Source organism: Arcanobacterium phocae (assembly GCF_900105865.1).
Taxonomy (GTDB): Bacteria; Actinomycetota; Actinomycetes; order Actinomycetales; family Actinomycetaceae; genus Arcanobacterium; species Arcanobacterium phocae.
On record NZ_LT629804.1, the window covers coordinates 230686 to 346028 of the forward strand.

Consider the following 115343-nt stretch of genomic DNA (forward strand, 5'->3'; position numbering starts at 1 on the left):
CTTGGTGAAACCATCAGTACCAGCAAAACGTGACTTTAGCGCCGGGATACCCTTATCGAATTCGTGGTTACCGATCGTGGATGCAAAAACATTCATGGCGTTCAATGCTTCGATGGTTGGGTTATCCATCGCTGAACCAGAAGTGAACGGTGATGCGCCAATGTTATCGCCCAGCAGCGTGAACTGGGTGTTAGGGTTAGTTCCCTTTACCTTGTCAATGTAGCACTTAACTGCAGCAAGCCCAGATTCTGCGTATACGCCTGGCTTCTTATACTTTTCTGCTGGCTCGATGTGACCGTGAATATCGGTGAGGTTGAAAAGGTTGAGAGTAACAACGCTGTCTGCTTTCTCAACCTTCTCCTGGTCCTTAGCTACTGGTTCTTCGGCGGCAGGCTGAGCCGTTTCAGCCTTAGTCTCCGCAGCAGCATCAACTGGCTTCTCTGCCGGCTGAGCAGGTTCATCCGCCCATGCAGTAACAGGGGCCATAATCAGCGATGCGGCAGCAAATGCTCCAATTGCCACACGCTTCATCGGATTCTTCATAAAAATTCTCCTAGAATTTTGGAAGCTAGAAAATAAACTTCACTCACTAGATTAGCAGTCATTAAAGATTGCCACGGCGATAATGACAACAGATTCCGCCAGAAATCGCCAAAATCGTTCCATGACGCGTTCATATAGTGAGAAGAATTCTGGTTTCTTGAGCTCGTCTTAGTTCACCGTTAGAGTAGCCGTATGAATGCTGTATTAATTGCTGTTGTTGCCATGCTCCTACTAGCTCTTATGCGAGTCCACGTGGTCATTGCACTGTTCATGGGTGCTCTTATCGGCGGTTTCACTGCCGGTCTTGGCCTAGACGGTACCATGCTCGCCTTCCAAGATGGTTTGGGAGCCGGCGCTAAAATCGCGCTGTCTTACGCACTCTTGGGAGCATTCGCGATGGCGGTTGCGCAGTCGGGCTTGCCCAATTTGCTGGCATCGTGGCTTGTCTCTCGCACTGCGAAGCGCTCTCCTGGCGGCTCGACCGCGATGATCAAGTACAGTTTGCTCGGCGGTATCCTTCTCATGGCTATCTTCAGTCAGAACCTTATTCCGGTTCACATCGCATTCATTCCGATCCTCATTCCGCCACTGCTACCAGTATTCAACCGGTTGCAGCTCGACCGGCGCATTGTCGCGTCCACTATCACGTTCGGACTCGTGACCACATACATGTTCATTCCGTTGGGGTTCGGTTCGGTCTTCTTGAACGATATTTTGCTCGGCAATATTGAATCTGCCGGGCTCGATACGTCGAACATTAACGTCATGCATGCGATGGCAATTCCGGCAGCCGGGATGCTCGTTGGTTTGCTAATAGCTATCGGTTTTTCGTATCGTAAGCCGCGCATCTACTGCTCGGGTGAGGCATCGACGTCGACGTCGAAACCACAAGTTTCCACAAAAAACACCATCGTTGCGATCGTGGCTGTGCTGGTCACCTTCGGGACTCAGCTCACGCTCAACTCTCTCGGCTACAAAGCCGATGCGCTTCTCCTCGGTTCACTCCTCGGTTTAAGCGTTTTCCTGTTTACTGGCACGCTCAAGCTTCGCCAAGCCGACGAGGCTTTCACTAACGGTATGAAGATGATGGCAATCATCGGCTTTACCATGATTTCTGCTCAAGGTTTCGCTTCGGTTATGAACGCGACCGGTCACGTCGAATCGCTTGTTGAGTCGGCCAGCACCCTGGTGGCTGGCAACAAAGGACTGGCCGCGGTAGCTATGCTGATTGTGGGTCTGATTGTTACGCTCGGAATCGGATCCTCGTTCTCCACGTTGCCGATTATCACAACGATTTACGTGCCACTGTGCGCTTCGCTCGGGTTTTCTCCGTTGGCGACGGTCGCAATTATTGGCACATCTGGCGCGCTTGGCGACGCCGGTTCCCCGGCGTCCGATTCGACGCTCGGCCCTACGTCTGGTTTGAATGTGGATGGTCAACACGATCACATTCGTGACTCGGTTATCCCAACCTTCCTCCACTTCAACATTCCGTTGTTAGTGGCTGGCTGGATCGCTGCGATGGTGCTGTAGCTGTTTTCCGCGGGTTTCACAGTCTTGTTCTTTTACTAAGAAAATCACACGAGCTCTGTTACCCTTATCTCCATCTCAGGGAATTTACGTTTTTAGTTTGATTCGTCAACTTATTGTTGGTTATTTTCTCTCCATGACTATTTTGAATTATTCTTCTCGTTCGGCTCTTGTCCTCACTATCGCAGGTTTGAGCATCACCTCTACTGCCGGGATAGCTTCGGCAACTTCAGATACACAGATTGATAAAAAGTGCGAACAAGCTCGTATGGCTATCGCCGAAGAAAACAAAAAAATTGAGCAGTTAGCTCAGCTCAAAGTGCAGCTAGAAAAGAAAGTAGCTGAAGAAAAGGCCCAACGCGCTACGTTACAAGAAGCGCTCGCTAAACTATCACAAGATTCCAATAAAGAGGTTGCTACTGCTACGGAACTTACGAAAAAGATTTCTGTAGCAAATAAGATTATTGACTCCACCAAAGTTGAACTTGCAGAGATTGAGGAACAATCTACTGTAACTACTCTAAAGTTAAACGAAGCGAAGAAGGCTCTTGCTGAAGCTATCGCGAAGCGCGACAATGCGAAGAAGAATTTTGATGCAGCGGTTGTAGATACTGCATCAAAGAAGTCCGGCCTTGACACGGCAACACAAAAGACAGCACAGGCCGAAGATGCCACCAAGGTAGCTCGCGAAAAGCGCAATCAAGCACTGGCAATTGTGCAAGAAAAGATTAACAAACTAACAGGCGAGCTTAATCAGGCAAAGAAGCAAGAAGAAACTGCCCAATCTACGGCAGAAAAAGCTCGTACCGTATATGAAGAAGCTCAAACAGCTACAAAGAACGAAGTAGCAAAGCTCAATCAGCTCAGGAATGCTAAAGAGACTGCCGCTAAAGAAATCGATAGCGCTTTCGACAAAATACAACAAGGGTTCAAAGAGAAGTCGCAGCAAATTGAGAAGATCAACAATCTCAAAAAAGAAGAACTTCTACGTGCTGAAGAGTTAAACCAAGCTAAAAACAAACAGAAAGCTATCGACTATAAATCCCTCCAAGATCAACTCCTGAAAAATACATCGAGCCCAGAGCGCTCTTCGCTGCGCATTAAACAAGAGCTACTGGAAAGAAATGAAAAGGATGTTAGAAAATATGAAAATGAAGTAAAAGAGCTAAGCAAGAAACTTCAGGAAACTCCAAACGATGACATTCTAAAATTACGGAAAAATGGAGCTGAAAATAATCTCGCTGAAGCACGTAACGATGTTAAAGAGCTCCAAAGCGAAGTCCAAATACTAGCGGAGAAAGTTGCATCTCTCGATGGCACGAAAGTAATAATTGAAGCGAAGTTAAAGCAGTACGACGAAGTGACAGGACTGATCCGTCAACTTACATTACAAGTCGGTCAGATTAGCCTATCTATCTACGAACAAAAAGAACAGTTGACCCAGATCGAGCAAAATATCGCAAGCTTGCAGATTCACCAAGCCAATTTGTTAACTCAGCAAACGGAGCGTAATCGGGATATTCAAACTTCGGAACGACAACTAGCCAATCTCCAGAAAAAGCAGAATACGGCCAAATCCGCTCTTGATAAGGTAGAACAGGATCTGGTAACAGTTGCAAAAGAAAAGAATGCACTTGAAAAGAAACTGAATGAAGTCCGCAAACAGGTTGACGATTCAGAGCTTCGTAAGGCCGAGAGAACTTTAACAGCTGCTAAAGATTACTTAGCGAAAGCTAAGGAAGATCATGCCGCAGCGACCAAAAATGCCGAGGTAGCCCAACAAGCTCTTACCCAAGCGGAAGCCAATATTAAAGCTACGCAACAAATACTTGATGAGCAATTTCAAAAGCTTACTCAGCTAGGAAACAAACAAAATGAACTCCAAGCAAAGCTCGATATGCTTACTCATGAAGTAGCTTTGTTGAACAAAGATCTAAAGCTATCCGAAACTCGACGCGAAGAGCTGAGCAAAAAGATTGCTGATACTGAATCGCTTCTTAAGCAGGTGAAAGATTCAACTGAGGAACTAGCAAAGGCAACTTTAGACCTTAATACGGCAAATATGCTGATGAAGGAAGCCGAAAAGACGCAGAAGAATTCTTGCGCCCCTAAAGCAGACCAGTCTCATACGAACATTACACCTGAATCCCCGGTAGCTCCTCGACCTCTTCCACAGATGGGCAAGCACAAGCAACAAAATAACGGTCTCGCACAAACAGGCGTCTCCACCCAAGATGCTCTGTTTGCGAGTGCAACGCTAGCTGGCCTGGGAACATTAGCTTTGGTGATGCCACGTCGTCGTCGAGACGCAAACTAACTCTCATAACCGCAAGCAACGGCATAGAACAATCTCATCCGTGAAAAGTCGGACCGGGTTGATTCTAGCGCATTAACAAATTGAAGGGCTTGACATCGATATTTTCGATGTCAAGCCCTTCGCGGTGGTTCGATTCTGCTGTCATCTGAGCCAACACCTCAGCAACAGCAGGATCAGTCACTGGAGACACCCGCGGATCCTCATACAGCAAGTCTCCGAGAATGTTGTGAACATATTCCACATCTTTGTCACCGCGACCAGATAGATTAACAAGAATAGCTAGCTCGGAATCGCCGTCGTCGGAAACCGACTGGGCAAACTTCAAAGCGTAAGCGACCGCGTGAGCCGATTCCAGAGCCGGAATAATCCCTTCATAACGCGAGAGCAAACGGAACGCTTGGAGAGCTTCAGCATCAGTGATACCCACGTACTGTGCGCGGCCACTTTCCATCAAATAAGCATGTTCCGGACCAACACCAGGATAATCCAGACCAGCCGAAACTGAATAGGATTCGTCAACCTCGCCAGACTCCCCCAACAACACATACGACTTACTGCCATGGAGTAGCCCGATTTTTCCACGCTCAAGCGGCGCGCCGTGCTTACCCGAATCCAAGCCTTCGCCCGCCGGCTCCACGCCGATCAATCGGACCTGGTCGTTGCCCGGCTTATCGGTGAGATAATCAGCAAACGCGCCAATCGCGTTCGACCCACCACCCACTGATGCGACCACCATGTCCGGCAACCGGCCAATACGCTCTAACATTTGCTGGCGCGATTCCCGTGAAATAACTGCTTGGAACTCTTTAACGAGGGTTGGGAACGGATGCGGACCACACGCAGAACCAAGCAGATAATGCGTCGTTTCAAGATTTTCTACCCAATCATCCAACGCAACATTGATCGCTTGCGACATTGAGCTTTCCCCAGCATTAACCGGAACTACCCTGGCGCCCATCATGCGCATCCGCAACACGTTCGGTTGCTGACGCGCCACGTCTTTCGCACCCATATAGATGGTGCAATCCATTCCCATCAACGCCGCCACCATCGCAGTAGCGGTACCATGCTGACCAGCACCAGTTTCCGCAACCAAGCGGGTCTTGCCGAGCCGCTTCGCGATCAACGCTTGAGCCAATACCTGGTTTCCTTTATGCGCACCGCCGTGGACAAGGTCTTCTCGTTTAAGAAAAATACGCACCTGACGACGGCTCTCCGGCTGTGTAAACGGCAAGTTTGCGCACTCAGTGATCGGGGTAGGCCGGCCGAGGAAGTTAGCGCGCAGATCATTAAGTTCACGGAAAAATTCCGGATCTGCAAGCGCCGCAACATACGCGGCTTCTAGCTGGTCTAGCACCGGCAGAAGCTTGTCCGGCACGTACTGGCCACCGAACTGACCAAAGTAAGCATTAAGAAGAGTAGAACGAGTCATGAGTATGCCTTTCATCGAAGTATGTAGCAGAACACTTCTTGAGGCAGCCTACTCAGAAACAAAAACCGGTCCGCTACTTCAAAGAAGTATGAGCGAACCGGAAAGAATCGTCACTAAACGGCCCGCCTACGCGAGCCACCACCAGTTTCGATTCAATGTGATCATGGTTAGAGCATAGATGTTGGACTAGTCATTGTGCAACTCTGGAGTAGCCGACGGTTCGTCGTCGTCATCTTCACGGCGAGTAAACCACACGAACCAGAGCGAAAAAATAAATGCACCACACCAGATCACTATCCACCACGGGAAATGTGGTAAGTCAGATTCTGCCCCAAGAGAATCGAGGTCTTTGGCCGGTGTTGGTATGATCCGTTCGCCTGTGACAACTATTCGGTGGGTGTTGATCCCTAGCGGAGTACAGGTGATCAGTGTTGCGAGGTCTTTGCCTGGGACCGGTTTGATGGTTTCGGATTCTTCTGGGGCAACTACTTTGATGTCATAGATTTTATAGACGAGTAGTTGTCCGAAAGTTTCGATGCTAAACGTGTCACTGATTTTGGCGCGATCAAGATACGTGAACATTGCTGAATCTGCGAGTCCGCGGTGTGCAGTAATGACTGTACGTGTTCCTTTGCCGCCGATCGGCAAGGCTGTACCTTGAAGATGTCCTGCACCGCGCAGGAGCGTAATATCTGATGTTCCGTGGTAGATTGGCAGATCGATATCAGCCGCTGGCACCCGAATTCGTGCCATCAATCCGGTGTTGTCTGCTTCGAGCTGTTCCTTGTACGGCGCGAGCCCGAGGCTTTCCGGGGTGATGGCAGATTCGCGAATAGTTGGTACGTGACCATCAATATCAACGAGTTGTTCTTTTGCTAAGTAGTCGTTGTATCGCCGAGCTTCAGTAATTTGTGTCGCCTCGTCTGGTTCAACTTTGTCGACGATTTTTTTGTATGCGCTAACGATTGCTGCTTGCCGGGCTTGGTTGACCCATTGGGAGGCGTGCGGATAGAGGAACACTGTGGTGCCGAGTAGTAGCAAGACTGCCGTTATGATTCCCATTCCAGAGGGACGGAAACAACGGCGTTTTGTTTTTGTGTTGCTGTGTGACAGTGTTTTTATCTTACGCACATAAACCTTCTTTAGATCATACGAATGTGGCGGCGTCAAGCGCCGAGGGCACTCAACACCGCCACATTACTTCAGCATAGGAACGTTAAACAAAGAACCTACTTATGCTTCTTGCTCACGCTTCTTGCGACCAACAGCAACAAAACCGGTACCGACTGCGGTTGCCACGATAGCAACGCCAGCAAAGGTAAGAAGAATGAATCCTGCAGCACCAGTAAGTGGGAGCTTCGGAAGAGCAGAACCGCCCTCATCATTTGCTCGGAGGTTGACAACGTCGAGTGTAGCACCATCATTTTCAACTACATTAACATCCATACCTTGTGTATATGTTGGATCAATCTCGTATCCGACAGGAGCAGCGGTTTCCTTGACGCAGTATGCACCAGGTGTCACCATAATCGCGGCAACACCATTTGCCTGAGTTGTATGTGCTGGCTTAGCACCAGTAGTCAGCGACCTCTTAGAAGTCTGCTCACTAACGGTTGCACAAGTACCTGCTAAAACCTCAAACTCAGCCTTGTTCAATAGCTGATCATCTTTATTCTTCTTGGTGATCTTCAATTCCGCAAACTTAGTTTCAGTTTTAGGTGTCTCTTTATCTGGTTCATCATTATCTGTTCCAGGCGTTGGAGAAGACGGGAAATCTTTTTCAGGTTCATCACCAACCTTAACCTTGGTATGTGACTGGTTGGTCAGCGAGCCAGTGATATTTTCAGAGATCTTGGTAACGATGTCGACGGTGATCTGGTCACCTGCGGTTAACGTATTAACGTCGAATGTAATCGTGACTAACTTCGATTCGGAAATGTCCTTAGTATATTTCACTGTTTCAGCACCTGAGCCATTAGCATGCTTCACAGTAACTGTCACGCCACCATCTACAGGCTTATCCACACCTTCAGGAAGCTGATCTTCGATCACAAACTTTGTAATTTTATCTTTTGAACCTAATTGAGGAACTTTTTGATCGATAACCCAGCTGATAACGTCCCCAGGGAAATGGATCTCACCCGCATTTTGAACTTGCTTTACTGGCTTATCAGTAGGTTTCAACACGGTATTCTTGGGGTACACGTGAACATCATACAACCATCCCTGAGTCTTGCTTGGGAATGGCACCGTTACCAAGAACGGAGCTGCTTTCGCCACTACATTGGATGGAACTGTAGCTTCTTTCACAAGGTAAACGCCCAGTCCAAGACCAGAAGCTGAAATCATGCCTTGCTTATCAGTCGCACCAGTAGTCTTTGCTCCGTCAAGGTCATAGGTTGTAGCACCGTCTTGAGATTTAACCGAACCATCACCATCAATCTTGAGATCCTTAACCTTCGTCCAACCTTCATTCTTGGTTAGATCAATGTCTTGCACCTTTTGGTAGGTAAAGGTTACGCCAGGAATACCTTTGTTGGCCAGTCCGGTATTTTCTGCACCGTTTCCGTTCATACCATTATCAGGGTTCTGAAGCTTATGGATAGTAATGCTACCTTTTTGAGTAGTATCGATGTTGCCAGCTGCTGGCTTCACATCATCGATGTCAGCAAACGCTACAGAGGTACCTACGCTAGCCAGTAGCGTTGTTCCAAGCGCAAAAGCGACCAAACGTTTGCGCATCTTTCCATGTTTTTTCATGTTTTCCTTACCTTCTTGAATTAGAGATCATAGAATATGTATTTTTACGAACAATTGTGCAAAATAGCTGGTCAGTTATCACCCTTTTCCATCCACTTCGTACGCAACGTGCTATATCCAGTAGCAGAGGCCAAAAGCATTCCGCACGCACCAATCAGCGTGAATAGCACTGCACTCATCCCACCACTAAGTGGCAAAGAAGGCAGAAGATTAGCTGAAATGCGGTCGTTATAAACCGGACCTATCTCTTTACCATGTCCAATATCTTTTGCCACAACATTAAACGGCTTTGTTGGCGCAGCAAGCTCATATCCAGTGGGGGCCACGATTTGAGTCAACACGTAATTGTCTCCCAATTTCACGTCATCAACTCGGTAATGTCCAGGTCTTGAATCCTTATCCATGCCCTGGCATGGTTCCTGAGTACAGTCGATTATGTCCTCAACATTGAAACCAGCACTTTCTGAGCTGAGTTTGAATGTTGCTGGTGAGATCTCTTTCTCTGCGCGATTGAGATTCTTCCAATAAACACTGGCAGTCTCTACCTGCTTAGCATGAATACTGACATCAATATTCTGCACGGATTGAGTAGCCTTGTTAACCTTCGTAGCTGAATATTCATAGTCACCAGAGGCCTTTTTACTCCACACGTATTCTGAATTATTTGCAATAGGGCCTATTTGCGGGTCACTTGGTACAACTGACGTTACAGAACACGTTGATCCCGGAACAATATAGTGTTCTTTCGGATCTGACGTCCATGGTTGGCCCAGGCTCGCTTCCCATTCTCCAGTTACCTCAGTCAGCTGCGGGAATGACGTGCCTTGATGGGTTGGCGGAGTACATGTAAAAGAACCCTTAAAGAGCTGATCAGTAGCTCCCAGTTGCTGTGGCAAATTCAGAAAACTAACTTGAGGAGTAACCGAAATCTGAGCGTATTTTTGATTTTTAACCGTACAAGAACCAATAGTAGTAGGCTTAATAGTTAAGCTGAAAGCCTTATCATCTGCTTTGACTCTAGGTTCTAAAGATTCTGCTTCAGGCCAAGCATAAACTAGTTGACCATTTTCACTACCATCACCCGTAATATTAGAATGGCAGTCCACCGAATAAGGTGCGTAGCCCAACTCACCACTATTTACTTCAGCAACAGTGAGCGTAGCTTCCTCTTGAGGTTGAGCATCACGAATATCCAAGCTTCGAGTCTCAAGATCCTTAAAAGCTAACGGCCAGTTGACCACACCCGAAGTATCCGTTTGCTTTTCGGGATCTGTTATCGTCAACAATGCACTGTCATACACTGTCTTGAAGACAAACCCAGCTAAGCTATCGCTTCCTATGGTAGCTCCGCTATCATCCACCATTTTTTTAGTAATCGACAACCTTGGACGAACTAGAGTCACTGGATGATCTTCAACTTCACCGTCTGGAACAATAGAATCATACGAATACGTATCTGTACCAGCAGTAGTGATGACTAAGCGCAACAGACTCTTTGAGGGGGTACTCGTTAAACCTTTAACCATGTCTTCAGTAACATCCCATGTGAGTGTTGCCGTCTTTCCGCTACAAGTACCATTTGCGCGCTCGGTTTTGTCATCCAGGTGACCGTCAGCATTCCAGTCCAGCCATCCCGACACATGAGTTTCACCCTGTTCAGCAGGCATACACGGGATATCTTGAGTCACAGTACCGGGCTGAGCAGCAACAAGCAAAGGACGATCAAACGCATCTTCATCATCATCACCTGTTTGGTCATCACCAATTAAGTTAGACCAGCCTCTGCCACCATTAACATAGTGAGTATCAAGGTCCGGTCCTTTTTCTCCCAAATATGGAGTGACCTGATAGTTCAGCGACGTTTCATAGAGATACTTTGAGCCAAGGCTGTTCGACTTTGCATTCAACTCAATTGGCTGTCGGTTAGTGCCACCCTCAAGAGGTCTCCCGATAATATCTGGCTGAACAACGGCACCTGCCTGATCGTATACTTTTCCGTCAATCTCCTTGCCGTCACTAAAATCAACTCCGACAACCACACCTAAAGCAATATAGACCGCATTTCCACCACCTGGCCGGTGAATATAAACATGCATACCGGTAGCATCTTCTGCATACAAGGTTTCGAACGGTTGATCGTTATCACGGACTGTCCATCTTAGCGATTTGCCAAAGTCAAGCTTCTTGGAATTAAAGTGAGTCAAGCTCTTGACGGTAGTCGCTGGATAATCGTTTCCGAACGCGTTATCTGGAGTCCCCACTACAACTTGGCCCGATAAATCTTTGCCGAAATCATTACCTTCTAGCATCTTCCAGCGCACAATGGAATCGTCCTGAGCTTTCACCGGAACGATATTTATCGTCTCATTTTTAGTTAACGTTTCAGGATCTGAAATGACAAGACCTTTAATCGGAACCGGACTAATAGACACGACTCCGTTATTAACACTCTTAATATTTGCGGAACAGTCAAGATCAAAGCTCACATCTCTTGATGCGTTACCTGCCAAACCTATACCTACCGGCATTCCTTTTTCTTTATTCGGATCGTAGGACTGATACACTTTATCCCAGTGATTAGCCCAACCTCTTCTTCCCGGAGTTTCAAAAGCAAGCCAAGTTTTTTTATTGTCAAGCACTTCAGCAGATACGTTTTTGTCTGGATGAAAATCAGACATCCGACACGTCGTAATTAACGTAGCTGCCCCGATAGCATTATAGCTTTTTACCACATAGGGCTTATGCAACTCTGTCCCGTATATCCATGCAGAATAATCGCCGCCAGCGCCCCCACCCTTGCCATACAGAGGGCTACTTTTATCTTTCCAGGGCTTCGGATCACCTAGATCGCTAACGATGATCTTCTCATCATCCGTATCTTCATACCGTTTCGACCAATCAATCCAGTCAATTACTCCTGCATACTTCGAGCCATATCTCTTATCAGAACCACCGTCACCATACTGCGCATTCGCAGGCGTGTTAGTTACCGGAAGAACAACAAACAGGGCAAGAAATAGCCCTGTGATAGTTGATAAAACAGCAATCTTCTTGCGCCTACGCATATATAACCTCAATATTTTCTGAAAATTCTGTCAATACTCTATTATAGACAATAAACAGAACAAAAATATAAACAATCGATGCGAGACACTCCACAGAAATGTCTCGCATCGATTGCTATAAACCAGTATCTAATATACTACTCCTCAATGAGGGAATTATCCGATTGTGCCGTCGTGTCATCCACATCTGGCCCTAACGAGGCTGGCTGGGCAAGTCCATTAATCTGCTCAGCTTCGGCTGCCGGCTTGACACCTTCCGGTAGTCGATAGTCAGAGTCTTGACCGGTAAAAGTGAACGACATTGGAATATTTTCCTCATTCACATCAACCACGATCGTTTGACCACTAGAGAACTCACCAAACAGCAACTTCTCAGACAGCTCATCTTCAATATCGCGCTGAATGGCACGACGTAACGGACGGGCACCCAGAACCGGATCATATCCGCGTTCAGCAAGCAGATCTTTAGCCTTCTGCGTCAGCACAATGCTCATGCCCTGATCAGCCAACCGGACATCGAGCTTGCCAATCATTAGATCCACAATCTGCAAGATCTCTGGCTTCTGCAACTGCGGGAAGACGATAATGTCATCAACGCGGTTCAAGAACTCGGGACGGAAGTGGTTCTTCAACTCGTCATTAACACGAAGTTTCATACGCTCATAAGAGGTCGTCTGGTCACCATCGATCTGGAAGCCGGTAGCAACACCTCGAGCAATATCCTTCGTACCAAGATTGGTAGTCATAATGATCACGGTGTTCTTAAAATCAACCACTCGGCCCTGAGAATCAGTCAAGCGGCCTTCTTCTAGAATCTGCAACAACGAATTGAACAAATCCTGATGAGCCTTCTCAACCTCATCAAACAACACAACCGAGAACGGCTTACGGCGAACCTTTTCAGTTAGCTGACCACCTTCGTCATATCCAACATATCCAGGAGGAGCACCAAACAATCGTGAAACCGTATGCTTTTCCTGGAACTCAGACATGTCCAGCGTAATAAGAGCGTCTTCATCACCAAACAAGAACTCTGCCAACGCCTTCGCAAGCTCAGTCTTACCAACACCGGTTGGTCCAGCAAAAATGAACGATCCACCCGGACGGTTCGGATCCTTCAGCCCCGCACGAGTACGGCGAATAGCCTGCGACAGTGCCTTAACAGCCTGATCCTGACCAATCACACGCTTATGAAGCTCATCTTCCATACGAAGTAGCTTCGCCGATTCAGCTTCGGTCAACTTAAAGACCGGAATACCAGTAGCCATCGAAAGAACCTCGGAAATCAGATCCTCATCGACTACCGCAACAACGTCAAGATCGCCTTCACGCCAAGCCTTATCTCGCTCTTCACGCTTCTGCGCCAGTTGCTGCTCCTGATCACGCAAAGCCGCTGCCTTTTCGAAATCCTGCCCATCAATAGCAGCTTCCTTCTGGCGCTTAACTTCAGTAATTTCCTCATCAAGTTCACGCAACTCCGGTGGCGCAGTCATCTTCCGAATAGCCAACCGAGCACCTGCTTCATCGATAAGATCAATAGCCTTATCCGGCAAGAAACGATCATTAATGTAACGATCTGCCATCGTTGCCGCTGCTTCCAACGCCTCATCAGTAATCGTCACACGATGGAAAGCCTCATAACGATCGCGCAAACCCTCCAGAATTGCAATCGTTTCCTTCACTGACGGCTGTTCCACCTGAATTGGCTGGAACCGGCGCTCAAGCGCCGCATCCTTCTCAATGTGCTTGCGGTACTCATCAAGCGTGGTAGCACCAATAACCTGCAATTCACCGCGAGCCATCATCGGCTTGAGTAACGAAGCAGCATCCAGCGCACCTTCCGCTGCACCCGCACCAACAAGCGTATGAATCTCATCAATAAACAAGACAATATCGCCACGGGTGTTGATCTCTTTCAAGATCTTCTTCATCCGCTCTTCGAAATCACCACGGTAACGCGACCCGGCAACAAGCGAACCCATATCCAGCGAATAGAGCTGCTTATCCTTCAAAGTCTCCGGCACATCACCATGTGCAATAGCCTGAGCCAAACCCTCAACAACGGCAGTTTTACCCACACCAGGTTCACCGATCAGAACCGGATTATTCTTGTTTCGGCGCGAAAGCACCTGCATCACGCGCTGAGTTTCAGTGTGCCGGCCAATGACCGGATCCAGTTTGTTATCCCGAGCAGACTGAGTGAGGTTGCGACCAAACTGATCCAAAATAGTAGAACCAGCTTTAACACCTTCGCGCGGGCCACCGCCACCGACGCCAACAGCTTCTTTGCCACCTTGATACCCGCTCAACAGCTGGGTAACCTGCTGGCGAACCTTCGGCAAATCTGCATCGAGCTTAACTAAAACTTGGGCCGCTACGCCTTCTTGCTCCCGACACAAGCCCAGCAACAGGTGCTCAGTACCAATATATGAGTGACCCAATTGCAGGCCCTCACGCATCGCATACTCAAGAACTTTCTTAGCCCGAGGCGTGAACGGAATATGGCCAGATGGCTGTTCTTGCCCTTCACCAATAATTTCTACAACCTGATCACGAACAGCATCAAAAGAAACATCTAGCGCTTCGAGCGCTTTAGCTGCTACGCCTTCACCTTCTTTAATCAGACCCAGCAGAATATGTTCGGTGCCAAGATAGTTATGCTTGAGGTTGCGTGCTTCCTCTTGCGCTAGCACGATCACTCGGCGTGCGCGGTCAGTGAACCGTTCAAACAATGTGGTTTCTCCTTCAAAATCATGTAACTGCCACCTACCTTAGCGACAAAAACCCATTTTAGGGTAACGCGTTCGCCACAGGCTTGACACTTAAACATCAAGAACTATAGTGAATGGACCATCGTTGAGAAGCTCAACATCCATCATCGCCCCAAATTCCCCGGTTTGCACGTCAAGTCCATATTCGCCCACGGCATCCACCAGCTGATCAAATAAAGGTTGAGCAACCGGCCCCGGCGCCGCATGCGACCACGACGGTTTCGTCCCCTTACGCGCCTCCGCATACAACGTAAACTGCGACACCAACAAAACACTGCCGCCCGCATCCGCCACGCTCACTCGGTTCTTCGGATCATCCGACCCACCAGTATCCCTCATGATTTTCAGCTGCGTAATTTTCTTTGCAAGCTTCGCTACCTGGGCAGGCCCGTCGTCGTGAGTAATACCAACCAGCACCGCCAAGCCGGTACCAATCTGGCCCACAATTCGGCCCTCAACCGTCACACCCGCATGCTTCACCCGCTGAATAACAGCTCGCACTATTTTCCTCCCAGCGACTTCGCCTGCATCGTTGGTGCCGGACCGCCCAACCGGCGAGCATTCAACCCGGTTCCCGGACGCTGCTGTGGCGACGCCGACGACTTCCCGGCACGCCCCACAATCTCCACCTGAGATGCGACCGCATCCCCGACCTGAACAACAGCCGAAACCGGAACCTGCCGTTTCAGCAACGCCAACCCGATCGGACCATCCTCAACCGAACGAGCAACCGACGTCAACACCCCAACCGGCTTACCATCCAGCGTCACCTCGCTACCAACAGCCGGCAAATCTTCTTCCACTTCCAGATACAAGAACGTCAACCGACGCGGTGGCTTACCCAGATTTACCAGCTTCGCCACGGTCTCCTGCCCCGGATAGCAACCTTTCTCCAAATGCACCGCAGTGCGTAACCAATCAACCTCGTGCGGCAACGTCGAATAAGCAGCTTCATGCGACAGCGCCGGACGCCAATCCGCCACTCGCGCCGCCTCCCACGCACTCAAACCCGCTGCAGAAAGCCCCGATTCTTGTAACGTTTCGATCGCACGGTCAGTTTCGCTACGCGGAACGACGACGACGCAACGCCGACTCCCGAAAGCCGGATGATCGGCGTCGGCAACCCCATAGTGAGCTCCACCTACTGCCGTGAGCGGCCACGGATCATTCCAAACCACCACTGCCCGATCACGAAGCTCGGCCGGCAACACCTCGGTGAACAAACCAATCGCGGAACCATCCACAACCGACGTCTCCACCCGCATCATGAACGTCATCCGCCGAATATGCTCAGCCAACGCAGCACCACGCCCATGCTCAGTCAACAGCCACACCTGCTCCGCGGACACAACCACGCCAGCCGCATGAGCAATGTGGCCCTGCGCATCAAGCACCAGCATCTCAGACGAATCACCAGCAGCCAAAACCTCAAAGTTTTGCGACGAAATCAAATGAAGCAACTTAGCCCGGTCAACGCCCGCAACCGCAATCACATCCCAATCCAGCAATGTGAAAGCATCCCCTGAACGCAACCGTGACTCCTCTATAAACGGGTTGCCGTAATGAGACGGAACCACAGCGTCGTCGTCAATACTCACGCGCGCGCCTCATCATCACCAGCCGGATCAACCGACTCATCGAACGTTCGCGACAACCGGCCCGCCATATACGAGCGCATTTCAGCACCAAAAGCAGCCATATCGATCGCGTAGAACAGATCCGAAGCAACCGAACCCGCCATCAACTTAACACCATCAATCTGCGCGCCCGAACCGGAACGCATCACCGAATCAGTCACCATCTGCAACCGCGGACCATTAATCAAACCAACCCACGCATGTGATACACCAACCGGAGAAGCCAACATTGCCTCTAGCTCCACCGAGCCATCCTTGCGCTTATCAGCCTCTGGATTAACACGGATAAAACCCGTGTGCTGCATCCACAACTCGCGCTTAGTCAGCTGATTGTACGTAGTCTGACCAGAAAGCTCTTTATCTACAACACCAGCCGGCTCATTCGCCAGCCACACCTTCGACGTGACCTTCAAGTACGGGCCACCGTCGGACGCATCAAAACGCACCTCGTGAAGATAGGCCGCCGGCTCCACATTCTCATACTCAAGAATGCCGCCGCCGACCCACGAATCAATCATCCACGCAAGAGCAGTATTTTCAGGAACTAAATTTTCAGGAAGTCGAATAGCCATACTCTAAGGCTAAACGACTATCGCAGTTACTGCCTAGCCAGCAATCAACACAACAACGCCCACCAGCAACGGCGGAATCATCGCCCGAGCCGCCCCATTAATCGCTGGCGACGGGCACGGCATTTCCAATACTCCGCGTGCAGTCAGTAAATAGGCGCTCGCCGTGAACACCCCGATCAACACCGACGATTCAACCCACAGCTGAGTCAAATAGCCAAAACCAATCGCAAAAGCAATACCGTTAACAAAACCAGCAATCCGCGCCGCCACTGAATCAAACGCATGCATAACTGCCACAATCGCTATAGCCATGGCAGTCACAATGACAACATTTTTACCGTGACTTAGCCGCATTGCATGGATCCATAGCGAGCCCGACATCAACACAACCGCGCCAGCAAAACCGCCTGAGAGCTGCTCAATCAGTCGCGGCCGACCATCGGTGCGGAACATTTCCGCAATGAACGCAGCAATAACACTCGCCGCCCCGACAATAGCCGAATGTGCAACAGTCCCAAAAAGGCCCGTCACAATCAGTGCGATAGCCAACAACGTCAGCATTGTGCGCGGGATTGCATGGGCCGGCAAATCGAGCAAGCTCGGCCATCCTGCAATAAAAATCGCGCTCATAATTGCCACCGCAGTAGCAATAGCATACGGACCGAACACAGCCCCAACCGCCAATGAAGTCGCGGCATAAATTCCGACCAATGCACGAGCATAGCCAGCTCGCTTTGCCCAAGCTGCGATCAAAAGCTGGTCTGATGGAGTCCGAGCCGGATGCGGCGAGGCAAGTTGCGGTGAGGCGGGTTGCGGCGAGGCAGGTTGCGGTGAGGCGGGTTGCGGTGACGCTGGCACAGACTGAGCCGGCACCGACGCAGACACTTCATCAAGGGTTGATTGTGGTTCCGTTGTATTCACAAATTACATTGTTTCACAACTGGCAAATTATTGGGAAAGATGGGACGAAACACAAACTGTGGATTTGTTGAACCCGCACCGCCGCAACAAGCCTGCAACACTGTGCACTATGAATAGAAAGTGTGCACCTATTTTGGGGTGACAAACCAGAACAGGGGCCATTATAGTTTTAGGCAAGACACCGGGTCGTGAAAGCCCCGGGCTCCAAATATTTGCCGCTACGAGCGGCCTTCGCGCCGACAGGCGCTCTCGGATCCGGTGTCCTTGACTTCGGCAGGGGTCGTGGCCAATGGCTGCGGCCCCTGTTGCGTTACCCAGCCCTGGCCGCCCACCCGGCGGCTCCGACCCTGGTTCCGTCTGGGCCGGAGAAGCACGCACAAAATCTCGCCCAGCGAAACGATAGTGTGCTATAGGCCCCTACCGTGCTGGATTTCGAGATTTTGTACGTGTCAGAATTTGTCCACAGCCCCAAATATTTTCCACAGATTTGCTACGTGGAACATAACTAGGTTCAGGTTTTGCTGGACTAGAGTTATGCATGTTTTTAGGAGAAATAGTCGTGAGGCACAACAAATTGCAGGTCCGCATTCATTCCGAATATGTCTAGAGACTAAGAAAATAATTCCAGTTGGCCACCGCTGGTATGCCACAGAGCCAGTTGTTGGGCAGACAAAAGTAGCCTGCGAAAACGGCCTCCTCATTGGATGTCTGACCGCGATAAAAGAATACGGTGGATGGGTTCCGTACACAAAAAATACTCATTACATTGCAAATAAGTATGGACCAGCCATGCACTTATCAAATGCAATCGTGCATCGGTGCATGACTAAATCTGCTGTTGCCGCCCACGTCCCACCAGCACAGGCACCCCACCTAGTTGTTCCATTGACCGACGCTATTGAGCAAGTTCTGCAGCATCATGATGCAGAAACCGGGTTGGTTGTATTGGATTCTTTACTTAACCAACACAAAATCACATCCCATGTAGCTGACATCATGATCTCCCGCACACAATCCCAAAAGCAACGGATATTGAAACGTTACACAGCAGATTCTCAGTCTGGCAGTGAAACTCGGGTACGCAACTATCTATTGTCTAAAAAATATCTCGTTGCAACGCAGGTACCAGTAGAGGGAGTTGGACGAGTTGATCTACTGGTTGGACAATCCCTCATTATCGAGTGCGACAGCAGCACTTTTCACAGCCAACCAATCGACGTGATGCGTGACCGCGAGCGCGATCTGCAGGCTAAATTACGCGGATATTCGGTGCTGCGTCTTAGTTATGAACATGTATGGCATCGATGGCCGGAAACTCAACGTATTATCGACACGTTTTTACACACTGGCGAGCACCGGATGCCACCTGTCTCAGTCCTCAACGGGCAAAATCTCGTCCAGCGAAACGGTAGCACTCTATAGGCCCCTACCGTGCTGGATTTCGAGATTTTACGCGCAACGAATACCAATCACCAAACATCGGACGGCAGTTCGCCTGAAATTGCCTGATCTGCCCGGAACACCGGATTAGCCCCGTCCTGACGCTCATAGTCCTGAAGTAACGCCACAATCCACGGCGCCAACGCCCAAATTGCAACAAGGTTCAGCAACGTCACCACAAACATTGCAGTGTCCATAACTGTCCATACAAACGTTAACGCCATGATTGAGCCAATGAAGCTGAAAACCACCAAAATAGCTCGGGAGATCAGCTCAAGCGGTCGGGATTTCTTCAAAAACACGAGATTAGCCTCACCATACGCATAAGCGCCCAATATTGAGGAGAATCCGAAGAAGAAAATCATGATTGACACTGGCCACGCCATCCAAGGTCCCAGCGTTCTGGTAATTGCATCCGTAGTGATGTGAGCAGCATCTTCGGCAGTTACGGACGTGTAATCAAGCACTCCGGTGGCAAACACAATGAATCCCGTTGCCGTACAGATAACAACCGTATCCAGAAACACTCCGAATCCTTGAATCAAACCTTGTTGAACCGGATGATCTACCGTTGCTGTCGCGGCAGCATTCGGTGCTGTCCCCATACCAGCTTCGTTAGAGAACAAACCACGGCGCGTTCCGTTTAGCAACGCCGCCACGAACGCTGAGCCCGTCCCCACGAAGGTTTCCCGCAAACCAAAAGCAGAAGCAAAAATGTCAGCAAAGAACTGTGGAATTGCGTCGATGTTTAAGCAAATAATAATAAAGGCTACAGCTAAGTAGAACAGCGCCATCAACGGCGCAATAACCTCGGTTGCCTGAGCCACCCGGCGCACGCCGCCAAAAAGCACGAGTGCAGTTAGCCCAGAAATAATCAGCCCAATAACCCATGGAGCAATACCATGAGCGCTTGAAATGACGTGCGCAATGGTATTCGCCTGGACCATTGGCATCGCGATAAACATGCAAAAAACCATGGCAGACGCAAAAACAACAGCCAGCTTGCGCGACTTCAAGCCATTCAAAATATAAGAGGCAGGACCACCCCGAAAAGACCCATCACTATGGCGGAATTTAAAGATCTGCGCCAAAGTTGCCTCTGAAAAGGCAGTGGCCATGCCCACGAGAGCTACCATCCACATCCAAAATAGTGAACCGGGACCACCAAGAATCATGGCTAACGCAATGCCAGTGATATTCCCGATTCCAATACGAGTAGACATCCCCATCGCAAATGCTTGAAAGGATGAGATTCCGCCCCGCGCACCTTTCCGGGATTGAACTAGGTATCGAACCATTCCACTGAAGTGCCGCAGTTGTACTGCTCGAGTACAAACAGTGAGATACAAACCTGTCCCCACCAAGGCACAGATCATTATCCAGGTGTAGAGCCAATTATTAACACCGCTTAGCCAGGCAGTCATATTCTGAATCATGTCATCAACAGGCACGCCTACACCTCTTTCCATGGGGACCTTCTTGTCACAAACACCGCCATCTTACCGGTTTCTCACAACATATTTACGAGTTGTCCACTATATAGTCACCACATAGTTATGCTAGGTGGACCTTCAAGAGGTGGCTGTCCAGAGACAAAAGGCCCTGTGAAATATGCGACTTGGATCAACTTAATCGCTGGTTTAACAAGCACACTCAGCTTCAGCCACGTAAGGTGAAAGCGACAACTGTTCACTTAGTGTTCTGAGGGCATTGTGAGTCTAAGTAAATTTGCACCGGGTAAAGCCGTGCTGGAAATGTTCGCAAAGCAAGCTAACCATATTGTTTCTGCTGCTGAGATTTTGGCACAGATGGGTACGGCCGACCGTTCAACTCGTAAGGATTTGAACAAGAAACTCCACCAGGTTGAAAACCTCGCAGATGACGGCACGCATGACGTCTTGCAGAAGGTTGCCCACAGCTTTGTTCTCCCTTACGACCGAGAAGATGTTTACGCTCTCGTGTCCACTGTTGACGATATCGTTGATTTGATCGACGAAGCTGGCGACAATATGGTTCTATATCGAGTTAATGAGCTTCCTGAAAAAGCACTGGAGATGATTGATATCATTTCCAAGTGTGCAGTTCTAACGAACGACGCCATGAAGCTTATTGCGTCGATGGGTGAGCACACAAAGAAATTCGCGTTGGAAATTAACCAGCTTGAGAACCAAGGCGACAAGATCTATCGCAAGCTTATGCGAGAGATTTTTGCCGACGACGACGCTAACGCTTTAGAAGTCTTGAAGATCAAGTTCGTGGTCGATGCACTCGAAGCAGCAATTGACAGTTTTGAAACCTTAGCCGTGTCAATCGAGGGCATCGCGATCAAGGAGTCCTGATGCTCACTTCGACTACCCTTATCGTTGGCATGGTGATCTTGATTGCGTTCGCATTCGATTTCACTAACGGCTTCCATGATGCCGCGAATGCTATTGCCACTTCGGTAGCTACGCGAGCATTGGCACCGCGAACTGCTCTGATCATGGCTGCGGTTATGAATTTTGTTGGCGCTTTGTTAGGAACAGGCGTTGCCGAAACTATTGGATCTGGCATTGTTGATATTAGTGGCGTTGATAATCAGCTCGTAGCCTTGTTCGTTGTCCTTTCTGGACTTGTTGGCGCAGTTACGTGGAATCTCATAACGTGGTGGTTGGGGCTTCCGTCGTCGTCGTCGCACGCATTGATCGGCGGACTTGCTGGTGCTGGCTTGGCCGCATCTATTTCAGTTCAGTGGAGCGTTATTGGCGAAAAAGTTGTGTTGCCGATGTTTGTCTCTCCGGTTGTAGGATTCGTGTTAGCTTACCTACTGATGTCAATTGTGATGCGTATCTTCGCTAACTTCGCCTACCGTCCTACGATGCGCCGGTTCCGTTACGCGCAAACGGTATCCGCAGCAGCAACTGCTTTGGGGCACGGCTTGCAGGACGCACAGAAGACGATGGGCGTTGTTGTTCTCGCTTTGGTTGCTGGCGGATTCCATGAGGGACATGCGGTACCGTTGTGGGTTAAGCTCGGTGCGGCTACTGCGATTTCGTTGGGTACGTATTCTGGCGGCTGGCGAATCATGAAAACGTTGGGGTCGAAGATTATCGATCTTGATCCGTCGCAGGGGTTTGTTGCCGAATCGGTGGCGTCATCGGTTCTTTATACGACGGCGTTCTTGTACCATGCTCCGATTTCGACGACGCATACTATCACGTCTGCGATTATGGGTGCGGGTGCAACGAAGCGGCTTTCGGCTGTGCGTTGGTCGGTTACGAAGTCGATTGTGGGCGCGTGGTTCTTAACTATGCCGGCAGCCGCGATTGTGGCAGCTGTTTTCTATGCGGTTTTCCATTTCTTGTTTATCTAACGCGTAGTAAGCATTAGTCCTTTCTTTCATTTGTTGGGCAGTCAGGTCTTTCCGATTTGGCTGCCCAACATTTATAGTTACTGGTAAGGCTTTATCCGAAGGAGCAACCATGTCCACTTCCACATCAAGTACGTCGTTTTTCACAAACCGTCTGACTATTTTCGTCACAGTTTTCTTGATTGTTGTGACCGCCGTTGGATTTGGGATTTGGCGTTGGGGACAGAGTCTCAATTACTGGGGAACGCCGAAGGCTTTGTCGGCTTTGCTAGCGGAGGATATTTCGCGCCCGACGGCGCTCGGCTTGGCGCCAACAGATTTTTGGCAAACTCCCCCGGCTGGTTTTATGGGGAAATCTCTTCCGTACGAAGTTCGGTATACTGTTGGTGAGAATGCCGACGGCGAGACGCTGGCAATCCTTCAGAAGGCAGCTACCGACGACGGATGGGTTGCCGATTCTTCATGTCCCGAATCACTTTTATGGTGTGCAAATAAACAAGATTCATATGGGCCGACTAAACGACTAACGATCTCTTTACCAGAAGATATCTCACCTTTCGGGAAGAACTTCCCAATAATAGTGTCTGTAACATACTATTAGATTCATGAAATCTATAACGAAGAAGTTATTCGCAGGTTTTGTTGCACTATCAACATCATTATTCACTGCCTCTCCCGCATTAGCGGACACTACTCAACAGCAGGATGAAAAATACCTAACGTTGACACTTATTGGCGATTCCTATACAGCCGGTAACGGTGCTGGTTTGTATTATGGACCAACCGAAGCATACCGGAGTATGCGCAACTGGGGTCACGTTTACGCTGACCAGCTTAATGCTGCGGGCGTTCACACCACAGTACATAATCTGGCACACTCCGGAGAAGTAACTTCTGGTGTTCTCGAAAAGCAAATCTCTAAGGTCCCAGTAGACTCCGATATCGTACTATTTACTATCGGTGGTAATGACATTGAGTTTCAAAATATTATATCGGGATGTTTTGTCCCATATCCTGTCGGTGAATATGCCAAATGTAAGGCAGCTATTTCTATAGCTAACGATAAGATCGATGCGACCTTTAAAAATGTGGAAGAGATCCTTAGCCAGCTAAATAATCGTTTATCACCAGATGCTGAAATCGTCATGGTCGGATACCCATATCTGTCATTAGACAAAGAGTTCATCTTGTCTAGCGGCTGGTTTGGATCAGGCGACAAATACGATGCTTCACGTGAAGTACGAGCCTTTGGCAAAAAAGCAGTTGAGCTGCAAACTAATCTTGTGAATGGGTGGAATAGCGCTCCTTCACATGTGAAAGTGAAATTCGTTCCAACTCATGTTGCTTTTGAAGGCCACGAACCAGATCCAGGCTCACTTGCCTACAATCCAAAACGCTGGTTTAACGAGCTAGCCGAAGAAAATGGTCGCGCTGACGAAAACGGCATTACTCAAGCAGAGTGGTCAAAGAACACCATGATGTTCTATCATCCAAATATCACTGGCCACGAAGAGATCGGAAAGCTTCTCTATAAAACAATCGGAGTACCAAGTTCCGCACACGTTCAGCAGAGCTACGCTCGCCCAATCGATGTTACTTTCTTAGTTGAGGCATCCGCACAGACACAAGAAAAGCTTCCGGAGATTAAAAAGCAGATTCGTCGCATCGCTACGGAAACTTTTGACGCCTCTGCAAACGCAGACCAACAAGCCCGGTTCAGCTTGAAATCGTACGTTGGAGAAGATCCGATTCCTTACGAAAAAGCTCAGCCAGAAGTCAACATCCCAGATGTTCCACAGCCTGAAGCAAATTCTCCAGTAGAATCAGTTGTACCTGATCTACCAGATGATTCCCAGCCTAAGGCTGTTGCTGCTCAGCCTTCAGAAACTACTGAGCCAACAGAAGCTACTGATCCAGCACCAGCAGATGACGCAGATGCCCATGCTGAAGGACCCGCTGCAACAACGTCATTCGGCGAACTTTCTGACGTTCTTAACTCACTTAACAATTTAGACACAACCACAGACCAGAATGCACAAGATTTCTTGGCAACTCTTAAAACGGTAACTAATTCACATGATTGGCGTGCTGAAGCCCGCAAGATCGTCGTCGTCATTGGCGATGCGGAACTGAAGGATACATCCAAGCTTGGTGATGAAGTTCAGAAGCTACTCCTGAGCGCATTCGCAGCTAACACTGTCGAGTTTAACCTCATCGATCTTGACGCCGATCGCACTGATCCCATCCCATCTCTCTTTACCCGAACTGGTGGTCGGATGCAGCTACTCGGCGATTTACGTCCACTGATTCTAGAAGCACCTACTGCAAAGCTCGGTCAAGTTCCAACCCAAAAACAAGGTGCAACTGTTGAGTTCAGTGCTGATGGATCTTTCTCACCCAACAGTGACATTGAGTCATATGCATGGGATTTCGACGGCGATGGAAAACCAGATGCCACCACATCAGAAAACAAGATATCGCATGCTTTTACAACAGTAGGTGAGCATACTGTTTCGGTTACCATCACAGATAAGGACAAGCAAACCGCAATCGCTACCATCATGGTTGATGTGACAGAAGATGGCGACTTAGTCGATCAAAGCATCGACAACTGCCCAGATGTTGCGAATGAAGATCAGCTTGACACCGATAGCGATGGAATCGGCGATGCTTGCGATAACTTGAACCTTGCTGAAATTCAGAAGAAGGTCACTGCTGGAGCTGAAGCTCAGAGCTTCGACATTCACTCGGTATTGCCTAACGCAACCGACATCAAGTTGACACTTGAAACCGCTACTCCACAATCCTGGAATGTGGCATTAAAAGACTCGGTACTCTCCTATGCAGCAACTGACAAAGCAAACGGTGGCGAAACTGCTATTGCTATGCTGACGATGAAAGTTCCTGTAGGGACAACATTCAAGCGAAATGTGCCAGAGATGAAAGACATGGCAGTCCGGTTAACGCTAACAGCAACAAAGGTCATCCCAGCCATGGAACTCACCCCAGGCACAAAAACAATCCCAGCCATGAAACTCACCCCAGGCACAAAAACAATCCCAGCACTGCCGCTCGTACCAGCAACCACGTTGCCACAATCTCCAAAGGTTGTGGAGCAGGCAACGGGAACTGGTCTAGCTAAAACAGGATCGAGCGTTGGCGCAGTTGCACTATTCGCAATGGTTCTTATTACCTCTGGTATGGCCCTTACTATCCGCAAGGAAAGCTAAAATAGTCATGTGATAGAGAACCAGCGGGCCGGCGAAGAATGATTCTTCGCCGGCCCCCTGCTAGTTACACTTGCCCATGACGGAATGTTTTCTCCCCCGCCAAATAGAACTCTTGAGCAGTCCGAGCCATAGCAGTATGTCGCCTAGTCACCTCGGTAGCAAGCGGATGATCATCGTCCGCAATCCACAGAGGCTCAACGCTAGCAATAAAGTCAGTAAACCGTGCAGACTGCCGGACAACATCTAAAAAATCCCCATCAAACGAGCCTGAAAAGACTCGATCCCATAGTTTTTTCACACCGCTAGGATCTAAAACACCAGCATGTTCAACGCCGGCCTTTTGTGCTGCGCTAAATCGTTGCCGAACGTCGTCAGAGAACCGGCGAATCCACTCCCGAAGCAGGTAACCACGCCACAAAATACCAGGCAGCGATGTTTCCGGTGTATCCACCCATGACTCTGCTACTACATCTATACCTTCATTAGCAATTACTTGGTGGAGCCTTGCTGCAACCGCATCATCGATATCCGCATCAAACGGGATAAGTGCATGTGCAGTCGCATAAGCTAATTCCAGCTTTGCTTCAATATTGACGTCACCATCAATAACCTCTAGCTGCTCTGGACGTAACTGAGCTGGACGGCGAAACGATGTATTCATGGGATAGGCCTCCTTCAAAGCACTATAGCTACAATCAGGATTTCTCAAGCCATAGTTTACTGACCATCATAACCAAAACACTGCTCGCGGCATCACAAAAAGATACTGATGGCGAAATCCAGGAGACAAAACCAGTAAACAGGAAATTTGGCGAGCCCCCAGCACACTGATTTTCGTCACATATTCTGATTTTTACTCTGAGCCAATTAAGCGCTATACTAATAAAAGTTTCGACGCGAAATGTGCCGAAATAACGCTTGGTTTCAAGCGTGGGCCTCTAGCTCAACTGGTTAGAGCTGCGGACTTTTAATCCGTAGGTTGTGGGTTCGAGTCCCACGGGGCCTACGAAATATCGCCGGTACATGATGTGCCGGCGATATTTATATCTACTTATTGTCTGTTAGATACCAGCTGTTCGTCCGGCTCTCACTATTCAGCCGACGCGTAGATTACTCGGTCGCAGTTTGTACCAAGGAGCGCGCTTTACGGCGCCCAAACGGCTGAAAATTAACCAGCGCCACCGCCGTCGTAATAAGCACAAGACCTGATAATTCACCAACGGCCCGCACCTGCCGTAAAATAATCAACCCCACAAGCAACGAAGTAGCCGGCAGTAGCGAATTGAGCAATGCAAACGTGGGTGCACTTATCCGACGCATGATCACCGCATCCATCACATACGGTGTCACCGAGGACAACGCCACAACCACGATCAGTCCTAACACGCACCCATCAGTAAAAATCGGCCCCACATGTGGCAACGCCACCGGAAGCCAGACGAGCGAACCAGCAAACATGCCGATAGCCAGGGAATCGAGCCCGTTCCCAATAACCGCGATTTTACGGCCCACATACATATAGACCGCCTAGCACAGAGCGCGAGCATTAAGCCGCGTAGCACCTCTGCGGATCACTCGTGTCTACGCCGATCTACGAGATAGTGAATACGCCGGTTGCCGCGAGCACAATGCCATCCCAAACTCGCCATCCGGTTCCTAAAGCGTTGCCAGAATAACCGGACCTAAGAATTCCAACGCAACCGTCGTGCCGAGCAGGATTCACGCAATCGCCATATAGAAAATGATGTTTGTAGAAACAATCGACACCCCGTAAAATATGCTGTTTCCGAAATATCGGCAATCCTGGGCGGTTGCTAAGGATACGCGGGGCCGCCCATGTTTCAGTTGAGTTCTCGCCCATGAAACCTTGCCTTTAAAACTTTTAGTTGAGATCTGCCTCAATAATAAGGCCCGCATGGTCCGAGATTGATGTGCTTAACGAACGGGAATATTGCGCAACTATGCGATGCCCGAGCATGTGGTCGATCTGCCAACGCGGTTCAGTGTGGGGATAAGTCAGTTCAGTAGCAAGAACGGTTCGCGGGGCCGTGGTGGTTTCCGGTATCTTCGCGAGCGCGTCCGCTACTGCGTCTGGACGCAGGTTCATATCACCGCTTAGTAATATCGACGACGACGCAGCCCCACCGGGGATGCCCCACATGGTTGCGACGTGCTCAAATCCTTGGGCGACGATCTGTAGCTGGCATGGCGCTGCTTGCTGGTCAATATCTAGATGTGTGGTGCCAACAAGGAGCGGCTGAGTACCCGCGTCCAGTTGTGCGTAGAGTGCTACTCGCGGTTCGGGCCACCGTATTTTCCAGCTCTCATCTGGCTTGTGGTAGATGGGTTTCACGATTGGTGGCAGGCGCAAATACCGTGCTGCACGGATGGGCAGCCTGCTGAGGATTCCGACTCCGTAGCCGAAAGCTGATGGGGCGTAAGCGTATGTCATATTCAGGCGTTTCGCTAATATCTGTATCTGACCGCCACGTTCCGTGCTACCGGTGGTGAACCGGGCACGGAACGGACCGTCAGCTTCTTGGACCATCATCAGATCTGGCGCGAGGTCCTGTAGCTGTACCACCGCTTGCGCGAATGCTCCTTCATGGTTCTCACGCGCGGGGCGCCCATGTTCCAGGTTTAGCGTGACACAGCGCAAGCTCATCAGTTATCGTCACCATCTGGTTCGAATCGCAACGACACTGAGTTCATACAGTAACGCAAACCGGTAGGTGTTTGTGGCGAATCGTTAAAAACGTGTCCCAGATGCGAACCACAGTTAGCGCATCGGACCTCGGTTCGGATTCGCGGTGCCAAGGTTCGATCCTCAATGTAAACGACTGCCCCTTTTTCATCAGGGTCATAGAATGACGGCCAACCGCAGTGGGAATCGAACTTCGTTTCCGAAGAAAATAATTCCGCATCGCAGGCCCGGCAGTGGTAAATACCAGAACGGTTTTCGTGCAGGAGCTCGCCGGTTCCAGGCCGTTCTGTGCCAGCCTCACGCAACACAAAAAACTCCATATCGGTGAGGAGGTTTCGCCATTCTTCTGGCGTCTTATCCAGCTTGTATTCAATGTTTTCCGTGGGCTGTGGGGTTTGTTCTGCGTAAGCCATATTATTCTTCCTCATCAGTTAGATTGGTGGAGTGATCGTCAGCGTCTACTTTTTTCGTATTCGCTGTTTGTTCAAGTTTTCTATTGCGTTCTTCATAGGCTTCTTCACCAGGTCCGGCATATTGCTCCGCACGTTTCTCAGCTTCTTCGGATCCGTGGAATATTGCTGACTGGTATCCTGCTGGAGCTTCGTCGCTTCCGACGACGGCGAACTCGTCCGTCACTGGTTTCATTTCAAAATTATCATCGCCGACGCGTTCAGCAAGCGGGGTGCGCGCAAATTTTTCGAGCTCAGACCGCGAGATCACAGTGGTTGCGGCGGTGGTCGTCGTCGGCGAATCTGGTGTGAAAGCTGGCGGCTGTGAGCTGAGACGTTTATCAACGCGAGCTTCGGTTGCTTCGGTGGCTTCCGTAAAATTTGGAGCATCGTCAACAATGCGACGATAATGCGGAATAGCTTGCGGTGCTTCTTGTTGGATCCACTCAACCATCGATTCACGTAAATAGTGGCGCAAATCGATCAGAGCACCAGCATTACGAGCAGAGACGATGGCACGCAATAAGATCGTACCGTTGACAGCTTCAGCAACTTGGAGAACACCAGTGCGACCATCCCATAAATCAGTATTAGCCAACAGGTGGTCGAGCTGTTTGCGCGCCTGCTGTACCGGCACTGCCCAATCGACTTGCCATTCAACCATGCCCATCATTTCTGGCGATCGCCGGGTCCAATTCTCGAATGGTTCCTGCGTCATTTGAGTTGATGGAACCATAATGCGCCGACCATCCCACACTGCGAGCACGACGTACGTCAATGTTATTTCCTCAACCGTGGCCATCAGGTCATTGAAATAGACGATGTCTCCCACACGCATTGAATCCGAGAAGGCAAGCTGAAGTCCAGCAAACACATTGCCGAGCACTGATTGGGCCGCTAAACCAGCAACAACCGATAAGAGGCCTGCTGATGCGAGTAGCGAGGTTCCTGCAGTACGAGCAGCCGGAAAAGTCAACAAAATCAGACCGACTGCCAGTACCCAGATAACTGCCCCAACGACCCGATGTATCACCTGGACTTGAGTTTCGATACGGCTAGCTCGTTCTTCAGACGATACTTCCATGCGCAAGTAGACGGATTTAACCAGTCCGTTCGTCAGTGACACAATTGCGCCGGCAGCCACCACAATAAACAAAATCAGGAACGTATGGTTGAGCCACCCGTACCAATGCGGCACATGCGACTCGTCGATTTGCTCGGCTACAATTCCAAAACCTATCCAAGCCCCAAGGACAACCAGCATCAAACCAAGCGGTTTCCGAATCGTGGTATGAACTGGGGTGTAGTACTTGTATCGCCCGGCAAAAAGATGACTAATTGACATCACCACAATTGTGGTCACTAGTCCAACAAGGGCGCCTACTACAGCGCCCGCAACAAAACTCAGCACGTCAACCGTCACATCCACAACAGCTTCAGCTTTTTCCGCAGCTGGGGTGGCGGGATCGTCTGTTGTTTGGAGGAATAGCGGTATCTTCTCAATCACGTCGTGAACTAAAGTCAAAGAAGTCATATTCCAAGCCTAGGTCATATCCGCTTAATACCAACGAAAAACTGGCTTCTAGCGAACAGTGACAGGCAACACAGTGGATTCGTTTTGCATTATGGGTCCACTTCTGGCTAAGCTATAGGGGTTCCACTCGAACGGAAACGTTCGGAACAAGAAGCCTTCGGGTTTCGCCCCCATCGTCTAGCGGCCTAGGACCCCGCCCTTTCACGGCGGTAGCACCGGTTCGAATCCGGTTGGGGGTACAACTTCCCACAAGGAAGCAAGGTATCGAAAGATATCGGCCGTAAGGCCCTGTAGCGCAGTTGGTTAGCGCGCCGCCCTGTCACGGCGGAGGTCGCGGGTTCAAGTCCCGTCAGGGTCGCCAAGGAAATCCCGGGAAACCGGGTGTTTTCTTATCTTGGCTCTGTAGCTCAGTTGGTAGAGCGTTCGACTGAAAATCGAAAGGTCACCGGATCGACGCCGGTCGGAGCCACCAGATAAATCCCCTGCTCCGGCAGGGGATTTTAGGTCTCAGTAGTTACCTGAGCCATCCTGGCCCTGTAGCGCAGTTGGTTAGCGCGCCGCCCTGTCACGGCGGAGGTCGCGGGTTCAAGTCCCGTCAGGGTCGCCACCATTTCCCCTTGCTATCGCAAGGGGAAATTTTCATATTCCGCTCCCTCACAAAAAGACCGGTACACTAGTTCCATGCACTTTCGTTCCGGAAATCGCTTCACGCCTCGACACGGCCAAGGTTCAACACCTTGGTCGGCAACTATGAAGGTACGCAACAGGCAGCCCGCCGTCGTCGTCCCCCAAAACAATCAAACGTCAGCCGCGCGTTCGTCGCTCATTATGTTCCTCGGGACCCTTGTTTCCCGAGCCCTAGGCATGGTGCGTTCGCCAATTCTGCTTGGCGCAGTCGTTGGTGTTTCCACTCCGGTAGCAAATTCTTTCGACGTCGCTAACAATGTTCCAAACCTGTTATACGGAATCATCGCGGGCGGTCTAGTGAATGCGGTCCTTGTACCGGCGATCGTGCGCGCCACCGAGAAATCCCGCACCGACGGCGTCGCCTTTATCAACAAGCTCCTAACTTTCTCATTCGTCACCCTTGGCGCGATAACACTCGCCATTACCTTAGCGGCACCATTAATCGTTAATTTCTACGCCGCAACCATGTCAACCGAGTGGTACCGGCTCACCGTCATTTTCTCGTTCTGGTGTCTGCCACAAATTTTCTTCTACGGCCTCTACGCCGTCCTTGGTCAGATTCTCAACGCTTATGAAAAATTCGGGCCGTACATGTGGTCCCCTGCCCTGAACAATATCGTTGCTATTGCCGGTCTGATTCTCATGCTCGTCTTGTTCGGTCCAGAAGACTCAACTGCGCCGTCGTCAGCAACGGACTGGGCAGGTACTCCAACGATTATCCTCGCGGGAGTTTCCACCCTCGGAATTGCTTCCCAAGCAGTGATCTTGTTTTGGCCGCTTCACCGTTTGGGAATTCGTTATCGCCCTGATTTCCAGTGGCGCAATTCAGGTTTGGGCGACGTCGGGCGGGCTGGCAGCTGGGTTTTGGCCCTGATGATTACGGGTCTAGTTCCATTCATGATTCTGGTTAATATTGCTGCCGGAGCTACGCAACGTGCTTTAGACGCTGGCCTAGATACGACGCTAGTTGCTGGCAACTTCATGTACACAATCGCCTACGCTATCTATTCGCTGCCATCATCGTTGGTCACCATATCGATCATCACGGCTGTATTCCCGCGCATGTCTCGAGCTGCCGCCCGGTCAGACTTTGCGGCGGTTCGTGGCGACGTCTCAGTATCGATCCGTACCATCGGCGTATTCAACATTTTGGCAACTGCGCTTATTTTCGTCTTAGCAGTGCCAGTAGCGAAAGTGGTCACGCCGACGTCGACCCCACAAGAGGCTTGGGCTCTAGCTTGGGTGCTGGGCGCGATGACGCTTGGTCTGGTGTTCGCAGCCGCAGACATGGTTCTAATGAAAGTGTTCTATGCTTTTGAAGAAACCAAGACCGCTTTTTGGCTCGCACTGCCTTTCCAGATCATCACACCTCTGCTTTATTTACAGATGTCGCTTATTCCACCACAGTGGACAGTAGTCGGGCTGTGCATTATTTTCTCACTGGAAAACACCGTCATTATGATCGTCCACGCAGTTGTTTTACGACGACGCCTCGGCGGCATTGACGGGCGCAGAATAATCCGGACACATCTCAAGCTCACACTACTAGGCGCTATTTCCGGAGCTCTTGGATTTATTATCATGCTCGGCTTCGGCTACCGTAACGTTGCAAGTTCGTTTTCACTGGCGGTTATCTCAATCATTATTGTCACGTGTACCATGGGGATCGTTTATGTTGGGCTACTGAAGTTGTTCAACTTACCAGAAGGAAATATTCTTCTTCGCCCAATTCACTCAATCATGACTAAAATATCTGCTCGACTTTCATAGTTATTAAATAGAAAGTCGACCTTTTAACTGTATTCATGAAAGAATGGGATCATAAATTAAATCTACCCAAGGGCTAGAGAAACCCACTAAGGAGTAGTTCGTGGCTACTGAACACACCAACCAGACCACAATGGTGGAATCATCAACGCCGTCTTCTGGCGGTTCGATCGGTGAGCTTGTCGCCAAAATTACAAGCCAATTTTCAGCGTTGGTTCGCGATGAAATCAAATACACCGGGTTGCAGGCCAAAACTAAGGTAACCCGCTTAGGTATCGGTGGAGTGCTTTTGGCAGTGGCTGGAATCCTTGCACTTTATATGATCGGTTTCCTGTTTGCCGGCATCGCATGGGCATTCGCTACAATCTTGCCGATCTGGGCTGGACATCTTATCACAGCCGGTATCTTGCTTGTCATCATTCTTATCTTGGCTCTTGTTGGTAAGAAATCAATTGCCAAAGCATCCCAAGCCACGGTCAATCCGAAGGCTGGACTTGTGAAAAACGTTGAGGCCATCAAGAAGGGATTTGAAAAGTGAGCAACATCAATGAGGCGGCCCGCTTAGCGGCGCATTCAAAGTCAGCCGCTGATTATGAGGCCCCAGCTGGAATCGAAGATACCCGTAGCGCGGCTGAGATACAACGTGATATCGAGCGCGTTCGGGAAGAAATGACGGCAACCGTCAACGAGCTTGCCGCGAAACTTGACCCACAGGTACTCAAAGAAGACCTGGCTTCAGCTATGAAGGAAAAAGTAGAAGCAGTTAAAGCAAAGGCGCAAGCCTTGGCTCATGATGCTGCTGCTGGCGATAAGAAAGCCATCGGCATCATTGCTGGCGTAGCATTCGGCGTTGCTGCTCTCATTATCCGCAAAGCATTGAAGTAGTCTAAAGACATAAGTGGGGCGTCAGGCTTTTGGCCTGACGCCCCACTTATTGTTGACACACGAAAAAGTCAGTCAATTTCAGTTGTGTTGTTTTCCAAAATCGCAATGATATCCGAACGACGGAATCGACGGTGACCGCCGAGAGTCCGGATCGATGGGATCTTTCCGGAATCAGACCAGCGAGCAACGGTCTTTGGATCTACCCTGAAAAGTGCTGCTACTTCAGCGGGGGTCATAAGCTCAGTATCAAACTCGGTCATTATATCTTTCCTTCCACATTATAGAGCTGTCATGTATGACGATATGTCTCTATAAAATATATGATTACAGATTGTCCACTTCAATTATAAAACAAACCTTAAATAGGGATTGTACGACCTAGAGATGATTTCCTACAAATCTACCCCAACTACAGATGTATAAGACATTAACCCAAAGTCACATTACCCAATGCATTACTGGAAAAAATCGTGGCGAATAGTGGGAAAATTCTAATTCCTTCATCTCCACGTGGAGATTAGGGACCGATTCGTTGTAAAGTAGTTCAACGAGAACAATTAAGTACATGAAGGGGCCACCTCGCGTCGCCCCAAAACGAGTTGAGGGGGGTCGGATCCCGATGGGACGCGGCCGTCAAAGAGCCAAACAGCGAAAAGTCGCACGTGATCTAAAGTATTTCAGTCCTGAAACGGATTACGCAGCCCTTGAAAGAGAGCTGGTTGCGAAATCCAGCGCTTCGTCTGCTGATGATGCTTCCGATGAATCGGATAGCGATTGGTCAGATTACGATTCGTATGATGTACCCCCAGCGATAGACTGGGATGAGGACGATTGGATGCCGCCACATAAGTGACGAGCAGGCAGATTTGTTATCCAGCCGGGCCAGATGGGCCTGGCTGGAACATTTCTGCGCCCTTTTCATCCTGTCATTGCCCATTATTCACCAAGTTGCCCCGGGCCAAATAACGGCAAAAAGTCTTCTAAATTTGAACGTGAACCGCTCGCTTTAATGCTTCCTGAAGCCGGTTTCCCGATAACTAACTCCAGCCATGTTTGCGCATCCATCTCCACCACATTAGGGGGTGTACCACGGGTATGCACTGGGCCATCGATAGCCTGCACTGCCCCGGCCCATGGCACTCGAATTTCTACCGATCGTCCAGGATGACGACTCGCAAATTCTTCTAACGCAAACCGTACCGCCATCCGTTGTTGCGACACCGTCAACTCATCACCACGAGCAAATGATCGCACAAGTGACATTCCTGCCGCCGGATCAACTTTTCTTTTCATACTTCAGCATTGTAGCCGACTCAGCAGAGTAGAAGCTTGCGCCATCGTCGCTAACCAAAAGTGGGGACGCACCCTTGCACGTCCCCACTCTGGTCCAGAATAAATCAGATAATTCCCTGATCCAACATGGCATCTGCGACCTTGCGGAAACCTGCAATATTTGCACCGACCAGGTAGTCACCCGGCTTGCCGAACTCATGCGCAGTTTCCAAGCACTCACGATGAATATCTAGCATGATTTTGTCTAACCGGTTCTCGACCTTCACGAACGGCCATTGTGTCAAGCCAGCATTCTGCTGCATTTCCAATGCTGACGTAGCGACACCACCAGCGTTAGATGCCTTACCCGGAGCATAGAGAATATGCGAGGATTGAGCCGCCTCAATAGCCTTTGGCGTCAATGGCATATTCGCTCCCTCGGCAATGAGCTTAACTCCGTTCTTAGCCAAAGTCGCCACGTCAGCCTCATCCATCTCGTTTTGGGTCGCACATGGGAGGGCGATGTCACCAGCGATTCCCCAGACCCGTTCTCCGGCCAGGAATTGCGCATTAGGACGACGTTCAGCATAATCCGATACTCTGCCACGCTCCACTTGCTTTACTCGCTTGAGAAGCTCGACGTCGATCCCATCTGGATCATACACGGCACCGGAAGAATCCGAAATTGAAATCGGCTTAGCACCGAGCATCTGAGCTTTTTCGATCGCATACGTGGCCACGTTTCCCGAACCGGAAATAATAACCTTGCTACCTTCCATATCTTCGCCACGTTCCCCAAGCATTGCTTGTGCGAACGTCACAAGACCATAGCCGGTAGCCTCAGTACGAGCTAGGGAACCGCCCCAGTTTAGGCCCTTACCGGTAAGCACACCGGCCTCATTGCGGTTCGATAACCGCTTGTACTGCCCAAACAGGTAGCCAATTTCGCGCGCTCCAACACCGATATCACCCGCGGGAACGTCAATATCTGCTCCAATATGCCGTGAAAGCTCCGTCATAAATGCTTGGCAGAAACGCATAACTTCGTTATCTGACTTACCATGCGGATCAAAATCAGACCCGCCCTTGCCGCCGCCGATACCCTGCCCCGTCAACGCATTCTTAAAAATCTGCTCAAATCCGAGGAATTTCACCACAGACAGCGTGACTGATTTATGGAACCGCAATCCACCTTTGTAGGGACCAAGCGTGGAGTTGAATTGGATACGGTAGCCACGATTAACGCGGACTTGATTGTTGTCATCTTCCCATGCCACCCGAAACATAATCTGACGCTCAGGCTCAATAATACGCGCCAGAATGGCTGCATCTTGGTAATCCTTGCGTGATAGTAGTAGCGGCTGAACCGATTCAATAACTTCTTGTACCGCTTGTTGGAATTCTGGCTGGGTAGGGTTTCGGCGAAGTGACTCTTCGTAAACCTTTTCGATATATGGATCCATAACGCTCTCCTTGACAAATTTTTCTTACTTCACAGAGTAAACCGCAGATGCATATTTCGAAAAGGACGAACGCCAACTTTCTACTAATCGTCTCATTCTGTGTGCGTGGTATGCGCCACGTGCAAGACGCTATTTCGTCTCAGTGAGCATCTTTACTACAGTTTGATAACGTTCCAGCGTTGCAGTAACGAGGTGATGTGGCAACGGCGGAGGTGGAGTTCCGGCATTACGATCCCAACCAGTACTAGCCAACCACCGGCGCACAAATTGCTTCCCCATTGCCGTTTGCGACCGCCCTGGAACATAGTCATCTTTTAACCACAAAGTTGCAGAGTCCGGGGTGAGAACTTCGTCCGCCAAAATAATTTCATGGTCGCCAGCGTCAGCAGATGAGCCAAACTCAAGCTTGCATGTCGCCAGAACGATCCCAGTTTCCATACATACTTCATGACCACGCTCATATATTGCTAACGATATACGACGAATTAAACGTGCCGCATCCGCACCAACAATGTAGGAGAACTCATCGAAAGTGATGTCAACATCGTCAGCTTCGACGGCACCCTTGCGCGCCGGCAAGAAAATCGGTGACGGTAATCTGTCACCCTCACGTAAACCTGCCGGCAATTCGATGCCGTTGACTGTGCCCGTTTTCTGATATTCATCGAGCATAGTGTCAGTCATATATCCAGCAACCGTGCATTCGACTGGGTACATGCGGAGGCGACGGACGATCATGGCTCGTCCTGCCACCTCAGCCGGTACCTGTGCTCCCGTGAAATGATTGTGGACTATATCGTCAAGCCGCTCAAACCACCACATCGCAAGCGTAGTGAGTAGTTTACCTTTCCCCGGAATAACAGTTGGGACAACGCGGTCTTGTACCGAGATTCGATCAGAAGCAACAACAAGCATGGTCTCATTACCAGCATGCCACTGCTGGTCAACTGGAATATACATGTCATGTACCTTGCCAGCATAAATACGTGACCAGCCAGGAATCGACATGCTACCTGCAAACGGCTTCATTGTTCCTCCTCCGTTGGATTGAACTCTCTATATTTTATCGTCTAGCGTTCATGAGTTTCTACGGGTGGGAGAATCAATTTCATATTGTGGACGCAAAAATGTGGCTCGGGAAAACCCGAGCCACATTTTTTAGCTTAGTGCTTAACTAGATTCAGTTCTTAGCAGCTGCGATGCGCTCACGGAGAGCTGCGAGCTCGTCCATAAGAGCTTCTGGAACGCTGTCACCGAACTTAGCGAAGTACTCTTCAGTCTCGACTGTTTCAGCTTCCCAAGCTTCTGGATCGAGGGTGTACATTGCCTCCCAATCAGCTTCGGAAACGCCGGAGCCTTCAAGGTTGAAGTCTTCACGCTTCGGGTAGAGACCAGTCATACCCTCAACAGCTTCAACTTCGCCAGCAACGCGACGAACGATCCAGTCAAGAACGCGAGAGTTATCGCCGAATCCTGGCCAGAGGAACTTGCCGTTAGCATCCTTGCGGAACCAGTTGACCTGGTAGACCTTCGGGAACTTCTCGCCAAGCTCTTCTTGCATTTCGAGCCAGTGACCCCAGTAGTCAGCCATGTTGTAGCCGCAGAATGGGAGCATTGCGAATGGATCGTGGCGGAGTGCGCCAGCCTTGACGTCAAGAGCTGCAGCGGTAACTTCGGAAGAAACGTTTGCACCAATGAAGACACCGTGAGCTGGGGTGTACTGCTCAGCAACGAGTGGAACGTTGTTTGCACGACGGCCACCGAAGAGGATTGCGTCAACTGCAACGCCTTCTGGAGCTTCCCAATCAGGGCAAATGATTGGGCACTGAGAAGCCGGAGTGGTGAAGCGGGAGTTCGGGTGAGCTGCTGGCTCGCCGGACTCTGGGGTCCAGTCATTGCCGTGCCAGTCAATCAAGTGATCTGGGGTCTCGCCATCGATGCCTTCCCACCAAACATCGCCGTCGTCGGTCAATGCGACGTTGGTGAAGATGGTGTTTGCACGCATGGTGTCCATAGCCATTGGGTTGGTCTTGTAGGAGGTACCTGGGGCAACACCGAAGAAGCCAGCCTCTGGGTTGATGGCGCGTAGGCGGCCATCTTCACCTGGGCGCATCCATGCGATGTCGTCACCGACGGTCTCAACCTTGTAGCCAGCAATGGTTGGCTGGAGCATAGCGAGGTTGGTCTTACCACAGGCTGATGGGAATGCAGCTGTCACGTGGAACTGACGACCAGTCTTTTCGTTGGTGAGGCGAAGGATGAGCATGTGCTCAGCCATCCAGGTATCGCGACGAGCCATGGTCGAAGCAATACGAAGAGCGAAACACTTCTTACCAAGAAGTGCGTTACCGCCGTAACCAGAACCGAAGGACCAGATTTCGTTGGACTCCGGGAAGTGGGTAATGTACTTCTCATCGTTGCATGGCCACGTGGTATCTTCCTGACCCTCTTCCAAAGGTGCACCAACAGAGTGAACTGCTGGGACCCACTGCTTACCTTCAGCGATAAGCTCAAGAGCCTTGATGCCCATGCGGGTCATGATACGCATGTTAACAACAACGTATGGGGAGTCAGTAAGCTCGATACCTAGCTGAGAAATCGGACCACCCAATGGACCCATGGAGAATGGAATGACGTACATGGTACGACCGTGCATTGCACCGCGGAAAACACCCTTCTCACCAATGAGGGTTTCCTTCATTTCCTTTGGATCTGCCCAATGGTTGGTTGGACCTGCATCTTCTTCCTTCTCGGAGCAGATGAAGGTACGGGACTCAACACGAGCCACGTCCGATGGAAGCGAACGAGCGAGGAAGGAGTTCGGACGCTTCTCTGGGTTCAAACGGGTGAACATTCCTGATTCAACCATCATCGAAGTGAGGCGATCCCATTCTTCCTGAGATCCATCAACCCACTCAATGTTCTTTGGCTCGGTCAGGTTAGCTACCTTGGTAACCCACTCGACCAAATCGGCCGGGGCAACCGATGGTGCTCCTTCGCGAACAGCCTCAATAGTGTACATGTCAGTCATCCTTTTTCCTCCTAGAGTTGGCGACGACGAATGGTTTTTATGCCAATAACTATGCTACCGGGATAGCGACGTTTTTACTGGGACTATCGGACCCGAGCATTCACAAATATCCAGATCATTCTCTTTAAAAGACTGCTATATCGCAATTTCCTAAATGTTAGGCAAACCTACTCATGTTCGCTGAGAGACGATGAGTGACACAACGCACTATCGCCGGTTAACAATGTATCGACGCACTTAGGTCACCTCTTTGCTTCCGATATTTTGTTATCACACTAGCCGTGAACGCCGTTGTTCCCTAGAATCACTTATAAAACGTTGAAAAGGAATTCCTATGACCTCATATCCGCTAAAGAAGTTAGCTCTTTTTGCACTTGCTACGACAGCTACCATATCGCTCAGTGCATGCCATGTTGACCTCGGCGTCGGCATTCATCCCGATGGAAACGTCAACTCAGTTGTTGAATTACACGACGACGACGGAAAACTCGCCGCTCTGGGTGCTGGAGATAGTTGCGATGACCTTCTAACCGCGATCAAGAGCCAAGTTCCAGGTGGATCTGGCGAAGTCAAGGTGAAGGATATAAGCGCCGATGGCCATCTCGGTTGCCGCTTCACTGCCGAATCAGAGAAGAGTGCTATCGACGGCAAAAACCTCAAGGAAACCGATGACACATTTATCTTTTCCACCGAAGATACCAGTCAGCAGGTACCTCCAGCTCAACTAAGCATGCTTGAAAGCATGGGGACTTTCACCTTAACCATTGCGATGCCCGGCGATATCATTAAAGCTGAAGGGGCCGAAATTAACGGCAACGTGGCAACATATAAGTCATTGAGCACAATCGTTAAGGGCATTACTGTTGAGGGCCATAAAGAAGGCACTGGTTCACTAGACGATGCAAAGATTGGGCAAAATTCTGGAACTCCACTATGGATCTGGATCGTTGCTGGAGTTGGCATCGTCGTCGTTATTGGCGCGTTGGTCTTCCTGCTTATCCGTAAGAAGCCAACTACTGAGCTAACACCGGCTCCGTACCATAATCCAGACGCGCCGATGATGCCTACTTCCGCCACACCAGCTGAACCGACTCAGCCGGCGGACTTAGCCCAGCCAACCGTTGACGACATTAACGCAGAAGCATTATCTGAACCTGAAATGCAAGCTGGTAATCACGACGACGAACCGCAACTGCGATAACTATTCGTCCCACTAAATTATGACCCTAGCGGATGGTCTCCACGGCTATATAACCTCTGGGGTCATAATTTTAAGCCGGTAACTATAGTAGACTTTTTGACAATACGTATATCAAATTCGAAAGGCCGATATGAGACTGCCACGGAAGATAGCAACATACGCAACCATAGCTGTACTTGCCCTGACCTTAGGCGCCTGCCATGTGGACGCCGGCGCTGGGATCCATGAAGACGGAACAGCCACCATTGCAATGGAATTCCATGATCAATACGGCCTTCTTGGCCAAGAAAACATTTCTTCATGCGACGATTTCGCTAATCAAGTCATTGCCGAAGCACGCAAAAGCCCAGAAGTCGCACAGCTCCCCGCCGGTGCGCTAGATGAAGCTATAGAACATCTGGATGTGGCCGAAGTGCCGTCCAAAGATGGCCTCGGCTGCCGGATCAGTTTTGAAACCCCAGAATCGGTTATCGACGGTAACAAGATCACCGAAACTGATTCAACATATATCATCGACATGCGCGAAGATACTTCTGACGAGATTCCGGCAGAAGCAAAAATGCTAATGGACATCGTTGATGCACGCATTATTGTGGCTATGCCAGGAAAAATCATCAAGGCTGACGGCGCAACAATTGATGGGAACCGGGCAATCTACGAAAGTCTTGAGCCAATTATCAAGAATGGCATCTATGTTGAAGGGGAAAAGGCCGGTAACGCTGACTTCAGCAACCTTTTCGCACCAGTCGGTGCAGCCTCAGTTATGCCACTGTGGGCATGGATTGCTATTGGAGTTGCGATCATCGCAGCCATTGCACTACTCGTATTCTTCCTGGTCCGCAAGAAAGAACCCGAGCAGGTTACCGATTTTCCTGAGTACGGTTTCACACCACAATACGACCCAAACGTAGCATCACCTACTCCGATGCCATCCGAGCAGCCAACAATTCCGACTCAGACGACGTCGCATACTCAGCCTTCGGCACCTGCAACACCACCAGCACAGCCGATTATGCCGATGCAATCACATCCTGAGACGGCAGCACCACAATCAACTCCACTACCACATCCTCAGGATCCTGAAGATGAGCTCAAGTAATCCGCATGCGATGCGTGATGCCGTCGCTCTTGGCCTTGGCATCACCATCTACTATGCAAGTCCAGATTTTATTCGTTCCCGGCCAATGCGATTCGTAGTGAAAACATTGTCCTGCGCTATACCTGCTACTTTCCAGATAACATCAGAAAAAGCAAAAACTAGCATAATTTCAGATGCTGATCTGAAAGATTCAAATGTTGATCTGAAAGATTCAGACCAGCACCAAGTTAAGCCCCATATGCTGGCAATTGGCGGCGCACTGGTTGCCGGTTCTCTCGGCATGTCGATCCTCACTGAACGTGCGATCTTCCGGCGTGGAGAGCGCCGTCGTGCTGAAGGTAAACGCCTTGCTCACTCCCAGCTCGCACTGGTGGGTGGAATATCTGCTGGAATTGTCAGCTACCTGAGCGATCGCTTCGACGACTAACAGCTAAATAGCAAAGTGGTGGCCACGAACTTTTGTTCGCGGCCACCACTTTATATCTGCGAGTTATCAGCCCTTGACCGAACCAGCTGCCAAGCCAGACTGCCAGTACTTCTGCAACGCAAGGAAGAGAACAATCAGTGGGAGAACTCCCAACAGCGCACCTAACATCACAGCACCCTTTTCTGGGGCAAAGTAGCTCATCATGCCGTACAAGCCAAGAGTTACCGGCTTAATTTCATCAGCCGTCACCATCATCAACGGCAACAGGAAGTTGTTCCACGTTCCTACAAAAATAAAGAGGAAAATCGTCACCATCGCCGGTGCTAAAAGCCGCAACACCATCGTAAAGAAAATGCGAGCTTCGCTAGCGCCGTCGATTCGCGCAGCTTCGATGAGCTCCGTTGGCACAGATGTCTGAGCATAGACGCGGCCCAAGAACACGCCAAATGGGCTCACACAAGCTGGAATGATAATCGCCCACATTGTATTGGTGATTCCGATGTGGTGGAAAATAATATAGAGCGGGATAGTGAGGAGGGCCGCTGGCATGAGCAGGCCAGACATAATCACGCCCATCGTAATTCCTTTGCCAGGAAAGTTAAACTTAGCGGTTGCGTATCCTGCCATCACAGAAATGAGTGTGCCAACTACCCCAGCAACCGTGGAGTAGAGTAACGAATTCAATACCCACCGCCAAAACATTCCGCGCGTCCACACCATCAGCGTCTCGTGATTCTTCAGCAGATTAAAATCGTCGAACCATAATCCATTTGTGGACACGAGTTGAGAATTCGTCTTCGTGGATGCCACAATCACCCAATAGACCGGGAACAAGAAGTACACGAGCGCAAGAAACAGGATAGCTCTGGTGATCCAGCGAGCCACAGCAGACGGTGCGATAGAACGAGCTGGGATCCCTTCACGTGATGGAACATACTCGGTTCCGTCACTGAGCATACATTTTGCTACTTTTGACATTAGTCATTCACCTTCCGCTCGATCAACGCATAGGCCACAGCTAAGCTACCCGCAATCACTGCCATCACAATAGAAGTCGCGGCTGCCGGACCATCACCAGATGGGGTAATCTGCCCAACCATAGTGTTGTAAGCCATCATCATTGGAGTGTAGTCAGCACCCATCCACCGGTTCACAGTGGACAAAACAGCTGGTTCGTTAAACAGTTGGATCGTCCCCACAATTGAGAGAAGGACGGACAGCAGCACTGCCCCTCGAACCATTGGAACCTTCACCTTTGTGACTACTTGGAACCCAGTAGCTCCATCAAGCCGGGCTGCTTCCTCAAGCTCAGTTGGAATCGCCTGTAGCGCTGCGAGGAAGATCAGCATATTATAGCCGGTATAGGTCCAAGTAGTCATATTTGCCATCGAGAAGAAAATGAGATTCTTGCTCATCAAATTAACGTCTAGTCCCAACCAGTTCAACAGCGAAATAAGTGGTGAGATTTCTGGAGTGTAGATGTAGAGCCAGATGATTGCCGCTACGATGCCTGGGATGGCGAATGGTAGAAAGTAGCCGAGCCGATATACCGCAACGTGGCGAACTAGCAGCGAGTCGAGAACAAGTGCCAACGCCAAGCCTATAAAAATCATAACGGGGACCTGGATGAGGGTATAGAGAATTACTCGCATAATTCCCATCCAGAATCTCTCATTGGCCACGGTGTTGTAGTAGTTATCTAAACCAACGAATTCCTTGACGAGTTCGCTTCCGCCGTAGAGTCCGCCGCCGTCGGAGACTTCTTGGAAGAACGACGAATATATTGATGCTCCAATCGGTAGTAGAAAAACCAACGAGAAACCGATAACGAATGGGAGCATGAAGATCCAACCAGTTAGGGCTTCATGGCGCTCTCGCCTGCGTCTGCCTCTTTTTCTTGAGCTATCGATGTCTACTGTGTTTGTCATAGTGTGCCTCAATATAAATTCCTTGTAGTTCTCAACCAATCACGTCTCTTTCGGCGGCGGATCACCCACTATTCGACTACTGGTAGTTTGAGATTCTTAAGCGTCTTCACCGATTCTTCTTGAGCTGCCGCGAAAATATCGGCAATCTTGCCCTTGGAATCAATGACGTTCGCTGCCGTATCAACCATCTTTTGGCCTACCGCAGAGAATCCTGGGATGTACTGGAAGTCAGGGTTCAAGCCCTGGTTTGCCTTGGCAAGCTCGGTGAAAACGTCTTGTCCACCAAACTGACGCTTAATCTTTTCTGGAGTAGTCACGTCTCCCTTAGCTGCAACAACAAGGCCTTGTGTTGCAAGATCTGCCGTCTGGGTATTGAACCAGTTGTTGAACTCCATTGCCTCGTCGATGTGCTTGCAGCCCTTCATCACGGCAACACCAGATCCACCGTCAGGGCCGGTCTTCACGCCTTCACCGAAATCTGGTAGTAGAGCTACTCGCCAAGTACCTTCAGCATCTTCGGGAACAACTGGGTCAAGCATAAAACCAGCTTCCCAAGCTGCACCGATGTTTCCAATAACCTTCTTATCGGTCAATGCCTTAGTGTATGCATCATCCCAGCGGTTAATCGTGGTGACTGCCTTGGCATCGATGAGTTCTTGCCAGAAGTTAGCTACTACCTCAGATCCCTTGTTTTGAGTATTGATCTTCCACTTATCATTTTCGGTAGTGAACCACGCATCGCCTACAGCGGCAGCCTGTGCTGAAAGCCAGTGAGCGGCTTCATCGGGTTCGAAATTCAAAATGTACTTGCCTTGTTCCGCTGCCTTCTTAGCAGTTTCTTTCAGCTCATCGAGCGTAGTTGGCACGGACAACCCGAGAGCATCGAATTCTGCCTTGTCATAGAAGTAGACGAGCGGGCCGGTATCTTGCGGTAAACCTACAAGCTTTCCACCGGCTGCCATCTGGCCGTACGCACCGGAGAAGTTGTCCTTGTACTTTTCTGCCTGCTTGGTGACGTCTTCAACCATACCCTTCACGAATGCTTCTGGGACCTCAGAGTATCCGAGCTGTGCTAAACATGGGGCGGTATCGGTTGCCACATCCTTTTCGAGCTTCTGGAATAGATCTGCAGCTTTACCATCGAATTTGGTTGCCTTGACTGTCATATCCGGGTGATCTTTGTTCCATCGATCTACGATTTCTTGAACTTTGACCATGCCTTCACCATCTGGCAAACGATGGACGTACTCAAGTGTGGCTTCTGTTTTTCCGTCTTCGCCGGACGATGCTTTTCCAGCCGAGTCCGATGAGCAACCAGCAAGACCGGCTGCTGCGAGTGAAACAGTTGCCAAAACGGCAGCAACTTTGCTGCGATGCGACAGTGTTGTCATAATTTTTCTCCCCTTTGAGTTCACAATGACTGTTCTGCTTGCCATTACACTATACCGCTGTTCACTAAAAAGTGAATCCGATAATATGACACTTTCCTTGTCAATAACAATTCACAGTGCGCAAGCTACTTATTTAGTCCGTTTTACCCAGACTTCCTTGTACTGTGTAAAATTTCCAGCGTTAATTGTCAGTATTTTTTCTTCAGGACTAAATCCAACGATTGTTGCCCCCTCAACACGGATATCATCAATCGCCGACGCCCATGGAACCTGGATTTCGGTATTGCGCCCATCACCACGTTCAAAATAGATTCCACACCCATCAGCCAATGGTTCTTGGGAATCTAAGAAGCCGCCTACCACCGTGGCATAACATGTTGCCAATAAGTCGTGCGTATTGCGATTATGGCCGTTTTCATCCCAGGGCCCCCATTGTCCGCGATCAGAGGAGTAATAAAATGTCGAAGCTCCCATCATCCCTAAACGCCATTGGGCATATTTGACGTATTCCAGCCCACCCGGTTTGTCAGTGTTGAGTCCATATTCGCCGACGACGACGGGCACAGTCGTCCCGTCTGATGAGAGATCTTTAGCTTGTTGACGAACATTGGCTTGCCACAATCGCATTGCCCCTTTAATTGCAAGTGCTGACCATTGCGGCATCCCGCCCTCTTCGGTACCAAGCATGTACATGTGCGGAGCATAACCGATCTTTGGTTTTCCTTGGCGCGGGTCTGGAATATATGGCAGGTGCGTTCCCAGTCCCTGATTTGCCCCTAAGGCAACTGGTTCTAGGAAAATCCAGGTATCGTTATCCGTTTCGCGAATTGCGTTAATAACCCGCGTGTAAAGATCAGCTAGCGGCCCTTGTTCCAACGTTGCTGGAAAGGATTTACCTGCGAATGGTTCATTCATCAGATCGTAGCCAAAAACTCCCGGGTGATGCGCAAAACGATGAGCAACATGAGCCCACATTTTGGCATAATGATCCATTAATTCAGGATGCTTGCCCGTGTGGTTCCAAAAATTATCGAATGCTCGAATAACACCTTTTTCGAGATAATACATAGCCCAGTTATCATGTTTATTTACTGGTAACCCGTCAGTATAGGTAGCCCACACCGGAGCACCATTTCCAACACCAGGAATATCAGCTACACCCGGCCCATAAAGGTCTTGATGCATGTCTAACAAAACAGTCATGCCATGAGAGTTATAGGTGTTGACTAGGTTCTCTACTCGATCAAGATAGGTATCATCGTACACACCTGGTTCAGGCTCTACACATCTCCACTGCATCAATAGTCTTACCGCGTTACTACTAAGTTCGCCGCGTTCCCGAGCAATATCAGTTTCGTAGTATTCCGGCATACAGTCTTTTGCTACTTTCGTCGAACCATGCGTATTGAGTCCACGAAGAATCACTTGCCGACCATCAGACGTTGTCAAATATGATCCACCATCACCTCCCTTACCAAATGTTTCTAATATCGACTTAGCTTGTTCGCCCGTCGATAGCACATCTTCCTCATTCGCATATGCAGCTTCTGGTAGCAACGATGCTCCCATAGCGAATCCAATCACTAACGCTGCAAGTTTCCTCCACGTCAGTCTCATTCCCTACTCCTTCCCTTTCTCTAAGCGCCGTTGCTTAGAATGTGTGAGATGAGAAATCATCGAGTATGTCGTTTTATATCTAACGAGATAGTCACCGCCCGTGGTGTCCATGCGTGTTGCGGGTAGACATCTGGACCGCATGTGCGCGAACCTAAACCATGTTGACCACCATCAAGATATAGATGCCAGAATCCATCGTTTGCTTCCAGCTCGTACGGGTGGCGCGCGGCCGTAAGTGCGAACTCGTCCTGCTCATGCAGACTAAATGACGGATAGTAATCGGAATACTCCGGCAAACTGATATGCGGATAAGCATGGAGAGTTACCCCATACGAGCCATAGCTCAAGGCCAGCTCACGCATCCCAATTCGCGTCCCGTTTTCTTGCGGAACCGAGTACTCAAATTCTAGGTCTTGCGGTTCAGCAGCAAAGCGCCCCAGTGTCACTGCTTGGCGAGAATCCGAATATGCTTCACCAGGTCCATATCCGTACCATGAGACATGTTCTGGCCGCGGGATAGCAACATGAATTCCGGTCCGTGGCCACGAGCCCCGCCAGCTAGCTGACGGCAACACGTCCGCGGACAACCGGACGACTGGTTCGCCGTCGACAACGCCCCATTCCCAGCGCCACGTGACGTTCACCCTGGCTTGGGACTGATCACTCGCCCAGACTTCTTCGCGCACATATCGTCCACTGTACTCATCGCCCGAAAGCTCAGTATGCCATTCGTGACATACCATCTTATCCAGTCCTGCAGCACGCCACAGATCTGCCGACGACGGCGCACCTTCCAAGCCGGCACCAAACGTCTTCCCTGGGCTTGCCAAACTAAATGACCCAAACCCACGCGATTCATCGTTATCCGTTGGCGCCCGCCATAACGACGGCCGAATATCAGCAACCGGAAGCTCAAGAACACGAATCAGCCGATCGCCGTCGAGCTCCACGAGCGGTTCTGTTGCGGGGTCAATCATGCCCCCAACCGGATACCGCAACGGTTGGACCTGGGGGCGAATCTGGGTACGGCTCACCTCCCAGCCTTCTTCTTCCCACGAGTTGCCAGGGACTGGAATCTCATTGCGACACGAGACCAGATCAATCACGGCTTGCGGCGAAATAGCGTCATTTTCCCATGCGATTGTTTCGCGTTCGCCGGGTGCAACATCATGCTCTAACACCCCTAAACACGTATCGCCAACATAAACACGAGTCGTAAGAATGCTCGAACGTTGCGCATGGTATCGGTTACGAATATCAACAATCAGCCGGCCTGCTTCTGCCCGAGCAACCAACTTAACCGGGGTGTACACGGCCTTGAGCTCCGCAAGCGCCGGTGAGGGAACGCCGTCGGACCGAACTAACCCGTCCATCACGAAATTCGAATCGTGCGTGCGCTCCCCAAAATCACCACCGTACCCGAAGTATTCCTGGCCGTTATCCCAGGTACGCAAGCCGTGGTCGCGCCACTCCCAGACGAAACCGCCATGATACTGCTCGTAGCGCTCAATACACTCGTCATAGTCGATCAACGCACCCGGGCCATTTCCCATCGCATGAGCATATTCGCAGTTAATCAACGGGAACTGATGCACATGACCCCACACTGCCACATCGGAAATCGGTACGTCACCACCAGGAGAACACATGGCGTGAATCTGTTCGATCGGCAAATACATTCGGGAATGAATATCGGTGATTCGGCCGTCGTAATCGCCTTCATAGTGGATCGGACGCGACGGGTCCTCTCGGCGAATCAGGGCCGCCGACCGAGCCATATTCTCCCCATACCCCGACTCATTCCCGAGCGACCAGAAAATAATCGACGGATGGTTGTAATCGCGCGAAACCGTCCGCAAGGCACGATCCTCATAAACGCCTCGCCACTGCGGAGAATCAGACGGGTTACCAGCCCAGTCAGCAAACACAAATCCATGAGTTTCCAAATCAACTTCGCACACAACCCAGAAACCAAATTCATCTGCCAGATCGTAAAAACGTGGATCGTGAGGATAATGGGCGGTCCGGATCGCGTTGATATTGTGCCGTTTCATCATAGTTAGATCCCGGCGGAGCTGGTCTGGATCGAAAGCACGACCCTTATCCGGATGCGTTTCGTGGCGATTGACGCCACGCAATTCCAGCTTCTTTCCGTTGAGCAGGATGCGTGGCCGTTCTCCACGGAACACCTCAACCCGGCGGAATCCCACCCGGATCGTCCGGGTATCTAGTGAGTTGGTCAGCGTGATCGGATACAAGTGTGGCGCATCCGGGCTCCACGGCAACGCCGATTCGACGACGACGCTCTCCCATCGGCCGGTTCGTAACACATGCTCGTGGTCTCCGATGCGGCAAGTGTAAGTATCGCCGTCGGACTCCACCCGGATATGTAACGTGCACACGCCGGTGTGTGGATCATAGTCCCCGTGAACGCGGGCATCGCGGAAACTTCCCGCGCGTTCCACATAAAAATCAACGTCACGGAAAATGCCGGCCAGCCACCACTGGTCTTGATCCTCGATATAGCTCATCGCCGACCACTGACTCACAACCACTGAAATTGTGTTTGTGCCTTCGCGGATAGCCGAAGAAATATCGACTTCGTGCATCAACCGCGACCCACGCAAGGTAGCAACCAAAACATCATTGACCCGAACCTGCGCAATAGACTCAGCACCAAGGAACCGAATAATTGCGCGCCCGCCTGCAGTCACGTCAGCGAATGCTTGGGCGGAAACGTTGAACGTTCGCACATGTTCCCCGGTGGGATTATCGTGCGGCACGTGCGGCGGGTTGAGTGCAAACGGGAACTTTTGGTTAGTGTAGATCGGCTTGCCTCGTGTCCACAGCAACCGCCCGGCGTCGTCGCGTTCGGAACTGAACACCCAATGGCACGGTAACGTGATGGTCTCCCACGGGAGGGAATCATCTAGCTGGGCTGTGGGGTGGAGCCGGAAACGCCATTCTCCGTTGAGCGAGATATGATGCGGATAGTCGGTGGCCGGACGCCATGTGCGCGGAGGAACTAGGAAGCCAGTGGAGGCAGAAATTTCTTCGATATGTTGTGGCGTGCTCATAGTTCCTTCACTTTTTCTTGTAGCTTGGCGTCAATAGCAGAGTTGAGGCGCTCTCGACGCCGGATCAGTTCCTGTTCCGAAACCCAGCCACTCGCATAATCAAGGGTCTGGTCCGGATCAATAATGCCAAGTACCGCAGCGCGCCCCATCAGGGTTTCCGCGAATTGGCAGACGGCTAGATCTTGGAAGCCGGCGCCCACCATGCGGTGCCGCAGGCTTTCCCAAACTTCACCGTTCGGCGCAGGGTAAACAATGAACGCGTCACCGGAGATGAATCCGCCGCCGGCGTCGTTTTCCCAGAACGGATCGACATACCCGGTGGACAGCTGCGTGTTATAAAAATTGTATCCCCACTGTAAAAATCCGCGAGCGCCAGACTTGTAGAGCTGGAAGCCGAGATAACGGTGGCGGATCGGGCGTTGGGCGATGTATTGATTGGCAAGTTTCGTTTCTTGGCATACGCAGTAGTAGACCCATTCTGGTTCGATACCGCCGGCACGGAACTTGTCGATTGCGTCCGTGGCAACAACGGCAGTATCCACAAGTTCGTGGTAAGCCACGTCAGATAGCGCATCGATGACACGGCAACCCTCGAGCAGGTCAAGCACTTGGGCGCGAGCTGCAACATACGTGTCCACATTATTTTCGGCTGGCTCATCTGAAATATGGAAGTAGAGCGAGTCAGGATCCATATGTTCGCTCAAGAAACTACGCACAAAAGGAATAAGTTGTTCGAGGAATGCGCGGTATTCGGGCGCGGTAGCAGGAGTGTCCCAGCCGAAAGCTGGCTGAACCTCTTGGCCCTGCCGAATATAGAATTGTGCGCAGGCTTTCGCTCCCCACTGGGTGAAAATATGCGGGATTTCAATAGCGCTAAACCCATGCTTTTTCAGCAAGCCGAGCCAGCGCACCGCCCGTACCGTATCGAATACATACTCTCCGGTTTCGGTACGGGTAATGTCTAAGAGTTGGGTTGACATCCGGCGTTTGCCGGGGGCGGTATCAAGCGGCGGGGTCCACAGTGGAATGAGTAAACAGTTGATATGCATCCGCCGTGCGGCAATCATCTGGTTTTCGATCACCTGCCAGTGTTCGTCACTCCACACCGGCACGTGAGCCGTATGCGCTAAGGAATCGCAATGGAACCAGCGGGTGTTGACGATATCTGGTTCTGGAACTGTGGCCGGTATCGTTGTCACCTCTATTGTTGGTAGCACGGTCTCACCTACTTTTACCGTGATATGGGTGCCCGGGTCAGTGACACTCACCCACACACTATTCCAACCCTGGTGACGTTGTTGGACGAAACAGCTCCATTCGGAGCCGTCCGCGCTATTAGTCTTTTTGGTCTCCACTGGACGCAAAACATCTGGCATAAGATCTGGGCGAGAGACGAGATAACCATCGTCGTCCCCCATAAAAAACGGGGTAGATACCGGAACAAGCATGGTTTCTTCGCAGCGAACGGTTGCTAAATCACCAGCGGAAATGGTGATCGTGGTTTCGATTCGGTCAATGCCATGGGGTGGCTCATGCCAGGCAATCTGAAACTGGAAAGGTTCATTGCTGAACCGAGTACGCGAAAGTTCAGCCGGGCGCGGGCGTTGCGTAGGAAGAATCTTCGTTAGTTCGTCAACAATGAGGGCCTCCATGGCCAGCCTCCTCAAGCTCTGAGCCTGATAATAGTTGGGAAACATCATTGTTCCCGTTCTGGTACTCCGCATATTTTATTATTCACATCTATATTTATGCAAACGTTCACCGTCACACGTAGCATAGACAAACAGCGACATATTGCGGATAATCGACATGTATAAAAGGCGGACACCCGCTTGGGGTGCCCGCCTTCAAGCCTATGTGCACACTTAACGCAGCATGCTAGGCGTTGACGCAGCTAGATCAGCGCATCTTGGTTCCCACGGAACCGAGGCGCTCACATGCTTCAACGACGCGCGCAGCCATGCCAGCCTCAGCAGCCTTACCCCACGAACGTGGATCGTACTGCTTCTTGTTACCGACTTCGCCGTCGATCTTAAGAACGCCGTCGAAGTTGCGCATCATCCACTCAGCAACTGGGCGGGTGAATGCGTACTGAGTGTCGGTGTCAACGTTCATCTTGATAACGCCGTTGCGGACTGCGGTTGCGATTTCTTCTGCGGTTGAGCCGGAGCCGCCGTGCATGACGAGATCAAATGGGGATTCCTTGCCGACCTTCTTGCCAACTTCTTCCTGAATCTCACCGAGGAGTTCTGGACGAAGCTTGACGAAGCCTGGCTTGTATGCGCCGTGAACGTTACCGAAGGTAAGAGCAGTGATGTAACGGCCCTTTTCACCAAGACCAAGAGCTTCAATGGTCTTCATACCATCTTCAGCAGTGGTGTAGAGCTTTTCGTTGATTTCGCCAACAACGCCGTCTTCTTCGCCGCCAACAGCACCGATTTCAACTTCAAGGATGGTGTTTGCTTTGACAGCAAGATCGAGCATTTCTTTAGCAATCTCGAGGTTCTCAGCAAGTGGAATAGCCGAACCATCCCACATGTGGGACTGGAAGAATGGGAGGCGACCAGCCTTGACTTCTTCAGCTTCGAGCTCCATAAGTGGGCGAATCCAGGAATCGATGTTCTGCTTTGCACAGTGATCGGTGTGCAGTGCAATGTTGACATCGTAGTTCTTCGCGATTTCGCGAGCGTAAGCTGCCATTGCGAGGGAGCCGGCAACGCGGTCCTTCACAGTTGAACCTGACCAGTACTCTGCACCGCCAACGGAAACCTGAATAATACCGTCAGACTCTGCCTCAGCAAAGCCACGGATAGCAGCGGTTAGCGTCTGAGATGACGTAACGTTAATTGCTGGGTATGCGAACTTGCCGGCCTTAGCGCGGTCAAGCATTTCGTTGTAAACCTCTGGGGTTGCAATTGCCACGGGAATACTCCTCTTGTAGTGGTTAGAACAGTTCTATTATCGCACTATTCGTGCCCACATGTTAAGCCCTCAGTCCCGTTCGTGAAATATTGTGCATTACCGCAAATCGCGTTCAGTTTTATACTGATTTTTCCAAGGTTCACTGGAGCCATGCTTTGGCGTTTGTAGTACCTGTGCATTCAGTTTGCATACCTGCGGATATTTGCTGAATTTTCACCGTTTTATGCGCAAAATGCAAACTCTGTGCTCACGTCAACAAATAGCGCGCAGAGCAATCTAAGCCTTGTGGAAAACTTTCCGCATGACATACGGAATTTAATAGACAATGAAGGAATGTCTGGTATCTTTACCTATCAACAATTAAGAACAGCTGGCTACTCTCGCCGAGCAATCAACCATCTCGTGCATAGTGGCGTGCTCTCGCGATTTACTCGTGGCTGGTTCGCAGACCAAACTGCAGACCAATCTGAGGTTCGAGCTATCGCATCGGGTGGCAGGCTGACATGCATTTCCGCATGTCGGTTATTCCCGCTGTGGACACCACCGGCAGCGTCCGATTGCCTCCATATTGCTTATCATCCTCGCCGAGGGAATATAAAAATGCCAGCACAAGCAGTATGTCACCGGCAATTTTTCGCCGCAGACCAGGTCCGGCTCGATCTCCCCGAAATCATATCTATCGTGTTCCGTTGTTGTTCATCCGAGACTTCCCTCATCATCGCTGAATCGGCAGTCAACAACCGACTTCTCTCAGTTGATGAGGTCTCCGTTCTTATTGAACAGCTGCCTACCAGAACTCACAACAAGCTTCTAAGCTTCTCACCCTCCGCACAATCAGGGAGCGAAACTCGAGTCCGACTTTTCCTTGAAGGTCATCATTTTTCAGTGATTCCGCAGGCGTATATTCCCGAAGTAGGATTTGTTGATTTACTGGTTAACCGGCGAATCATAATTGAATGTGATGGCCGGCAGTATCACGTGTCAGAGAGTACATTTGAAAACGACCACCGGCGTGATCTAGCTGCTCAGGATGCCGGCTATCGCGTAGTTCGCCTGTCATACCGACAAATCTGGTACGAATGGCCGCAGACTCAGCAGAAGTTGTTGACTATTTTGAGGCGCCGGTAAAAACACCCCCGTACACACAGTTTGCATTTTTGCACCGGCAACCGGAATTTCGGCGATTACCTGTCGAATATGCAAACTGAATGTACAGTCGTTAAAGTACAGGCCGGCTTTCTGGCACTGGAATCGCATCCGGCCCGTGCTGCATAATCCACATATGCATGGCAATTGCCGCTGCCGCCGCAACATTCATGGACCGCGTGGAACCAAACTGCGGAATATAGACGGCTGAATCGGCGGCCGCCAGCAGTTCGGCGCTCAAGCCGTTAGATTCTTGCCCGAAGATCAGGAGTGCATTTTCAGGTAGTGGCGTGGTGGCGATCGGGGTTGAGCCGTCCATATTGTCTACTGCAACGAGCACATAATCGTTGTCCCGCGCCCACTGTTTTAGGCTTTCGACGTCTGCGTGGTGATGGACGTTGAGGTAGCGATCAGTAACGAGTGCGCCGCGTCGGTTCCAGCGTTTGCGGCCAACAATATGGACGCCGCTGACGTTGAAGGCGTTGCCGGTGCGCACGATGGATCCGATGTTGAGGTCGTGTTCGAGGTTTTCGATCGCGATGTGGAGTTTGGTGGAGTGGCGTGCGAGGTCCTCGCGGATTGCTTCGACGCTCCAGTAGCGGTATTTGTCAACGACGTTGCGTTTGTCTCCGTTTGCGAGGAGTTCTGGATCGTAGCGCGGATCGTCTGGGAGCGGACCTTCCCATGGGCCGACGCCGGTGATTCCGCCTGGTTTTTCGCCGTTTCCCCAAAAGTCGAATGCTTCGTCGTTGGTTGCGTCGGGGGTTGGCTGGGTTGGGGTTTCACTCACGGTGGTCTCCACTATGTAGGGTTGTAGGCTGATATGCGGCGAGTCCGGTTCCGATGAGTGCGGCCCGTGTTTCTACCGGGATGCGCGGTTCGGTTGCGGTTTCGTCGTCAAAAAGTGTGATCGCAACGGCGGTGCGTCCGCTTGCCTCTGGGCCGAGGAGTTCGCCGTTTTCGGTGACGACGACGTCGTAGGCGAGCCCGCGTGAGGCGGCTGCGTGTTGGATCGCGAGCGCGAGCGCTAGATTTTCGGGTGCAACCGTAAGGATTTCGATGTCGAGCGGGCCGTAGCCGTTTTCTTCAAGCAGGTCGAGCATGACGTGGCCGGCGAGGATCGCGCCGTCGTAGCTGAGGAGCAGGGCGCGCAGCTCGCGGGCTTGCTGTGCGATTCCGGCTGGATCGTACTGGGCAGATGATGGCATCGACTCGGGAGCTACCTTGGCGATGATAGGCCGAAGCAACTCAGCTAATGCACTCTTTTGCGGATCATTACTAAACACGGTGGTTAGTATATCCCCTCTCCTATAATGTCGTTCACTTTTACGATCAACTCTTATTCCTTACCTCAATCTATTATGAAGGAAAATTCTATGCATATTATCGATTTCTTCCTTCTTCATATACACTTATTAACATGAACTCTAAATCTCCAATTAACTCATACATTAGTCTTTTCAGCTCAGGTGGCATCGGCGATATCGGCTTCCGTGACGAAGAGTTCTTTTGTGTTGCTTCAGCAGAACTCTTGTCACGCAGGATAGAAGTTCAGCGCATAAATAAAATAGCGGAAGAAAGCCGCTTAATTTGCGGAGATTTAATGCAACCTGGCCATTTCAAAAAAGTACTCCGTTTAGCATCAGAGTTCACACAGGCTGAACAGCAGCCAATTACCACAATTATTGCGACTCCTCCCTGCCAAGGAATGTCAGTTGCCAATCACAAGAAGAAGAATGAACTAGCGAGAAATTCACTAGTCGTGCGCTCAATTGAAATAATACGAGCTATCCAACCCTTGACTTTCGTCTTCGAAAATGTTCCAGCTTTTATGAAGACCACATGCACTGGAACAGACGGTATCGAAAGAACAATTGGTCAAGAAATCGAAAAAGAGCTTGGGGGAGAATACGAGTACTATTCCACGGTTTTGCAATTTAGCGAATTCGGCTCTCCATCGAGCAGGAAAAGATCTCTCACAATCGGCGTACGGAATGATGTAACTTGGGTAACTCCATTAGATCTATTTCCCCAACAAAGAAAGCCAAAGACTCTGAAAGAAGTCATTGGGCATCTTCCCTCACTAGAGATTATGGGAGAATGCTCTAGTAATGATCTCCTTCACGCATTCCGCCCGTACGAGCAGCGCATGCGCCCTTGGATATCAGATCTTAAACCTGGGCAATCTGCGTTCGACAATGTAGATCCGCGCCTACGTCCCCACCGGATAATTGACGGTCAGATTGTGCCAAACGCACAGAAAAATGGTGACAAGTATAAGCGTCTTCGGTGGGATTCAATACCACCTTGTGTTCACACACGGAACGACATTCTAGCAAGTCAAAACACAATTCACCCAGAAGATGACCGTGTATTTAGCATAAGAGAACTGATGCTAATGATGGGGGTCCCTGAGGACTTCAGCTGGTTCGAAGGTCAAAAGGAGGCTCAAACCAGGTTAGACGTTGAGTCACTAAAGAAACATGCAATCAATATTCGACAGTGCCTAGGGGAAGCGATTCCGGTTCCTATAACACAAGCTATTGCAAAGAATATTAAGATAGCACTGACTTCACTGTTAACATTCAGTAAACAACAGCCCAAACGATCAGCTAATATAAGTAGCGCTACACCGGCACAAAAAGCTGCATATTTCCACATTAGCGAACAGAAAAAGAAGCAATTTTCTGCATACTATACAGAACCTCTAGTTGCCTTTTCAGTAATAAAACGCGCCTTGGAAAACAAAAAAATAGGAAAAAGAGGACTGCGTGTTCTAGAACCGTCTGCAGGAACAGGTGTCTTTGTGCACACACTTAGCAGCTTTGCCGTCTTTAACGATATCGAACTAATTGCGTATGAATTAGATACTGAAATATACCCCAGACTATTAGAATCAGTTCACGCAAGTAATAACTTTTCCAAAATAGCCATCCATAACGAAGATTTTCTATCTGCAAATTGTGAAAGTACCGTTGATCTGATTATCGGTAATCCTCCTTTTGGAAGGAAAAAAACTGAGAAGGAAAGTCTCTGGAATGACGAGCCAGAGCTGTCAGTTCGATTCTTAAATAAGGCACTATCGATGTGCAAATCGGTGAACTTCATTTTACCAAAGTCCATACTTCACGCAGCCTACTACCGGAAAACTCGAGAAATGATTTCGAAGTCCTCAAGTGTTTCGCACATTCTAGACTTCGGTGAATTCACATTCCCAGGGGTTAAAATTGAAACTTTAGGCCTTTGTGTGACGGATCAGAAAAAAGATAGTCGGAATAGCACTACAAAAATTAAGTCATGGATTCAAAATTCCTCCATCGAAAAGCCGTCTCTCTATGTGATGGATGATCATTTTCCCACATGGACGATCTACCGTAATGATAGTTTCGATAACCTTATTCAGAGACTTCAGCTCGGTGCTTTTATGGCTTGGAGAGATCGACGAATTAGTAGAAAATTTGCTTCCGCCACAGGTACTAAAGTGATCCGCGGTAAAAATATCGCAAATGGTGGGAATCTTTCGCCAGCAAAAGGAGATTATCTTATTAAACCTGAACTAGCAGCTCCAATCAGGAACACGATAGATGCACTTCCTGGGAACACGAAGCTTCTAGTGCCAAATCTAACCTACAAACCTCGAGCAACTCTTTATTCTCCAGATTCCGGCATTCCTGAAGGGAGCTGTGCAGTCCTTTATGGGGATCTAGAAAACTCTCAGATACAATCGTTTATTGAATTTTCATCCAGCAAGGAATTTGAAGAATTTTATAGAATTGCATGTAATAGAGCAACCAGATCGATAAACATCGACTCCTGCTTAGTATTTTGGTGGGGCGTACCCTCCTAAAATGTCTTGGAGTGGTCTAGTTTTTAGGTCCAGTTGGCTTAAGAGTTGACCGTGTTTTCCTGTTTGCATTGTTCCGCATATTGTCGTGGGCTAAGGTAGCCTATCGAGGAACGCGGATGGAAGTTATTTCAGCGCCGTGACCAGTGAGCCACCAACGTTTGGGCGTGTTCTAAGTTCTCGATGCAATTATCTTCAAAGAGCTCGTCTCTCATTCGATTGTGAAACGATTCAACAAACCCGTTATGCCAAGGCTGGCCAGGTGGAATAATCGCCTGAAGCGTCTGATCCTCACCAGCCCATTCATGTAAGACTTGAGAGATAAATTCAAGGTCCGTTATCTGAAGTGTACCGGGTTTTCTTCCTAGGCTTTTGCCCTGGTTGGTGTTTGTATTTTCTGTGTTGTGTTAACGGTGTACCAGTAATCGTTTTCAACTTCGAGCGGTGTGCGGTAGTCGAGTGCTTGATGTAGCCGTGTCTTATTCCACCAACTTACCCATTCAAAAGTAGCGATTTCCACTTCGAGTACGTCTTGCCATGTACGAGGATGAATAAGCTCGTTATTTATAACAACCATTGACATTCCCAGCTAAAGCATTATCGTAGCTATCACCCACGCTACCTGTCGAGGGAATAATCCCTCCCCTGTGCTAGGTGCTCGTTATACACAATCGAAACGTACAGAGAACCATGCTCACCATGATCTACTAGCCCGCACCTCCTTCGCACAAGCAATTACTTGGTTTAACGCCTGGTAAAGCCTGGGTTCGCATAGAATCCAACAACCCCCACCCCACGATCTTACGGCTGAAAACATCCACAACAAAAGCCGCATACACAAACCCCTGACGTGTTCGACCATACGTAATATCGCCCCACCCATAACTGGCCGGGTTTAACGGCACAGAAATGACGATTAACTAAATCAAGACGAGTATCTTCACATCTTCTTGGCCGACTCACCACCGAGGATCGGCCTATACCTTTGCCTGACAACCCGGCTAAACGCATAAGCCTAGCTATTTGTTCACGCCCAATCATGATCCAGGCACACCCTAAAGCACGCCACATCTTACCCACCCCATACACACCATAATTCGAGACATGAATATCCACGCATAATCCCCACAAGATCATTATCGCGTCTGGCTCGAGCGCTTAACGGAACCGACCTGGCATAACGATAGCCACGAAAGGTAATGAATCCTCCCTCACGATGCTTAATTCAACGTCACGCACATGAAACACGACATGCGAAACGATCCTTATGTTCATCAATAAACGCAATCATTTCCCAACGCCCACGAGCCAAGTTCGGACGCGAAAAAAGCTGACGCAGCTTATCTGACCTCATTCGTATCACGTAGCTCCTGGAATTCTCGGCCCAGCCGAGCATTTACCGTAATAACCTCTTCTTGAGCCCGCTTAACCCCACCCGAACGCCGTGATTGTTGAACCCATTAACGCCCCGAGTGCCACGAAACCCCAAGTTTGGGTGCCACAACCTGGTACGCAGCACTAATAGTTAGTCCCTCTGCAAGGATCCTATCTACGATAAGCCCGACCACCCGATCCTTAGCATCCGAAACAAATTTCTTTGACATGATAAACATTTCCCCATCTTCTCAAACGCAAGAAAACCTGGGACACTTCAATCCAACCGGATCACCCGTGGCCTGCCACCATGTTCGAGTCAGGCCAGATCGAGTAACTCGATGACCGAAGTCGCATCACGTCTATCATCGACAACGAAAGCAACATGTTCACGGATATATTCCTCAATGATGTTACACATCTTGATCATCTCCCCACACCGGGCCTGAATCACACTGGAAAACATGCGCCCACACGTCTTTAGGGGTATTAACCGGGAGAACCTCACGATGATCTATACCAGTTAAACACTTACGTTTCTTCCTGGGTGCTGCACTCAGACTTTCCTGGCGCCAGATTCGGAAGAAGGTTTCCCGACATACTCCATATCCTTGTGCTAGGGCTGTAATCTAGACACGCCGGTTACCCCACCGGCGATGATCCTTGAGCAAATGCGTGCATCCACTAGCACAAGGGAGGATACTTAACAGATTTGCTATCGTAGCATCTTGCATGCCGTTAAGCACTGCCTGAGAGCACAACAATGTGCCAGGCAAGTCTTTGGCAATAACCCAACTCGATCAGATACCATATTGCATCGTGGCAACAAGCTGGGCTTAAAAGTTTCCCTCTGACAATTCCATCCACGCTGCTTTTCCAGCTCCTCCTGGCCTAGCAGGCGCTTCAAGCGCGAGTTCTCCTCGCGTAAGCGCTGGAGTTCTTTAGCCTCACACCTAGTCATTGACCCGTAGGTAGCCTGCCACCGATTTAGCCTCGCTTACCTAATTTCCTGTCCGGTCAGGATCTGGGCCATACTCGCCCCACCTTCTTTAAGTTCCCGAGCCTTTCCAACTTACGAACAGCTTGTTTAAGGAGGTGTGTTTACTAAACTTTTTCACCATTGACCCATTCTCCCCAACCATAGGCAGGGTATCAATAGACAACACTCAAGTCACCTGACCTTAAAAACTTAGGGCACTCCACTATTCAACAGTCTTCCGCGCCTTATGCCACATTCAGAAAAGAAGTCCTTCTCGACAAAACTTCTCCAAAGACAGCACCTAAAACAAGTAATTCCAATTATATAAAAGTCATTTTCTGTTTCTACTAAATCATCAGCAGGGATAACCTGTAAACATTTTAAGCGAATTTAAAGGCGAGAATTTGTCATTTTTCTACGCTTTTGCACGAATTAGCTCGCAAAATTCTTTGCAATTAATCCTGCCATAAATACCTGCTCTCCCCGCTGTCATGTTCCTTTTCAGACACTCCGGAACACCCTCCTCCTCTTTAAAATGAATCCGTTCTTCCGGCCCCCATGCACCTTGGTTTTGATTGTCCTCATGAACACGGAAATCAACATTATCAGAACTCAAAATATATTCAATTGCCTCTTGAAGTTCTTCTTCTGATTTGAACCGAACCTGCCCATGCTTTCCAAATACCAACTTTTTCATCACTCTACCTCCTACTAATAAGTGAAAAGTCATTTTATTCTATATCAGCAAGTCAGAAATCATTTTATTCTGATAGTTATTACGCTATAACAGCTTGAAGCATACTGAGATTTGTTCTGTCTTTACGTTATGGATTTTACTTTACCCGGTTTTACCGCATCTAACTACGGTTTGGAGTGGTCTAGTTTTTAGGTCCAGTTGGCTTAAGAGTTGACCGTGTTTTCCTGTTTGCATTGTTCCGCATATTGTCGTGGGCTAAGGTAGCCTATCGAGGAACGCGGATGGAAGTTATTTCAGCGCCGTGACCAGTGAGCCACCAACGTTTGGGCGTGTTCTAAGTTCTCGATGCAATTATCTTCAAAGAGCTCGTCTCTCATTCGATTGTGAAACGATTCAACAAACCCGTTATGCCAAGGCTGGCCAGGTGGAATAATCGCCTGAAGCGTCTGATCCTCACCAGCCCATTCATGTAAGACTTGAGAGATAAATTCAAGGTCCGTTATCCAACCGGATCACCCGTGGCCTGCCACCATGTTCGAGTCAGGCCAGATCGAGTAACTCGATGACCGAAGTCGCATCACGTCTATCATCGACAACGAAAGCAACATGTTCACGGATATATTCCTCAATGATGTTACACATCTTGATCTTCTCCCCACACCGGGCCTGAATCACACTGGAAAACATGCGCCCACACGTCTTTAGGGGTATTAACCGGGAGAACCTCACGATGATCTATACCAGTTAAACACTTACGTTTCTTCCTGGGTGCTGCACTCAGACTTTCCTGGCGCCAGATTCGGAAGAAGGTTTCCCGACATACTCCATATCCTTGTGCTAGGGCTGTAATCTAGACACGCCGGTTACCCCACCGGCGATGATCCTTGAGCAAATGCGTGCATCCACTAGCACAAGGGAGGATACTTAACAGATTTGCTATCGTAGCATCTTGCATGCCGTTAAGCACTGCCTGAGAGCACAACAATGTGCCAGGCAAGTCTTTGGCAATAACCCAACTCGATCAGATACCATATTGCATCGTGGCAACAAGCTGGGCTTAAAAGTTTCCCTCTGACAATTCCATCCACGCTGCTTTTCCAGCTCCTCCTGGCCTAGCAGGCGCTTCAAGCGCGAGTTCTCCTCGCGTAAGCGCTGGAGTTCTTTAGCCTCACACCTAGTCATTGACCCGTAGGTAGCCTGCCACCGATTTAGCCTCGCTTACCTAATTTCCTGTCCGGTCAGGATCTGGGCCATACTCGCCCCACCTTCTTTAAGTTCCCGAGCCTTTCCAACTTACGAACAGCTTGTTTAAGGAGGTGTGTTTACTAAACTTTTTCACCATTGACCCATTCTCCCCAACCATAGGCAGGGTATCAATAGACAACACTCAAGTCACCTGACCTTAAAAACTTAGGGCACTCCAAAGTTTACTTCCGCCTGAATATATTTGGAAGTAAACTTGAGCTCTTCTATATTTTGATGAAGTAAAACTAAACGACGTAAGCAATGATCATTTCTTGAAGTTTCTCATAAGTTGCATTCTTTACTTCCAGCCCCCATCCCTCTTTAAGGACTTGTGAAAAATTCTCGTATGAATACATTCCATCACCGATATCTACACTCGTTTTAATGGATTCTAGTTTTCTGGCTAAACATATTCGCTGAAACATAGGATCCACAATCGTTGTATTTCCATTCGGATGTGCTTCACCTAAATGTTGCCCCGGAGTTAAAGCAATCAAATTCTCAAGAGTATCCTTTAACGCGGGAAATTGACTTGCTGGGAAAATATGGTGGATATGAGAAGCTTTAATTCCAGTAGTATCACCAACTTCGGAGATTCCCGCATGATAATCACGAACTTTTTTCTTTGCAGAGTTTAGAATTGTCTGACGTTGACCAACTGCCTGGTTTTCAAGAATCTGATAGTACTCTTTCCTAGTTTTATTTTTCGGCTTTCCAGTGCGGTAATCTCGAAAATTAGGCCGATTATAAGTCAAGTCATAAGAGCTTGGCGGCTGCTTCATAACCTTTCCGCGTTCAACACCTGGAACCATATATTGATAAGCAATTAAATTGATAACCTTCGAAAAAATTCTACTTGCTTCTACACAGGGATCCTTTGCGCCCCGAGAGCCTAAACCCTGCTCAACCATCAATGCACAAAACGCACGTTTCAGTGTTTGCATATCGTCATTGGTATGCTGGCCATTTATGTAATTTTCTATATTCTGCCACCAGTTAAAATTTTCTAAAGACCATCGTATGTACTTAATTAGAAAAACTCGACAAACACTTTCATTCCCTGAGAGCTTAACTAAAACAGGCTTATTCCGAACCCGATATCTTCGACATTTTCCAGATTGTGATTCTAAAACTCCTGCACATGCCAACACAGAAAGATTCTGAGAAATTAGTTTATCATACTCATTCGCAGCATTTTCGTTATCGAGTGAAGGCTTTCCATATTCTCTCTCAAGAACAAAATTCAACGAATTTGATTTTTGAACTTGGAACCTAGTAAACCACCCGTCATCACTTTGGTTAATATCTAAAAGATCTACGGCCTGTGCTATAATAGCTAAATTTCCAGGCAGAACTTTCTGGTCATACCACCGCGCGCCATCTGCATAACCCGCTACAAGAGCATCAGCTAATCCTTGTTCAACAGACGAGATTTGTTCCATTGCTGCTTCACCTATCCGATAGAGTGTTAATAGCGATTTTATTTTACAATAGTCAAATATTCGTGAATTAACATTTCAGGAACTTCGTAGATATTTTGCAGCTCCTCAATGACTGGAATATCAGCCGGCGCCCATTGCACACTGAATAGTTCATCAGCTCCCAGCCAGCGGATTTCTTGGTGCTCAGTCAGGGTTGGTTCGCTGCCTATAATATTTGCAAAGTAAGCATCGAGCCGAACGATTCCAAAATCGTATTCATACTCTGATCGGGCAATGAATTCACCTACTTCGGCGTCAGTAAGCAATTCTTCACGCAGCTCACGAGCAAGTGTTTGCTGCGGGCTCTCCCCTGGCTCGATCTTTCCACCGGGAAATTCCCAATATCCTTCGAGAGCACGCCCCGGACCACGCTGCGCAGCCATAATTTTACCGTCGCACACAAAAACAGCACCAACCACGTGAATTAATTTCTTCGTCATAGTTAAAACTCTCAATAGTCTAAAGCAACTAATCAAAATATAGTAGAGTCAGCAAAAACTAAAATTTTCGGTAACAACAAATGGCACCACCTATAAATATGCTGAAACGCCAATTTAAATTAGAGATATGTCTGAGTCTAAGTAGTCCTAAAAGGATCGGTATGGGAGAATTGTTGAGCAAAGGCGTCTTTCAATAGGTCAGCGACTTTCCGAACCACTTCGACATAGCAGAAAACTTTTGACATTGGGGCACGTAAATTCCCACTATGACTCACTGAGTTTCGTTCATTAACAAAATCATCAAGCAACTTTTTAATCGTGCCATTTGTTGGCATTCTAACCTTGGCGCTGTACTGCATTTCGGATTTCATTTTTTCCCAGAAATCCTCTACTATCGTTTGATCCAAACATTTCATCCGTTTCCTGATGGAGTCAGCACGCGGATTCTCTCCGTAGGGCACGATATTCCCCCGCAAAAATGAGTGAAATTCTCGATTTGAGTATGTCTCAATAAACATATTCAGATAATATTTCAACACAGTCTCAAGATAAGCTGACGATTGAAGAACTAAGAGTTTTAAAAAATAGTTAACAAGAGCATCCTGTTCAGTTCCTGCATCACCACCAGTTCGATCTTTCAGTTGAAGATCATTTTTTTCCAACTCTAATAGATATTTTTCTATGTCGTTCAGCGTTGACTCGCAGTTTTGCACATCCTTTAAAGTTATTGGATTTTCACGACTCATGATTAATCAACATTTCTAAACGCTGAAATCGCAATATTCATCCGGTCCATGACCTGACGCTCATCTGCAGTCGAACCAGTAATCACTGCACTAAAATCCTGGTTCTTTCTTAAATTTCTTACACAATTTTCCACCTCATCAATTTCGATACCAGACTCACTAAGTCGTGTCATTAAACCAACAAACAAGGCGTCGGACCAAGCATTATTCACCTGATTCGATAGGAATTTGAGCGCAACATCGGAAGAACTACTACTTGATAAAATTTCTGCAGCACGAAGAAATTGCGTGCCAGCATTCTTAATGTTGGGAGTGAGGCCACTTTCCATGAAATTATTTAAGAATAATTTCTGCGGTCGCTTATATCCTTGCCAGCCTAAGTACATTGCGAGAATTCTCGTGACAAGCTCATGATCCCTCACTCGTGGGCTACGTTTGCCATATAACTTTCGCCAACAAGAATTCGAATTGAGATCCTCAATATAGTCCACTAAATCTCCTGCATAAGAAGCAATACGAACTTCATGAGATGTGAGTTGTGTGCCTCCCGAATTCAAGCGCTCAAAAATTTGGTATATCGCTCGATGATTCATCGGGTCTGGTCTGGTTGAAAGAACTATAGCCTGTATAAGCGCGTTATCAAGCTGACGGCGGAGGTCATCCGGCAGGCTTCGATAATCTCTCCCTTTAAACCTCTCATCTACGGATTCAAGAGTAAACTTACGATCCCCCAGCGTAAAGCCGTTATAGAACTGCTGTAACGTAACTAACCTCTGCTGTCCATCAAGAACGAGCAGTCGTTGATCTTCCTGTTTCACCAAAAAAATATTTGGGATCGGGTACCCAAGTAAAATTGATTCAATAAACTTATCTTGTTGCGATTTATTCCACACAAACCCACGCTGGAAGCCACCAGTTTCAATATCATCGTTCCTGTTTCCAAATCGAGGAATAAGGATGTCATCTTTATTTAGCCTGCGTACAAGGCCTTCGACATCAAAATCTTGCCCAGAATACGAAACTTCAACATCATTACCAGCTGAGATGCTCGTATCTTCTCTTTCTTCCTCAGATAGTTCATAGCTTTCTTCATCGGAAATCTCATAAATTGACATCTTGCCACTTTGATCGAACATAATGCCGCTTTCTCCCGTTAATTGTGAAAGAACTGCTTTAAAACTTATACACTAAAACATTAACACCGAATTAGTAATGAAACTAACGTTCCAAATAAATTAACTAGGACTCTAGTTATGAAAAAGAAAAATGTTTGGAAACATAAATTATAAAACCGTTTCACATTCAACAATTAGTCTGCGCAGCTTACCCCGCCCGGAAAGCCCCGGACCGGCGAACTTGCGCACGAGTCTGCGTGGGGCATGACGCACCACCACGCTCGCGATCTTGTACAGCACAGTCGGCGTCACTTCAACTCGGCCCGCCCGGGCAGCCGCCAACGCAGCCCGCACCACTTGCTCGGGGCTAGCAAATACCACTGCCGGCCACTGCGACGAATCTACGTGGGAACGCTCATGGAACTCGGTGCGAATCAGGCCCGGATTAACCACCGTCACCCCTACCCCGGTACCCGCCAATTCTACCGCCAGCCCCTCACTGAACGTCCGCACCCATGCCTTGTGCGCTGAATATGTGCCTTGCACGGTCAGCGAGGTCATCGAGGCCACATTAATAATCGTGCCTCGCCCGCGCGCTACCATCGCCTCGGCAGCCGCGTGGCTGAGCATCATCACTGCTCGAACCATCACATTCAAGCCATCAAGTTCACGCGCAATGGATCCACCCACAAAATCCTGACCCAGCCCGAAACCAGCATTATTGACCAGCAAACTAATCGGCTCATCTCTAGCGCCCAGCCGCTGCGCCACCCGCTGGGTATCCGCCACATCACCAAGATCGGCGGCAATAACTTCAACCTCAACGCCGTAGGTTTCTCGAATTTGGCCACCGACGTCGTCCAATCGTTCCTGGTTGCGCGCAACCAGCACGACGTCGTGCCCATCACTAGCTAGCTGGCGAGCAAAGGCGAGCCCTAGCCCTGCACTTGCTCCGGTAATCAACGCTCGTCCCATACGACAAGACTACCGCGTGCCCCGTAGACTGGTCTCATGAAGATCGCAACGTGGAATATTAACTCTGCCCGCGCCCGCGCCGAGCGCATCCTAAACGTCCTAGAACGTCACGATTTAGACGTGTTGGCGTTGCAGGAAATCAAGTGCAAACCCGAGCAATTCCCGGCAGCCGAGATTGAGGCAGCCGGTTACGAGATCGCCGCCCATGGGCTTAACCAATGGAACGGCGTGGCGATTATTTCCCGCGTGGGTTTATCCGATGTGCGCTACGAGTTTCCCGGCCAGCCCGGGTTCACCAAGGGTATTCCCGACGACGGTTCCACATTTATCAACGGCCCGATTGAAGCACGTGCGATCGGCGCTCGCGTAGGCGGAATAGATTTGTGGTCGCTTTATGTTCCTAATGGCCGGGCGGTTGGCGATCCGCACTATTTCTATAAGTTGGAGTTTTTGCGCGCCTTGCGCGACTTCGCCCAGACTCAAACCCAGCAGGGTATCGATGTGGCACTGGTTGGTGATTGGAATGTTATTCCCACCGACGACGACGTGTGGGACCGTTTCGCCTTAGATGACGATATTTATATGACCGACGCCGAACGGGCAGCTTTCCATGCGTTCAATACAGTTGGCATGCGTGAGGTTTCGCGAGATTTCGCCACGAACTACACGTTCTGGGATTATCAAAAGTTGCGTTTCCCGAAGAATGAGGGTTTGCGGATCGACTATGTGTGGGCATCGGAAGGACTGGCCCAACGCACGATCGCCGGCGCAATCGACCGCGACGAACGCAAAGGTAAGGGCGCTTCAGATCACGTGCCAGTGATCGTCGAATTTGCTAACTAGCCCGCATCTGATTAGTTAGCTCTGGCCAAACCTCGGCGTGCTCGTGGCCAAACATCCGGTTTCCTAAAAAGACGCCCGCTTGGTTGGCCACCGGATCGACCCACACAAACGAGCCGGACTGGCCGAAGTGACCGAACGTCGTCGTCGGAAAATCAGATCCCGTCCAGTGCGGTGACTTAGTGCCACGGATCTCCAAACCCAAACCCCACAGATTATCCGACTGGCGGCCATAACCTGGCAAAATACCGGGAATCCCGGCAAACTGCGGGCTAAATGCCTGCTGGGCCAGCTCGGGCGAAATCAGCTGCGGATCCAGCAACTCCCCCGCAAACCGCGCCACCGAATCGAGCGACGCCCGACCAGAAAACGCGATCGAGCCATCCACGCTGGCGTCCAGCATGCGCACGGGTTCAAGCACCGTCTGCCGCACCCAGTCCTGGATCGACATGCCAACCCGCGCCGCAACCGCCTCGCCCAGCACGTCAAAACCATAGTTTGAATAGATCCGGCGGGTGCCAGGTGCTGCAATAGGATCTCCTGCCGCCGACGGCAAACCCGAAGCGTGCGCCAACAAATGGCGAATAGTTGACCCTTCTGGTCCGGCTTGTTCGTCCAAAGAAACCAGCCCACGTTCTACCGCTACCAGCACAGACCATGCCGCGATTGGCTTCGTGACCGATGCCAGCGGATAGACCACGTCGGGATCGCCGGCGATCCCTGCTATCTCCACGCCGCATGGGCCGGCGGTGAGCGTCATGTAAGAGTGATCGAATGCCAAGGTGTCAGCCGGTAAAAAATCTTCATACATGCTTCCAGTTTGGCATATTCGGGCAGGAGGTGCCCGGGCGGTGCCGGGGCGCGCAGCCTTGCCGGGGCGGCGGGGCGGCGCCTGTCCGCCTCGCACCGCCCGGCAGCTAGCTCAGCATTCTTCCCCGCTGTCACAAAAACTCGTCGTAGAGCAGAGATAGCTACTATATGCATCTATCTCCTTCCAGAGACGAGTTTTAGGGACAACCCACACCCACACTCGCACTCGCACCATGCCCAATCCCCTAGCCAATAGGATCAGACGTGTCGTGTCGCACTTGCATCTTGCCCACTAACAAGCGAGACTGTTAATTGTCATGACAATTATGTCCTAACAATTAACTCACTGCCCGCCGCCAAACCAGCAAGCAGACCGATCAAAGGAGAAAATATGTCCAAAATCCGCGTAGGTATCGTTGGAGTCGGCAACTGTGCCAGCTCACTCGTTCAGGGTGTCGAATTCTATAAAGATGCCGACCCAAACAGCACAATCCCTGGCCTTATGCATGTTAATTTCGGTGGCTACCACGTGGGAGATGTTGAGTTTGTTGCCGCATTCGATGTTGACGCAGCGAAGGTCGGCAAAGATATTTCGGAGGCCATTTTTGCGTCCCAAAACAATACGATGAAGTTCTGCGACGTTCCAGAAACTGGTGTCAAGGTGTTGCGTGGCCGCACGCTTGATGGCCTCGGTGACTACTACCGCGAGACGATTACTGAGTCGGACGAGCTAGAAGTTGATGTTGTTGCCAAACTGAAGGCAGCGAAGGTGGACGTCCTCATTTCTTATCTGCCGGTTGGTTCCGAGGAAGCGGACCGATTCTATGCCCAGTGTGCTATCGATGCCGGCTGTGGGTTTGTCAACTGTTTGCCGGTTTTCATTGCCTCTACCGAGGAGTGGTCGAAGAAGTTTGAGGATGCTGGCCTGCCTATTATCGGCGATGATATTAAGTCACAGTTCGGTGCAACTATTTCGCATCGTGATTTGGTGGCGTTGATGGAGTCGCGCGGGGTGCGTATTGACCGGACGTACCAGCTAAATGTTGGTGGCAACATGGATTTCAAGAATATGTTGCAGCGTAATCGGTTGGAGTCGAAGAAGATTTCTAAGACGAATTCGGTGACGTCGAATATGACAGGCGAGGTGGATCCGCACAATATTCATGTTGGCCCGTCGGACTATGTGCCGTGGCTCGATGATCGTAAGTTTGCTTTTGTGCGGGTTGAGGGGACGACGTTTGGCGAGGTTCCGATTCAGATTGAGTACAAGTTGGAGGTCTGGGATTCGCCGAATTCTGCCGGTATTGTGATCGACGCTTTGCGAGCATGCAAGATTGCGCTTGATCGCGGCATTTCAGGGAATTTATTGTCAGCTTCATCGTATTTGATGAAGTCGCCGAAGGAGCAGCTTGGCGACGCTCTGGCACGTGAGCGTCTGGAAGAGTTTATTGCTGGCGGTCGCGAACGATAATTTTTTCGTTTTTCGACGACGACGTGGCGTGGCTGACCCGTTCAGCCACGCCATTTTAGCGCATTTGGTTGAGGTGAAAATCCCTCGTTTTTCCCGCAATCTTCCCAGGCATTTTTCAGACAAACGTGGGCTAAAGTGTCAATTTTTATGATCTAGAAAACATAATTAAAAAATGTAACATTCTGCCTTGAAATGTCAAAAATAAATTCTCTACTATTCAACCTATGAATTTTAAACAATACGCAACACATTCAGTTCTGAGCCTCATGATCGCCGGAACAGCACTTGTCCATCCCTATGGCACGGCCTTTGCCACAACACCCACTGCACCATCAGCTCAGTGCACCCAGGCGCGAGCGAATGTCGCTTCGCATGAAAAGGCTTTGGAGACACTCAAAACGCGCCATAGCGAACTCATGAAGAAGCTTGACGCGGAAAAAGAGGCTCGTGCTCAGGCTGAGCATAAGCTAGCTGAGCTAGACAAAGCCGCCGAGGCTAATAAGGATAAAATCGCTCAGGCACAAAACGCGATCGATCGTGCGACTGCGAAGATTAAGCAACTCGAATCAATGATCAATCAGCTCAACAAGGCTCTAGACAAGCAAACTCAGGAACTAGAAAAAGCCAAGACGGCACTCGCCGTTGCCCAAAAGAACCTTGACGCTATTGCAGCCGACCGCGACAAGACCCGCGCAGAAGTCAGTAAGAGTAAAGAAGCAGTTAAACATTCGAAATCAGAAGTAGCTGCTGCAGAAAAAGCCTTGCAGGACGAGAAAGATCGATACAACAGCGCAGTTGCAGAGCAAAAGCAGAAGATTGACGAAACAAACGACGCGCTAAAGAAAGCTACTGACGAACTCGAAACGGCTGAAAAAACTCTCCCCGGTCTGAACGAGCCACTATACGAGGCGCAAGCTGCTAAAAAGAAAGCAGAAGACGGCCTCAGCTCCGCCCATAAGCGTAGTCTAGAAGCGATTAAGAAGTCTAACGACTTGAAAGAAGAGCTCAAAGTTCTCAGCGCACAAAAAGGTGAGGACGAAAGAGAAGCAGCAAAACTTCGAGAAGAAATCACCGATCTTGAGAAGAAGATTGCTGGCCTTATGAAACAGCTAGAGGAGCTCTCAGCTAAAGAACAATTAGAGGCAGACCTACAAAATCAACGCCGTAAAGTATTAACAGAACTAGGAGAATCAGAGACTGCGAAAGCAGAGCTACTAGGCAAAATCAGCACCAAAGAAAGGGTACTGAGAGAGCTAAAGCAAGAACAACAGGAGATCCTGCCCAAAATTGGGAAAGCTGAAGTTGCAGTTGAAGCTCAAGAGAGCAACGATCTGGCACAACTGATTGCCCGTTCCAAAGATATAGATGCAAATATTGCACGGACCATTAACGAGAAGAACAAGCTGCATGAAGACAAAAACAAGCTGGATGAAAAGATCAGCCAGTTAAATACTGAACGAGACACAATTGAAAAGAAACAGCTCGCGCTAGCTGAAACAGTTAAAAAAGTAGAGCAACTAACACACGAGCTGGAGACGCTTAAGAACACGCTTCAACAAAAAAAGAACACTCTCGAACTTTGGACTGAAAATATTTCTACAATCAACCACCAAATTAAGATCGTTGAAAAGGAGCTAACCGAGCTTCAAAAAGAAATACTTATTTCTTCTGATAATGTTCGCTCTGCCGAGCACATCCTAAAAAAGGCTATCCGCGACATCGCTTCAGCGGAGAAAGCTCTCGCTGAACAGCAGGTGAAGATCGACGAACTGTCGAAGAAAAAAGCAAAGCTCGAGCAAGAGTTGAAAGCTTTGAAAGAAACGCCAATTACGAACAACATTGTAGAACTTACGCAAAAGTTGGACGAAGCAAAACAGCAACTGGCCAACCTTAAGATGAAACTGCACGATGCTGAGAAACGTCTTAAGGAACTTGAAGCGGCTTATGGCGAAGCTCTAGCAGCTGAAAAAGCACAAGCAGAGAAGGTCGTTGCGGAAACCCGTCGTACGGAAAAGCTCCGCAACGAACTAGCTCAAGCTAAAGCAGATCTTGAGGCTGCTCAGCACGAGCTAGATCGAGCCCGTAAGGATCATGATTCTGCAGTTGCGACACAGGATTCTCTCACCAAGCAGATCGCTGACGTGAAGGAAATGCGTGGCCGTATCGCAGATTCGTCCGCCGAGCTTGACAAGGTCACCAAGGAACTTAACACCAAGCGCATTCTGCACGAAGAGTCCGTGAAAACCGAGAAAGAACGGTGCGCTCCAAAACAACTGATGCCACAGCACCCTGCACCAATGGCACCAGAACTGACACAACCAGCACCAGCACAGCCGATTCAAAAGACGGCACCAGCTAGCGTCCAAAACAAGGCTTCTGGACAGCTCGCCCAAACGGGTGTTGCGCCAGGTGAAGCATTGCTCGGCGCTGGAGCACTCATCGGCCTAGGCGCACTTGCGGCGGGAGTCTCCCGACGTCGTCGTCAAGCATAAAACTCTCGTAACAACCTCAAGTGAAAACTGTGGGCTACATCGTGTCGATGTAGCCCACAGTGAGTTCTAGACGATCTAGCGAGAAGCCAAATCCTCTTCCAATAAATCGCGAGTCTGCATCGAGTGCACACTACGAACAACCCAATAAGACAACGTCAAGATACACACGTATGGAATACCAGCATACCAAGCCACCGGCAATAACCAGTACAGACCAAAAAAGATACCGATCGACACAACAATCGCCAACGGCGCAACAATGTTCGCCGCCCACAACCGATGCTCCGGCAACGGCAACCCGGCTACCTTACGCTTGGCACGGAACGCCATATGAGTCAACATCGTCATCACCCAGGTGACCAAAATACCGATCGTCGCACAACCGTAGAGCCACAAGAACGCATTTGCCGGGCTAGCAATAGCCAACGCCGAAGCGATAACCATGCCAACCATCGCAATAATCACAGCACGACGCGGCGAACCATTTTGCGCAGTCACCGCAGCCCAACTCGGGGCTTGACGGTCATTAGCCAGCGAATGGATCATCCGGCTCGACGAATACAAACAACCATTAGCAGCCGAAAGCGCAGCCACGATCAAAATCGCATTCATAATGTGCGCCGCACCAGAAACACCAGTAATATCCAGCGCACGCACGAACGGAGACTCATCAATCGTGCCATTTGATCCGGCAGTTTCCGCCCACGGTTGCAACATGAGCACAACCAAGATAGCTAGCACATAAAAAAGTAACAGGCGCCAGATCATTGTGTGCGCCGCCCGCGGGACATCACGCTCAGGATGCTCCGACTCTGCCGCACCCACAGACACATTCTCGATGCCGCCAAAAGAAAAAACAGCCAAACAAATAGCAGCCAACAAACCCGGGATCCCTTTAGGGAAAAACCCGCCATACTCAGTGAGATTACGAGTGCCAATCGCGTCAATTCCCGGGAACAAGCCAAAAACAATTGACAATCCCAGAGCAATGAACGTGACAATAGCAATCACCTTGATCATCGAGAACCAGTACTCGCTCGACCCATACAAATGCACCGAGAACAAGTTCAACGCCACGATAAACAGTGAACACAAAACCGTGCCCACCCACAGTGGCAGGCTCGGGAACCAGAACTGCAAATATGTTGCCGTTGCAGTCACTTCTGCACCCACCGCAATCAGCATTGTGACCGCAAAGTTCCAGCGCGTCACATATCCGCCGTAAGGTCCCAAGTAGGATGCAGCTACCGCACCGTGCCCGCCCGGAACCGGATGAACGGACACCATTTCAGCCAGTGCCCACACAACCGATAGAGCCAAAAGGCCAGCCGCCAAATAAGCAATAACAGTAGACGGGCCACCATAACCAATCACCGAACCCGACCCCAAAAACAAGCCAGTACCGAGCGCGCCCGAAAGCCCGATCATCGATACCTGAGCAGATGTTAAACCACGTTTGAGCTGAATATGTTTCGTTGGCATAGTTGAATCGGCAGGGACGCTCATGGTCTCTGCCGATTCAGCTAGTAATGTTTCATGATCTGTCATAGCAAGGAGCTTACCCGCCCAACTACACAAATCCCACAGCTGTCCACTTTTTGGGACAACCACCATGACAACTAGACAGTATTACTGCTCCTTAACAAGCAATTGCAACTTGTGACCATCGTCTACCGGGCGGTCGCTTGTCGCAACCGGCATGCCCGTTTCCCGATCGAAAACCGAGGTATCGAGCTCGGCACTACGCACGATCACCGTCTGGCCATCACTGACTTCACCGGCAAGTAGCATCCGAGCTAGCTGATCCCCAATCTCACGCTGCACCAGCCGACGCAACGGCCGAGCGCCGAATGCCGGATCATATCCCTCGAACGTCAAAACCGACTTCGCATCGTCTTCCACTTCCAAAGAAATACGACGAGCCGCCAACCGCTGACTCATCTGGGCAACCTGCAGATCCACAATCTTGCCGATGTCCTGAACGCTCAACGGTTCGAAAATGATCAGATCATCGAGACGGTTCAAAAACTCCGGCTTGAAATGAGCATGCACAGCATCCATAACAGCCTTGTGTTGCCCCGCCACATCCAGCTCCGTATTCGTCAAGAATTGCGAACCAAGATTCGACGTCAAAATCAAAATCGTATTGCGGAAATCAACAGTGCGACCCTGGCCGTCAGTGAGCCGACCGTCGTCGAGAACCTGCAACAAAATATCGAACACTTCCGGATGCGCCTTCTCAACTTCGTCAAGAAGAACCACACCATAAGGACGACGACGAACTGCTTCCGTTAGTTGGCCGCCCTCCTCATAGCCAACGTATCCCGGAGGGGCACCGATGAGGCGAGCAACAGAATGCTTCTCTGAATATTCCGACATGTCGATACGAACCATTGCGCGCTCGTCGTCGAACAGAAACTCAGCAAGCGACTTTGCCAACTCCGTCTTACCCACACCCGTTGGCCCTAAGAACAAGAACGAACCAGTCGGACGTTGCGGATCGGACACCCCAGCCCGGGAACGACGCACCGCATCAGAAACTGATCGGACTGCCGAACGCTGACCAATAAGACGCTTAGCAATCTCATCCTCCATCGTCAACAATTTCTCCGTCTCGCCCTGCATGAGCCGCCCAACCGGAATACCGGTCCAGGCCGAAACCACGTCGGCAATACCATCAGCATCAACCTTCTCCGCAATCATTGGAGCCTCATCAACAACCGTGTCCTTATCCTCTTCACCAGCCTCAATCTGAGCCTCAACCTGCGGAATATCGCCATTTTGGATACGACCTGCATCCTCGTACCGGCCTTCACGAATTGCCTTTTCCAACTCAGTTCGCAATTCATCAAGACGCACGCGCAAATCGCCAACCTTATTCCGGCCGGCCTTCTCCGACTCCCACCGAGCATTCAACGAAGCAAGCGCCTCAGACTTATCCGCCAATTCCGCATTCAAGCGATCCAGACGATCAGCAGCCGAAGCGTCATCATCCGAATCAGTCTCCTCAAGATACGACTTCTCCATCTTCAACCGATCCACCTGGCGCTGCAAAACATCAATCTCCTCCGGAGAAGAATCCAGCTCCATCCGCAACCGCGACGCCGCCTCATCAACCAGATCAATCGCCTTATCCGGAAGCTGACGGCCCGAAATATAACGATCCGAAAGAGTAGCCGCCGCAACCAAGGCGCCATCGGAAATAGTCACCTTATGATGGGCCTCATACTTCGGCGCAATACCACGCAAAATAGCGACAGTATCATCCACGCTCGGCTCACCCACAAACACCTGCTGGAATCGGCGCTCCAACGCCGGATCCTTCTCAACGTGCTCACGATACTCATCGAGCGTAGTAGCGCCAACCAGGCGCAACTCCCCACGAGCCAGCATCGGTTTGAGCATATTGCCCGCATCCATAGCCCCATCGCCGCCGCTACCAGCACCGACAACAGTATGGAGCTCATCGATAAAGGTGACGACTTCGCCGTCGGACTCCTTAATCTCCTGCAAAACAGCCTTAAACCGCTCTTCGAACTCGCCACGATACTTAGCGCCAGCCAGCATCCCAGCAATATCAAGGGAAATAAGCCGCTTGCCACGCAGTGACTCCGGCACATCACTATCGACAATGCGCTGGGCCAAGCCCTCAACAACCGCCGTCTTGCCCACGCCAGGTTCACCGATAAGCACTGGATTGTTCTTCGTACGCCGCGAAAGGACCTGCACCACACGGCGAATCTCCGTATCACGCCCGATAACCGGATCCAGCTTTCCCTCACGAGCCATCTGCGTCAAATCCGTGCCATACTTTTCGAGCGCCTTAAACGTACCCTCAGGATCTGGAGACGTTACCTTTGCAGAACCCCGCACATTAGGCAACACTGCGATTAACTGATCGCGACCAGCATTAGCGGAACGCAAGATATCGCCGGCAGAACTCTGGTTCGCCGCCAACGCCAAAAGCAGGTGCTCAGTAGAAATATATGCATCACCCAGCGCAGTAGCCTCTTTACCCGCATCGGACAGGACGAGCGACAAATTCCGGGAAGCCTGGGGCTGAGAAGCAGCCTGCCCCTGAACTGCGGGGAAACTTGCGATCTGTGCCTGGGCGCGCTCAATGATTTTAGTAGACTCCACGCCCACCGCGTCCAACAGCGCACCCGCAACCCCGCCGGATTGCTTGAGCAGAGCAACCAGCAGATGTGCCGGCTCCACATGCGGATTGCCAGCACGCATTGCCATATCTATCGCATCAGCAAGCGCCTCTTGCGATTTCGTTGTCAATTTATCCATCGTAAAACTCCTTCGCACCTAGCCCCAACGAGCTAGGCAAATTATTTTCTACTGAGATAAACGCTTGATACCTTGAGTCTATTCCACTCAACCTTAATTAACAATAGTTGAATCAGCTTCATCTAATTTTCTTGCTTTTATGGGAGTGCCAGGCTGCCAGGTGGGCCGTGCCGTCCCGACCTGCTCTTCGTCCCGCGCCTTGCCCTGCCGGTTGCCAACCCTATCCTGCCGGTTGCCAGCCCTGTCCTGAAAACTCGGTCGAGGTCTCAGATAAACAACATACCGAACCATCCACGCCACCAACCGAGCTTTTGGGACAGATATTTTTCAAGCAAACATTTGCACTGCTGTCTGGAGGCGCCTTACGACTTTCTGTTTTCCACAATGTAGCTGCCGTCAGTTTTAATCCACAGATTTAAGCAGCAACGAAAACTCTAAAGCCGCGTCACGATAATGGTGTTTATGTATACTCATCTTCCTCCGCGACCAACCAAACTCGGAATATTCCGTACCAGAGAGCTGAGACTCATTGGGATACATACTCGTCGAACCCGCGAGCGCGCAATGAGATTAGGGAAAATATACCGAGTTCGTCGCGGGTGGTACGCGACTCCAGACGCGCATCCAGATTTAGTCACTGCAGTACGACACTATGGTGCCTTGACCAGCTTGTCAGCCTGCAAAATATATGGCCTGTGGACACCACCAACAACAGATATATTCGTGGCAGTTCCAGACTTTGTTAGACGTTCGCGGACACGGGGAGTCACCCGTCGGCATCTGACTGCAAAGCTACCTGGCCCCTTGGTTTCCCTCGATACTGCATTGATTCATGCAGCACGCTATGAACCTTTTGAAACTGCTCTCATAGTATTTGAATCAGCTATCAATAAAGGTCTTATCCAGATCAATTACGCTCGTAGACTCCTTAAACAGATACCAATAACGCGTGCTGAACGATTGCTTAAAAGGCTATGTAGCGGGAGCCAGTCAGGTAGCGAAACACGAGTGCGCAATTACATTCAGTCACTCCGTTTTCGCGTAACACCACAAAAGAGTATTAACCATGTTGGCAGGGTGGATATTTTTGTCCATCCGCGCATGATTGTCGAATGTGACAGTCGCGCCCACCATACATCTATGGCTAACTATCAAAATGACCGATCACGGAGTAATTCCGCCCTGATCTGTGGGTTCCTCACTGTCCGGTTAACATACGAAGACATCTGGCTTCGCTGGAATGAGACCAAGATATGGATAAAATACTTACTTCAACACGGCTTCCAAAGATGGAAGAAGCCAGCATATTCACCCGCTAGCTAAATTGCTCCCAGAAATCGTCTGCAACAACATCGAAGTAGCAGAAGTACCTATATTCTTGACACATAGGCAAAAGAAAAGGAGCTCTCATGTCACTATTTGATAAAGCAAAAGAAACACTTGAGAACAACAAGGACGTACTCAAGAGCGACAAGGCCGAAGAAATTTCGGACATGGTTCTAGACAAGACCGAAGAAGTAGCTAAGAAGGTCGCCGGCGAGCAGCATGCAGATAAAATCTCGCAAGCACGCGACGCAATTGATTCCAAAATTGGGAATAAGTGACTAAATATTAGCTAACTACTAGATTAAAACTCGCACGGGGTGAGCGCATTTGAACTGCCCCCCAATGTTGGACAGTTTTAATCGTATCCTACTCGTTAGACTACAAGGGCTTGATTTCGGTATTCAATCGGGGTCAGGCCCTTGAGTCGTTCTTGGATACGGTTGTTGTTATACCAGGTAATGTATTGGTCGAGTTGGTCAAGCTGGTTACGCCACGATACATGCTGGTAATGAAATCCTTGATCAGTATGAACAATCAATCCTGGCTGAGGTTTTTCCTTGGCGATAGTCTTGGACTAAAGAAGTAGCTGTGAAAGCTGTTATGGGATGAAAAGCATGCGTGGCAGCGATAATGACCCCATCGAACAAGTCGATAATGGGTGAGAAATAGACTTTCTTGCCACATACTCGGAGCTTGAGTGACATCCGAGACCCATTGACGGATCGACTTCCGTGACACCAAAGTCACGGTTAACCGCCAACCATCTTTCATTAACGCTAACCGGATACGCCGGTGACCATATCGGCCATGTGCTTGATGGTAATAGAATGTTGAGCGAGCAATCCCGGCAATACGTAGTAAGTCACTAAAGCGATAGCGGGACTTGAGATCTGCCACGACCCGGGTCCGGGTTAGTGCTCGTTGTTCATCAACTCCCTTAATGCTTTTAGGTAAGCATTTTCCGCTTCTAAGTACTCTAAACGGCGTTTGAGCTGATCGAGCTCACTAACTGGCCGGGGTTGATGTGGATCTTTTCTTGGTCGACCCTTTAGGCGAGGACGTAACCCGTCTACTCCTTTGCCCCGATAGATCCGAACCCATTTCTCTAACAGTTTTGATGAGGACAAGTCTGCCATGAACACGCCACCTCTCCCATAGATTCTCTGCAGTTCTCACCCCAACACCCACATGCTTGCTAGCAGCATAGGCACCAAAACCAGCCTCAAACAACGAAACCAACTGCTCACGCTGGTACGCACTAGCCCTACTCGAAGCCAACATAAAACTACCCCCCTGAAAGAAGGAACCCAATCAACAAGTCCAACTTTCAGGGAGCAGTTCACGCATCAGCGCTCACCCCTTGCATTTTATTAAGTGCAGTCGCCTACTGTCCCGAAAACTCGGTATAGAGCATCGACAGCTAGTTTTTCAGCTTTATCTCGTCTCAGAACCGAGCGGAAAGGACAGCCGGCGCTTGGGCGGCGTAGGAGAGTCTGCCGGCGCTTGGGCGGCGTAGGAGAGTCTGCCGGCAGCTTAGAGCTGAGCGGAATGGACCGCCGGCTGATGAGAGATCGAAAGAAAGTTGCTGAAGAGAAGAGGCGAAACAAGCCAGCAAGGTTGCCTAGCCCACCATACCTGAACAAGGGCCTTGGCTATTTAGTCAGTAAACCAAACAGCCGGACCAGCAGCTAGCAATTCTACATTTACCCGCCATGGCTCACGCGGCAAAGCCGCCGGATCAAAGACGTTCAGAAAGGTTGCCGTATCGCGGATGCCGGACCGTTTCCGTGCCATATCCGCACCACTGGTACCAGCACCACCTGTGCCAGCACCAGCACCTCCTGTGCCAGCACCAGCACCACCTGTGCCAGCACCAGCACCACTTGTGCCACCAGAACCAGAAACAGAAACAGAAACAGCTGCACTAACATCACCTGCAGTAGCACAGCCAGCTTCTCCCATATATAACGAGCTAGCCAGCAATTCAACAATATCTGCGCTCGACCAGCCCAACTCGGCCAGCTGACGCAAAGTAACTGCCCCATCACGTTTAGCCAGCCGGGCACCAGCCTGGTTAAGAATGAGTGGCATGTGAGCATAAACCGGATTTGGGTACCCCAGCAAATCCTGTAAGTGCATTTGCCGAGGCGTGGACGGCAGCAGGTCATCCCCGCGCACTATCTGAGTCACATTATATTCAGCATCGTCCACAACCGAGACGAAATTGTAGGAGAAAACCCCGTCCCCGCGCCGAATAACAAGGTCGTCAATTGCTCCGCAGTAGTATCCTAGCTGCTGATCAACAAGTTCCCCGCTCAATGCATCTGTTCGCAAGCGCAACGCCGGCTCACGGTTGGTTCCGCGCAATTTTTCCCGCCCTGCCTCGCGTTCCGACTCGGTAAGATCACGACATGTGCCAGGATACGATCCGGGTGGCCGGTGTGGCGCAGAGGCAACTGATGCCAGTTCTTTTCGGGTGCAGTAGCATTCGTACAGACGCCCCGATTTCAGCAACGAAGTGAATATTTCTTCATACCTATCGATGCGCTGGCTCTGGTAGAGTTCCGGACCATCCCAGTCGATGCCGAGAGCGGCTAGGTCTTCAAGTTGCCGTAGGCAGTATTCCGGGCGGGATCGTTCATCGAGGTCTTCGACCCGCATATGGAATCCTCGCCCGGTTGAGCGCGCGCATGCCCATGCCAGCAACGCAGTCCGTAGGTTTCCGATGTGGAAGTCACCGGTTGGCGACGGCGCAAATCTGCCATTGCCTAGAATCGGTTGCTTGGTATTCTTCTCGTTCATTATCTGCTCACAGCTAAAATATCGGTATAACCCTATTATAGGTACAAGACTATATGCATGAGTCTGTTGAAAAATATTGTTAAGACAACGGTTGCTACTGGGATAGCTGCCGGTATTGCTTCATATGCTACTAACACTGATACGTTGTGGAACAAGATGCAGGTCAAGCCTTCATGGCAGCCGCCTGAGGTCGCCTTCCCGATTGCGTGGTCAGTATTGTATACGTCGATCGCTGGCGCTTCGGCGGCGGTGTTGACGAAGCTTGATCGTAAGGCCGCCGAGGCAGCCGACGATCCAGACAAGTTAGCGAAAATTGCGGCGGAGCGCCAGAAGTTCAAGCGCGCATTGGGAACGAATTTAGTTCTTAATGCGACCTGGAGCGCGCTCTACTGGAATGTCCGCAATAATTGGCTTTCGGCGGGCGAGGTGGCGGCGTTGGCAGCGTCGTCGTCATATTTGGCGTATCGTGCAGGGAAAGTAAGCCCTGCTGCTGGTATCGCACTCCTTCCATACGCTGGCTGGACTGCGTTCGCGACGGCGCTTAATGTGAAGATCGCTTTCTTGAACAGCTGAGCGGTTAACGTATAAATGCTGAGCATGTGCTTAATTGTGGCATGCTTGGCAGAAGATCGATAGCGACGGCGGTTGCGTCGTCGTCGTTTTCGATGTGGGTGAACCCGTTATTTTCGTAGAAACCGGTGCTACTCGCGATGGCACGGGGCGCGTATGCGTATGCGGGCATGTCGCCGATGGCGGCGTTGAGTAGTTTTGTTCCATAGTGACGACGACGAACATCAGCGCGCACGCCGAACCAGGTGACGGCGAGCATTCGGTTGTGGCCGACGCCGAGCGAGTCGGTCCGAATATAGCCGGCGATGGTGTTGTTGAGGTCAGCAAGCCAGATGCTTGTGCTTTGCGGGTTGGTGAGAATGCGGACAAGTTCGTCGTGCTCGGCGACGTCGTCGAACGTAAATTCGGGGAATTCTTGGGCAAAAATGGCGGCTCGGAGTTGATGGATTGCGTCGGCGTCGACACGCGCGGCGGGGCGTAGATAGAAACGGTCACGATTATTCATGTTTTTATTGTGTCATGGCTGGTAAGAAGAAATCAGGACAACACAAGGCGGGCCATGCGGGAACTCCGGCGCTGATGGTGCTGGAAGATGCGCGGGTGCCGTTCACTTTGTATGAGTATGAGCATTCGGAGCAGATGGAACATGGCTATGCTCGCGATACGGCGGAGATTCTGGGTTGTGATCCGGATGCTGTTTTTAAGACTTTGATGGTGGAGTCGGGGCGCGATATTTTTGTGGCGATTGTGCCGGCGAGCGCGCGGCTTCATTTGAAGTCAGTGGCGAAGGCGGCGGGCGTGAAGTCGGTTGCGATGATGGATCCTCGCGAAGCGGAGAAGGTCACTGGCTATGTTACTGGCGGTATTTCGCCGCTGGGACAGAAGCGTCAGTTCCCGATCTTTTTGGATGAGTCTGCGCTGATGACGGACGAGATTCTGGTTTCTGGTGGGAAGCGGAGTTTGTCGGTTGGTATTGCGCCGGCGGATTTCATTGCGGTGTCTGGTGCTAAGGTTGCAGATATTGCTGAATGGTGAGTGCTTGTTGATGTAAGTGAGGGCCCTAGCGTCGTGCTAGGGCCCTCACTTGTCTACTGGGTATGAGCGTTATGCGTTTCGACGACGGGCGACGATTGCTCCGCCTGCGATCATTGCGATAACTGCTAGACCGGCCAAACCGGAGGTTTCAATACCGGTCTTGGCTAGTCCTGACTTGCCAGATTTACTGTCCTTCTTGCCACTATCCTTCATGCCGCTATCCTTCTTGTCCTGACCAGGCTGGTCTGGAACTGGAGTTGGATCTTGTGGTGTTGGATCTTGTGGTGCTGGATCTTGTGGTGCTGGCGTAGCTGGGGTCAGTTCGGTCCATGGAACTGAGCACTTGAGCTCTTCACGCGTTGGCGCAGTCCACGACCATTCAGTCTGTGCGCCTTCAGCCAGCTTGTAACCGTCTTTGAGCGTCGCTACAACTTTCACGGTCTTGCCGTATGGGTACTCAAACTTGTTAGCGTTTCCATCAACAGGCTTGAGCTGCTTACCATCAACGGTCACCTGGTAGGTCACGCCCTCAATAGGTTCGATGGTGACAAATGGAGTGATCTTGCAGGCTGCCGGGTCAGAAGCTTGCGGGTTGACTGCCGAAGCCTTTGGCGTAACGACAGTTGCCTCTGGCTGAGGCTCCGGATCTGGTTGCGGCTGCGGCTCCGGCTGAGGCTCCGGGTCTACTGGTGTAGCCGGTGTCAGCTCGGTCCATGGAACTGAGTTGCGGGTGTCGATGGCGACCTTGATCGGATCATGATCCGATGAACGGTATGGCGAATCAGCGTCGAACAAGTTCTTATAGTTCACGTTGTAATTCCAGCGTGCATATTCGAATGCGACTGGTTCCATTGCGTTCACGTTCCACACGTCGGCTGCCTTGACCATTTTCATGGCTTCAGCGTTTCCGAGAGCATGGTCGAGAGATCCGACTACTCCACCAAATTGGTAGGAGTGGTTCTTGACACCCATCTTCTCAGCGATTGAGGTGTAACCGAACTTCGTTTCCAACGTAGTCAGTGGGTCTTCATGAGAATAAGAGTTCAGATCTCCGATAACAAATACTGGATCCTGGGCAAAGTTCTTCTGGACCCACGTGGCCATTTCGGTCACTTGGTTAACTCGCATATGGTTGTTGTTACCTTGGAAACCATCATTCGGCACTGTGTCTTTGTCTGATCCCTTTGATTTGAGATGGTTGATGACGACGACGAACGGCTTACCTTCTGCCTGTCCGTTTCTGATAGCCCGGAATTTTTGTGCTAGCGGCTGGCGTGCGTACTTCCATTCTTTGCCGTCATAGAGTACCTTTGATTCGTCAACTGGTTCGATTAGGTCTTGCTGATAGATGAAAGCCAGACGAATGACGTCTTGATCAGCGAGTTTTGGAAGATGTTTTGCATCTGGCGATTTCACAAAAGCCCACTTTTGTTTTCCTGCATCTTTATTGAGTTCATTAACGAGATTTCCAATGGCAGCGTCACGGTCTTCGCCGAACTTCACTGAGTTCTCAATTTCTTCGAGGCCTACCACAGTTGAGTCAAGTTCATTAATTGCTTTGACAATCTTAGATTGCTGCATCTCAAAAGCTTTTTGCGAATAGGCTCCGCGTGGTGCACACTTTTTGCCAGTGTTGGTTAAGCCAGTACCATCGTACGCTTTATACGCAGAACAGCCTTTTGTATCTTCGCCAAGAGTTGGGAAGTAGTTGAGTACATTAAAGGATGTGATTGTGACATTACCGTCTTTAAACTGAGGAGCTGGCTCACGGGTAGACTTAAAGCTAACCCAATTCTTCCACTCGTCTTTATTAGAAATATTTTTGTCGGTCAGAGGTTTGGTTGGTTGGAGATTCCAACGGTTCTCATATTTTTTGTACCCCACTCGGTTGCTTCTAAAATCAAGAATCATTGCCTGTGGCAAAGTAATCACAGTTCCAACACGCAACGGATTATTAACGTCAAGGTATGGCACAGGATACTTGTAGTTGCCCCACTTCTTGTCACCACTTCCGCCATAGGTGTAGTCCATGGAAGCGCCGTCATCAAGAGCAATGCGCTCACGCTCGATCTTGTCTGCTAGTTCTTGCCACTTGGATTTATCTGCGGTCGCATCTGATGGAATCTGGAATGGTTCTTTGCCTGGCGCTAAATCTAAGCGTCCATGCCGATTGGTGAGGTAATTTGCAGAAACTGTATATTCTCCGGAAATCTTTACCAGCATGCCCTCAAGTTTTTCACGGTCAGCTTCAGCATCTGGAATCCGATCTAACGTTACTGGCGTCGGGGCAACTATAGTATCGTCTTTCTTAAGCTTTGTTACTGTTGCCGGCTGATTTTCATTTCCTTTTTTGTAAACACTCATCTGAGTTAGACCATAGCGTTCACTTACAGTGCCAGTTACTTCGAGGTAGTCGCCTATTGTAATCGATCCAGGCTTCATCCCTTTTTTATCAGCTAGCTTGGAAAAGTTACCGACATATACGAAGATGCCATCAGAAGCCTGTGGAGTTTTGTCCTCATTACCGCCGCTTCCAGGAGTCTGCATGTAGAAGCCTTGGAAACCACCATATGGATATACTGCGGTCACGATACCAGTTGTGGTAACAATTTTATCTTCATATGGTGTTTTATCTGTTGTGCCCTGAATCTGAGCGATACTGACCTCTGGGGCTGGTGTTTCCGGATCTGCAACGTCTGGGATACTTGGTTCGCCTGGGTTCTCTTCTTCTGGCGTACCTGGCTCGGATCCTTCGGCATCAGCTTTTACTTTGGCATCCCCCTGGAAATTCATTGGGGTAGCTTCTTTAATTTCAAAATCTTGGAAATTATCATCGGTATCTACACCGGGAGTTTTACGCTGGAAAGATAAGTCTCCCTTCGCAACATCTGGAATAGAAGTACCTTCGCCTAAGCCCTTCTTTCCCCATCCGACAAGATCGATTGTTTCTGAATCAGGAGTTATTTTTTGTGGAATATCCGTGTTGTGAAACAATGCTATCGAAGCACCGTTTTTACCGGCACTTAGATCAAATTTTCCACCTGAATTATCGGCAGTTATTTCATTAGTAGGTTTGCCATTTTTAGCAGTGACGAGAAAGTACCCATGTGACTCGATTGTTCCTGTCAGCACCGTGGTTCCGCCAGACTTATTTTTTGTACTGGCGTATCCCTGCAGCGTGAACCCTTCTAAGCTAATCGGGGCACTGGTCGGATTATAGAGCTCAACATAATCCCGATAAGTCCCCTTGGTTTGAGTACCGTCAACATAAACTTCATTGATTACAAGATGGTCGGCTCCTTTAGACTCGACCGCACCTGCCGCCACAGCCGGCTGCGTTGCCGCTGGGAGAGCAAGAAGCGATGCGGTGAATACAGCCGCTATCTTCATCGAACGCGAAAGTTTCATTCCTGTGCTTTCTTTCTATGGGAGCTAGCGGAATTTTGCTAACTACCCTGAGTTTATTACTCTTTCAAGTTATCAAGTTTCACTCTCAGCAGACGGAGAAATCTCAAAACATAGGACTAAAACTTTAGATATAAAGCATTAAACGTCATTAAAACGTATCAATTTAAACGGAATATCTCAATATGTTTCACAGCACTTTATAGTTTTAGTAATTGAGCTGCGAACTATATTTTCTCAATGTGTAACTACGCAATTAAACTGTAGATCATGACGAGTTTACATGTACGCCAACTGTCCGAATCTGAAGTCAGCCAAATAACTACAAACATTGATATAGCAACGAACCAGAATTTAACTGACTCGGTTGAAAGTATTGACTTAGCTGCAAGAAATCTACGCCAAGCCCAACCTGCAGACCTCGAATCGCAACTCCAAGTTCTCGGAGCGGCGCTTGGAGCAATTATTTCCGCCCAGACTCAGATGCAATGGGCGGCAGTTACTGACGGAATTGAATCAGCAATTGTTCTGATTGGAACCGTTGGTGAAAACACCGTGGTTGTCTACCCGTTCGACGTCGTCGAAAGACGATGGAACCTCGACGAACCGAAGGTGTTCACGCAGTACGTCAGCGATGTCCTCGACTCTATTAGAGTGAGCCAAAACGCTGCGGAATCTCCAGAATCCGAGTAACATCCCACGGCTCGTTAAAACTAGTCTTTACCAGTAGCCGATCAATAATTTGAGCGGTGAATCCCCAGATCATGAGTTCCCCGACGGCGAAACCTGGACCAGTACGTTCGGCTCGTTGCCAGGTTCCACGATTGAGAGGACTAGCAAGGTCAGTCAGAGTTATCCAGTGAGCACTTGATACTTCATTAACGCTGAGCTTTAACGGGTACGGAGCCGATTCAATTGAGTCGTACGTGAGACGGCCGATAACCGGGACGACGACGTGACCCGTTCGGGGAGCAACCGTCTTCTGCATCGTCCCCAATACGTCAACGTATTGAGGGTCTATTCCTACTTCCTCCCACGTTTCTCGCAAGGCTGTTTCTTCTGGCGTTTCGTGACTGTCACGACCGCCACCCGGCAAACTTATCTGCCCAGCGTGGGTTCGCATTTTTGGTGCACGCACGGTAACTAAAAGAGAAGGGTTATCACCGGGACCGCTCAGTAAGGCCAGCACCGCCGCGTTAAACGGGGTCACGGTAGGATCTCGCTAACGTCAAGAATTCCATTAGCATCTATTGTTTTATTCTCGGCTTCGCGACGCGAAGTAACAAGGTTTGCTTGCCTATGTCCGAGCCGCTCTAACATATGTTGCTCGAGTAGTTCCATGAGCCAGTCTAGTTGCTGCGGGCTAGGAACAACTGCGCTTGATTGGTTGTGAATATCAGGGCTCGTTGCAGTTTGTGAACTGCGGTTTCGTTCGTCTTCCCGAACAGCGCGCAGGGTACGACGCAGAGATTCAATTGATCCAGATGCCTCGACTTTGCCAGATGAATTAACAGCTATGACACGCTCTTTGCGTTCGCGTTGGTTACGCATATGTTCTTGCATTGCCACATGTTCATTGCGTAAATCGATAAGTTGCTGTTCAATAACGGATTTCGCTCGGGACATTTTTGCGAGTTCGTCACGCAGCTCAAATATTCGAGCAATGCCAGCTAGGTTAATGCCTTCTTCTTGGGAAAGACGTTGTATCTCTGTTAACCGATCTACATCATGTAGCGAATACCGGCGTCCGCCTCCGCGCGTTCTTTTGGCAACAACAAGTCCTAACCGATCGTACTGTCTTACTGTCTGAGCATGCATTCCTGCTAATTCAGCAGCTACCGATACTGTAAAAATCGGAGCACTATTGGAAACTTTCGACATTGTGCCACCTCCTTTATTGAATGTTACCCGCCGGGCGTACCGACGGGTAACTAGACATTAAACATGCGCCATCTTATCGAATTCAGCACGCGGATCAGCATTGCCCATTTCACGGCGATACTGCTCGATGGCCTGGCGCGCAGATTCTGGAATATCTTCTGGTACTACAATACTCAAGTGAACGTACATGTCTCCGATAGAGCCATTTGCTCCTTTCAGACCTTTGCCACGGACTCGCATCTTTTTCCCAGATGAGGAGCCCGCTGGGATTTTAACTTTGACCGAGTCGCCATCGAGAACTGGAACGTCGATCACGGCTCCAAGAACTGCTTCGTCGAATCCAATCGGAACATTGACATGAACATCATGCCCGCGCAATTCATACACCGGATGTTTTTCGACGGTTACCGTGACGAGTAAATCACCGTTTTCTCCACCGTTACTTCCGGGATTTCCCTTGCCTTTTAATCGAACTTTCTGCCCGGTTGCCACGCCTTTAGGAATCTTTGCAGTGACTGGCTTGCCATTAACGTTAAGCGTGATCGTAGCACCGTCAACTGCTTGCCGGAAGGTCATTGTGGCGGAGGCTTTCACGTCACTTCCGCGTGATGGACGCCGGCCGAAGCCGCCAAATCCGCTAAAACCACCTTGACCTTGTGACTGCGGAGCACCTTGCCCGAACATATTCTTCAGTATGTCATCTAGTCCAGGCGTGTCCCCCATCGAACTGTATTGTGCGCGGCTTGGACCGCCCTGATTGAAAACGCCAGAGAAAATGTCTTCAAAACCGCCACTACCACCTGGTGTGAAGCGGGCACCGCCAGACATCGACCGGATTGCATCGTATTGCTTACGTTCTTGTTCATCCTTCAGAACACCATAAGCTTCCGAAATGTCTTTGAATTTCGCTTCAGCAGCAGTATCTCCCGGGTTACGATCCGGATGATATTTACGCGCTAGTTTACGGTAAGCGCTTTTAATTTCTTCCGCCGACGCGTTCTTTGATATCCCAAGGGATGCATAGAAGTCTTTGTTCATCCAATCTTGACTTGCCACAATCTTCACCTCCTAAATTTTTAAGTCCCTTTTAAATATTGTTTCACTCAGGTTTGATTACGCCGACTCGCGCGGGACGAATAACGCGATCGCCAATCTTGTAACCTGGTTGAATAAGTTGGGCAACTTGTTCCTCAGAAACTTCAGAAGATGTTGTTGCCATAAGAGCTTCATGAAGGTTTGGATCGAAAATGTCACCTTCTGAACCGAAGCGTTCCAGCTTCACGTTGGTGCGTAAGGTACCTTCAAGCTTCTCCATAATCGCACCAGTTGGACCTTCAAGATCGTCATGTTGGCGAGCTAGCGCAATATCATCAAGGACTGGCAGTAAAAGATCGATTACTTTGTTGATTCCAGATTCGTACTGCACAAGCCCGTCGGCCTTAGACCGCTTCACGTAGCCGTTATATTCTTGGCGTAGGTTGTATAAATCTGCGTTACGACGTGCCAGCTGTTCCTCTAGTTCAGCAACTTTTAACAAAGCTTGATCAGTTTCTGAAATCTCTGGCTCACCATCGTCGACAGAACTTGCTCCAGTCTCCGATTCCTTCGCAGCCTCTGGATCTACCGGCGCAGTATCAGCATGTTGATTGGCTTCTACCGGCTTTTCTGGTTCCGGATTATTTTCTGGCTCTGGGGTGGTGTTCATTGGTTCATCTACCATGATCTTTCCTCTCTCTCAACGCTAAATGTGACAGCCGGGGGCCGCGGAAATACTCGCGGCCCCCGGACTTAGTTATCACTTAGAGTCGTTATCATCTACGATCTCAGCGTCAATAACATCGTCATCAGCCTGTGGCTCCTGGCCTTCGCCAGCACCAGCAGCTTGCTCCGCTTGGGCCTTAGCGTAGAGAGCTTCACCGATCTTTTGCGCCTTGGTGTTGAGCTCTTCAGACGCAGTCTTAATAGCTTCAACGTCTTCACCCTTAAGTGCTTCATTCAGAGAGTCAACCGCCGCGCGAACCTCAGTTGTAATCGAATCATCGAGCTTATCCTCGTTATCCTTCAGGACAGACTCGATGCTGTAAACTTGCTGTTCTGCAGTGTTACGGACGTCTGCTTCTTCCTTACGCTTAGCATCTTCTGCAGCATGCTCTTCAGCTTCCTTGACCATTCGGTCAATATCTTCCTTAGAGAGTGCCGATCCACCGGTGATGGTAACGGACTGTTCCTTACCAGTGCCAAGATCCTTAGCAGAGACGTGGACAATACCGTTGGCATCGATATCGAAAGTAACATCGATCTGTGGACGACCACGTGGAGCTGGAGCAATTCCACCTAATTCGAAGGTACCGAGCAACTTGTTGTCCCGTGCGAACGGGCGCTCACCTTGGTAGACCTGAATAAGAACGGAAGGCTGGTTATCTTCCGCTGTGGAGAATACCTGCGAACTCTTGGTTGGAATAGCCGTGTTGCGCTCAATCATTGTTGCCATGCGGCCACCAAGGGTCTCAATGCCGAGAGACAATGGCGTGACGTCAATGAGGAGAACATCTGTACGATCACCGGAAAGCACGCCGGCCTGGAGAGCTGCACCAACAGCTACGACCTCATCTGGGTTGACACCTTTGTTTGGCTCCTTGCCGCCAGTAAGCTCCTTAACCACTTCGGTCACAGCTGGCATACGAGTTGAACCGCCAACGAGTACAACGTGGTCAATTTCAGAAATCTTAACTTCTGCATCCTCGATAACCTTCTTGAATGGTGACTTAGTACGCTCAAGAAGGTCCTTAGTCATTTCCTCGAAAGCAGCGCGGGTGAGGCGTTCATCAAGATGAAGTGGCCCGTTCTCAGACATAGACAAGTACTGCAAGTTGATGTTCGTAGAGGTCGCCGAAGAAAGTTCCTTCTTCGCCTGTTCAGCAGCTTCTTTCAAGCGCTGCAAAGCAACCTTATCCTTAGATAGATCAACACCGTGATTGTTCTTTACCTGGGTAACGAGCCAATCAATGATGCGCTGGTCCCAATCGTCACCGCCGAGCTTGTTATCACCAGAAGTTGCTCGAACCTGAATGGTTGAGAAACCGTCTTCATCCTTCCCAACTTCGAGGAGCGAAACATCGAATGTACCGCCACCCAAGTCGAATACGAGGATGAGTTCGTCCTCTTTGCCCTTTTCTAAACCATAGGCAAGAGCTGCCGCAGTTGGTTCGTTAACAATTCGCTGAACATTCAAACCAGCAATCTGGCCAGCATCCTTTGTTGCTTGCCGCTGAGCATCGTTGAAGTATGCCGGAACAGTGATGACTGCATCAGTTACGGTGTCACCGAGATATGCCTCAGCGTCTTTCTTCAACTTCTGCAGAATAAATGCAGAAATTTGCTGTGGAGTGTACTTCTTGTCATCGATGTCCACTGTCCAGTCCTCACCCATGTGACGCTTCACAGAGGAAATGGTTCGCTCAACGTTGTTTACTGCCTGACGCTTAGCGATTTCGCCGACCAGAACTTCGCCTGTCTTAGAAAATCCGACGACGGACGGTGTGGTACGCATACCTTCAGCATTAGCAATAACTGTTGGTTCGCCACCTTCCAGAACGGTAACTACTGAGTTTGTGGTTCCCAAGTCAATACCAACTGCACGTGCCATGGAATTGCCTCCTTCTATGTGGCGCTTTGCGCCGTTAAAACTTCTACCTCTCAAGTGTGCACTAGTTTTGAACTTATGTCCAGTCCACTAATTCATTCTTGAGTCCGTCTAGCTCAACTTCATTTTTACTCATTTTATTCCCCACTATAATTTTTTCTAGGATTTACGCCGTCGTCGAGCGAGTTTTTACCGAACATGAGTACCGACGACGCAGCCATACACATTGTCGAATGCCACAAATCATTGGCTCAGCTAAGGTGACCTGAAAGTATGTGGGAGCCGACAGGTAGAATCACAGTATCCAACCAGGGAGGAAACAGATGACAAGCCACCTAGACCTAGAAGACACTGATCCGTACATACATCTAGAGAACCTCTCAGATGAAAATATGGCCTGGGCTAACAATTTTTCAGACCAAACTCTTTCACGATTTGGCGGCGCAGGATTTATCGAGCGCCAGCAACAACTAGATGAGATTTTGTCAGCGAAAGATCACCTTATAGTCGCAAGTAAGCGTGGCGACTACGCATACAATTTTTATATTGATGGCGATCACCCTCGTGGGTTGTGGCGCCGAACTTCGTTCGATTCTTATATTGCTTATGTTTCCCCTGAGACAGAACCTGACTGGGAGATTTTGCTTGATATAGACGCCTTATGTGAAGAAGAAAATACATCCTGGGTTTTTGGCGGGGCGCAACTTCTTTTCCCTACCTACGATCGTGCTCTCATTTCCTTGCACCCTGGCGGCTCCGACACCAACGTGGTGCGCGAATTCGATTTGCCAAGTAAAACATTTGTCACTGAAGACCACGCTTTTATTAAGCCTAATTCGAAGGGCTCTATGAGCTGGGTTGATCGAGATACGGTTGTGATTAGTGCTGATTTTGGCCCTAACAGTCTTACCGCATCTGGTTATCCACTTTCGGTCCGGCTATGGTCTCGCGGGCAGAAGCTAGCACAAGCACCCGAATTTATTCGTGGTGAATATGATGACGTGATCGTGGGAGCCTACTATGATCACACACCTGGCTATGAGAAGCTTGTGGCACGTCGAGCAACAGATTTCCGAACTGACCGCTTATGGGATGTTGATATTGATTCTGTTCGGCAAGCAGACGCACAGCCTTTACTGCGGGAGTTCAACTTGCCCGGATCGGCAATAGTAAGCACATTGCGGGACTGGGCCATAGCCGAACTACGCTATCCGTGGGAGCTCGATGGAATCACCTATTCAGCTGGTTCTCTCCTTGCTATTCCAAGCTCCGCGGCGCTTAGTAAACCAACGAGTAATGACATAACAGTTCTCTATCAGCCATCTGAGTCATCCTCACTTTTGTCTATAGCTCCGGTAGCTAGCGGCATTGTTTTCACCAGTCTCGATAATGTTGTGCAACGATTCTGGTTCGCATCTTGTACGGATAGCAGCTGGAATGTGGTTGAACTTCATCCAGACATTCCACAGTACTCAACAGTCAATATCGCAGCTGTCGATTCACAAACATCTGATGACGTCTGGGTTACCGCATCTGGATTCTTAGAACCAACAACGCTCTTCCACGGGACAGTCACCGAGCGCGGGCTTTCACTAACTCGGCTACGCCAAGCACCACACCGTTTTAACAACGCGGGTCTCATCGTTGCACAACGATGGGCTACCTCCAATGACGGCACTAAAATTCCATACTTCGTTGTTGGCCCCCAAAAAGCGATAGAAGGCAACCAGCCAACTCGTACTTTGCTTGATGGATACGGCGGGTTTGAGGTTTCTCGGTTACCGTCATATATCTCTACCTATGGCAAAATGTGGCTAGAAAAAGGCTATGTTTACGCTCTGTCTAATATTCGCGGTGGCGGTGAATTCGGTCCACGCTGGCATCAGGCTGCGTTGCGAGAAAACCGGCATAAAGCTTATGAGGATCACGCAGCTGTTGCTACAGACTTAGTTCAAGCTGGGATTACTACAGTTCCGCAACTGGCAGCTACTGGTGGCTCCAACGGCGGCATGTTGATGGGAAATATGTACACCACATACCCGGAACGCTTCGGAGCAATTGTTTGCCGTGTACCGCTGCTGGACATGAAGCGTTTTTCGCATCTCCTGGCAGGTGCCTCATGGATGGAAGAATACGGAAATCCAGATACGTCCGATTGGGATTATCTCAAGGCATACTCGCCTTATCACAACGTCCGAAGTGGCCCGTATCCGCCTATTCTTATTACAACATCAACTCGTGATGACCGAGTTCATCCAGGCCACGCCCGTAAGTTCTACCAGAAACTTCGCGATGCCGGATTCGAGGCCTACTATCACGAAAATACTGAAGGTGGTCATGCTGGAGCGGCTGATATCAAGCAAACAGCGCTAGTCATGGCACTGATTTTTTCGTATCTCGATTCTGTGCTCGCCGAATAGTTCTGCCAGCGCCAAGTAATCCCGCGAACACCAGATAACTTCGCACACGCAAGATAACTTCACGAGTGACGTATATCTGACCCGCAAGCTACCACAGACAAAAAGAGGCTGAGGTTAGATCTTCATCTAACCTCAGCCTCTACCTGACCACTCAGTCCTCGTTCGGATCTGCTTCTGCGTCAGCCTTGGTCTTGTGGACTGTTCCAGCAACATGATCTGGGCCAGCATAAATCGTGTACAACTTCAACGGTGTATCGCCAGTATTGGTGACGTTATGCCACATATCTGCCGGCACGAAGATTGCATCGTCATCGCCAACTTCCACTTCGAAATTCAGATTGTCCTCGGCAGGACCCATCTGACACAAACCCTTTCCAGATTCGATTCGTAAGAACTGCTCGATACCGTGATGGACCTCCAGACCGATGCATTCACCAACTGGAATCTCCATAACAGTTAGCTGGAGCTTGCCTCCGGTCCACATCGTTGTGCGGAAGGTCGTATTTTCTAGTGTGGCTTCCTCAATGTTAACAACATAAGGAGTCTTACCCTTGTCATCAAACTGGCCAGCATATTCAACCATAGCTAATCCTTTCAAAGATGGCACCACCGTGGTACTTCAACAACATTTCTCTTGTTGTTACCAAGCCTAGCCCAGATTTGATACTTAAATCTGCGAATCCAGCGCAGTTTCATGATCGGCAGAATCGAAGAAAATCCACGCCAAACCGGCAATGATGAGGACGCTTCCACCAACCACATATGCCGCCACGTAGCCAGAATAATCGATAATGAGTCCCGCAATAATCGGCCCCAAGATTGTGCCAAAATCGTTGAACTGCTGAAAAAATGACACCACACGTCCACCTTGCCGGTCTCCCACCACATCAGCGATTGCTCCCTGTTGCGCCGGCTGGATAAAACCAGCTCCCAGTCCGCCGAAGAAGCACAGTAGCAAAAATGAAACAGTCGAAGCTGAAAAGCCTAGCGCGATCGTAAAAACACCAGACACAAATAATCCGACAAGGAGCACAATTCGCCTGCCATAGGAATCCGTCCAGTGCCCAGCACGCAACAAGGCCACAACATTTCCGAGCGCAAAAGTAGTCATCGCACCACCAGCAAGCCACTGTCCGGCCGGCAACCATGACGGACCCACCACGATAGTACCTGCCAGTAGCGGCACTACTGCCACGCGCATGCCCATATTTGCCCAGCCTTGCACAAATGTTGTCAGCAGTACTAACGGAAAACGGGGATTTTGGAATGCTTCGTTCACGCTCATAACCGAGCGTTTATTAGCGCTATCCGACTTAGCCAATACCGACACCTGTTCCGCCGGATTTTCCAGTGGCAGGTGAGCGTCTTCTGTAACTCTTTTCAGCCACATATTTCGCAATTTACGACGGCGGTGTCCATCTGCTGGAATCTCGTAAGCCACGATCGCGATCGAAATCAGAAGCATGACAGCATAGATTAAGAACGGCCACCGGTATCCTAGCGGCGCAATCACCGCGCCAAGCGCAGGACCAGCGATATTGCCGATCAGATATCCGCCGCCGAATGCAGCTGAGGCTCGACCACGTGCGTGTGGCGGTGCCAGCTGAATAATCAATGACATCGCCGCTACTGAGAACATGATCGAGCCGAAACCGCCCATCCCGCGCAACACCAGCAAATGCCAATATTGCTGAGACACTGAGCTAGCAGCCGAAGACAGCGCAACAATGAAAATGCCTAGGAGGTACATTCGGCGTTCACCGAGCCGGCCAGATAACCGCCCAGCTGCCGGAGCAAAAATGAGTCGGGTAAAAGCGAAGGCAGAGACGACCAACGTCGCCAACGTCGTCGAAACCCCGAATTGAATCGCGAAACGCGGTAAAACCGGAGCTACAATTCCATACCCTAAAGAAATAACAACCGAGGCTGCCACTATCACCCAAATTTCGCGCGGCAACCGCACTTTCTCCTCTTGTTTACTCACAAAACAAGGTCTATCAGGCATGCATCCAAAAATAAAGCTGTAGCCACGTGCCCTCACACACGTATAGACTTAGGAGCATGGTTGACACGTATTCATTCCCCCCACCCATCACCAAAATGGCAGATGGCACTATTAAACAAATCAACCCATTTTCTGGCACTGAGGTGTGGACAATTCCGGGACGAGCCAATCGTCCAATCGAAATAACCCATACGGATGTGCGCCCGATTGACCCGAATCGGCTTGGTCACACCTGTGCTTTTTGCACCCAGCGCATTCTCGAAACACCGCCAGAAAAGTCACGTATTGTTCGCAAAGGTAACGACGCCGTGGTGTATCGCGGCACCGACGTCGATATGCTCACCCGCGAGTGGGAGTTTCGGCGGATTCCTAATTTGTTTGAGATTCTTTCGTTTGATTATTGGGCGAAGAATTATGACTATCGGCTTCCGGCTGCGGCGCGTGGTCGCTTGGAGGCATATATGGCAGATCCGGCGGGGCGGTCTCATGTGATGAAGGTGTTGCGGATGAAGTTACGTAACACTCATACTGAGGAAGAGTTCGCGGCGCTGACGGAACAAGATATTGTGCAACTGGCACATCCGTTGTTTGGCGGTGGGCACGATCTGATTGTGGCGCGGCGTCATTTTGTTCCCGATGCCACCGATACCTCTCAACTAGCTTCGGCAGGCACGCTCACCCCGCAAGAACACGAGTGGTTTATTCGCCTCACTGTTGATGCGATGCAGGACTTGTATAAGCAAAATCGCTATGTTCGGTATGTTCAGGTATTCCAGAACTGGTTGAAACCGGCGGGTGCGTCGTTCGATCATCTTCATAAGCAGCTGGTTGCTATCGATCAGCGTTCTGTTAATGGAAAGCTTGAAGTTGAGCGGGTTCGGCAGAATCCGAATCTGTACAATGAAGCGGCTGTTGATTATGCGGGTTACCATAATTTGGTTTTGGCGGAGAATAAGCATGCGGTTGCTATTGCCGGATTTGGTCATCGTTACCCAACGCTGGAAGTGTGGTCCAAGTCGGCCGCTTCGCAGCCGTGGGAGCATTCCGACGACGAACGCCGTGCGATGAGTGATCTCGTCCACGCCATGCATGCAGCAACTGGCACTTCGGTGCCAACGAATGAAGAATGGCATTGCAAGCCGATCGATGCAGACGTGAATATGCCGTGGAAGGTTCTTATTAAATGGCGGGTTTCCACGTTGGCTGGCTTTGAAGGCGGTACGAAGATTTATGTCAACACGATTGATCCGTGGGCATTGCGGGACCGGGTTGTGCCACGTCTTTTGGAGCTTCGTGCCGAGGGAGCAATCGCTCAAAATATTTCGATTGCGTCCGAATGCAGCTTGGAGCCCAATTCGCTGAAATACAATCCGAATCTGTGAGACAGCTGAACGCTTAGGCATTTACTTACCTTTGGCTATCTGAGGTGTGCCGGCACAATTTGTGCCGGCACACCTCATTTTGTCTCTGTAAATTCTGGGACATTCGTTCGTTTTATATCGATAATACGTCTTCCCCATTTCCGCTTTTCAATGTGTCAATCGGGTGATAAACTGGACTTACTTTACCGGTTTAGTTGTGATATGAGATACATAAAGATCTATCAAATCTCACATAACGACTAAAAGGTAATCGGCATTTCAATGAAGAACCGCCACTGAGACACATATAAGGAGAACATCGATGAAGATCCGTTCCGCTTCCATCGGCTTCCTAGCCGCAACTGCACTTCTGCTTAGCGCCTGCACCGGCGGCAGTGCAACCAGCGACTCTAAGGACAACGCTGGGGAAGATAAAGCAACCGGCGAAATCACATTCCAGACGTGGTCACTCAAGAATGATAAATTCACCCCGTACTTCGAAAAACTTGTTGCTGACTTCGAGAAAGCTAACCCAGGAGCCAAGGTCAAGTGGATCGACCAGCCAGGCGACGGCTACGAAGACAAGGTCCTCCAGCAAGCCGAATCTGGTGAGCTTCCAGACGTCATCAACCTTCCACCAGAATATGCTTATGCACTCGCATCCGTCGATCAGCTCATGGATCTCAAGAAAGAATCTAAGGTTATCGACGAATACGTTCCTGGCGGTGTGGAGGCCTACACCTTTGATGGTGTTGAAGGCTCATTCGGTTTCCCATGGTATCTAGGAACCGAACTTAACTACTGGAACACCGAGCTCCTTCAAAAGGCCGGCGTTTCCGAAGCACCAAAGACCTATAAAGAATTGTGGTCCGTGGCAGAGAAGCTAGGCCAAGACGGCATTCAGACTATTTCCGATCTTCCTAGCCCGAAGGGCCTTCAGATCATGGTGTCGGACGCCGGCGGCAAGCTCGACATTATTAAGGACGGAAAGTTCGCGTTCAACACTCCAGAGGCTGAGGAAATCGTCAACACCTATATTGACCTTTACAAGAAGGGCGCTATCTCCCCGGAAGCTCTCCAAAACGCCGGAACTGCGAACGCAAACGTCAACAACTTCAACAAGGGCACCGCAGCTTGGACTACTGCTGGACCAAACTACATCGATAAGGACGTTGCTGTTAATGCCCCAACCTTACTGCCAAACATGAAGGTAACAGCTGGCTTTGGCAACCCACCATTGTTCGTTCAGGGTATCTCGGTTGCTAAGAACTCCAAGAACCCAGAACTTGCTCTAAAGTTCGCTGAATTCGTTACCAACACTGAGAACCAGATCGAGTTCGTTAAGCTCGCTGTTGGCTTCTTCCCCGGCACAGTTGCAGCAAATGCAGATCCATCAACCTTCGCTATTGAAGCTGAGCACGAACAGCAGAAGGTCGCTACCGATCTCGCTGCCAAGCAGATGGACAAGGCAAAGATGACCGGCGATCCAAAGTTCACCACCGAAATGGAAACATACGCGAAGCAGCAAATCGCCCTGGCAGTCAAGGGTGAGATTACCGCTAAGGAAGCCCTCGATAAGGCTGTTGAGCATGCTCAGCAGGCTATCGAGAAGTGATAATTAACGCCTAGGATGAAGGGGACGAGCACATGAAAAGACAGAAATGGTACACGCCGTACCTGTTAACACTCCCAGGAGTGATTTGGGTACTTGTTTTTGCACTATGGCCGTTCCTCAATACGGTGGCGTTGGCATTCACTGATGCTCGTCCCCTTCGTCCAGCAAAATTTGTTGGCTTACAAAACTTCTACGCACTTTTCAGCGATGAACGCTTTATCTATGCGTTGACGACGTCGCTGGTATACGTCATCGTCTGTGTTCCGTTGCTAACGTTCTTACCACTCCTGTTGGCGTTGCTAGTTCATAACAAAATTCCTGGCATCGGCTTTTTCCGCACAACCTTCTATTTCCCAGTTATCGCATCGGCCGTCGTCGTCGCAATCGTGTGGGAATTCCTCTTCTCTGGCAACGGAACCATTAATGAAGCTCTGAAATTCTTCGGTCTTATCGACCGTCCGATTGAATTCCTTTCTGACCGCTGGCTCTTAATTGGATGTGCGATTGGTTTGACCGTGTGGAAAGGCCTCGGCTACTACATGGTTGTCTATCTAGCAGCGCTTGGCAATGTCGGCCGTGATCTACATGAAGCTGCTGCGCTTGACGGTGCCGGCAAATGGCGTCGCTTCTGGTCGGTGACAGTTCCTGGCGTACGCGGCCCAATGTTGTTAGTGTCAGTATTAATCTGCGTTGCCGCTATGCGTATCTTTACCGAACTTTATGTCCTGTCCAATGGGTCCGGCGGTCCAGGTGGCCGCGCGATGAGCGTTGTTATGTTGATCCAGGCAAGCGGCAAGGGGCTTAACGGTCAGGTTGGCTATGCATCAGCAATCTCCCTCGTCTTGTTCCTCCTAACGTTAATCCCACTTCTCATCGTAGGTATTTCCAACAACGGCGATATGATCCGCGAAGCGCTCGCAGCTCGCCGCACTCGTAAAGCTCACAAAGCCGCTCTTAAACTTGCCAAGCAAACCGCTGCCGCACCTGCAGTTAACGCGGTTAAGGAAGGAATCTCCGCATGAGTACGTCAACTGAATTGATTCGTCATGATCGCCCCTTCCGATCCCGCGGGTCTTCGGACATTATGAAGCCATCGTTGCCTGGCCTGATCGGCAAGTATGTTCTGTTATTTGCTGTGCTGGCATTGATGGTGTTCCCGTTCTTATGGCAGCTCTCTACCTCGTTTAAGGGCGCAACGGAAAATATTTATGACTTCCCGCCAACGATTATCCCGCAAGAACCAACGCTGTCTAACTACGAAGAAGTGTTCCGCACTATCCCTGTTCTTAACTATGCGTGGCATTCGTTACTCGTGGGTGTAGGAACCGTTATTTCCAATATTATTTTTGCAACCTTGGGCGGATATGCACTGGGTTGTTTGAAGTTCAAGGGCAAGGGAATCATTATGGCGATTTTCTTCTCTACCTTGCTCCTACCAGGTGAAGTGACCTTGACTAGCCAGTATTTGACTGTGAAATCGTTGGGCCTGGCGAACACACTGTGGGGCGTGTTCTTACCCGGTGCTATTTCAGCTATTAACGTGTTGTTAATTGCGGCGGCTTGCCGCATGATTCCGCCGGATGTTCTGGATGCAGCGACGATCGATGGCGCAAATACATTCCAGCGCTTGCGTCATATTGTTTGGCCGAATATTCGCGGTATGGTTTCGGTTATTGCCTTGTTCGCTTTTATCGGCGCATGGGATGATTTCTTGTGGCCGTTGGTTGTCTTGTCTGATCCGGCTAAGTACACGTTAACTGTTGGTATGCAGTATTTGAACTCTAACTTCGCAGCTAATCCGCGTGTTATTGCGGCCGGTACGATGATTGCGCTGGTCCCGATCATCATCCTGTTCGCCACATTGCAAAAGCAATTCTTCAAGGGCGTTGAGGAAGGCGGCGTAAAGCAGTAATGGTTACGGCGCGTTGTAGGTGGATTCCGACGACGACGGTTGCGATCGTTTCCGATCTTGCTGTCCGTCACGAAGCACAGCGGTTAGCAGCTGATTTAGTTAAGCGTGGCTTACCCGCAAAGATCGACGATCTTCCGGGTGCTGAATTTCGGATTATTTTGCAGATTTCTTCGCAATCCTCAAGCAATCCAGAAGCCGCAACGATCGATGTTTCGGAGGCGTCGATCGTTGTAACAGCGTCCGCTCCGGTCGGAATTTTCCGCGCAACGCACCACCTTTTGTCATTATTTGATACCGACGGATCACTATCCTGTGGACAGATCCACATACGCCCGTTGGTAGCTGAACGTGGCCTTCACATTGATGCTGCTCGTAAATATTTCGATGCCCAATGGATGAAGGATCGCATCCGGGAAGCTGCATCGCTCGGGCTGAACACTATCCAATGGCACTTTTCCGAAAATGAGGGATTCCGGTTAGAATCTCGTGCTTTTCCGCAGATTGTTTCGGAGCATCATATTACTCGTGACGAGGCTCGCGAGATTCTCGCACTGGCACGCGATCTTTATGTAGATATTATTCCCTCGCTAGACATGCCAGGACATTTAAGAAAAGCGTTATCTACTTTTCCAGAGTTGCAGCTTCCTCCTGCACATTTAGCTCCTGACGCACAGCCTCTCGCCATTCCAGATACTGGTCATGCTCTGAATATTGCCCATCCTGAAGCCCTTGATTTTGCTCGCGCACTCATCGATGATTTTGCTGAGCTTTTCTCCGACTGTCATTCGTGGCATCTAGGCGGCGACGAATTTGTTGATTTTGCACGTATTTCCGAATATCCTTTATTGGCACAGGCTGCTCAGCGTCAGTTCGGCGCGGATGCAAACGGTTTCGATCTGTTGACGGATTTCGTCAATCAGATGAGTTCTCACCTTAAAAGCCACGGTTTTATGCCTCGCGTGTGGAATGACGGGATGCTTCGCGGAAACATAGTACAGCTCGATCCAGAAGTCGTATTGACATGGTGGACCAACTGGCATGCTCACATGCGTCCGGTTTCAGACGCTGTGGCAGCCAATTATCAGATCGTCAATTTCAACGATTCACTGTTCTATTACGTGTTAGGAGAAAACGCTGGGTACCGTTACCCGACCGCTGAACGTATCAAGGCTGCGAACTGGCATCCAGGTCTTTTCCCGCAGTTACCATCGGAAGTTTCAGCATCGCCAATTCAGGAGATTCTGCCTGAAAATGGCGTCTATCCGAACCAGCTTGTGGGTGCGTTCTTCTCAATCTGGTCCGATCAACCTGATGCACAAACACCAGCCGAGGTGGCAACTGGGATTCACGAACCGCTAGCTGAGTTCGCTGCACGTTGTTGGAATATTTCCTAAACGCTTGAGCTGCTATCTTCGATTCTGCCATCAGTCATACGCAAAACACGATCGGCAACAGTGGCAGCCTCATCTGGATCATGGGTGACGAACACGGCCGTCATCTGTGCACTTTTAAGGATATCGCGCACGTCTACTGCCAGACGTTCTCGCAATTCTTTATCGAGAGCCGAAAGTGGTTCGTCAAGAAGCAACACGTGCGGACGCGGAGCCAGCGAGCGCGCTAACGCCACCCGTTGGGCTTGGCCACCAGAAAGCGTACCCACATCACGTTTTTCAAACCCTGCTAGCCCGACGACGTCGAGCATCTCAGCCACCCGTGCTTCACGTTCGCTACGCTTCACCCCGGCCATCTCTAAACCATAACCAATATTGCGTGCCACGTTACGATGCGGGAATAGTTGTCCATCTTGAAACACCATGCCCACGTTGCGCCGATGCGGCGGTACCCCGTTCATATCATGTTCCCCGACGACGATCCATCCGCCGTCGATCGACTCCAGTCCAGCAATTGCACGCAACAACGTGGACTTGCCGGATCCCGAAGAGCCAAGCAACCCTACGATTTCACCATGTGCAACCTGTAAGCTCACGTCGTTCAATGCCTGAAAACCGTTGGGATAGGTCAAACTGACGTGCGATACGTCGATCGAACTCATGCTATTTCCTCCTTAACATGCGTAGCCCGCGAACTGCGCGGTTTGCTCAACATCTCCACCACAACCATCACCAACGCGGTAATGCCACACAATATGACTGTTCCGGCATATGCCATACCTTGGTCGGCAGCGCCTGCCCGACCCACGAGCTGATAGATCATCACTGGCAAGGTCGGTTCGCGTTGCAGTACTAGGAACGACGTCGCCGAAAACTCCCCGATACTTATCGCAAACGCGAAACCAGCAGCGACCCCGAGTGCTCGAGTAAGAACTGGCCCTTCAACCGTGAAAAATGCCCGAAACCGGGAAGCACCCAAAGTAAGGGCCGGCCCGTAGAGGTTACGGTTAACGCCGTCGAGCATCGGCACGATCGTCCGAATCAGAATCGGTAACGCAACCAGAGCTTGTGCAAGCGGCAGGAGAAGAGGCGAGTCAGCGACGAACCGCAACGATCCGCCCAGTGCCACAAGCATGCCGAAGCCTAGCGTCACCGATGAGATTCCTACCGGGAAGATAAATAATGCATCGTAGAACCCAGTGATTCGTTGCCACAATTCGCGTCGGATACGCAGTTTTCGAGTAACTAAGAGTGACACTATTATTCCGACGACGACGGCGATCGCAGTGGCATAGAGAGCAGCCGATAACGACTGCCAGATCGTTGCAGCGATCGCAAAATCGACCGAACGAGCAGCACCGGGACGGAATAGGTCCGTGAAATTGGCGGCGGTGAACTCACCGTTGCGCCGCAATGAGCGGATCACAACCTGCACGATCGGCAAAATAATCAGCACAACCACGACTGCCACTATCATGCCAACTAGTGGCCGTTGGGCGCGAGTCAACCGCGGAGCATCTGCTACAAACCGCGAGTGCGTATCGACCACCGCTTTTTTGCTCACCCGCTGAGACACAATCAGCGCCACGACTACAATGACCGCTTGAACAAGCGACAGCAGTGCAGCCGTACCAAGATTCAAAAACTGCGAGGTTTGCCGATAGATCTCAGTTTCGAGCGTGCGAGTGCGGGTTGTTCCCAACACCATCACCAAACTGTATGAGGTAGAACAGTAGAGAAATACGAGGGTTGCTGCCGAATACACGGCCGGTGCAAGACGCGGCCACGTCACAGAGGCAAATGCTCGCAGTGGTGACGCACCGAGCGTACGAGCCGCCGCCTCATAGTTTGGATTGAGTCCACTCCACGCCGCTCCCACGGTACGCACAATCACCGAGATATTGAAGAACATCATAGCAAGAACAATAAGCACCGGCGAACCAGCGAGCCCCAAGAAGCCGAGCAACCCGCCGTCGTCGTACAGCGAACGGAATGCCGTAGCTACCGCAATCGTTGGCAACACAAACGGGAAAACAATCAAAAATCGAATAATGCTCTGGCCTGGAAAACGAGTACGGTACAACACGTAGGCTGCCGGCACCCCAACAGCAATGGATAATAACGTACCTGCAAAAGCCAAGCCAAGAGTGGTTACCACTGCGCCGCCCACATGTGCCCTGCTCAACTGAGCTACTAGACCGCCTAGACCCGCGGTATCCCAACTCGTGGTCAGCTCCGCAACACCCAAGCTCAACAAGTCCACTACGGGAGCGAAAAAGAACAACCCGAGGAAAAGGGCTGGGACAATAGCGCACAGCGCCCACCAAAAGAGCGGGCGCTGTGCGAAGAACCTCTTCATCACGTTCAACAACGAACTAGAACGGTGATGAGTTAGAACAAATCAGTAACGGATGTGATCCACAGTTCCTTAGAATCCGCGATCTTCTTTGCATCCAGTGGCTTTACTGCGTTTGGTCGTGGCGCAAACTCAGCCATGCCCTTGGGAAGCTCGGCCGATTCGTCGATCGGGTAGGTCACGTTTTCCTTAGCGATCACGGTTTGCATCTTAGGCGTGCTCAACCACTCCAAGAACTTCTGCGCGCCCTCGGTGTTCTTCGCACCCTTCAGCACACCTGCATATTCCACAACCGGGTAGCATCCACCGGCAACATTCGCCGTGCTAGACGCATCCCCTGCTTCATTGATCGTCCAGAAAGGTGAAGATGCGTAAGACATAACGATCGGGTAGGCGCCCTTTCCTTCACCAGCCGTGAAATCAACCTGGTAGGCATCCTTCCATCCAGCGTCAACCTTGGTGCCGTTGGCGAGCAACTGCTTCCAATAGTCAACAAATCCGGCCTCCCCGAATTGCGAAATAGTCGAAGCAAGGAGTGCAAAACCCGTATCTGACTTGGACGGATCTTGAATGACCGTAAGATTCTTGTACTCTGGCTTCACTAAATCTGCTAGGTCAGCTGGCGGGGTTAAACCCTTATCCTTGAAATACGCAATATCGTAGTTGAAGCAGGCGTCAGAACGGTCATAAGCAATTGCGCCGTCAGCACCTGCAACAGCATACTTGTCCGCACCAGCTGGACCAGCCACTTTCACCGAGGTATCGAAAACGTCAGCTTCGGCAACCTGAATGATGTTGTTGGCAGTCAAACCGATAACGGCATCGCCCACCGGGTTGGCCTTGGTCAAAATAAGTTTCGAATCGAGTGTGCCGGATTCTTCGCCGTCCAGCAGTTCAACCTTCATTCCAGTTTCTTTGGTGAAATCAGCCAGCACGTCATCTGGAAGGGTAAATGAACCGTTAGTCACTACCTTAACGACTGCAGGCGCCTTTGTAGGAGCTTCGTCCGCCTTGTTCGATTTCTTATCTGAGGGTACGCTCGATGTGCACGCGCTCAAGGTAAGTGCACAAGCGGCAGCGATTGCGAACGTCATCTTAACGTTTTTCATGAATATCCTCCGTGATTATTGGAGGGCCTGCCACTTTCAGGTATAACCCTAAATATGTAGCAAGGAGAGAACTCACTTCCTCCGCCGGTATGACCCGGATCAGGTATGAGGGTCTGCAGTTTCATTCTGCACTCTCAGCGCATTCGCGCTCCCCTGTGACGTCTCAATCCTATCATTGCTCACCGGAAAAGATTCATACCAACAGACATAATGGCAGCTGGGGTCAGTCACATCAGACCCCAGCTGCCATTACAGTTCATAACCTATTTTTGTTGGTACCACTGTGCTGTCTTGTGTTGCATCGCTTCGTTGACGAATGCAGTAACACCTGCCGTAACAGCTGCAAAGGTCGCAACCTGCGCTAATGGCAGATCGGCGTCAGTTTCATCCCCATTGGGTGTTGCCTTGCCAAATCCTTTTTCCCACACCAGTGTGACAACTTGCCGCGCAACCATTCCAGCAGCAGCACCGGTGGCCAAACTCAAGAGCCGGTATCCGAGATTCATCTCTTTCCTTCCTTCATTGGCCTGCCAAAATATCTGGCAGACACACCTCCCAGTCTACCGTGTCACTAAAACTCGGTCATGAGCATCGATAGTATTCATTTATGCCCTATCGCATCCCACAGCCGAGCTAACGGGACACGTCAATTCGGTGAAAGTTCAGGTATGAACGCGAAGCAGTTGGACCACGCTGACCTTGGTACCGTGATTCGTTTGTACCCGAACCATAAGGTTGCTCTGCCGGCGAGGAGAGCTGGAAGAAACACAGCTGCCCAATCTTCATTCCCGGGTAGAGCTTAATCGGCATTGTCGCTGTGTTAGATAATTCGAGCGTAATGTGACCCGAGAACCCTGGATCAATAAAACCAGCAGTGGAATGGGTGAGCAAGCCGAGCCGTCCGAGACTAGATTTACCTTCCAACCGGGCAGCCACGTTATCACCTAAGGAGACAAATTCGTAGGTCGCTCCCAGTACGAATTCGCCAGGGTGAAGCACGAAAGCTCCATCCGGCTCAACCTCAACAAGCCGGGTTAATTCGGGCTGTTCTTTCGCCGGATCAATCACATCATATTTGTGATTGGAGAAAAGCCGGAACATTCGATCTAGGTGGACATCCACACTAGATGGCTGGATCATGGCCGGATCCCACGGATCTAATTCGATGTGACCGGCAGAAACAAATTGTGCGATATCGCGATCAGAGAGAAGCATTCTTTTATTGTGCCATGAGTTGAACGTGTTACCATGCACATATGCCCATTTCTTCGTTATCTGAAAGTACTCAAAATTACGTTAAGGCTATCTGGTCACTGCAAGAGTGGTCAGACGAGCCAGTAACAACCTCGAGTTTGGCGGCGCGTACTGGTGTAAAACTGTCTACCGCCTCGGACGCTATCCGTAAATTAAAAGACCAAGGGTTGGTGCACCATGCTCCGTATGGAGCTGTTGATTTAACCGATGTGGGGCGTGCGCTCGCGGTGGCAATGGTTCGTCGTCATCGCCTTATTGAAACGTTTCTAGTGGAATTTCTCGGTTATCCATGGGATGAAGTCCATGACGAAGCCGAGATCCTCGAGCATGCTGTGTCAGATGTGATGGTTGAGCGCTTGGCAACGAAATTAGGAAACCCGGAACGCGACCCGCACGGTGATCCGATCCCGGCAGCTGACGGGACAGTGGTCCGCCCGCCCGCGTTTTTATTGAGTACTGTGACGGCGGGCGGAACGTACCGTATTGAACGTATTGCAGACAACGACGCTGAACTCTTGCGTTTCTTTGATAGTCACAACATCTCGTATGGACAAGTAATCACAACAAAACCACCGGCTCCGTATTCAGATTCCATCGAGGTTAGTATTGCCGGGTCTGCGCCAGTTCTATTAGGAAGTGGCGCATTATGTTCGATCTGGGTTACTCCAGTATAGTTCCGTTACCTGTTATGACCAGATGAAATACTAGTCAATCTGCTGTGCTTGATGAACAAAGTTTTTCGCTTTGCCAACAATGAGCACGATTGTGAATGCCAACCCGTAACAGACCGCCATAGCGGCTGAAGTTGGGGCATGCAGAACGTAGGCAATCCAGAATCCTATAATGGAACCGCCTACCGCGACGATCATTGTTCCGATCATCATATGTTTCATCGAATTACTGAAGAGTCGAGCGGTTGCAGCAGGTGCGATCATAAGTGCCACGATCAAGATAGCTCCGGCAGCATTAAATGCAGCGGTTACGGTCACGGCCACGAGGAACATGAAAATGGTATCGACGGCTCTGGTTCTGATTCCGATCGTGCTAGAGAATGCCGGATCAAAACTGGTGATTTTCAGCCGTGGATACATGAACCATATGGCGATAGCGTTTGCCAGCAACACAACGAGTAAGACGTATAAATATTTCGGCCCATACGATACGCCACCAATAATCAATTGATGCCAGGCAGCTAGATTGAGGTCGCCAGATAGTACAACGTGAGTATCTAGATGCAGGTTGCCAAAGTTGAGCGATATTAGAATCACGCCAACCGAGAAAAGCATCGGGAAGATAAGCCCTTGCGGAGCATCTCCAGAAACGAATCCGGACCGCACTAGCCAGTCGTTTCCCAGAACCACCACCAGGCCGGCGATCGCTGCACCAACGATAAGTAGCGGTGAGTCGAAATCGTGTGTTACATAGTATCCCATCACGATACCGGGAAGAATTGCGTGACTCATGGCATCGACCAACATGGAGCTACGGCGCAACACGATGAATGATCCGGGCAGTGCACATACTAGGGCAGTGACGATAGCCAGTAGGCTTGTTCCGACGACGAAGCTCATACGTTGCGTCCTAGGAGATAGTTTTTGAGTTTAGTGCGGGCTCGCCGTCGGGAAATAATCTGCATGACGAGTGAACGGCGTGGAGAGAAAATAAGCGAGATAACGAAAATCGTGAATAGTACGATCACAATCATTGGCCCGGTTGGGACTTTGCCGAGAGTGACAGCTAGATAGGCTCCGATTCCGGAACCGGCGGCTCCGATAAGTGCTGAAAGCATCACCATAGTACCAAGTCTGCTGGTCCATTGACGGGCGGCGGCCGGTGGCGTGATCACAAACGCAATCATGACAACAAGGCCTACTGCGCGCACTCCAATAACGGAAGCAATCACGATAGCGGCAAACATGAGAGTGTCGATAACTTTACCGCGGATACCCATCATGGACGCGTGGATTGGATCGAAGGTGCGCGCAGCGAATTCTTTCCAGAAGATTGCCACGATTGCGAGTGCTATTCCGCCCACTGCTAAGGATGTGTAGAAGTCGCTTTTCGTTATTGTGGAGGCGTTACCAAAAAGATAGTCTTGAATGCCACCTTTACCAGGGAAAGCCCCATCGGAAATGATTCGCATCAAGAGCATCCCGGCACCGAAGAACAAGGATAGTGTCACTGCCATAGCCGAATCGACGTGAACTTTCGAGTTACGCACGATCCAGTGGGTGAACAGAACAGCGGAGGTTCCCACAATGACTGCGCCGATAATAAGCGCAAGCATGTTTCTGCCATCGGATTGCAGGATCACCACTGTAAATAAAAATGCAGCGAGAGTGCCCGGCAATGCTGAGTGGGAGATAACATCAGAGATCATTGATTGCTTACGTAAGTATGCAAATGATCCTAGCGCTCCGGCCACAAATCCAATGGTCATGGTTCCAAAGAAGACCATCCGGAAAGTATGATCGGAAAAGAACTCAATGAGATTCACGCGAAGTTCTCCCACTCGTCATTGTCCGAAACCTGATAAGTAGTGCGGATATTGGCGTCAGTTAGAGTTGTTTCACATGGACCACTAGCAATTATTTGACGATTGAGCAAGGTGACGTGGTCGCAATAGTCGGCGACGGTTGCTAAATCGTGGTGCACAATAACTACTGTTTTCCCTTCGGACCGCAATCGGTGCAAGACGTCAACGATAGCCCGTTGGCTTTTCGCGTCAACACCTTGGAACGGTTCGTCCATGAAGTAAATATCTGGTTGTTGAACGAGTGCGCGTGCTAGGAATACCCGTTGGCGTTGCCCGCCAGAGAGTTCACCAATTTGCCGGTCCACTAATTCGGGGATCCCGGTTTGTTCTAGTGCGGCCGTAGCCTGTGCTCGTTCTTTACGCCCTGGCCGGCGCAGCCAACCAAGTTTTCCATATGTTCCCATAGTGACGACGTCAATCACCGTTGTTGGAAAATCCCAATCGACGCTGACACTTTGTGGCATGTAGCCAACACGTTCCCGAACGTGGTTCAATGGTTGACCAAAAAATTCAGCAGTACCTGTTAACGGCTTAACAAGCCCGAGCATTGCTTTGATCAGGGTAGATTTGCCGGCTCCGTTAGGCCCCACGATACCCATGACGATACCTTCTGGAACGGTGAAATCGACACCATATAGGACTGGGTCTACGCGGTAGCACACCGACATGTTCTGGGTTGAACATGCCGGTGTGCGCGCTGGAGTTTCGATTGTCACTTGCTCAAAGCTTCGGAAACAGCCTTGGCGTTGTGCATCAGCGTTCCGAGGTAGGTATCGACGCCTTTTTCTGCACCAAGGGAGTCGGCGAAGAGCTCTTCGTCAGAAATCTTTACGTCCCAGCCATTAGCGTGGACTGCTTCTTGAAGGGCCTTGATTGCCTGTGGGTTAGCAAGGTTGTCAAGGAAGATTACTGGGACTTTCTTGTCTGCAATAAGCTTAGCTAGCTCAGAGATTTCTTGGGTGGAAAGCTTTGCTTCGGAGGAGACAAAGTCGGTTGCGTGAACTTCAAGGTTGAAGGTCTGTCCGAAGTAGTTAAATGCATCGTGACCAGAGATAAGGATGCGTGGTTCGGCGACCTTGTCAAGTAGTTTCTTTGCCTCAGCAGCTGTGGTCTTGATTTCTTCGCGGTACTTGGCCACGTTCTTTTGATACATATCAGCATTGTCTGGATCGATTTCCGCGATCTTATCTGCCGCTGCTTGTACGGCGAGTGACCAACCCTCTGGGTTGTTCCAGATGTGCGGATCGTGCAGTTCGTTGCCTTCTTCATCGGTCTCTGGCCATGGCAAGAGGTACTTCTCATCAAGAGTGTTTCCGACGGCGATCTGCTTGTCGCCGAGCGATTCGAGCTTGTCGAGCATTTGAGCTTCGAGATGCAAACCGCTCCAGATAACGACGTCAGCGTTTTGGAGTTCTTCGATGTCCTTGGTAGTTGGCTGGTAGGTGTGTGGGTCTCCACCTGGTCCAACCATAGTGATGACCTTTGCATCTGGTGCAATGTTAGCGACAGCATCGGCAATGTAACCGGTTGTCGCAAATACTGTCAGTTGCTTTTCTGACTTTTCGGCTTTTTCTTCTGAAGCTGAGGAACAGCCAGAAAGAAGTAGTGCACTGGCAATAATTGCGGTAAAACCAGCTTTGACAGCGGAGCGAATCTTCATAGAAAACTCTTTCGTTATTGTGAATATCTTCGTCTCGTTCTGAGAGCTAAGGTAAGCGACAGTCGCTTATACTTAAGCTAAACTACAGCTTAGGCTCACCTTAATTCAAGGGCATACGTCTGCTTGTTCCTTAAACCACACATATTTGCCCAACAATTCCCAAACTATCGGCACATATTATCGGAATAATCTATGTCACTTTTAACGCCTGCATCCAAAATTCGGGAAACATCTCTCATTATCTGAACTTATTTCTTTGAAAAGCCACTAAGGCGGTAACATCATTTCATGGCATACCATGCAGACACCACGGATTTGACCGGAAAAGAAGTACTCCTTTGGGACCAGTTTGGCGATGCAATGCGCGAATTGGCTCAAAATATCGCTGATTCAGGATTTCGCCCAGAAGTCATCATCGCCATTGCTCGTGGCGGCCTCCTCCCGGCGGGTGCACTAACCTACGCCTTAGGCACAAAATTATCGGATGCAATGAATATCGAATTTTACACCGATATTGAGCAAACATTGCCAGACCCAGTCTTGCTTGAACCTCTCCTTGACACCGAATCCATTAAGGGCAAGAAATTACTCGTCGTTGACGATGTTGCAGATTCAGGTCGCACACTGAAAATGGCAATCGATATGCTCACCGAGCTTGGGGCGGACGTGCGATCAGCCGTCATTTACGATAAGCCACGTTCCGTTATCAAGCCTGATTATTCATGGAAGGCAACCGATAAGTGGATTGTATTCCCGTGGTCTTCTCAGCCACCGGTAACACCGAACAAGTAAGACTATAAACTTTCATTAACGTGGGTGAGTGGATTTTCCACTCACCCACGTTTCACACTACTCATCGTGAGTTAAAGCTAGTTTGACCTCAGAAATATGTGGCTGTCCGGGAGCAGAGGGACGCGATACCGCCGCAAACGTTGCTACCGAACCGTACTTCCACCCTTCGATTCGGGCCCGTCGTCCCGGTTCTCCCATCGCAACCGCAATAACCATCCGGCCAGTTTCCGCAGTGACATTCCGGGTAACCTCAAGCAACCGATCGACGTCGTCGTCATTATGTGCGGCCACCGCTAGCTTAGCCACTACTCCTTCGATCGCAAGCATATCTTCGAACATGATGCGCAAAATATCTGAATCTGGGGTCGTCAGCCAATTGTGATCCGAAATCACCACTGTGAAACCTAGTTCCTGCGCTCGGCGAGCCAAATCCGGTGCAGCCCGGTGCCAGTATTCAATGTCAACCGCAATTCGCTCTGCCGGCACTTGCAACTGCAGTAAGGTGTCAAGCATCTCAGCCAGCAACAACCGGTATCTACCGTCACTCACCTTAATCTCGCCACCCTGTTTCTCGGTGCGAATCGTCAACAAAATAGGGACCGTCGTCGCATCAATCAATTGCGGGATAATCTCTGAACCGAGCGTTGAAAATGAGAAGTTCGGGTGGTCACCAAACAACATATCCACACGCCATTCCACCACATCTGCCCCAGCATCTTGAGCTTCGCGGGCTTCTTGGACAAGCATAGCCGAAGTGGTTCCGAGCAATGGTACGATGACTGTTCGGGTATGCGGAGAAAAAATCATTCCGGCTCCTTTGACGCAATACGGCATTCTTCGCTATCAACGATACCGCAGTGCGGGTCTATCAGGTAGAGTGTGCCATGGAAAGTTTTTATAGCTGGTAGCTAATAAAGGGGGACGTATGACGATCAACTTTGATCAGTTCGATCCAGCTGACGCACCGCCTCCTGCACCGGCAACAAAATCAAAAGGGCCAGTTTACTTTTTCATTGCAAGCCTCGGGGTGCTCGTCGTCGTATCGATTATTATTCTGTTCACTTCTGTTATTGGCCGGGGCCGCGACTTGGCAGAGACACCATCACAGCCAGTAGTCAGTCAAAAATCAACAGAGGCAGAACCAGCAGAACCGTCCAATACTCCTCTAGACGACTCCGCTCTGCAGCAAGCAATGCAATCGTCCACCTGTAGCGACCCTATGGCCGATGCAACCCCCGTTTTCGACTTTGTTCTGGCAGCAACGTCGAGCAATAAATGGAACGAAAAGACCCAAAAAATCGTTACCAATGGTCTAGCTACGCTCAACCGCACCTGCCGGCAACACGTTCCACATCTCCTCGCAGTTCAACATGCTCTCGTTGACCCGCAAGCACCGCCACAGTTAAATTCACTTGTCAAAGACGCCAACTGGATAAGTCGCCAACATCCGGCGCCTAGTGATGCTCAGATCCCAACTGGGCGATTCACAACCGGACTGCGCAACATTCACTGCTCGATCGAATCGGGTGGAGCTTCTTGCACGATCAATAAGTATTTATGGCCGGCACCAGCAAAATGTGAAGGAAGCCCAGCAACATTCCGGATAGATGCATCGATGGAAGAACCCGTAGGTGGCTGCACCTCACCAGTTGTTGCCGAAACTGAATACGAGTACGGAACGACGTTAGCAAACAACGGTTATGCTTGTAGCGTCGAGGCAACTGGTATTTCGTGCTGGTCTGAATTCACTGGACACGGTTTTGAATTGAGTCGCGAAAAGTTACGGAAGTTCTAGTTAGTGGCACCACAACGTAAAACTCGCTGGGTCCCGAATTATCACGGGGCCTGGGCAATGATCTTTATCCCGCCAATACTCGGTATTATTGCCGGCGGTTTCGTCTGGCAGCACATCATTTTACTGGCCCTATGGTGGGTGGGATATTTTGATTTCTTCGCTATTGGATTGTGGCTTCGTAGTCGGCGTAAACCACGCTATCTCCTACCCGTTCTTACCTACAGTAGTATCTGCGCAGTTCTTGGCCTTGCTTTAGCGTTCCTCAAACCAGCATTACTGATCTGGATACCGATTTTTCTCCCACTTATTGCAGTAACATTTTGGCAATCAGCAATTCGTGCCGATAGGTCAATGCTTAACGATACAGTGACAGTTATAGCAGCGTCACTGCTCCTTCCAGTTGCCTATCAGCTCGGTTCTCTCGACGGCCCCACTGATTCGTGGAATCAGGTCTGGCTCCACACCGCACTAGTTTTTGGCTATTTTTTAGGCACAGTTTTCTACGTGAAAACAAATATTCGCCAACGTGGTCATCAAAATTGGCTAGCCGCATCAGTCGGATGGCACCTAGTCTGGTGTACGCTGGCTACGATTGCAGCCTGGTTTATCGACGACGTTCACCTGTCTCCTTGGCATGTAGCTATCTGGATCATGTTGACTATCCGCGCCTATCTAGTTCCGTGGTGGGGTGCACGCCACGGCTGGGTGAGCGCGAAAACACTCGGAATTGGTGAAATCGCTGCTTCAGCTGCGGTTATGGCAACGCTTCTTGTGTCATAGTGACCTGATAAGCTGTCCATATGAAACTTCTTATGCGAATCTTGTGCAACGCTGTGGCGTTGTGGATAGTTACCATACTGCTCAGTGGCTTTGCCTTGCGCCAGCCCACAATTGCTCAACTGTCCAATCTTGACCCCCAAGTACAATCAATTATTGCCCTGATTATTTCCGGCGCAATCTTGGCCATCGTCAATTCATTCGTGCGCCCAATCGTTAAGTTCTTCTCCCTGCCGATATATATTTTGACGCTCGGATTGTTCTTCGTCGTCGTCAATGGCGCAATGTTGATGCTCACAAGCTGGATTTCAGGACAACTCGGGGTAGGAATCATCATCGATGGTTTCGCGTGGGCACTCGTGGGCGGCATCATCATTTCCGTGGTGAACACAGCTCTTGATGTTCTCGTTCCGGGCAAGCACTGATGCCATACTAGAACCCATGTTGACTCTCGCATTAATCGCTCAAGCTGGCGATTCTCAAGATTTAACCGGAATCGCCGCCTGGACGGTGGACTTAATGGATAAGCTGGGTGGCCTTGGTGTTGCCTTGATTATCGCCATCGAAAACATCTTCCCACCGATTCCTTCCGAGGTTGTTCTACCGTTAGCTGGATTTACGGCATCAAAGGGTGGTTCGTTAACTTTCGTTAGCGCACTGGTGTGGTCAACGATTGGTTCCGTCGTCGGAGCGCTTATTCTCTACGGCATCGCCTATCTTTTTGGT

General features: G+C 50.0%; 102 protein-coding genes, 5 tRNA genes and 1 riboswitch (2 of these 108 only partly in view). Of the genes, 40 read left to right on the forward strand and 67 right to left on the reverse strand.

Annotation, left to right across the window (positions count from 1 at the left end; all coding sequences use genetic code 11):
• A protein-coding gene (locus BLT51_RS00995) for a bifunctional metallophosphatase/5'-nucleotidase (protein WP_091278814.1) crosses the window boundary here: on the reverse strand, nucleotides 1-543 show its beginning. It extends 1725 nt beyond the left edge of the window; 543 of the gene's 2268 nt are visible here — the first part of the coding sequence; its start codon is at nucleotides 541-543; its stop codon lies beyond the left edge, outside the window.
• A 192-nt stretch (nucleotides 544-735) separates the two neighbouring features.
• On the opposite strand from BLT51_RS00995, the gene BLT51_RS01000 reads away from it, so the two are divergent.
• The gene (locus BLT51_RS01000) at nucleotides 736-2076 is read left to right on the forward strand and encodes a Na+/H+ antiporter family protein (RefSeq protein ID WP_091278818.1); all 1341 of its coding nucleotides are present in this window, start codon (nucleotides 736-738) and stop codon (nucleotides 2074-2076) included.
• A gap of 133 nt (nucleotides 2077-2209) precedes the next feature.
• Nucleotides 2210-4390 carry a coiled-coil domain-containing protein gene (locus BLT51_RS01005; RefSeq protein WP_091278820.1) on the forward strand — a complete coding sequence of 727 codons (2181 nt, stop codon included), beginning with the start codon at nucleotides 2210-2212 and terminating at the stop codon, nucleotides 4388-4390.
• 64 nt (nucleotides 4391-4454) lie between these two features.
• Here the strand turns inward: BLT51_RS01005 and trpB are convergent, their stop codons facing one another.
• The 9 genes from trpB to BLT51_RS09225 form a co-directional block, all read right to left on the reverse strand.
• Entirely contained in the window at nucleotides 4455-5822 is a 1368-nt protein-coding gene (gene trpB / locus BLT51_RS01010; RefSeq protein ID WP_091278822.1) for a tryptophan synthase subunit beta, read from the reverse strand.
• Nucleotides 5823-6008: 186 nt separating this feature from the next.
• Nucleotides 6009-6953 (reverse strand): class C sortase, encoded by a 945-nt coding sequence (locus BLT51_RS01015; protein WP_091278824.1) that lies wholly within the window; start codon nucleotides 6951-6953, stop codon nucleotides 6009-6011.
• Nucleotides 6954-7055: 102 nt separating this feature from the next.
• A complete protein-coding gene (locus BLT51_RS01020; protein WP_091278827.1) occupies nucleotides 7056-8582 on the reverse strand; it encodes a SpaH/EbpB family LPXTG-anchored major pilin in 1527 nt (508 codons plus the stop codon).
• 71 nt (nucleotides 8583-8653) lie between these two features.
• On the reverse strand, nucleotides 8654-11647 hold the full coding sequence (locus tag BLT51_RS01025) for a CshA/CshB family fibrillar adhesin-related protein (RefSeq protein WP_091278830.1): 2994 nt from the start codon (nucleotides 11645-11647) through the stop codon (nucleotides 8654-8656).
• A 137-nt stretch (nucleotides 11648-11784) separates the two neighbouring features.
• A complete protein-coding gene (locus BLT51_RS01030; RefSeq protein ID WP_091278833.1) occupies nucleotides 11785-14379 on the reverse strand; it encodes an ATP-dependent Clp protease ATP-binding subunit in 2595 nt (864 codons plus the stop codon).
• Between the two features lie 90 nt (nucleotides 14380-14469).
• A complete protein-coding gene (gene dtd / locus BLT51_RS01035; protein ID WP_091278836.1) occupies nucleotides 14470-14919 on the reverse strand; it encodes a D-aminoacyl-tRNA deacylase in 450 nt (149 codons plus the stop codon).
• A complete protein-coding gene (gene ygfZ / locus BLT51_RS01040; protein ID WP_091278840.1) occupies nucleotides 14919-16016 on the reverse strand; it encodes a CAF17-like 4Fe-4S cluster assembly/insertion protein YgfZ in 1098 nt (365 codons plus the stop codon). The genes dtd and ygfZ overlap by 1 nt, the downstream gene beginning before the upstream one ends.
• Nucleotides 16013-16627, reverse strand: coding sequence for an FABP family protein (locus tag BLT51_RS01045; protein ID WP_091278842.1), 615 nt, complete (start codon nucleotides 16625-16627; stop codon nucleotides 16013-16015). The genes ygfZ and BLT51_RS01045 overlap by 4 nt, the downstream gene beginning before the upstream one ends.
• Before the next feature lie 33 nt (nucleotides 16628-16660).
• Nucleotides 16661-17548, reverse strand: a complete 888-nt coding sequence (locus tag BLT51_RS09225) for a hypothetical protein (RefSeq protein WP_091278845.1) — start codon at nucleotides 17546-17548, stop codon at nucleotides 16661-16663.
• A gap of 534 nt (nucleotides 17549-18082) precedes the next feature.
• Here BLT51_RS09225 and BLT51_RS01055 point away from each other — a divergent pair.
• The gene (locus BLT51_RS01055; RefSeq protein ID WP_091278846.1) at nucleotides 18083-18970 is read left to right on the forward strand and encodes an endonuclease domain-containing protein; all 888 of its coding nucleotides are present in this window, start codon (nucleotides 18083-18085) and stop codon (nucleotides 18968-18970) included.
• Nucleotides 18971-19017: 47 nt separating this feature from the next.
• Here the strand turns inward: BLT51_RS01055 and BLT51_RS01060 are convergent, their stop codons facing one another.
• Complete coding sequence (locus BLT51_RS01060; RefSeq protein ID WP_091278849.1) at nucleotides 19018-20457, reverse strand: alanine/glycine:cation symporter family protein; 1440 nt, start codon at nucleotides 20455-20457, stop codon at nucleotides 19018-19020.
• A 243-nt stretch (nucleotides 20458-20700) separates the two neighbouring features.
• Between BLT51_RS01060 and BLT51_RS01065 the strand changes: the two genes are divergently transcribed.
• The 4 genes from BLT51_RS01065 (at nucleotide 20701) to BLT51_RS01080 (ending at nucleotide 25567) form a co-directional block, all read left to right on the forward strand.
• Complete coding sequence (locus BLT51_RS01065) at nucleotides 20701-21327, forward strand: DUF47 domain-containing protein (protein ID WP_172801287.1); 627 nt, start codon at nucleotides 20701-20703, stop codon at nucleotides 21325-21327.
• The gene (locus tag BLT51_RS01070; protein ID WP_091278853.1) at nucleotides 21327-22340 is read left to right on the forward strand and encodes an inorganic phosphate transporter; all 1014 of its coding nucleotides are present in this window, start codon (nucleotides 21327-21329) and stop codon (nucleotides 22338-22340) included. Before BLT51_RS01065 ends, BLT51_RS01070 begins: the two co-directional genes overlap by 1 nt.
• Before the next feature lie 109 nt (nucleotides 22341-22449).
• Nucleotides 22450-22938 carry a hypothetical protein gene (locus tag BLT51_RS01075; RefSeq protein ID WP_091278855.1) on the forward strand — a complete coding sequence of 163 codons (489 nt, stop codon included), beginning with the start codon at nucleotides 22450-22452 and terminating at the stop codon, nucleotides 22936-22938.
• A 4-nt stretch (nucleotides 22939-22942) separates the two neighbouring features.
• Nucleotides 22943-25567 carry a GDSL-type esterase/lipase family protein gene (locus BLT51_RS01080; protein WP_091278857.1) on the forward strand — a complete coding sequence of 875 codons (2625 nt, stop codon included), beginning with the start codon at nucleotides 22943-22945 and terminating at the stop codon, nucleotides 25565-25567.
• Nucleotides 25568-25631: 64 nt separating this feature from the next.
• Here BLT51_RS01080 and BLT51_RS01085 read toward each other — a convergent pair whose 3' ends face one another.
• Nucleotides 25632-26228, reverse strand: coding sequence for a hypothetical protein (locus tag BLT51_RS01085; protein WP_091278859.1), 597 nt, complete (start codon nucleotides 26226-26228; stop codon nucleotides 25632-25634).
• A 271-nt stretch (nucleotides 26229-26499) separates the two neighbouring features.
• On the opposite strand from BLT51_RS01085, the gene BLT51_RS01090 reads away from it, so the two are divergent.
• Nucleotides 26500-26573, forward strand: a tRNA-Lys gene (locus BLT51_RS01090).
• Nucleotides 26574-26677: 104 nt separating this feature from the next.
• Here BLT51_RS01090 and BLT51_RS01095 read toward each other — a convergent pair.
• From BLT51_RS01095 to BLT51_RS01115, 5 genes are all read right to left on the reverse strand, one after another.
• Entirely contained in the window at nucleotides 26678-27079 is a 402-nt protein-coding gene (locus BLT51_RS01095) for a DMT family transporter (protein WP_157672844.1), read from the reverse strand.
• 79 nt (nucleotides 27080-27158) lie between these two features.
• On the reverse strand, nucleotides 27159-27428 hold the full coding sequence (locus BLT51_RS09180) for a hypothetical protein (RefSeq protein WP_091278863.1): 270 nt from the start codon (nucleotides 27426-27428) through the stop codon (nucleotides 27159-27161).
• Between the two features lie 21 nt (nucleotides 27429-27449).
• Nucleotides 27450-28232 (reverse strand): endonuclease/exonuclease/phosphatase family protein, encoded by a 783-nt coding sequence (locus BLT51_RS01105; protein ID WP_091278865.1) that lies wholly within the window; start codon nucleotides 28230-28232, stop codon nucleotides 27450-27452.
• Nucleotides 28232-28684 (reverse strand): peptide-methionine (R)-S-oxide reductase MsrB, encoded by a 453-nt coding sequence (msrB, locus tag BLT51_RS01110; protein WP_091278867.1) that lies wholly within the window; start codon nucleotides 28682-28684, stop codon nucleotides 28232-28234. Before msrB ends, BLT51_RS01105 begins: the two co-directional genes overlap by 1 nt.
• Before the next feature lies 1 nt (nucleotide 28685).
• Nucleotides 28686-30254, reverse strand: coding sequence for a mechanosensitive ion channel family protein (locus tag BLT51_RS01115; RefSeq protein ID WP_091278870.1), 1569 nt, complete (start codon nucleotides 30252-30254; stop codon nucleotides 28686-28688).
• Nucleotides 30255-30420: 166 nt separating this feature from the next.
• On the opposite strand from BLT51_RS01115, the gene BLT51_RS01120 reads away from it, so the two are divergent.
• From BLT51_RS01120 to BLT51_RS01150, 7 genes are all read left to right on the forward strand, one after another.
• Nucleotides 30421-30493 (forward strand) — tRNA-Glu (locus tag BLT51_RS01120).
• A gap of 45 nt (nucleotides 30494-30538) precedes the next feature.
• Nucleotides 30539-30615 (forward strand) — tRNA-Asp (locus tag BLT51_RS01125).
• Between the two features lie 35 nt (nucleotides 30616-30650).
• Nucleotides 30651-30726 (forward strand) — tRNA-Phe (locus BLT51_RS01130).
• A 58-nt stretch (nucleotides 30727-30784) separates the two neighbouring features.
• Nucleotides 30785-30861: transfer RNA gene (locus tag BLT51_RS01135), tRNA-Asp, on the forward strand.
• Between the two features lie 74 nt (nucleotides 30862-30935).
• Nucleotides 30936-32711, forward strand: a complete 1776-nt coding sequence (murJ, locus tag BLT51_RS01140; RefSeq protein WP_091278872.1) for a murein biosynthesis integral membrane protein MurJ — start codon at nucleotides 30936-30938, stop codon at nucleotides 32709-32711.
• Nucleotides 32712-32811: 100 nt separating this feature from the next.
• Nucleotides 32812-33246, forward strand: coding sequence for a phage holin family protein (locus tag BLT51_RS01145; RefSeq protein WP_091278875.1), 435 nt, complete (start codon nucleotides 32812-32814; stop codon nucleotides 33244-33246).
• Nucleotides 33243-33593: a DUF3618 domain-containing protein gene (locus BLT51_RS01150; protein WP_091278879.1), complete on the forward strand. Its 351-nt coding sequence runs from the start codon at nucleotides 33243-33245 to the stop codon at nucleotides 33591-33593. Before BLT51_RS01145 ends, BLT51_RS01150 begins: the two co-directional genes overlap by 4 nt.
• Before the next feature lie 68 nt (nucleotides 33594-33661).
• Here BLT51_RS01150 and BLT51_RS01155 read toward each other — a convergent pair whose 3' ends face one another.
• Nucleotides 33662-33853, reverse strand: coding sequence for a BldC family transcriptional regulator (locus BLT51_RS01155; protein WP_091278882.1), 192 nt, complete (start codon nucleotides 33851-33853; stop codon nucleotides 33662-33664).
• A gap of 359 nt (nucleotides 33854-34212) precedes the next feature.
• Here BLT51_RS01155 and BLT51_RS01160 point away from each other — a divergent pair, with 359 nt between their 5' ends.
• Nucleotides 34213-34446, forward strand: coding sequence for a DUF3073 domain-containing protein (locus BLT51_RS01160; protein ID WP_091278884.1), 234 nt, complete (start codon nucleotides 34213-34215; stop codon nucleotides 34444-34446).
• Nucleotides 34447-34529: 83 nt separating this feature from the next.
• Here the strand turns inward: BLT51_RS01160 and BLT51_RS01165 are convergent, their stop codons facing one another.
• From BLT51_RS01165 to BLT51_RS01180, 4 genes are all read right to left on the reverse strand, one after another.
• Entirely contained in the window at nucleotides 34530-34886 is a 357-nt protein-coding gene (locus BLT51_RS01165) for a sterol carrier family protein (protein WP_231943958.1), read from the reverse strand.
• Between the two features lie 104 nt (nucleotides 34887-34990).
• Complete coding sequence (gene gdhA / locus BLT51_RS01170; protein ID WP_091278891.1) at nucleotides 34991-36328, reverse strand: NADP-specific glutamate dehydrogenase; 1338 nt, start codon at nucleotides 36326-36328, stop codon at nucleotides 34991-34993.
• A 129-nt stretch (nucleotides 36329-36457) separates the two neighbouring features.
• Nucleotides 36458-37357, reverse strand: coding sequence for a phosphoribosylaminoimidazolesuccinocarboxamide synthase (locus tag BLT51_RS01175; RefSeq protein ID WP_091278894.1), 900 nt, complete (start codon nucleotides 37355-37357; stop codon nucleotides 36458-36460).
• A 151-nt stretch (nucleotides 37358-37508) separates the two neighbouring features.
• The gene (locus BLT51_RS01180) at nucleotides 37509-39359 is read right to left on the reverse strand and encodes a phosphoenolpyruvate carboxykinase (GTP) (protein WP_172801288.1); all 1851 of its coding nucleotides are present in this window, start codon (nucleotides 39357-39359) and stop codon (nucleotides 37509-37511) included.
• 334 nt (nucleotides 39360-39693) lie between these two features.
• Between BLT51_RS01180 and BLT51_RS01185 the strand changes: the two genes are divergently transcribed.
• The 3 genes from BLT51_RS01185 to BLT51_RS01195 all read left to right on the forward strand — a co-directional run bounded on the left by BLT51_RS01185 (nucleotide 39694) and on the right by BLT51_RS01195 (nucleotide 42086).
• Entirely contained in the window at nucleotides 39694-40560 is an 867-nt protein-coding gene (locus BLT51_RS01185; protein WP_091278895.1) for a hypothetical protein, read from the forward strand.
• A gap of 130 nt (nucleotides 40561-40690) precedes the next feature.
• Nucleotides 40691-41659: a hypothetical protein gene (locus BLT51_RS01190; RefSeq protein WP_157672845.1), complete on the forward strand. Its 969-nt coding sequence runs from the start codon at nucleotides 40691-40693 to the stop codon at nucleotides 41657-41659.
• Nucleotides 41646-42086, forward strand: coding sequence for a hypothetical protein (locus BLT51_RS01195; RefSeq protein WP_091278901.1), 441 nt, complete (start codon nucleotides 41646-41648; stop codon nucleotides 42084-42086). Before BLT51_RS01190 ends, BLT51_RS01195 begins: the two co-directional genes overlap by 14 nt.
• Nucleotides 42087-42152: 66 nt before the next feature.
• Here the strand turns inward: BLT51_RS01195 and BLT51_RS01200 are convergent, their stop codons facing one another.
• From BLT51_RS01200 to fbaA, 7 genes are all read right to left on the reverse strand, one after another.
• Nucleotides 42153-43064, reverse strand: coding sequence for a carbohydrate ABC transporter permease (locus BLT51_RS01200; protein WP_091278903.1), 912 nt, complete (start codon nucleotides 43062-43064; stop codon nucleotides 42153-42155).
• Complete coding sequence (locus BLT51_RS01205) at nucleotides 43064-44014, reverse strand: carbohydrate ABC transporter permease (RefSeq protein ID WP_091278906.1); 951 nt, start codon at nucleotides 44012-44014, stop codon at nucleotides 43064-43066. The genes BLT51_RS01200 and BLT51_RS01205 overlap by 1 nt, the downstream gene beginning before the upstream one ends.
• A gap of 68 nt (nucleotides 44015-44082) precedes the next feature.
• Nucleotides 44083-45405, reverse strand: coding sequence for an ABC transporter substrate-binding protein (locus tag BLT51_RS01210; protein WP_091278909.1), 1323 nt, complete (start codon nucleotides 45403-45405; stop codon nucleotides 44083-44085).
• A gap of 129 nt (nucleotides 45406-45534) precedes the next feature.
• Nucleotides 45535-47022, reverse strand: a complete 1488-nt coding sequence (locus tag BLT51_RS01215) for a glycoside hydrolase family 5 protein (protein WP_091278912.1) — start codon at nucleotides 47020-47022, stop codon at nucleotides 45535-45537.
• Between the two features lie 56 nt (nucleotides 47023-47078).
• The gene (locus BLT51_RS01220) at nucleotides 47079-50099 is read right to left on the reverse strand and encodes a glycoside hydrolase family 2 TIM barrel-domain containing protein (protein ID WP_091278915.1); all 3021 of its coding nucleotides are present in this window, start codon (nucleotides 50097-50099) and stop codon (nucleotides 47079-47081) included.
• Nucleotides 50096-51751, reverse strand: coding sequence for a DUF4091 domain-containing protein (locus tag BLT51_RS01225; protein WP_157672846.1), 1656 nt, complete (start codon nucleotides 51749-51751; stop codon nucleotides 50096-50098). The genes BLT51_RS01220 and BLT51_RS01225 overlap by 4 nt, the downstream gene beginning before the upstream one ends.
• Before the next feature lie 247 nt (nucleotides 51752-51998).
• Nucleotides 51999-53021 (reverse strand): class II fructose-bisphosphate aldolase, encoded by a 1023-nt coding sequence (fbaA, locus tag BLT51_RS01230; protein WP_091278922.1) that lies wholly within the window; start codon nucleotides 53019-53021, stop codon nucleotides 51999-52001.
• A 333-nt stretch (nucleotides 53022-53354) separates the two neighbouring features.
• Between fbaA and BLT51_RS01235 the strand changes: the two genes are divergently transcribed.
• Nucleotides 53355-54149 (forward strand): type IV toxin-antitoxin system AbiEi family antitoxin domain-containing protein, encoded by a 795-nt coding sequence (locus tag BLT51_RS01235; RefSeq protein ID WP_091278925.1) that lies wholly within the window; start codon nucleotides 53355-53357, stop codon nucleotides 54147-54149.
• Nucleotides 54150-54240: 91 nt separating this feature from the next.
• Here BLT51_RS01235 and BLT51_RS01240 read toward each other — a convergent pair whose 3' ends face one another.
• Nucleotides 54241-54870, reverse strand: coding sequence for a TrmH family RNA methyltransferase (locus tag BLT51_RS01240; protein WP_231943991.1), 630 nt, complete (start codon nucleotides 54868-54870; stop codon nucleotides 54241-54243).
• A 79-nt stretch (nucleotides 54871-54949) separates the two neighbouring features.
• A complete protein-coding gene (locus tag BLT51_RS01245; RefSeq protein ID WP_091278929.1) occupies nucleotides 54950-55453 on the reverse strand; it encodes a hypothetical protein in 504 nt (167 codons plus the stop codon).
• A gap of 134 nt (nucleotides 55454-55587) precedes the next feature.
• Between BLT51_RS01245 and BLT51_RS01250 the strand changes: the two genes are divergently transcribed.
• Nucleotides 55588-58014, forward strand: a complete 2427-nt coding sequence (locus tag BLT51_RS01250; RefSeq protein WP_091278931.1) for a DNA cytosine methyltransferase — start codon at nucleotides 55588-55590, stop codon at nucleotides 58012-58014.
• Between the two features lie 128 nt (nucleotides 58015-58142).
• Here BLT51_RS01250 and BLT51_RS09445 read toward each other — a convergent pair whose 3' ends face one another.
• The 12 genes from BLT51_RS09445 to BLT51_RS01295 form a co-directional block, all read right to left on the reverse strand.
• Complete coding sequence (locus BLT51_RS09445; protein WP_091278933.1) at nucleotides 58143-58352, reverse strand: integrase core domain-containing protein; 210 nt, start codon at nucleotides 58350-58352, stop codon at nucleotides 58143-58145.
• Nucleotides 58353-58375: 23 nt separating this feature from the next.
• Nucleotides 58376-58588, reverse strand: a complete 213-nt coding sequence (locus BLT51_RS01260) for an integrase core domain-containing protein (RefSeq protein ID WP_157672847.1) — start codon at nucleotides 58586-58588, stop codon at nucleotides 58376-58378.
• A gap of 224 nt (nucleotides 58589-58812) precedes the next feature.
• Entirely contained in the window at nucleotides 58813-59148 is a 336-nt protein-coding gene (locus BLT51_RS09450; protein WP_407922099.1) for an IS3 family transposase, read from the reverse strand.
• Nucleotides 59149-59242: 94 nt separating this feature from the next.
• Nucleotides 59243-59365 (reverse strand): hypothetical protein, encoded by a 123-nt coding sequence (locus BLT51_RS09375; protein WP_269456645.1) that lies wholly within the window; start codon nucleotides 59363-59365, stop codon nucleotides 59243-59245.
• Nucleotides 59366-59471: 106 nt separating this feature from the next.
• Complete coding sequence (locus BLT51_RS09185) at nucleotides 59472-59615, reverse strand: hypothetical protein (protein ID WP_172801289.1); 144 nt, start codon at nucleotides 59613-59615, stop codon at nucleotides 59472-59474.
• A 1164-nt stretch (nucleotides 59616-60779) separates the two neighbouring features.
• Nucleotides 60780-61064: a hypothetical protein gene (locus BLT51_RS01265; protein WP_197672579.1), complete on the reverse strand. Its 285-nt coding sequence runs from the start codon at nucleotides 61062-61064 to the stop codon at nucleotides 60780-60782.
• Nucleotides 61065-61354: 290 nt separating this feature from the next.
• The gene (locus tag BLT51_RS09455) at nucleotides 61355-61564 is read right to left on the reverse strand and encodes an integrase core domain-containing protein (protein WP_091278933.1); all 210 of its coding nucleotides are present in this window, start codon (nucleotides 61562-61564) and stop codon (nucleotides 61355-61357) included.
• Between the two features lie 987 nt (nucleotides 61565-62551).
• Entirely contained in the window at nucleotides 62552-63748 is a 1197-nt protein-coding gene (locus BLT51_RS01275) for a hypothetical protein (RefSeq protein WP_091278942.1), read from the reverse strand.
• A 38-nt stretch (nucleotides 63749-63786) separates the two neighbouring features.
• Complete coding sequence (locus tag BLT51_RS01280; protein WP_091278944.1) at nucleotides 63787-64227, reverse strand: (deoxy)nucleoside triphosphate pyrophosphohydrolase; 441 nt, start codon at nucleotides 64225-64227, stop codon at nucleotides 63787-63789.
• Between the two features lie 137 nt (nucleotides 64228-64364).
• Nucleotides 64365-64973 carry a hypothetical protein gene (locus tag BLT51_RS01285; protein ID WP_091278946.1) on the reverse strand — a complete coding sequence of 203 codons (609 nt, stop codon included), beginning with the start codon at nucleotides 64971-64973 and terminating at the stop codon, nucleotides 64365-64367.
• Between the two features lie 2 nt (nucleotides 64974-64975).
• Nucleotides 64976-66088 carry a DUF262 domain-containing protein gene (locus BLT51_RS01290; RefSeq protein WP_172801290.1) on the reverse strand — a complete coding sequence of 371 codons (1113 nt, stop codon included), beginning with the start codon at nucleotides 66086-66088 and terminating at the stop codon, nucleotides 64976-64978.
• Nucleotides 66089-66256: 168 nt separating this feature from the next.
• Nucleotides 66257-67063, reverse strand: a complete 807-nt coding sequence (locus tag BLT51_RS01295; protein WP_091278951.1) for an SDR family NAD(P)-dependent oxidoreductase — start codon at nucleotides 67061-67063, stop codon at nucleotides 66257-66259.
• Between the two features lie 36 nt (nucleotides 67064-67099).
• Between BLT51_RS01295 and BLT51_RS01300 the strand changes: the two genes are divergently transcribed.
• Entirely contained in the window at nucleotides 67100-67906 is an 807-nt protein-coding gene (locus tag BLT51_RS01300; RefSeq protein ID WP_091278953.1) for an exodeoxyribonuclease III, read from the forward strand.
• On the opposite strand, the gene BLT51_RS01305 is transcribed toward BLT51_RS01300, so the two are convergent.
• Nucleotides 67899-68714 carry a serine hydrolase domain-containing protein gene (locus tag BLT51_RS01305; RefSeq protein WP_091278955.1) on the reverse strand — a complete coding sequence of 272 codons (816 nt, stop codon included), beginning with the start codon at nucleotides 68712-68714 and terminating at the stop codon, nucleotides 67899-67901. The two genes, BLT51_RS01300 and BLT51_RS01305, sit on opposite strands and share 8 nt — an antisense overlap.
• Nucleotides 68715-69104: 390 nt before the next feature.
• Here BLT51_RS01305 and BLT51_RS01310 point away from each other — a divergent pair, with 390 nt between their 5' ends.
• Complete coding sequence (locus BLT51_RS01310; RefSeq protein WP_091278957.1) at nucleotides 69105-70184, forward strand: inositol-3-phosphate synthase; 1080 nt, start codon at nucleotides 69105-69107, stop codon at nucleotides 70182-70184.
• 224 nt (nucleotides 70185-70408) lie between these two features.
• Nucleotides 70409-72676 carry a coiled-coil domain-containing protein gene (locus tag BLT51_RS01315; protein WP_091278960.1) on the forward strand — a complete coding sequence of 756 codons (2268 nt, stop codon included), beginning with the start codon at nucleotides 70409-70411 and terminating at the stop codon, nucleotides 72674-72676.
• A 75-nt stretch (nucleotides 72677-72751) separates the two neighbouring features.
• Here BLT51_RS01315 and BLT51_RS01320 read toward each other — a convergent pair whose 3' ends face one another.
• Nucleotides 72752-74224, reverse strand: a complete 1473-nt coding sequence (locus BLT51_RS01320; RefSeq protein ID WP_231943959.1) for an amino acid permease — start codon at nucleotides 74222-74224, stop codon at nucleotides 72752-72754.
• An 81-nt stretch (nucleotides 74225-74305) separates the two neighbouring features.
• Nucleotides 74306-76972 (reverse strand): ATP-dependent chaperone ClpB, encoded by a 2667-nt coding sequence (gene clpB, locus BLT51_RS01325; RefSeq protein ID WP_091278962.1) that lies wholly within the window; start codon nucleotides 76970-76972, stop codon nucleotides 74306-74308.
• Between the two features lie 1409 nt (nucleotides 76973-78381).
• Between clpB and BLT51_RS01335 the strand changes: the two genes are divergently transcribed.
• Nucleotides 78382-78576, forward strand: a complete 195-nt coding sequence (locus BLT51_RS01335; RefSeq protein ID WP_091278967.1) for an Rv0909 family putative TA system antitoxin — start codon at nucleotides 78382-78384, stop codon at nucleotides 78574-78576.
• A 95-nt stretch (nucleotides 78577-78671) separates the two neighbouring features.
• On the opposite strand, the gene BLT51_RS09460 is transcribed toward BLT51_RS01335, so the two are convergent.
• A complete protein-coding gene (locus tag BLT51_RS09460; protein WP_197672580.1) occupies nucleotides 78672-78836 on the reverse strand; it encodes an IS3 family transposase in 165 nt (54 codons plus the stop codon).
• A 1118-nt stretch (nucleotides 78837-79954) separates the two neighbouring features.
• The gene (gene gluQRS / locus BLT51_RS01350; RefSeq protein ID WP_091278971.1) at nucleotides 79955-81100 is read right to left on the reverse strand and encodes a tRNA glutamyl-Q(34) synthetase GluQRS; all 1146 of its coding nucleotides are present in this window, start codon (nucleotides 81098-81100) and stop codon (nucleotides 79955-79957) included.
• A 57-nt stretch (nucleotides 81101-81157) separates the two neighbouring features.
• Here gluQRS and BLT51_RS01355 point away from each other — a divergent pair, with 57 nt between their 5' ends.
• Complete coding sequence (locus tag BLT51_RS01355) at nucleotides 81158-81673, forward strand: TspO/MBR family protein (protein ID WP_091278975.1); 516 nt, start codon at nucleotides 81158-81160, stop codon at nucleotides 81671-81673.
• Nucleotides 81674-81677: 4 nt separating this feature from the next.
• Here BLT51_RS01355 and BLT51_RS01360 read toward each other — a convergent pair whose 3' ends face one another.
• Nucleotides 81678-82175, reverse strand: coding sequence for a GNAT family N-acetyltransferase (locus BLT51_RS01360; RefSeq protein ID WP_091278978.1), 498 nt, complete (start codon nucleotides 82173-82175; stop codon nucleotides 81678-81680).
• A 14-nt stretch (nucleotides 82176-82189) separates the two neighbouring features.
• Here BLT51_RS01360 and ybaK point away from each other — a divergent pair, with 14 nt between their 5' ends.
• Nucleotides 82190-82705, forward strand: coding sequence for a Cys-tRNA(Pro) deacylase (gene ybaK / locus BLT51_RS01365; RefSeq protein ID WP_091278981.1), 516 nt, complete (start codon nucleotides 82190-82192; stop codon nucleotides 82703-82705).
• A gap of 69 nt (nucleotides 82706-82774) precedes the next feature.
• Here the strand turns inward: ybaK and BLT51_RS01370 are convergent, their stop codons facing one another.
• Nucleotides 82775-86113 carry an ExeM/NucH family extracellular endonuclease gene (locus BLT51_RS01370; protein ID WP_091278984.1) on the reverse strand — a complete coding sequence of 1113 codons (3339 nt, stop codon included), beginning with the start codon at nucleotides 86111-86113 and terminating at the stop codon, nucleotides 82775-82777.
• A gap of 267 nt (nucleotides 86114-86380) precedes the next feature.
• On the opposite strand from BLT51_RS01370, the gene BLT51_RS01375 reads away from it, so the two are divergent.
• Entirely contained in the window at nucleotides 86381-86803 is a 423-nt protein-coding gene (locus BLT51_RS01375; RefSeq protein WP_091278987.1) for a DUF3806 domain-containing protein, read from the forward strand.
• Here the strand turns inward: BLT51_RS01375 and BLT51_RS01380 are convergent.
• The 5 genes from BLT51_RS01380 to dnaK form a co-directional block, all read right to left on the reverse strand.
• Nucleotides 86760-87320, reverse strand: a complete 561-nt coding sequence (locus BLT51_RS01380; RefSeq protein ID WP_091278990.1) for an NUDIX hydrolase — start codon at nucleotides 87318-87320, stop codon at nucleotides 86760-86762. The two genes, BLT51_RS01375 and BLT51_RS01380, sit on opposite strands and share 44 nt — an antisense overlap.
• The gene (locus BLT51_RS09380; protein ID WP_091278993.1) at nucleotides 87317-87991 is read right to left on the reverse strand and encodes a heat shock protein transcriptional repressor HspR; all 675 of its coding nucleotides are present in this window, start codon (nucleotides 87989-87991) and stop codon (nucleotides 87317-87319) included. The genes BLT51_RS01380 and BLT51_RS09380 overlap by 4 nt, the downstream gene beginning before the upstream one ends.
• Nucleotides 87992-88048: 57 nt before the next feature.
• Complete coding sequence (locus tag BLT51_RS01390; protein WP_091282470.1) at nucleotides 88049-89047, reverse strand: DnaJ C-terminal domain-containing protein; 999 nt, start codon at nucleotides 89045-89047, stop codon at nucleotides 88049-88051.
• A gap of 43 nt (nucleotides 89048-89090) precedes the next feature.
• The gene (gene grpE / locus BLT51_RS01395; protein ID WP_091278995.1) at nucleotides 89091-89711 is read right to left on the reverse strand and encodes a nucleotide exchange factor GrpE; all 621 of its coding nucleotides are present in this window, start codon (nucleotides 89709-89711) and stop codon (nucleotides 89091-89093) included.
• A gap of 75 nt (nucleotides 89712-89786) precedes the next feature.
• Entirely contained in the window at nucleotides 89787-91637 is a 1851-nt protein-coding gene (gene dnaK / locus BLT51_RS01400; RefSeq protein ID WP_091278997.1) for a molecular chaperone DnaK, read from the reverse strand.
• Nucleotides 91638-91957: 320 nt separating this feature from the next.
• Between dnaK and BLT51_RS01405 the strand changes: the two genes are divergently transcribed.
• Nucleotides 91958-94054, forward strand: coding sequence for a prolyl oligopeptidase family serine peptidase (locus BLT51_RS01405; RefSeq protein WP_091279000.1), 2097 nt, complete (start codon nucleotides 91958-91960; stop codon nucleotides 94052-94054).
• 151 nt (nucleotides 94055-94205) lie between these two features.
• Here BLT51_RS01405 and BLT51_RS01410 read toward each other — a convergent pair whose 3' ends face one another.
• The gene (locus BLT51_RS01410; protein WP_091279002.1) at nucleotides 94206-94637 is read right to left on the reverse strand and encodes a cupin domain-containing protein; all 432 of its coding nucleotides are present in this window, start codon (nucleotides 94635-94637) and stop codon (nucleotides 94206-94208) included.
• 84 nt (nucleotides 94638-94721) lie between these two features.
• Complete coding sequence (locus BLT51_RS01415; RefSeq protein ID WP_197672581.1) at nucleotides 94722-96038, reverse strand: MFS transporter; 1317 nt, start codon at nucleotides 96036-96038, stop codon at nucleotides 94722-94724.
• A gap of 77 nt (nucleotides 96039-96115) precedes the next feature.
• On the opposite strand from BLT51_RS01415, the gene BLT51_RS01420 reads away from it, so the two are divergent.
• The 5 genes from BLT51_RS01420 to BLT51_RS01440 all read left to right on the forward strand — a co-directional run bounded on the left by BLT51_RS01420 (nucleotide 96116) and on the right by BLT51_RS01440 (nucleotide 102341).
• Complete coding sequence (locus BLT51_RS01420; RefSeq protein WP_091279007.1) at nucleotides 96116-97441, forward strand: DUF4921 family protein; 1326 nt, start codon at nucleotides 96116-96118, stop codon at nucleotides 97439-97441.
• 301 nt (nucleotides 97442-97742) lie between these two features.
• On the forward strand, nucleotides 97743-99035 hold the full coding sequence (locus tag BLT51_RS01425) for an ABC transporter substrate-binding protein (protein ID WP_091279012.1): 1293 nt from the start codon (nucleotides 97743-97745) through the stop codon (nucleotides 99033-99035).
• A 32-nt stretch (nucleotides 99036-99067) separates the two neighbouring features.
• The gene (locus BLT51_RS01430; protein WP_091279015.1) at nucleotides 99068-100057 is read left to right on the forward strand and encodes a carbohydrate ABC transporter permease; all 990 of its coding nucleotides are present in this window, start codon (nucleotides 99068-99070) and stop codon (nucleotides 100055-100057) included.
• Nucleotides 100054-100947, forward strand: coding sequence for a carbohydrate ABC transporter permease (locus BLT51_RS01435; protein WP_091279018.1), 894 nt, complete (start codon nucleotides 100054-100056; stop codon nucleotides 100945-100947). Before BLT51_RS01430 ends, BLT51_RS01435 begins: the two co-directional genes overlap by 4 nt.
• Nucleotides 100947-102341, forward strand: coding sequence for a family 20 glycosylhydrolase (locus tag BLT51_RS01440; RefSeq protein ID WP_091279021.1), 1395 nt, complete (start codon nucleotides 100947-100949; stop codon nucleotides 102339-102341). Before BLT51_RS01435 ends, BLT51_RS01440 begins: the two co-directional genes overlap by 1 nt.
• On the opposite strand, the gene BLT51_RS01445 is transcribed toward BLT51_RS01440, so the two are convergent.
• The 5 genes from BLT51_RS01445 to dcd form a co-directional block, all read right to left on the reverse strand.
• Complete coding sequence (locus BLT51_RS01445) at nucleotides 102338-103000, reverse strand: ABC transporter ATP-binding protein (RefSeq protein ID WP_091279025.1); 663 nt, start codon at nucleotides 102998-103000, stop codon at nucleotides 102338-102340. The genes BLT51_RS01440 and BLT51_RS01445 overlap by 4 nt on opposite strands.
• Nucleotides 102997-104601, reverse strand: coding sequence for an ABC transporter permease (locus BLT51_RS01450; protein WP_172801291.1), 1605 nt, complete (start codon nucleotides 104599-104601; stop codon nucleotides 102997-102999). The genes BLT51_RS01445 and BLT51_RS01450 overlap by 4 nt, the downstream gene beginning before the upstream one ends.
• Nucleotides 104602-104729: 128 nt before the next feature.
• A complete protein-coding gene (locus tag BLT51_RS01455) occupies nucleotides 104730-105803 on the reverse strand; it encodes a thiamine ABC transporter substrate-binding protein (protein ID WP_091279030.1) in 1074 nt (357 codons plus the stop codon).
• 59 nt (nucleotides 105804-105862) lie between these two features.
• A riboswitch (TPP riboswitch) is annotated at nucleotides 105863-105968 on the reverse strand.
• Between the two features lie 98 nt (nucleotides 105969-106066).
• Nucleotides 106067-106309: a DUF4235 domain-containing protein gene (locus BLT51_RS01460; protein ID WP_091279033.1), complete on the reverse strand. Its 243-nt coding sequence runs from the start codon at nucleotides 106307-106309 to the stop codon at nucleotides 106067-106069.
• 127 nt (nucleotides 106310-106436) lie between these two features.
• Nucleotides 106437-107018 carry a dCTP deaminase gene (gene dcd / locus BLT51_RS01465; RefSeq protein ID WP_091282472.1) on the reverse strand — a complete coding sequence of 194 codons (582 nt, stop codon included), beginning with the start codon at nucleotides 107016-107018 and terminating at the stop codon, nucleotides 106437-106439.
• 41 nt (nucleotides 107019-107059) lie between these two features.
• Here dcd and BLT51_RS01470 point away from each other — a divergent pair, with 41 nt between their 5' ends.
• Nucleotides 107060-107731, forward strand: a complete 672-nt coding sequence (locus BLT51_RS01470) for a metal-dependent transcriptional regulator (protein WP_091279036.1) — start codon at nucleotides 107060-107062, stop codon at nucleotides 107729-107731.
• 30 nt (nucleotides 107732-107761) lie between these two features.
• Here BLT51_RS01470 and BLT51_RS01475 read toward each other — a convergent pair whose 3' ends face one another.
• From BLT51_RS01475 to BLT51_RS01490, 4 genes are read right to left on the reverse strand one after another with little or no spacing between them, the layout of a single operon-like run.
• On the reverse strand, nucleotides 107762-108628 hold the full coding sequence (locus tag BLT51_RS01475) for a metal ABC transporter permease (RefSeq protein ID WP_091279037.1): 867 nt from the start codon (nucleotides 108626-108628) through the stop codon (nucleotides 107762-107764).
• On the reverse strand, nucleotides 108625-109554 hold the full coding sequence (locus BLT51_RS01480) for a metal ABC transporter permease (RefSeq protein ID WP_091279040.1): 930 nt from the start codon (nucleotides 109552-109554) through the stop codon (nucleotides 108625-108627). Before BLT51_RS01480 ends, BLT51_RS01475 begins: the two co-directional genes overlap by 4 nt.
• On the reverse strand, nucleotides 109551-110309 hold the full coding sequence (locus BLT51_RS01485; protein ID WP_231943960.1) for a metal ABC transporter ATP-binding protein: 759 nt from the start codon (nucleotides 110307-110309) through the stop codon (nucleotides 109551-109553). The genes BLT51_RS01480 and BLT51_RS01485 overlap by 4 nt, the downstream gene beginning before the upstream one ends.
• The gene (locus tag BLT51_RS01490) at nucleotides 110306-111253 is read right to left on the reverse strand and encodes a metal ABC transporter substrate-binding protein (protein ID WP_091279042.1); all 948 of its coding nucleotides are present in this window, start codon (nucleotides 111251-111253) and stop codon (nucleotides 110306-110308) included. Before BLT51_RS01490 ends, BLT51_RS01485 begins: the two co-directional genes overlap by 4 nt.
• A 288-nt stretch (nucleotides 111254-111541) precedes the next feature.
• Here BLT51_RS01490 and BLT51_RS01495 point away from each other — a divergent pair, with 288 nt between their 5' ends.
• The gene (locus tag BLT51_RS01495) at nucleotides 111542-112045 is read left to right on the forward strand and encodes a phosphoribosyltransferase (RefSeq protein WP_091279044.1); all 504 of its coding nucleotides are present in this window, start codon (nucleotides 111542-111544) and stop codon (nucleotides 112043-112045) included.
• A 57-nt stretch (nucleotides 112046-112102) separates the two neighbouring features.
• Here BLT51_RS01495 and aroD read toward each other — a convergent pair whose 3' ends face one another.
• Nucleotides 112103-112852, reverse strand: a complete 750-nt coding sequence (aroD, locus tag BLT51_RS01500) for a type I 3-dehydroquinate dehydratase (RefSeq protein WP_157672849.1) — start codon at nucleotides 112850-112852, stop codon at nucleotides 112103-112105.
• Between the two features lie 118 nt (nucleotides 112853-112970).
• Here aroD and BLT51_RS01505 point away from each other — a divergent pair, with 118 nt between their 5' ends.
• The 4 genes in view from BLT51_RS01505 to BLT51_RS01520 are tightly spaced (at most 20 nt apart) and all read left to right on the forward strand, a layout consistent with a single transcriptional unit that may run on beyond the window.
• Nucleotides 112971-113840 (forward strand): hypothetical protein, encoded by an 870-nt coding sequence (locus BLT51_RS01505; RefSeq protein ID WP_091279049.1) that lies wholly within the window; start codon nucleotides 112971-112973, stop codon nucleotides 113838-113840.
• Nucleotides 113841-113843: 3 nt separating this feature from the next.
• Entirely contained in the window at nucleotides 113844-114620 is a 777-nt protein-coding gene (locus BLT51_RS01510) for a YwiC-like family protein (RefSeq protein WP_091279052.1), read from the forward strand.
• 20 nt (nucleotides 114621-114640) lie between these two features.
• Nucleotides 114641-115042: a phage holin family protein gene (locus BLT51_RS01515; RefSeq protein ID WP_091279055.1), complete on the forward strand. Its 402-nt coding sequence runs from the start codon at nucleotides 114641-114643 to the stop codon at nucleotides 115040-115042.
• Between the two features lie 16 nt (nucleotides 115043-115058).
• A protein-coding gene (locus BLT51_RS01520) for a DedA family protein (protein WP_091279058.1) crosses the window boundary here: on the forward strand, nucleotides 115059-115343 show its beginning. Its footprint extends 375 nt past the window's final position; only the first 285 of its 660 coding nucleotides appear in the window; its start codon is at nucleotides 115059-115061; its stop codon lies off the right edge, out of view.

Bases quoted from the DNA above. Each gene is read 5' to 3' on its own strand.
- BLT51_RS09375 (WP_269456645.1), bottom strand. From the start codon at position 59,365: ATGAGGTCAGATAAGCTGCGTCAGCTTTTTTCGCGTCCGAACTTGGCT.
- BLT51_RS01190 (WP_157672845.1), top strand. From the start codon at position 40,691: ATGAGACTGCCACGGAAGATAGCAACATACGCAACCATAGCTGTACTT.
- BLT51_RS09180 (WP_091278863.1), bottom strand. From the start codon at position 27,428: ATGGGCGAGAACTCAACTGAAACATGGGCGGCCCCGCGTATCCTTAGC.
- grpE (WP_091278995.1), bottom strand. From the start codon at position 89,711: ATGGTAGATGAACCAATGAACACCACCCCAGAGCCAGAAAATAATCCG.
- msrB (WP_091278867.1), bottom strand. From the start codon at position 28,684: ATGGCTTACGCAGAACAAACCCCACAGCCCACGGAAAACATTGAATAC.
- BLT51_RS01290 (WP_172801290.1), bottom strand. From the start codon at position 66,088: ATGTCAATTTATGAGATTTCCGATGAAGAAAGCTATGAACTATCTGAG.
- BLT51_RS01235 (WP_091278925.1), top strand. From the start codon at position 53,355: ATGTCTGGTATCTTTACCTATCAACAATTAAGAACAGCTGGCTACTCT.
- BLT51_RS01410 (WP_091279002.1), bottom strand. From the start codon at position 94,637: ATGGTTGAATATGCTGGCCAGTTTGATGACAAGGGTAAGACTCCTTAT.
- BLT51_RS01115 (WP_091278870.1), bottom strand. From the start codon at position 30,254: ATGACTTCTTTGACTTTAGTTCACGACGTGATTGAGAAGATACCGCTA.
- BLT51_RS01505 (WP_091279049.1), top strand. From the start codon at position 112,971: ATGACGATCAACTTTGATCAGTTCGATCCAGCTGACGCACCGCCTCCT.
- BLT51_RS01200 (WP_091278903.1), bottom strand. From the start codon at position 43,064: ATGTCAAAAGTAGCAAAATGTATGCTCAGTGACGGAACCGAGTATGTT.
- ybaK (WP_091278981.1), top strand. From the start codon at position 82,190: ATGGCTGGTAAGAAGAAATCAGGACAACACAAGGCGGGCCATGCGGGA.
- murJ (WP_091278872.1), top strand. From the start codon at position 30,936: ATGCACTTTCGTTCCGGAAATCGCTTCACGCCTCGACACGGCCAAGGT.
- BLT51_RS01315 (WP_091278960.1), top strand. From the start codon at position 70,409: ATGAATTTTAAACAATACGCAACACATTCAGTTCTGAGCCTCATGATC.
- BLT51_RS09380 (WP_091278993.1), bottom strand. From the start codon at position 87,991: ATGTCGAAAGTTTCCAATAGTGCTCCGATTTTTACAGTATCGGTAGCT.
- BLT51_RS01475 (WP_091279037.1), bottom strand. From the start codon at position 108,628: ATGAGCTTCGTCGTCGGAACAAGCCTACTGGCTATCGTCACTGCCCTA.
- BLT51_RS01275 (WP_091278942.1), bottom strand. From the start codon at position 63,748: ATGGAACAAATCTCGTCTGTTGAACAAGGATTAGCTGATGCTCTTGTA.
- BLT51_RS01205 (WP_091278906.1), bottom strand. From the start codon at position 44,014: ATGACAAACACAGTAGACATCGATAGCTCAAGAAAAAGAGGCAGACGC.
- BLT51_RS01445 (WP_091279025.1), bottom strand. From the start codon at position 103,000: ATGAGTTCGATCGACGTATCGCACGTCAGTTTGACCTATCCCAACGGT.
- BLT51_RS01430 (WP_091279015.1), top strand. From the start codon at position 99,068: ATGAAAAGACAGAAATGGTACACGCCGTACCTGTTAACACTCCCAGGA.
- BLT51_RS09185 (WP_172801289.1), bottom strand. From the start codon at position 59,615: ATGTCAAAGAAATTTGTTTCGGATGCTAAGGATCGGGTGGTCGGGCTT.
- BLT51_RS01300 (WP_091278953.1), top strand. From the start codon at position 67,100: ATGAAGATCGCAACGTGGAATATTAACTCTGCCCGCGCCCGCGCCGAG.
- BLT51_RS01280 (WP_091278944.1), bottom strand. From the start codon at position 64,227: ATGACGAAGAAATTAATTCACGTGGTTGGTGCTGTTTTTGTGTGCGAC.
- BLT51_RS01055 (WP_091278846.1), top strand. From the start codon at position 18,083: ATGCATGTTTTTAGGAGAAATAGTCGTGAGGCACAACAAATTGCAGGT.
- BLT51_RS01435 (WP_091279018.1), top strand. From the start codon at position 100,054: ATGAGTACGTCAACTGAATTGATTCGTCATGATCGCCCCTTCCGATCC.
- BLT51_RS01180 (WP_172801288.1), bottom strand. From the start codon at position 39,359: ATGACTGACATGTACACTATTGAGGCTGTTCGCGAAGGAGCACCATCG.
- BLT51_RS01000 (WP_091278818.1), top strand. From the start codon at position 736: ATGAATGCTGTATTAATTGCTGTTGTTGCCATGCTCCTACTAGCTCTT.
- BLT51_RS01185 (WP_091278895.1), top strand. From the start codon at position 39,694: ATGACCTCATATCCGCTAAAGAAGTTAGCTCTTTTTGCACTTGCTACG.
- BLT51_RS01060 (WP_091278849.1), bottom strand. From the start codon at position 20,457: ATGGAAAGAGGTGTAGGCGTGCCTGTTGATGACATGATTCAGAATATG.
- BLT51_RS01160 (WP_091278884.1), top strand. From the start codon at position 34,213: ATGGGACGCGGCCGTCAAAGAGCCAAACAGCGAAAAGTCGCACGTGAT.
- BLT51_RS01175 (WP_091278894.1), bottom strand. From the start codon at position 37,357: ATGAAGCCGTTTGCAGGTAGCATGTCGATTCCTGGCTGGTCACGTATT.
- dnaK (WP_091278997.1), bottom strand. From the start codon at position 91,637: ATGGCACGTGCAGTTGGTATTGACTTGGGAACCACAAACTCAGTAGTT.
- BLT51_RS01080 (WP_091278857.1), top strand. From the start codon at position 22,943: ATGAAATCTATAACGAAGAAGTTATTCGCAGGTTTTGTTGCACTATCA.
- clpB (WP_091278962.1), bottom strand. From the start codon at position 76,972: ATGGATAAATTGACAACGAAATCGCAAGAGGCGCTTGCTGATGCGATA.
- BLT51_RS09450 (WP_407922099.1), bottom strand. From the start codon at position 59,148: ATGATCTTGTGGGGATTATGCGTGGATATTCATGTCTCGAATTATGGT.
- aroD (WP_157672849.1), bottom strand. From the start codon at position 112,852: ATGATTTTTTCTCCGCATACCCGAACAGTCATCGTACCATTGCTCGGA.
- BLT51_RS01195 (WP_091278901.1), top strand. From the start codon at position 41,646: ATGAGCTCAAGTAATCCGCATGCGATGCGTGATGCCGTCGCTCTTGGC.
- BLT51_RS01085 (WP_091278859.1), bottom strand. From the start codon at position 26,228: ATGAATACATCGTTTCGCCGTCCAGCTCAGTTACGTCCAGAGCAGCTA.
- BLT51_RS01460 (WP_091279033.1), bottom strand. From the start codon at position 106,309: ATGAATCTCGGATACCGGCTCTTGAGTTTGGCCACCGGTGCTGCTGCT.
- BLT51_RS01455 (WP_091279030.1), bottom strand. From the start codon at position 105,803: ATGAAAAACGTTAAGATGACGTTCGCAATCGCTGCCGCTTGTGCACTT.
- BLT51_RS01515 (WP_091279055.1), top strand. From the start codon at position 114,641: ATGAAACTTCTTATGCGAATCTTGTGCAACGCTGTGGCGTTGTGGATA.
- BLT51_RS01005 (WP_091278820.1), top strand. From the start codon at position 2,210: ATGACTATTTTGAATTATTCTTCTCGTTCGGCTCTTGTCCTCACTATC.
- BLT51_RS01225 (WP_157672846.1), bottom strand. From the start codon at position 51,751: ATGGAGGCCCTCATTGTTGACGAACTAACGAAGATTCTTCCTACGCAA.
- BLT51_RS01250 (WP_091278931.1), top strand. From the start codon at position 55,588: ATGAACTCTAAATCTCCAATTAACTCATACATTAGTCTTTTCAGCTCA.
- gdhA (WP_091278891.1), bottom strand. From the start codon at position 36,328: ATGGATCCATATATCGAAAAGGTTTACGAAGAGTCACTTCGCCGAAAC.
- dcd (WP_091282472.1), bottom strand. From the start codon at position 107,018: ATGCTTCTCTCTGATCGCGATATCGCACAATTTGTTTCTGCCGGTCAC.
- BLT51_RS01310 (WP_091278957.1), top strand. From the start codon at position 69,105: ATGTCCAAAATCCGCGTAGGTATCGTTGGAGTCGGCAACTGTGCCAGC.
- BLT51_RS01215 (WP_091278912.1), bottom strand. From the start codon at position 47,022: ATGAGACTGACGTGGAGGAAACTTGCAGCGTTAGTGATTGGATTCGCT.
- BLT51_RS01320 (WP_231943959.1), bottom strand. From the start codon at position 74,224: ATGACAGATCATGAAACATTACTAGCTGAATCGGCAGAGACCATGAGC.
- BLT51_RS01495 (WP_091279044.1), top strand. From the start codon at position 111,542: ATGGCATACCATGCAGACACCACGGATTTGACCGGAAAAGAAGTACTC.
- BLT51_RS01375 (WP_091278987.1), top strand. From the start codon at position 86,381: ATGACGAGTTTACATGTACGCCAACTGTCCGAATCTGAAGTCAGCCAA.
- trpB (WP_091278822.1), bottom strand. From the start codon at position 5,822: ATGACTCGTTCTACTCTTCTTAATGCTTACTTTGGTCAGTTCGGTGGC.
- BLT51_RS01285 (WP_091278946.1), bottom strand. From the start codon at position 64,973: ATGAGTCGTGAAAATCCAATAACTTTAAAGGATGTGCAAAACTGCGAG.
- BLT51_RS01210 (WP_091278909.1), bottom strand. From the start codon at position 45,405: ATGACAACACTGTCGCATCGCAGCAAAGTTGCTGCCGTTTTGGCAACT.
- BLT51_RS01405 (WP_091279000.1), top strand. From the start codon at position 91,958: ATGACAAGCCACCTAGACCTAGAAGACACTGATCCGTACATACATCTA.
- BLT51_RS01220 (WP_091278915.1), bottom strand. From the start codon at position 50,099: ATGAGCACGCCACAACATATCGAAGAAATTTCTGCCTCCACTGGCTTC.
- BLT51_RS01045 (WP_091278842.1), bottom strand. From the start codon at position 16,627: ATGGCTATTCGACTTCCTGAAAATTTAGTTCCTGAAAATACTGCTCTT.
- BLT51_RS01360 (WP_091278978.1), bottom strand. From the start codon at position 82,175: ATGAATAATCGTGACCGTTTCTATCTACGCCCCGCCGCGCGTGTCGAC.
- BLT51_RS01020 (WP_091278827.1), bottom strand. From the start codon at position 8,582: ATGAAAAAACATGGAAAGATGCGCAAACGTTTGGTCGCTTTTGCGCTT.
- BLT51_RS01335 (WP_091278967.1), top strand. From the start codon at position 78,382: ATGTCACTATTTGATAAAGCAAAAGAAACACTTGAGAACAACAAGGAC.
- BLT51_RS01105 (WP_091278865.1), bottom strand. From the start codon at position 28,232: ATGAGCTTGCGCTGTGTCACGCTAAACCTGGAACATGGGCGCCCCGCG.
- BLT51_RS01260 (WP_157672847.1), bottom strand. From the start codon at position 58,588: ATGGTTGTTATAAATAACGAGCTTATTCATCCTCGTACATGGCAAGAC.
- BLT51_RS01470 (WP_091279036.1), top strand. From the start codon at position 107,060: ATGCCCATTTCTTCGTTATCTGAAAGTACTCAAAATTACGTTAAGGCT.
- BLT51_RS01440 (WP_091279021.1), top strand. From the start codon at position 100,947: ATGGTTACGGCGCGTTGTAGGTGGATTCCGACGACGACGGTTGCGATC.
- BLT51_RS01165 (WP_231943958.1), bottom strand. From the start codon at position 34,886: ATGAAAAGAAAAGTTGATCCGGCGGCAGGAATGTCACTTGTGCGATCA.
- BLT51_RS01305 (WP_091278955.1), bottom strand. From the start codon at position 68,714: ATGTATGAAGATTTTTTACCGGCTGACACCTTGGCATTCGATCACTCT.
- BLT51_RS01425 (WP_091279012.1), top strand. From the start codon at position 97,743: ATGAAGATCCGTTCCGCTTCCATCGGCTTCCTAGCCGCAACTGCACTT.
- BLT51_RS01025 (WP_091278830.1), bottom strand. From the start codon at position 11,647: ATGCGTAGGCGCAAGAAGATTGCTGTTTTATCAACTATCACAGGGCTA.
- BLT51_RS01075 (WP_091278855.1), top strand. From the start codon at position 22,450: ATGTCCACTTCCACATCAAGTACGTCGTTTTTCACAAACCGTCTGACT.
- gluQRS (WP_091278971.1), bottom strand. From the start codon at position 81,100: ATGAACGAGAAGAATACCAAGCAACCGATTCTAGGCAATGGCAGATTT.
- BLT51_RS01155 (WP_091278882.1), bottom strand. From the start codon at position 33,853: ATGACCGAGTTTGATACTGAGCTTATGACCCCCGCTGAAGTAGCAGCA.
- BLT51_RS01295 (WP_091278951.1), bottom strand. From the start codon at position 67,063: ATGGGACGAGCGTTGATTACCGGAGCAAGTGCAGGGCTAGGGCTCGCC.
- BLT51_RS01420 (WP_091279007.1), top strand. From the start codon at position 96,116: ATGGTTGACACGTATTCATTCCCCCCACCCATCACCAAAATGGCAGAT.
- BLT51_RS01490 (WP_091279042.1), bottom strand. From the start codon at position 111,253: ATGAAGATTCGCTCCGCTGTCAAAGCTGGTTTTACCGCAATTATTGCC.
- BLT51_RS01355 (WP_091278975.1), top strand. From the start codon at position 81,158: ATGAGTCTGTTGAAAAATATTGTTAAGACAACGGTTGCTACTGGGATA.
- BLT51_RS01070 (WP_091278853.1), top strand. From the start codon at position 21,327: ATGCTCACTTCGACTACCCTTATCGTTGGCATGGTGATCTTGATTGCG.
- BLT51_RS01370 (WP_091278984.1), bottom strand. From the start codon at position 86,113: ATGAAACTTTCGCGTTCGATGAAGATAGCGGCTGTATTCACCGCATCG.